This is a genomic window from Pseudoalteromonas sp. S1727, from assembly GCF_005886375.1.
Lineage (GTDB): Bacteria > Pseudomonadota > Gammaproteobacteria > Enterobacterales > Alteromonadaceae > Pseudoalteromonas > Pseudoalteromonas haloplanktis.
Genome location: NZ_PNDT01000005.1, coordinates 1 through 115,343 on the forward strand (window position 1 = coordinate 1; position 115,343 = coordinate 115,343).

100 protein-coding genes and 1 riboswitch (1 of these 101 running past the window's edge) are annotated in these 115,343 nt (G+C 41.0%); of the genes, 37 read left to right on the forward strand and 63 right to left on the reverse strand.

The window, feature by feature from the left end:
* Positions 1–588: 588 nt before the first annotated feature.
* Together ampE and ampD are read right to left on the reverse strand one after the other, a co-directional pair.
* Positions 589–1,440: a beta-lactamase regulator AmpE gene (ampE, locus tag CWB85_RS00720; RefSeq protein WP_016708269.1), complete on the reverse strand. Its 852-nt coding sequence runs from the start codon at positions 1,438–1,440 to the stop codon at positions 589–591.
* A 7-nt stretch (positions 1,441–1,447) separates the two neighbouring features.
* Complete coding sequence (ampD, locus tag CWB85_RS00725) at positions 1,448–2,014, reverse strand: 1,6-anhydro-N-acetylmuramyl-L-alanine amidase AmpD (protein WP_138553799.1); 567 nt, start codon at positions 2,012–2,014, stop codon at positions 1,448–1,450.
* A 690-nt stretch (positions 2,015–2,704) separates the two neighbouring features.
* On the opposite strand from ampD, the gene nadC reads away from it, so the two are divergent.
* The 3 genes from nadC to CWB85_RS00740 all read left to right on the forward strand — a co-directional run bounded on the left by nadC (position 2,705) and on the right by CWB85_RS00740 (position 5,015).
* Positions 2,705–3,550 (forward strand): carboxylating nicotinate-nucleotide diphosphorylase, encoded by an 846-nt coding sequence (nadC, locus tag CWB85_RS00730; protein WP_138553800.1) that lies wholly within the window; start codon positions 2,705–2,707, stop codon positions 3,548–3,550.
* 547 nt (positions 3,551–4,097) lie between these two features.
* Positions 4,098–4,568 (forward strand): pilin, encoded by a 471-nt coding sequence (locus CWB85_RS00735; RefSeq protein WP_138553801.1) that lies wholly within the window; start codon positions 4,098–4,100, stop codon positions 4,566–4,568.
* 15 nt (positions 4,569–4,583) lie between these two features.
* Positions 4,584–5,015 (forward strand): pilin, encoded by a 432-nt coding sequence (locus CWB85_RS00740; protein ID WP_138553802.1) that lies wholly within the window; start codon positions 4,584–4,586, stop codon positions 5,013–5,015.
* Here CWB85_RS00740 and CWB85_RS00745 read toward each other — a convergent pair.
* Positions 4,996–5,604 (reverse strand): fimbrial assembly protein, encoded by a 609-nt coding sequence (locus CWB85_RS00745; RefSeq protein ID WP_138553803.1) that lies wholly within the window; start codon positions 5,602–5,604, stop codon positions 4,996–4,998. The genes CWB85_RS00740 and CWB85_RS00745 overlap by 20 nt on opposite strands.
* Positions 5,605–5,757: 153 nt before the next feature.
* Here CWB85_RS00745 and CWB85_RS00750 point away from each other — a divergent pair, with 153 nt between their 5' ends.
* The 5 genes from CWB85_RS00750 to yacG all read left to right on the forward strand — a co-directional run bounded on the left by CWB85_RS00750 (position 5,758) and on the right by yacG (position 11,178).
* Positions 5,758–6,984, forward strand: coding sequence for a type II secretion system F family protein (locus CWB85_RS00750; protein WP_138553804.1), 1,227 nt, complete (start codon positions 5,758–5,760; stop codon positions 6,982–6,984).
* Between the two features lie 501 nt (positions 6,985–7,485).
* On the forward strand, positions 7,486–8,385 hold the full coding sequence (locus CWB85_RS00755) for a prepilin peptidase (protein WP_138553805.1): 900 nt from the start codon (positions 7,486–7,488) through the stop codon (positions 8,383–8,385).
* Position 8,386: 1 nt separating this feature from the next.
* Positions 8,387–9,016 (forward strand): dephospho-CoA kinase, encoded by a 630-nt coding sequence (gene coaE, locus CWB85_RS00760; RefSeq protein ID WP_138553806.1) that lies wholly within the window; start codon positions 8,387–8,389, stop codon positions 9,014–9,016.
* Positions 9,017–9,207: 191 nt separating this feature from the next.
* Positions 9,208–10,887: a type IV-A pilus assembly ATPase PilB gene (gene pilB / locus CWB85_RS00765; RefSeq protein ID WP_016708279.1), complete on the forward strand. Its 1,680-nt coding sequence runs from the start codon at positions 9,208–9,210 to the stop codon at positions 10,885–10,887.
* Between the two features lie 60 nt (positions 10,888–10,947).
* The gene (gene yacG / locus CWB85_RS00770) at positions 10,948–11,178 is read left to right on the forward strand and encodes a DNA gyrase inhibitor YacG (RefSeq protein WP_016708280.1); all 231 of its coding nucleotides are present in this window, start codon (positions 10,948–10,950) and stop codon (positions 11,176–11,178) included.
* 326 nt (positions 11,179–11,504) lie between these two features.
* Here yacG and CWB85_RS00775 read toward each other — a convergent pair whose 3' ends face one another.
* From CWB85_RS00775 to tkt, 7 genes are all read right to left on the reverse strand, one after another.
* Positions 11,505–11,693 carry a hypothetical protein gene (locus CWB85_RS00775; protein WP_138553807.1) on the reverse strand — a complete coding sequence of 63 codons (189 nt, stop codon included), beginning with the start codon at positions 11,691–11,693 and terminating at the stop codon, positions 11,505–11,507.
* On the reverse strand, positions 11,694–12,926 hold the full coding sequence (locus CWB85_RS00780; RefSeq protein WP_138553808.1) for an NRAMP family divalent metal transporter: 1,233 nt from the start codon (positions 12,924–12,926) through the stop codon (positions 11,694–11,696). It lies immediately after the preceding gene.
* 134 nt (positions 12,927–13,060) lie between these two features.
* The gene (gene hpf / locus CWB85_RS00785; RefSeq protein ID WP_016708282.1) at positions 13,061–13,417 is read right to left on the reverse strand and encodes a ribosome hibernation-promoting factor, HPF/YfiA family; all 357 of its coding nucleotides are present in this window, start codon (positions 13,415–13,417) and stop codon (positions 13,061–13,063) included.
* Between the two features lie 181 nt (positions 13,418–13,598).
* Positions 13,599–13,910: a pyrimidine/purine nucleoside phosphorylase gene (gene ppnP / locus CWB85_RS00790; RefSeq protein WP_016708283.1), complete on the reverse strand. Its 312-nt coding sequence runs from the start codon at positions 13,908–13,910 to the stop codon at positions 13,599–13,601.
* A gap of 99 nt (positions 13,911–14,009) precedes the next feature.
* On the reverse strand, positions 14,010–14,330 hold the full coding sequence (locus CWB85_RS00795) for a hypothetical protein (RefSeq protein ID WP_138553809.1): 321 nt from the start codon (positions 14,328–14,330) through the stop codon (positions 14,010–14,012).
* Between the two features lie 172 nt (positions 14,331–14,502).
* Complete coding sequence (locus tag CWB85_RS00800) at positions 14,503–15,228, reverse strand: winged helix-turn-helix domain-containing protein (RefSeq protein ID WP_171038966.1); 726 nt, start codon at positions 15,226–15,228, stop codon at positions 14,503–14,505.
* 298 nt (positions 15,229–15,526) lie between these two features.
* On the reverse strand, positions 15,527–17,518 hold the full coding sequence (gene tkt, locus CWB85_RS00805; RefSeq protein ID WP_138553811.1) for a transketolase: 1,992 nt from the start codon (positions 17,516–17,518) through the stop codon (positions 15,527–15,529).
* Positions 17,519–17,795: 277 nt separating this feature from the next.
* Between tkt and metK the strand changes: the two genes are divergently transcribed.
* A complete protein-coding gene (gene metK / locus CWB85_RS00810; RefSeq protein WP_138553812.1) occupies positions 17,796–18,947 on the forward strand; it encodes a methionine adenosyltransferase in 1,152 nt (383 codons plus the stop codon).
* 577 nt (positions 18,948–19,524) lie between these two features.
* Here metK and CWB85_RS00815 read toward each other — a convergent pair.
* From CWB85_RS00815 to CWB85_RS00830, 5 genes are all read right to left on the reverse strand, one after another.
* On the reverse strand, positions 19,525–19,932 hold the full coding sequence (locus tag CWB85_RS00815; RefSeq protein WP_016708288.1) for a diacylglycerol kinase: 408 nt from the start codon (positions 19,930–19,932) through the stop codon (positions 19,525–19,527).
* A gap of 21 nt (positions 19,933–19,953) precedes the next feature.
* On the reverse strand, positions 19,954–20,733 hold the full coding sequence (locus tag CWB85_RS22735) for an LTA synthase family protein (protein ID WP_283235122.1): 780 nt from the start codon (positions 20,731–20,733) through the stop codon (positions 19,954–19,956).
* Complete coding sequence (locus CWB85_RS22945) at positions 20,619–21,947, reverse strand: sulfatase-like hydrolase/transferase (protein WP_283235123.1); 1,329 nt, start codon at positions 21,945–21,947, stop codon at positions 20,619–20,621. Before CWB85_RS22945 ends, CWB85_RS22735 begins: the two co-directional genes overlap by 115 nt.
* Before the next feature lie 174 nt (positions 21,948–22,121).
* The gene (locus tag CWB85_RS00825) at positions 22,122–22,787 is read right to left on the reverse strand and encodes an START domain-containing protein (protein WP_138553813.1); all 666 of its coding nucleotides are present in this window, start codon (positions 22,785–22,787) and stop codon (positions 22,122–22,124) included.
* A gap of 28 nt (positions 22,788–22,815) precedes the next feature.
* Entirely contained in the window at positions 22,816–24,336 is a 1,521-nt protein-coding gene (locus CWB85_RS00830) for a CYTH and CHAD domain-containing protein (protein ID WP_138553814.1), read from the reverse strand.
* A 214-nt stretch (positions 24,337–24,550) separates the two neighbouring features.
* Here CWB85_RS00830 and CWB85_RS00835 point away from each other — a divergent pair, with 214 nt between their 5' ends.
* On the forward strand, positions 24,551–25,150 hold the full coding sequence (locus CWB85_RS00835) for a TIGR04211 family SH3 domain-containing protein (protein ID WP_016708292.1): 600 nt from the start codon (positions 24,551–24,553) through the stop codon (positions 25,148–25,150).
* A 246-nt stretch (positions 25,151–25,396) separates the two neighbouring features.
* On the opposite strand, the gene CWB85_RS00840 is transcribed toward CWB85_RS00835, so the two are convergent.
* Complete coding sequence (locus CWB85_RS00840) at positions 25,397–25,879, reverse strand: winged helix-turn-helix transcriptional regulator (protein WP_016708293.1); 483 nt, start codon at positions 25,877–25,879, stop codon at positions 25,397–25,399.
* A 170-nt stretch (positions 25,880–26,049) separates the two neighbouring features.
* Here CWB85_RS00840 and putA point away from each other — a divergent pair, with 170 nt between their 5' ends.
* From putA to CWB85_RS00875, 7 genes are all read left to right on the forward strand, one after another.
* Positions 26,050–29,853 (forward strand): bifunctional proline dehydrogenase/L-glutamate gamma-semialdehyde dehydrogenase PutA, encoded by a 3,804-nt coding sequence (gene putA, locus CWB85_RS00845; RefSeq protein WP_138553815.1) that lies wholly within the window; start codon positions 26,050–26,052, stop codon positions 29,851–29,853.
* Between the two features lie 107 nt (positions 29,854–29,960).
* Entirely contained in the window at positions 29,961–31,157 is a 1,197-nt protein-coding gene (locus CWB85_RS00850; protein ID WP_016708295.1) for a cyclic di-GMP phosphodiesterase, read from the forward strand.
* A 94-nt stretch (positions 31,158–31,251) separates the two neighbouring features.
* Positions 31,252–33,792, forward strand: coding sequence for a TonB-dependent receptor (locus CWB85_RS00855; RefSeq protein WP_138553816.1), 2,541 nt, complete (start codon positions 31,252–31,254; stop codon positions 33,790–33,792).
* 83 nt (positions 33,793–33,875) lie between these two features.
* On the forward strand, positions 33,876–36,161 hold the full coding sequence (locus tag CWB85_RS00860; protein WP_138553817.1) for a beta-N-acetylhexosaminidase: 2,286 nt from the start codon (positions 33,876–33,878) through the stop codon (positions 36,159–36,161).
* A 383-nt stretch (positions 36,162–36,544) separates the two neighbouring features.
* Complete coding sequence (locus CWB85_RS00865; RefSeq protein ID WP_244389738.1) at positions 36,545–37,105, forward strand: RNA polymerase sigma factor; 561 nt, start codon at positions 36,545–36,547, stop codon at positions 37,103–37,105.
* Between the two features lie 23 nt (positions 37,106–37,128).
* Positions 37,129–38,157: a FecR family protein gene (locus CWB85_RS00870; protein ID WP_138553818.1), complete on the forward strand. Its 1,029-nt coding sequence runs from the start codon at positions 37,129–37,131 to the stop codon at positions 38,155–38,157.
* Positions 38,158–38,443: 286 nt separating this feature from the next.
* A complete protein-coding gene (locus tag CWB85_RS00875; protein WP_138553819.1) occupies positions 38,444–41,128 on the forward strand; it encodes a TonB-dependent receptor in 2,685 nt (894 codons plus the stop codon).
* On the opposite strand, the gene CWB85_RS00880 is transcribed toward CWB85_RS00875, so the two are convergent.
* Together CWB85_RS00880 and CWB85_RS00885 are read right to left on the reverse strand one after the other, a co-directional pair.
* Positions 41,129–42,145, reverse strand: a complete 1,017-nt coding sequence (locus tag CWB85_RS00880; RefSeq protein ID WP_138553820.1) for a general secretion pathway protein GspB — start codon at positions 42,143–42,145, stop codon at positions 41,129–41,131.
* Between the two features lie 13 nt (positions 42,146–42,158).
* Positions 42,159–43,076 (reverse strand): ExeA family protein, encoded by a 918-nt coding sequence (locus tag CWB85_RS00885; protein WP_016708303.1) that lies wholly within the window; start codon positions 43,074–43,076, stop codon positions 42,159–42,161.
* Between the two features lie 128 nt (positions 43,077–43,204).
* On the opposite strand from CWB85_RS00885, the gene CWB85_RS00890 reads away from it, so the two are divergent.
* Positions 43,205–44,314 (forward strand): tRNA nucleotidyltransferase/poly(A) polymerase-related protein, encoded by a 1,110-nt coding sequence (locus CWB85_RS00890; RefSeq protein WP_138553821.1) that lies wholly within the window; start codon positions 43,205–43,207, stop codon positions 44,312–44,314.
* 6 nt (positions 44,315–44,320) lie between these two features.
* Here CWB85_RS00890 and CWB85_RS00895 read toward each other — a convergent pair whose 3' ends face one another.
* The 4 genes from CWB85_RS00895 to CWB85_RS00910 form a co-directional block, all read right to left on the reverse strand.
* On the reverse strand, positions 44,321–44,833 hold the full coding sequence (locus CWB85_RS00895) for an Lcl C-terminal domain-containing protein (protein WP_138553822.1): 513 nt from the start codon (positions 44,831–44,833) through the stop codon (positions 44,321–44,323).
* A complete protein-coding gene (locus tag CWB85_RS00900; protein ID WP_138553823.1) occupies positions 44,830–46,503 on the reverse strand; it encodes an Lcl C-terminal domain-containing protein in 1,674 nt (557 codons plus the stop codon). The genes CWB85_RS00895 and CWB85_RS00900 overlap by 4 nt, the downstream gene beginning before the upstream one ends.
* Before the next feature lie 95 nt (positions 46,504–46,598).
* Positions 46,599–46,931, reverse strand: a complete 333-nt coding sequence (locus CWB85_RS00905) for a hypothetical protein (RefSeq protein ID WP_138553824.1) — start codon at positions 46,929–46,931, stop codon at positions 46,599–46,601.
* A gap of 16 nt (positions 46,932–46,947) precedes the next feature.
* Positions 46,948–47,676 (reverse strand): DUF2982 domain-containing protein, encoded by a 729-nt coding sequence (locus CWB85_RS00910; protein ID WP_029216108.1) that lies wholly within the window; start codon positions 47,674–47,676, stop codon positions 46,948–46,950.
* A 245-nt stretch (positions 47,677–47,921) separates the two neighbouring features.
* On the opposite strand from CWB85_RS00910, the gene CWB85_RS00915 reads away from it, so the two are divergent.
* The 3 genes from CWB85_RS00915 to msrA all read left to right on the forward strand — a co-directional run bounded on the left by CWB85_RS00915 (position 47,922) and on the right by msrA (position 52,751).
* Positions 47,922–48,974, forward strand: a complete 1,053-nt coding sequence (locus CWB85_RS00915; RefSeq protein WP_138553825.1) for an efflux RND transporter periplasmic adaptor subunit — start codon at positions 47,922–47,924, stop codon at positions 48,972–48,974.
* A 3-nt stretch (positions 48,975–48,977) separates the two neighbouring features.
* Positions 48,978–52,076, forward strand: a complete 3,099-nt coding sequence (locus tag CWB85_RS00920) for an efflux RND transporter permease subunit (protein WP_138553826.1) — start codon at positions 48,978–48,980, stop codon at positions 52,074–52,076.
* 138 nt (positions 52,077–52,214) lie between these two features.
* Complete coding sequence (gene msrA, locus CWB85_RS00925) at positions 52,215–52,751, forward strand: peptide-methionine (S)-S-oxide reductase MsrA (RefSeq protein WP_016708311.1); 537 nt, start codon at positions 52,215–52,217, stop codon at positions 52,749–52,751.
* 92 nt (positions 52,752–52,843) lie between these two features.
* Here msrA and CWB85_RS00930 read toward each other — a convergent pair whose 3' ends face one another.
* Together CWB85_RS00930 and CWB85_RS00935 are read right to left on the reverse strand one after the other, a co-directional pair.
* The gene (locus tag CWB85_RS00930; protein ID WP_138553827.1) at positions 52,844–54,691 is read right to left on the reverse strand and encodes a TonB-dependent receptor domain-containing protein; all 1,848 of its coding nucleotides are present in this window, start codon (positions 54,689–54,691) and stop codon (positions 52,844–52,846) included.
* Positions 54,692–54,725: 34 nt separating this feature from the next.
* Positions 54,726–54,892: riboswitch (cobalamin riboswitch) on the reverse strand.
* Positions 54,893–55,103: 211 nt separating this feature from the next.
* Positions 55,104–55,586 (reverse strand): YajQ family cyclic di-GMP-binding protein, encoded by a 483-nt coding sequence (locus CWB85_RS00935; protein WP_016708313.1) that lies wholly within the window; start codon positions 55,584–55,586, stop codon positions 55,104–55,106.
* A 154-nt stretch (positions 55,587–55,740) separates the two neighbouring features.
* Here CWB85_RS00935 and CWB85_RS00940 point away from each other — a divergent pair, with 154 nt between their 5' ends.
* Both CWB85_RS00940 and CWB85_RS00945 read left to right on the forward strand, forming a co-directional pair.
* Entirely contained in the window at positions 55,741–56,091 is a 351-nt protein-coding gene (locus CWB85_RS00940) for a VanZ family protein (RefSeq protein ID WP_016708314.1), read from the forward strand.
* Positions 56,084–56,992, forward strand: a complete 909-nt coding sequence (locus CWB85_RS00945; protein ID WP_138553828.1) for a ketopantoate reductase family protein — start codon at positions 56,084–56,086, stop codon at positions 56,990–56,992. The genes CWB85_RS00940 and CWB85_RS00945 overlap by 8 nt, the downstream gene beginning before the upstream one ends.
* A gap of 31 nt (positions 56,993–57,023) precedes the next feature.
* On the opposite strand, the gene thiI is transcribed toward CWB85_RS00945, so the two are convergent.
* Together thiI and CWB85_RS00955 are read right to left on the reverse strand one after the other, a co-directional pair.
* Positions 57,024–58,481, reverse strand: a complete 1,458-nt coding sequence (gene thiI / locus CWB85_RS00950) for a tRNA uracil 4-sulfurtransferase ThiI (protein WP_016708316.1) — start codon at positions 58,479–58,481, stop codon at positions 57,024–57,026.
* A 102-nt stretch (positions 58,482–58,583) separates the two neighbouring features.
* Positions 58,584–59,237, reverse strand: a complete 654-nt coding sequence (locus tag CWB85_RS00955; RefSeq protein WP_016708317.1) for a TetR/AcrR family transcriptional regulator — start codon at positions 59,235–59,237, stop codon at positions 58,584–58,586.
* 249 nt (positions 59,238–59,486) lie between these two features.
* On the opposite strand from CWB85_RS00955, the gene coaD reads away from it, so the two are divergent.
* A complete protein-coding gene (gene coaD, locus CWB85_RS00960; protein ID WP_016708318.1) occupies positions 59,487–59,969 on the forward strand; it encodes a pantetheine-phosphate adenylyltransferase in 483 nt (160 codons plus the stop codon).
* Positions 59,966–61,360: a capsule assembly Wzi family protein gene (locus CWB85_RS00965; protein ID WP_138553829.1), complete on the forward strand. Its 1,395-nt coding sequence runs from the start codon at positions 59,966–59,968 to the stop codon at positions 61,358–61,360. Before coaD ends, CWB85_RS00965 begins: the two co-directional genes overlap by 4 nt.
* Positions 61,361–61,385: 25 nt before the next feature.
* On the opposite strand, the gene CWB85_RS00970 is transcribed toward CWB85_RS00965, so the two are convergent.
* From CWB85_RS00970 to argC, 8 genes are all read right to left on the reverse strand, one after another.
* Positions 61,386–61,751: a hypothetical protein gene (locus tag CWB85_RS00970; protein WP_171038967.1), complete on the reverse strand. Its 366-nt coding sequence runs from the start codon at positions 61,749–61,751 to the stop codon at positions 61,386–61,388.
* A gap of 131 nt (positions 61,752–61,882) precedes the next feature.
* Positions 61,883–62,416: a hypothetical protein gene (locus tag CWB85_RS00975; protein ID WP_016708321.1), complete on the reverse strand. Its 534-nt coding sequence runs from the start codon at positions 62,414–62,416 to the stop codon at positions 61,883–61,885.
* 16 nt (positions 62,417–62,432) lie between these two features.
* Positions 62,433–62,642, reverse strand: a complete 210-nt coding sequence (locus CWB85_RS00980; RefSeq protein ID WP_016708322.1) for a hypothetical protein — start codon at positions 62,640–62,642, stop codon at positions 62,433–62,435.
* Positions 62,643–62,912: 270 nt separating this feature from the next.
* Positions 62,913–64,778 carry an argininosuccinate lyase gene (gene argH / locus CWB85_RS00985; RefSeq protein ID WP_016708323.1) on the reverse strand — a complete coding sequence of 622 codons (1,866 nt, stop codon included), beginning with the start codon at positions 64,776–64,778 and terminating at the stop codon, positions 62,913–62,915.
* A 54-nt stretch (positions 64,779–64,832) separates the two neighbouring features.
* Positions 64,833–66,035 (reverse strand): argininosuccinate synthase, encoded by a 1,203-nt coding sequence (locus CWB85_RS00990; protein ID WP_016708324.1) that lies wholly within the window; start codon positions 66,033–66,035, stop codon positions 64,833–64,835.
* 10 nt (positions 66,036–66,045) lie between these two features.
* The gene (locus CWB85_RS00995) at positions 66,046–66,966 is read right to left on the reverse strand and encodes an ornithine carbamoyltransferase (protein WP_016708325.1); all 921 of its coding nucleotides are present in this window, start codon (positions 66,964–66,966) and stop codon (positions 66,046–66,048) included.
* Positions 66,967–66,973: 7 nt separating this feature from the next.
* A complete protein-coding gene (gene argB, locus CWB85_RS01000; RefSeq protein WP_016708326.1) occupies positions 66,974–67,735 on the reverse strand; it encodes an acetylglutamate kinase in 762 nt (253 codons plus the stop codon).
* Positions 67,736–67,741: 6 nt separating this feature from the next.
* Positions 67,742–68,746 carry an N-acetyl-gamma-glutamyl-phosphate reductase gene (gene argC / locus CWB85_RS01005; RefSeq protein ID WP_138553831.1) on the reverse strand — a complete coding sequence of 335 codons (1,005 nt, stop codon included), beginning with the start codon at positions 68,744–68,746 and terminating at the stop codon, positions 67,742–67,744.
* 214 nt (positions 68,747–68,960) lie between these two features.
* Here argC and argE point away from each other — a divergent pair, with 214 nt between their 5' ends.
* The gene (argE, locus tag CWB85_RS01010; RefSeq protein WP_138553832.1) at positions 68,961–70,109 is read left to right on the forward strand and encodes an acetylornithine deacetylase; all 1,149 of its coding nucleotides are present in this window, start codon (positions 68,961–68,963) and stop codon (positions 70,107–70,109) included.
* Positions 70,110–70,158: 49 nt separating this feature from the next.
* On the opposite strand, the gene panP is transcribed toward argE, so the two are convergent.
* Complete coding sequence (gene panP, locus CWB85_RS01015; RefSeq protein ID WP_016708329.1) at positions 70,159–71,787, reverse strand: pyridoxal-dependent aspartate 1-decarboxylase PanP; 1,629 nt, start codon at positions 71,785–71,787, stop codon at positions 70,159–70,161.
* Positions 71,788–72,044: 257 nt separating this feature from the next.
* Between panP and CWB85_RS01020 the strand changes: the two genes are divergently transcribed.
* Positions 72,045–73,982, forward strand: a complete 1,938-nt coding sequence (locus CWB85_RS01020; RefSeq protein WP_138553833.1) for an EAL domain-containing protein — start codon at positions 72,045–72,047, stop codon at positions 73,980–73,982.
* Here CWB85_RS01020 and trmB read toward each other — a convergent pair.
* Genes trmB through mpl form a run of 5 tightly spaced genes read right to left on the reverse strand, consistent with a single transcriptional unit; the run spans position 73,903 to position 78,262 of the window.
* Positions 73,903–74,580, reverse strand: a complete 678-nt coding sequence (gene trmB / locus CWB85_RS01025) for a tRNA (guanine(46)-N(7))-methyltransferase TrmB (RefSeq protein ID WP_138553834.1) — start codon at positions 74,578–74,580, stop codon at positions 73,903–73,905. The two genes, CWB85_RS01020 and trmB, sit on opposite strands and share 80 nt — an antisense overlap.
* Positions 74,580–75,347, reverse strand: coding sequence for an ABC transporter permease (locus CWB85_RS01030; RefSeq protein WP_016708332.1), 768 nt, complete (start codon positions 75,345–75,347; stop codon positions 74,580–74,582). The genes trmB and CWB85_RS01030 overlap by 1 nt, the downstream gene beginning before the upstream one ends.
* Positions 75,348–76,274: an ABC transporter ATP-binding protein gene (locus CWB85_RS01035; protein ID WP_138553835.1), complete on the reverse strand. Its 927-nt coding sequence runs from the start codon at positions 76,272–76,274 to the stop codon at positions 75,348–75,350. It lies immediately after the preceding gene.
* Entirely contained in the window at positions 76,271–76,894 is a 624-nt protein-coding gene (locus CWB85_RS01040; protein ID WP_016708334.1) for a flavin prenyltransferase UbiX, read from the reverse strand. Before CWB85_RS01040 ends, CWB85_RS01035 begins: the two co-directional genes overlap by 4 nt.
* Positions 76,895–76,909: 15 nt before the next feature.
* Positions 76,910–78,262, reverse strand: a complete 1,353-nt coding sequence (gene mpl, locus CWB85_RS01045) for a UDP-N-acetylmuramate:L-alanyl-gamma-D-glutamyl-meso-diaminopimelate ligase (protein ID WP_138553836.1) — start codon at positions 78,260–78,262, stop codon at positions 76,910–76,912.
* Positions 78,263–78,836: 574 nt separating this feature from the next.
* Here mpl and CWB85_RS01050 point away from each other — a divergent pair.
* Positions 78,837–81,746, forward strand: a complete 2,910-nt coding sequence (locus CWB85_RS01050) for a TonB-dependent receptor domain-containing protein (RefSeq protein ID WP_138553837.1) — start codon at positions 78,837–78,839, stop codon at positions 81,744–81,746.
* Positions 81,747–81,815: 69 nt separating this feature from the next.
* Here the strand turns inward: CWB85_RS01050 and CWB85_RS01055 are convergent, their stop codons facing one another.
* The 5 genes from CWB85_RS01055 to folB all read right to left on the reverse strand — a co-directional run bounded on the left by CWB85_RS01055 (position 81,816) and on the right by folB (position 88,372).
* Positions 81,816–82,901 carry a hypothetical protein gene (locus CWB85_RS01055; protein WP_138553838.1) on the reverse strand — a complete coding sequence of 362 codons (1,086 nt, stop codon included), beginning with the start codon at positions 82,899–82,901 and terminating at the stop codon, positions 81,816–81,818.
* 57 nt (positions 82,902–82,958) lie between these two features.
* Positions 82,959–86,606 (reverse strand): hypothetical protein, encoded by a 3,648-nt coding sequence (locus CWB85_RS01060; protein WP_138553839.1) that lies wholly within the window; start codon positions 86,604–86,606, stop codon positions 82,959–82,961.
* A 122-nt stretch (positions 86,607–86,728) separates the two neighbouring features.
* A complete protein-coding gene (locus CWB85_RS01065) occupies positions 86,729–87,529 on the reverse strand; it encodes an undecaprenyl-diphosphate phosphatase (protein ID WP_138553840.1) in 801 nt (266 codons plus the stop codon).
* On the reverse strand, positions 87,526–88,014 hold the full coding sequence (gene folK, locus CWB85_RS01070) for a 2-amino-4-hydroxy-6-hydroxymethyldihydropteridine diphosphokinase (protein WP_138553841.1): 489 nt from the start codon (positions 88,012–88,014) through the stop codon (positions 87,526–87,528). The genes CWB85_RS01065 and folK overlap by 4 nt, the downstream gene beginning before the upstream one ends.
* Position 88,015: 1 nt before the next feature.
* The gene (gene folB, locus CWB85_RS01075; protein WP_016708341.1) at positions 88,016–88,372 is read right to left on the reverse strand and encodes a dihydroneopterin aldolase; all 357 of its coding nucleotides are present in this window, start codon (positions 88,370–88,372) and stop codon (positions 88,016–88,018) included.
* 252 nt (positions 88,373–88,624) lie between these two features.
* Between folB and plsY the strand changes: the two genes are divergently transcribed.
* Positions 88,625–89,230, forward strand: a complete 606-nt coding sequence (gene plsY / locus CWB85_RS01080) for a glycerol-3-phosphate 1-O-acyltransferase PlsY (RefSeq protein ID WP_016708342.1) — start codon at positions 88,625–88,627, stop codon at positions 89,228–89,230.
* 2 nt (positions 89,231–89,232) lie between these two features.
* Here the strand turns inward: plsY and tsaD are convergent, their stop codons facing one another.
* From tsaD to CWB85_RS01095, 3 genes are read right to left on the reverse strand one after another with little or no spacing between them, the layout of a single operon-like run.
* A complete protein-coding gene (gene tsaD / locus CWB85_RS01085; RefSeq protein WP_016708343.1) occupies positions 89,233–90,246 on the reverse strand; it encodes a tRNA (adenosine(37)-N6)-threonylcarbamoyltransferase complex transferase subunit TsaD in 1,014 nt (337 codons plus the stop codon).
* Positions 90,247–90,296: 50 nt separating this feature from the next.
* Complete coding sequence (locus tag CWB85_RS01090) at positions 90,297–90,887, reverse strand: YjaG family protein (protein ID WP_138553842.1); 591 nt, start codon at positions 90,885–90,887, stop codon at positions 90,297–90,299.
* Complete coding sequence (locus tag CWB85_RS01095) at positions 90,880–91,233, reverse strand: putative signal transducing protein (protein ID WP_016708345.1); 354 nt, start codon at positions 91,231–91,233, stop codon at positions 90,880–90,882. Before CWB85_RS01095 ends, CWB85_RS01090 begins: the two co-directional genes overlap by 8 nt.
* Positions 91,234–91,309: 76 nt before the next feature.
* Here CWB85_RS01095 and CWB85_RS01100 point away from each other — a divergent pair, with 76 nt between their 5' ends.
* From CWB85_RS01100 to CWB85_RS01115, 4 genes are all read left to right on the forward strand, one after another.
* The gene (locus tag CWB85_RS01100; protein WP_016708346.1) at positions 91,310–91,717 is read left to right on the forward strand and encodes a DUF2721 domain-containing protein; all 408 of its coding nucleotides are present in this window, start codon (positions 91,310–91,312) and stop codon (positions 91,715–91,717) included.
* A 50-nt stretch (positions 91,718–91,767) separates the two neighbouring features.
* A complete protein-coding gene (locus CWB85_RS01105; protein ID WP_138553843.1) occupies positions 91,768–93,291 on the forward strand; it encodes a DUF3369 domain-containing protein in 1,524 nt (507 codons plus the stop codon).
* Positions 93,292–93,411: 120 nt separating this feature from the next.
* Positions 93,412–94,299: a LysR family transcriptional regulator gene (locus tag CWB85_RS01110; protein WP_138553844.1), complete on the forward strand. Its 888-nt coding sequence runs from the start codon at positions 93,412–93,414 to the stop codon at positions 94,297–94,299.
* Positions 94,300–94,417: 118 nt separating this feature from the next.
* Positions 94,418–95,038: a 2OG-Fe(II) oxygenase gene (locus CWB85_RS01115; protein WP_016708350.1), complete on the forward strand. Its 621-nt coding sequence runs from the start codon at positions 94,418–94,420 to the stop codon at positions 95,036–95,038.
* 2 nt (positions 95,039–95,040) lie between these two features.
* Here CWB85_RS01115 and ubiA read toward each other — a convergent pair whose 3' ends face one another.
* Both ubiA and CWB85_RS01125 read right to left on the reverse strand, forming a co-directional pair.
* Positions 95,041–95,919, reverse strand: a complete 879-nt coding sequence (gene ubiA, locus CWB85_RS01120; protein ID WP_138553845.1) for a 4-hydroxybenzoate octaprenyltransferase — start codon at positions 95,917–95,919, stop codon at positions 95,041–95,043.
* On the reverse strand, positions 95,916–96,461 hold the full coding sequence (locus tag CWB85_RS01125; RefSeq protein ID WP_016708352.1) for a chorismate--pyruvate lyase family protein: 546 nt from the start codon (positions 96,459–96,461) through the stop codon (positions 95,916–95,918). Before CWB85_RS01125 ends, ubiA begins: the two co-directional genes overlap by 4 nt.
* A gap of 154 nt (positions 96,462–96,615) precedes the next feature.
* Between CWB85_RS01125 and CWB85_RS01130 the strand changes: the two genes are divergently transcribed.
* The gene (locus tag CWB85_RS01130) at positions 96,616–97,023 is read left to right on the forward strand and encodes a flagellar basal body-associated protein FliL (RefSeq protein ID WP_016708354.1); all 408 of its coding nucleotides are present in this window, start codon (positions 96,616–96,618) and stop codon (positions 97,021–97,023) included.
* Here the strand turns inward: CWB85_RS01130 and glpG are convergent.
* The 6 genes from glpG to CWB85_RS01160 all read right to left on the reverse strand — a co-directional run bounded on the left by glpG (position 97,017) and on the right by CWB85_RS01160 (position 102,260).
* Positions 97,017–97,847: a rhomboid family intramembrane serine protease GlpG gene (glpG, locus tag CWB85_RS01135; protein ID WP_138553846.1), complete on the reverse strand. Its 831-nt coding sequence runs from the start codon at positions 97,845–97,847 to the stop codon at positions 97,017–97,019. The two genes, CWB85_RS01130 and glpG, sit on opposite strands and share 7 nt — an antisense overlap.
* On the reverse strand, positions 97,844–98,161 hold the full coding sequence (glpE, locus tag CWB85_RS01140; RefSeq protein WP_016708356.1) for a thiosulfate sulfurtransferase GlpE: 318 nt from the start codon (positions 98,159–98,161) through the stop codon (positions 97,844–97,846). The genes glpG and glpE overlap by 4 nt, the downstream gene beginning before the upstream one ends.
* Before the next feature lie 57 nt (positions 98,162–98,218).
* Positions 98,219–99,244 carry an L-threonine 3-dehydrogenase gene (gene tdh, locus CWB85_RS01145; RefSeq protein WP_016708357.1) on the reverse strand — a complete coding sequence of 342 codons (1,026 nt, stop codon included), beginning with the start codon at positions 99,242–99,244 and terminating at the stop codon, positions 98,219–98,221.
* A gap of 55 nt (positions 99,245–99,299) precedes the next feature.
* Entirely contained in the window at positions 99,300–100,496 is a 1,197-nt protein-coding gene (locus tag CWB85_RS01150) for a glycine C-acetyltransferase (RefSeq protein WP_016708358.1), read from the reverse strand.
* 154 nt (positions 100,497–100,650) lie between these two features.
* Positions 100,651–101,205 carry a D-glycero-beta-D-manno-heptose 1,7-bisphosphate 7-phosphatase gene (gene gmhB / locus CWB85_RS01155; RefSeq protein ID WP_138553847.1) on the reverse strand — a complete coding sequence of 185 codons (555 nt, stop codon included), beginning with the start codon at positions 101,203–101,205 and terminating at the stop codon, positions 100,651–100,653.
* On the reverse strand, positions 101,202–102,260 hold the full coding sequence (locus CWB85_RS01160) for a glycosyltransferase family 9 protein (protein WP_138553848.1): 1,059 nt from the start codon (positions 102,258–102,260) through the stop codon (positions 101,202–101,204). The genes gmhB and CWB85_RS01160 overlap by 4 nt, the downstream gene beginning before the upstream one ends.
* Before the next feature lie 127 nt (positions 102,261–102,387).
* Between CWB85_RS01160 and CWB85_RS01165 the strand changes: the two genes are divergently transcribed.
* Positions 102,388–103,116 (forward strand): 3-deoxy-D-manno-octulosonic acid kinase, encoded by a 729-nt coding sequence (locus CWB85_RS01165; RefSeq protein WP_016708361.1) that lies wholly within the window; start codon positions 102,388–102,390, stop codon positions 103,114–103,116.
* On the opposite strand, the gene hldE is transcribed toward CWB85_RS01165, so the two are convergent.
* Genes hldE through CWB85_RS01180 form a run of 3 tightly spaced genes read right to left on the reverse strand, consistent with a single transcriptional unit; the run spans position 103,113 to position 106,630 of the window.
* Positions 103,113–104,552 (reverse strand): bifunctional D-glycero-beta-D-manno-heptose-7-phosphate kinase/D-glycero-beta-D-manno-heptose 1-phosphate adenylyltransferase HldE, encoded by a 1,440-nt coding sequence (gene hldE / locus CWB85_RS01170; protein ID WP_138553849.1) that lies wholly within the window; start codon positions 104,550–104,552, stop codon positions 103,113–103,115. The genes CWB85_RS01165 and hldE overlap by 4 nt on opposite strands.
* Complete coding sequence (locus tag CWB85_RS01175; protein WP_138553850.1) at positions 104,552–105,142, reverse strand: D-sedoheptulose-7-phosphate isomerase; 591 nt, start codon at positions 105,140–105,142, stop codon at positions 104,552–104,554. Before CWB85_RS01175 ends, hldE begins: the two co-directional genes overlap by 1 nt.
* A gap of 33 nt (positions 105,143–105,175) precedes the next feature.
* Positions 105,176–106,630: a capsule assembly Wzi family protein gene (locus tag CWB85_RS01180; protein WP_138553851.1), complete on the reverse strand. Its 1,455-nt coding sequence runs from the start codon at positions 106,628–106,630 to the stop codon at positions 105,176–105,178.
* A 153-nt stretch (positions 106,631–106,783) separates the two neighbouring features.
* Here CWB85_RS01180 and waaA point away from each other — a divergent pair, with 153 nt between their 5' ends.
* Positions 106,784–108,055 (forward strand): lipid IV(A) 3-deoxy-D-manno-octulosonic acid transferase, encoded by a 1,272-nt coding sequence (waaA, locus tag CWB85_RS01185; protein WP_138553852.1) that lies wholly within the window; start codon positions 106,784–106,786, stop codon positions 108,053–108,055.
* Positions 108,048–108,611, forward strand: a complete 564-nt coding sequence (locus CWB85_RS01190; RefSeq protein WP_138553853.1) for a DUF1415 domain-containing protein — start codon at positions 108,048–108,050, stop codon at positions 108,609–108,611. Before waaA ends, CWB85_RS01190 begins: the two co-directional genes overlap by 8 nt.
* 25 nt (positions 108,612–108,636) lie before the next feature.
* Here the strand turns inward: CWB85_RS01190 and CWB85_RS01195 are convergent, their stop codons facing one another.
* The 4 genes from CWB85_RS01195 to purL all read right to left on the reverse strand — a co-directional run.
* Positions 108,637–108,972 carry a YdbL family probable chaperone protein gene (locus CWB85_RS01195; protein WP_138553854.1) on the reverse strand — a complete coding sequence of 112 codons (336 nt, stop codon included), beginning with the start codon at positions 108,970–108,972 and terminating at the stop codon, positions 108,637–108,639.
* Between the two features lie 9 nt (positions 108,973–108,981).
* On the reverse strand, positions 108,982–109,164 hold the full coding sequence (locus tag CWB85_RS01200) for a YnbE family lipoprotein (RefSeq protein ID WP_016708368.1): 183 nt from the start codon (positions 109,162–109,164) through the stop codon (positions 108,982–108,984).
* Entirely contained in the window at positions 109,157–111,598 is a 2,442-nt protein-coding gene (locus tag CWB85_RS01205) for an intermembrane phospholipid transport YdbH family protein (RefSeq protein WP_138553855.1), read from the reverse strand. The genes CWB85_RS01200 and CWB85_RS01205 overlap by 8 nt, the downstream gene beginning before the upstream one ends.
* 116 nt (positions 111,599–111,714) lie before the next feature.
* Positions 111,715–115,343, reverse strand: the 3' portion of a protein-coding gene (gene purL / locus CWB85_RS01210) for a phosphoribosylformylglycinamidine synthase (RefSeq protein WP_138553858.1). It continues 256 nt past the right edge of the window; the window shows 3,629 of its 3,885 coding nt (coding positions 257–3,885); its start codon lies off the right edge, out of view — the gene reads right to left on this strand; its stop codon occupies positions 111,715–111,717.

Genomic DNA, 115,343 nt, shown 5'->3' on the forward strand with positions numbered 1-115,343 from the left:
GAAAGATTAGATTTTAGATTTTAGATTTTAGATTTTAGATTTTAGATTTTAGATTTTAGATTTTAACCATAACTTCCCTAACGCCCAGTAACTTCCTCAAATCTATTCTTATAATTACGTCTCTAAAGCGCAGCGACTCTTAACCTCTTTGTGAATAAATTTTAATTGCGCGGGGTAAACCCGCGCCTACGTGGTAGCAGCGAGTTTACCTCGCGACAATGGAATGGCATTCGCGGTGGCAAGCCACTCGCCTACAAGTAATACCCACCGCGCTTCTGTAGGTCGTCATTTATGGCGACAAGAATATTTCACCACCGAGGACTGGAGGCGCTGCGCGCTACACCGAGAAGACAAAAGTAAAATTAATCACTTAAAACCATTATGCACAAAGGAAAAAACGCCACGGGCTTCGAGCTGCGAATAGACCCAAACACCTAGCCACTACTTTTATAGTTACCTCTCTAAAGCGCAGCGCCTCATAGCCTCTTTGTGAATAAATTTTAATTGCGCGGGGTAAACCCGCGCCTACGTGGTAGCAGCGAGTTTACCCCGCGACAATCACTTCCCTAAAACCTAGCACCTGTTTCTTTACGCTAACCCGCCAAATAGGGTGAGCAAAGCAATTAGCACCAGATAAAATAAAACATTGCGTTTTACTAGCTTCATCATACAGGTTGCCTCATACGTGCAGCCAAAATGTTGTTGCTCAATTTGCTCTGCTGCAAGTGCGGTATTGGTTACCACTTTACGATTACTCACCGTAAAATCGAGTACATATTGCAACCAACACCCCGTGCCTTTATTAAAGTTACCTATTATCAAGTAACCAAAACTCGCAATTCGCGCTGGTAACCAATCAAGCCAAAATAATAAAGTATGAATTAATTTAAAACGGTTAGCGTACGCAACTTTATGATCATCGCGGACTAAATCTGCGTAAGTACGCACTAGCGCGTACAGCACCGCACCAGGTGCACCTAAAATAACAAACCAAAATATAACAGCACAATAAAAACGAAAATTAACCCACGCTAACGTTTGGCCAAATGTTTCACCACCTTTTTCGTCTTCGGTTTTCTTTTGTCCCATTTGCAATGCGTACAAGCTTGCTGCCTGTTGATCATCACGGGTTAATGCATTCAAATACGACTTATATAAAGCACGCTGTTTTGCACAACCAAAACACACTAGCAGTACTACAATATTTATAGCCAACTGCCATAGTACAAAATCAGACAAAGTGAAAATAACGGCAATAATCAATACTGGCAAAAACAACCAAATCATAAACCCAACTGGCGAATTAAATAAACCTTGCTCGCTAAGCTGTTTATTTGAACGTGTTAAATAACCTTGAGCGTAATAGCTTATTTGCCAATAGTCTGAGCGGGCACCTAAACGCTCTAAAATAAGAGCAATAATGATAGAAATTAAGATCATACTTTTTTCATTCCAAATTGGCGCTGGTTAAAGGTAGAGCAGCAAAATAATAGTTCCAATCAAAACTGTCCCCTGGGTCAGTTTTTCGCCCTGGTGCAATATGACAATGCCCTACAATACGCGAGCGCGTGATCGCGGGGTATTTATTTATCAAAGCCTTAGTTAAGGATTGTAATGCATTATATTGATTTTGGGTATACGCCGTTGTGTCTGTGCCTTCAAGCTCAATACCAATACTAAAGTCATTACACTGGCTACGCCCTAAGAACTCAGAGCGTCCTGCATGCCAAGCTCGTTTACTAAATGGCACATATTGAACAATTTCACCCGTGCGCTTAATAAAGCAATGCGCGGATACTCGCAGCCCTTGCAAATCAGTAAAACTTGGGTGCGCTTGGCAATCTATGCAACCCATAAATAAATCATCAACAAACGGTGTGGCAAACTGCCCCGCAGGCAAAGAAATATTATGAATGACTAATAAAGAGATGTCTTCATCATTCGGGCGTTCATCAAAATGTGTACATGGCCGTTGAACCGCGGTATCAACGATTCCAAAAGAATTTATTTTCATAATGAGTCTGTAAACAAATGCATAATCAGATGCTAATAGATTTCCAAGCAGAATAACAGTAAAGCAATTAATGCACTTTTATTGTTCTGCACCGGTAGCAGCGAGTTTATCTCGCGACTGTTCCTACATTTACATAGACAAACCAATTTCACCACCGAGAAGAGAAAGCCACGGGCTACGGGTAACGAGCTGCGGGCTTTAAGTTCACCTAGCAGCTAGTCACTTCCCTAAAACCTAGTTCCTATTTTCCTCTAAAGCGCAGCGCCTCTTATCCTCTTTGTGAATAAATTTTAATTGCGCGGGGTAAACCCGCGCCTACGCATTGGTAGCAGCGAGTTTACCTCGCGACAATGAAGTTATTTTCGCGGTGGCAAGCCACTCACCTACAAGTAAAATCTGCTGTGTTTCTGTAGGTCGTCATTTATGGCGACTAACCAATTTCACCACCGAGTTCAGGGGCTTCGCGCTACACAGAGAAGACAAAAGGTGAATCAATCACAGTTGCACAATAAGAAGAACAAACACCACCGGCTTAGTGCTGGGGCTTCGAAAACACCCCAACACCTAATCACTGCCTAAAACCAAGAACCTCTCGCCCTAGAACCTAATCAAACTTATACCTCCAGCCTTCTCTTTCACTTTCAAACCATGTAAAATTTTGCCAATTTCCTAATTATAATGAGCTTTATAATGTCTATCCCACACAGCCTTTTAAGCCAACTGGTAAAACTTGCCCTTGATGAAGACCTTAATTACCAAAGCGCTGAACAAGGCGACATCACAGCACAATTAATTCCAGCATCGCAACAAGCCAATGCTAAAGTGATCACCCGTGAAGACTGCATATTTTGTGGTAAAGACATTATTTTAGAAGTGTTCAAACAAGTTGACCCGAGCGTTACTGTTAACGTACTGGTTAATGATGGTGATCGAGTAAAAGCTAACGATACCCTATTTACAGCAACAGGTTCAGCACGCGCGATTTTAACTGCCGAGCGCACCGCACTTAATTTTGTGCAAACCTTATCGGGCACAGCCACCACCACAGCACATTATGTAAAAGAGCTCAGTGGCACTACAACCCAATTACTCGACACTCGTAAAACGATTCCAGGTTTACGCGCATTGCAAAAATACGCAGTAAAATGTGGTGGCGGCGAAAATCACCGGATTGGTTTATTTGATGCCTTTTTAATAAAAGAAAACCACATCGCAGCATGTGGCGGTATTGATAAAGCGGTAGCACAAGCAAAGCTTAATCACCCAAATAAAGCGGTAGAAGTCGAAGTTGAATCACTTAATGAGCTAGATCAAGCCATTACCGCAGGTGCTGATATTATAATGCTTGATAACTTTAGCGTTGAACAAATTCAACAAGCGGTAGTACTTACTGATAAACGCGCTAAGCTTGAAGTGTCTGGCAATATGACGATAGAAACGCTTAAAGCGTATTCACAAGCTGGAGTTGACTTTATTTCCAGCGGGGCGCTTACAAAAAATTTACAATCAATCGATTTATCTATGCGTTTTGAGTAATTATTCTTGCACCTTAGAATTTTATATTTACCTAATCCGTTGACAATTTAAACAAAAAAGCATTAAATACGCCGAAAGGCTTATTGTGTAACAAATTGTTAAATTTAGTACCTAATGGACTAATAAACAGTGTTAACATAAGCCTCTAGGATGAATTAAACACCTCTTTAACCAATCCTAAAGAACTATTTTTTAGTGTTACTTTACTAAGTATCGCTTTTTTAGCTAGCGCCTTTAGTAAAATTAACAGCAACAAACATAACTATCGAGTGCAGAAAACGCTTTAATTTCGATAAAATGCAGCTAAAGCCCCTTTCAATAAGTAGTTTTAGTGCTAAAGTAGTTCTAACAGAGTAATTTTAATTGATACTAAAACCTAGCTGCTGTTTTAGTTAGGCGCTAATCTAAGTATTAGCTTAGGTATTAGTAATTTAATGATTTTAAAAAAACCGTAAGATAAAGTGATTACAGTAGCAATCGTGACAACCCACATTACTAACATAATTTCTTTAACTTACAAAAAAACACTATCCTTTAGGAGAGGAACATGGAAAAAATGACACAACAAAGTCAAAAGGGTTTTACCCTAATTGAATTAATGATTGTTATCGCAATCATCGGTATTTTGGCAGCGATTGCATTACCGCAATACCAAACTTACACTAAAAAAGCACGTTTTTCTGAAGTTGTACTAGCGGTATCTTCAGCTAAAGGCCTTGTAGATGTATGTTTCCAAACACGCGGAGCAGGTGTTTTAACTAATTGTGATTCTGCTGCTGAAATTGGTTTAAATGAAGCTGGCGCAGCTGCAGGTACTCACGTTTCAAGCGTAGCAGTTGCAACTACAACAGCAAAAATCACTGGTACTGGCGCTACATCAGTAGACGGTGCAACATACATTCTAACACCAACAGTTGCTAGTGTTGCTGGAACGGGTGGTGGCGCAGCTACAACGTTAGGTACTTTAACTTGGGCTGAAGACACTACTAGCACATGTATTGCTGCAGGTCTTTGCTAATAGATTGTTGAAGTAATGAGAAAAACACTCGGTTTCTCATTAATCGAGCTAATGATTACCATCGCCATTATGGGGATTTTGGTGTCATTAGCTCTTCCTGCCTATAACAACCACTATAAGCGTGCAAAATTCACCGAAGTAGTACTTGCAACTAATGCGTTGCAGCGCGCTGTTGAAGTGTGTTTTTATACTAAAGAAACACTTAATAATTGTGATTCATTCAGCAAGATCGGAGCTAGTAAATCGGATTACCTCGGCCCAAAGCTTATTGCTAATATTGATATCTCTAACACTGCGGGTAGTTATAAAATAACCTCAACTGCAAGCAGTGAAGCGTCATTATCAAATGCTGGTGATACTTACATTATGGTTGCGAGTATAAATGCAAATCAACTCCAATGGGATTTATCTTCCGCAAGTACTTGCATTAGCGAAGGGACTTGTTAAACGTAATTACACCATTTATTTTTGTTACATTAACAATGCCATTCTTTGTAATTACCCCGCAAATAGTTTTGCACTCAGTTTCAAAATCTGTTGGTTCAAAAAACTCATTCATTTCTATTGGTGGAATAGATTGATTAATCAACTTGTCATACAGCAGGCGGTCATTAGTGCCGACATCAGGTTCGTTAAACAAATAAAAACCCTCGGATATATACCCTTCTCTCGCATCGCTTTTTGATATTGCAAAATAAGATGTTTGCCATTTAATAATATAAGCCAAACGTTGACTATTAATTTGCACAACCCCATAACTTAAAGAACTTAATTGCAAAAAAACAATTAGTGATAAATTAATGATATTTTCTTTTCTTGTTTTTACTGGCGATAACAGCCAAAAACACAGCATTGGCCCGAGAATTAAATCAATTGATAAAATAATTCCTGCAAGTCCAATTAAGTCAGTTAAATAGTGCCTGCCTGCATAAAACCATTGAGTATAAATATAAAAGCCAACAGCCGATAAAAAAACTAGCCCGAGTAAAAAATGTAAACCAGACCATTTTAATTTTTTAAGATAAATAGCATTCATTTTCACTATCCCAACATCCCCAAAAAAGAAGCAAATTGAATTTTACTTATTTAATCAGCTTAAGTTCATCGAATCAATTGTTTAAGCAGTTAAAGCTGGCTACTATAGAGTATAATAATTTTTTATTTCCTAAACGTAATTCGGAATAAAGCAATGGCTAAAGACACAGATAAAAAAGGACAGGACACCTTTGAATGGGTAGGTGTAAGCGCCCGTGGCAAACGTCTAGAAGGTGAAATGACAGGTGCAAGTATTGCTTTAGTCAAAGCCCAGTTACGTAAGCAAGGGATCACGCCGTCTAAAGTAAAGCGCAAAGCCAAACCTTTGTTTGGCGCGCGTATGCAAAAAATTACTGCCAAAGACATAGCTTTAGTTACCCGGCAAATCGCTACTATGCTGATGGCGGGGGTACCGCTGATCCAATCAATAGAAATGATTGGTACGGGTTCAACTAATAAAAGCGTTAGTAAGTTAATGGAAACCATTGGCGATGAAGTGAAAGCCGGTGGTACATTGTCAGAAGCATTACGAAAACATCCTCGCTATTTTGATGACTTATACTGTGACTTAGTTGCCTCTGGTGAGCAATCTGGTGCACTGGATAAAATATTTGACCGCGTTGCTCTTTATAAAGAAAAGTCTGAAGCGCTGAAATCAAAAATTAAAAAAGCCATGTTTTACCCTATTGCTGTATTAGTAGTGGCCTTGATCGTTACTTCTATCCTACTTATATTCGTGGTGCCGCAATTCCAAGATATTTTTGCCGGTTTTGGTGCTGAGCTGCCTGCTTTTACCTTAATGGTGATTGGTATTTCTGAGTTTATGCAGGAATATTGGTGGATGATGCTCATCGCACTTGTCGGCTTTGGCTACGCGTATAAAGAAGCACTGCTAAAAAGCAAGAAGCTGCGTGATGCAAATGATAGAGCTATTTTAAGGCTCCCCGTTATTGGCATGATTTTAAATAAAGCGGCAGTGGCGCGTTATGCACGTACCCTTTCGACCACCTTTGCGGCCGGTGTACCCTTGGTTGATGCGCTTGACTCTGCAGCCGGTGCTTCTGGTAACGCGGTTTATCGCTATGCTATTTTAGATATTAAAGCTGAAGTAAGCTCAGGTAATCAAATGAACTGGGCAATGCGCAACTCAAAAATATTCCCCGATATGGTGATTCAAATGGTAGCCATTGGTGAAGAGTCAGGATCTTTAGATGGCATGCTGGCAAAAGTCGCTAATATTTATGAACAAGAAGTTGATGATGCGGTAGATGGCTTATCCAGCCTTTTAGAGCCGCTTATTATGGCGGTACTCGGCGTGTTAGTGGGTGGTTTGATCATAGCGATGTACTTACCAATATTCCAACTTGGGTCGGTTATATAAAAGCTGTAAGCTGTAAGCTGTAAGCTGTAAGCTGTAAGCTGTAAGCTGTAAGCTGTAAGCTGTAAGCTGTAAGCAAGAATGTTCCTAATTTATATTAAGTAATGCAAGCCTTTTTATTTGAGTGATTAATTCAGAAAGAGGTTATAGGTGCTAGATGTCTTGCTTTTTGTGGGAACAGGCTTTAGCCGTGATTTTTAAGTTTGAGGTATATGTTAAGCCTCATCGGCGCTAAAGCGCTCTCCTACGATTGTAAAAGAATATAAAGTCGCGAGGAGAACTCCTGCTACCAATGCGTAGGCGCGGGTTTACCCCGCGCAATTAAAATTTATTCACAAAGAGGTTAAGAGGCGCTGCGCTTTAGAGAAGTAATAAAGGTTCTAGGGAAGTGATTAAGTCCTAGGTGTATTTATTCCACGGCTCGCAGCCCGTGGTTTTTTCTCATTTACTCTCATTCACTTCTCTTTGTGAAAATGGTTTTTAACTTAATTTTTTAGGTATGTAATGCACGAATTCTTTCTCGATATAATTACAGTAATGCAAAGCCAGTTATGGTTTTATTTACTCACTGTTGGCTTAGTGAGCTTATGTGTTGGCAGTTTTTTAAACGTTGTTATTTATCGTTTGCCACTGATGATGCAACGCGAGTGGCAAACTGAGTGCCGTGTTTTACTCGCAGACGAACTAAAAAGTAATAAATCAGCAAGTACGCCAAAGCCGTTTAATTTAGTGACGCCTAACTCGACCTGTCCAAAATGCAAAACAGCCATTAAAGCATGGCAAAATATCCCAGTGTTCAGTTGGTTATTACTAAAAGGCCGCTGCGCCAGCTGTAGTAACCCAATATCAGTGCGCTACCCTATTATTGAAATGCTCACGGCAGTGTTAAGCCTAATAGTGGCTTATACCTTTGGCGCGACTGAACAAGCGCTGCTGTATATTTTGATTACTTGGGTATTAGTGGCACTGACATTTATAGATATTGATCACATGTTGCTGCCCGATCAACTCACATTACCATTAGTTTGGGTGGCACTGATTGCCGCAGTAATGGGTATTACTATTTCTCCAACTGATGCAATTATTGGTGCGGCATGTGGTTACCTCAGCTTGTGGAGTGTTTTTTGGCTATTTAAGCTAATAACCGGTAAAGAAGGCATGGGTTATGGCGATTTTAAATTGCTTGCTGTTTTCGGCGCACTACTTGGCTGGCAATCACTACTCACCATTATTTTACTATCGAGTGTGGTGGGCGCGATTATTGGTATCGCACTATTAAGTATTCAAGGCAAAGATAAAGCCACGCCTATTCCGTTTGGGCCTTATTTAGCCATAGCTGGTTGGGTAACCTTGTTATGGGGCTCACAAATCCAAGCGTTTTACTTTAATTGGTTAGGCTATTAATATGACTTCCCCATCACGTAAATCAATTGATAACTGGGTGCTCGGTTTAACAGGTGGTATTGGCTGCGGTAAAAGTGCGGTAAGTGCAATGTTTGAAGAGCTTGGTATTGCGGTCGTGGATGCTGATATTATTGCCCGCCAAGTTGTTGCTCCTGATAGTGCCGGATTAACTGCTATTCACGAACATTTTGGTGATGCAGTATTAAACGCCGACGGTAGTTTAAATCGGGCTCAATTGCGTAAAATAATTTTTGCTGATAACGCACAAAAAACTTGGCTTAATAGCCTACTGCACCCACTTATTCGTGAAAAAACGCTTAATGATTTAAGCACCGCTAACAGCCCTTATGTTGTACTTGTTGCCCCGCTATTGTTTGAAAATGGCCTTGAACAATTCTGTGATCGCACGTTGGTAATAGATGTACCTGTAGAAATACAAATTTCACGCACTATCGCCCGCGATAACATTGACCGACAACAAGCTCTGAGTATTATCGCCGCACAAATGTCTCGCGAAGATAAATTAACACGCGCAGATGATGTGGTTGATAATAATCAATCCTTGGCTCAAGTAGCCATTATGATACAACAATTGCATAAACAGTATTTAGCACTAGCCGAGAATAAGTAAACAGTCGCGAGCTAAACTCACTGGCCAGATATAGCCGCGGTTTTACCCCGCGCCATTAAACTAAATACCTAGATAAATAAAAACTTTTCAGCTTTTTGTTGTCAAATTACCTTAAATCGACAAGACTAATGTTATACCATTCTTTTTTCTGATAAATTGCTGGCTATGAAAGGATCTAACCAAGGTGCGCAATGAATATTAATTCACCATTACTTAGAAAGTTTATTACGCTTGGTCGTATTGACGCAGAAACAGTCAAACTAAAACAACGTGAGTATGCCTCAACAGCAGAGCTAATAGCAAAGTGCAGCGGTATTGATGGCCATGAACTTGCCGAGCAATGCATTGATTTATTCCGAGTACCTTATTTTGATTTACGTGATTTTGATGTAGAGCTGATCCCTAAAGAGTTAATTAAAGAAAAGCTGATCAAAGAACACCATATTCTGCCTTTGGTAAAAAAAGGCCGTAAGCTCTATATTGCAGCCTCTGATCCGACAGATTATGGTGCCTTTGAGAATTTTGAATTCAGTACTGGGCTCTCTTGTGAAGTTGTCGTGGTCGATTATCGTCAACTCGAAGCAAAAATAGAGCTGTTGCTTGATGCCTCAGGCAGCTTGCACTTAAGCGATGAAGAATTTAAAGAGTTTAGTGATCTCGATACTGAAAGCTCACACGAGCCGCAAAACAGCAATGACGATGAAAAAGACGATGCACCTATTATTGTCTACATTAATAAAATTTTAATGGATGCGATAAAAAAAGGCGCCTCCGATCTACACTTTGAACCCTATGAACACAAATACCGTGTACGTTTTCGTATCGATGGTATTTTACATGAGATGGCCAGCCCCCCTAACAGCCTTGCTACCCGCTTGTCAGCACGTATAAAAGTTATGGCGCGTTTAGACATTGCCGAAAAACGTAAGCCGCAAGATGGGCGTATTAAATTAAAAATTACCGAACGCAAAAGCATTGATTTTCGGGTAAGCACCCTGCCTACTTTATGGGGCGAGAAAATCGTAATGCGTATTCTTGACTCATCCAGTGCAATGCTAGGCATTGACGTACTTGGCTATGAACCTGAGCAGAAAAAGCTCTATATGGATGCGCTACAACAACCGCAAGGCATGATTTTAGTTACCGGGCCGACAGGCTCTGGTAAAACGGTATCACTTTATACGGGTTTAAATATTCTTAACCAACCAGAGCGTAATATTAGTACTGCGGAAGATCCGGTTGAAATAAACCTTGAAGGGATCAACCAAGTACAAATTAACCCACGCGCCGAGATGACCTTTGCAAACGCGCTAAAAGCCTTCTTACGTCAAGATCCTGATGTGGTAATGGTCGGTGAGATCCGTGATCTTGAAACCGCGGAAATCTCAATAAAAGCTGCGCAAACGGGTCACTTGGTAATGTCTACCTTGCATACCAACTCTGCACCAGAAACCCTAACGCGTTTACTTAACATGGGGGTGCCTGCGTATAACGTGGCCAGTTCGATTAGTTTGATCATCGCGCAGCGTTTAGCACGACGTTTATGCCCTAAATGTAAAACACCTGAAACACTGCCAAGTGAAGAGCTACTGCGCCAAGGCTTCACGCCTGAGCAAATAAGCGAACTGACTTTATTTGCTCCTAAGGGTTGCGATAGCTGTACTGAAGGCTATAAAGGCCGTGTTGGTATTTATGAGGTAATGCAAATTACTCCAGAAATAGCGCAGATCATTATGCGTGGTGGCAACTCGTTAGAAATTGCAGAGGTATCGTTAAAGTCAGGTTTTAATAATTTACGTTTATCGGGGCTTCGTAAAGCCGCAGATGGCTTAACTTCACTGGCCGAAATAAACCGCGTTACTAGTTTTTAAGAACGTAGATCCCTAAGATTTAGGCTATAGGGATCGCAAACAAATATATGAGAAAATGTTATGCCAACAGTTGTAAACTGCCCAACATGTAAAGCTCAGGTTGAGTGGTCAGAAAAAAGCCCACATCGCCCTTTTTGTTCAAAGCGCTGCCAATTAATTGATTTAGGCGAATGGTCGTTTGAAAACAACAAAATTTCCGCACCAATTACCTCCGCGGAAGATTTAAGCCAAGATATGATTGAAGATATTGAAGCCATGCTTGCCAAGAATGACGACGATTTTTTCAAGTAAGCAATTGAAAAATAGGAACTGGTTTTAGGTGTATTTATAGCCCGCAGCTCGTTACCCGTATCCTGCAGCTTTTTTCGTTTACCCTCATTTACTTCTCTTTGTGAAATAAGTTTTTGTAATTCGGGCTTTCGCCCGAAAAAAGAGTAAAACAGTCGCGAGGTAAACTCGCTGCTACATAACGTAGGCGCGGGTTTACCCCGCGCAATTAAACTAACGTTCTTTAAGTAATTTGTTCACAAAGAGGTTAACAGACGCTGCGCTTTAGAGGTAAATAGGAGCTAGGTTCTGGGGAAGTGACTAGCTGCTAAGGGTGTATTCGAAGCTCGTTACCCGTAGCCCGTGGCTTTCTCTTCTCTGTGTAGCGCATAGCGCCTCCTGCCCTCGGTGGTAAAATACTCTTGTCGCCATAAATGACGACCTACAGGGGTTATATTACTTGTAGGCGAGTGGCCTGCCACCGCGATAATCATTTCAGTGTCGTGCGGTAAACTCGCTGCTACCCGCGCAAATGGCATTTACCCAAGCTGCCAAACTAAAAACACCAACGCAAAGCCAACTAAATAAATTAATCCTAGCCAACTCAAGCTGCGTATAATTTTAGAATGTTGAATACTTGGCTCTGAACGCACTAAGCTAAAATTCAACCATGCAAAAATAGGTGTCGTTATAAACGCTAAAGTCATAGCAAAAGTGAGCATTGGGCCCAGTGCTGATTTAAAAAATAAGATCACCGCCATTCCAGCAAGTGCTTGTAAAATAAGCCACGTATTTAAACTGTGTTTACTTTGCTTAAACCCAAGCAATTTATGGGATTCATTCAATGTACGAGCATAACCATCAAGTACAGTAAGCGTGGTGCCAAACATACATAAAAATGCGATTACTGACACTAACGGCCGCGCCCACTCACCTATAGTCAAGGCATACATATCTATCAGTTGCTTAGCAAATGCAACGCCGCCAAGCTCTATTTGCGTACTTTGACCATATTGCACTAAAACACCGAGCGCAAAAAATACTAAGGCAAGCCCTGCCGTGAGCCAATAACCTAAATTAAAATCAAACAGCCCTTGGGCTTTAGTCACCGTTTGCTGACTTTGTTTTTCTTTTAGCCATAACGAACTAAGCGCTGATATTTCAATCGGTGCTGGCATCCAGCCCATTAACGCCACCATAAAGCCAAGCATGGCAAGTTCATAAGGTGATGGGCCAACGTAATCAACAGGCGCCATAGGGCCGTTACTAAATGCAATAGCAAGGGCAATCACCGTAGCGAGCGTTAATAGCCCCATAATCGCTTTGGCGACGTTATCCAGCGCTTTAAAATGCCCAAGTAATAAAATAACTAAGCAGAGCGCTAAAATTAGCCAACATAATAAAGTAACCGAAATACTAACTGGTAACGCGTAGTGCAGTAAGCTGGCTGTTAATAATAGAACACCTGCAGTATTAACCACCGCAGCGATAATATTCAAACCAATAAAGCTATAAAAAAACCACGGGCCTTTACTTTGATACCCCTCTACCAAACTTTTTTTAGTCGCTAATGTGTATTCAATACCAAAACGAAAAAAAGGGTATTTAAGTACATTAACCACCACGATGAGCCAAAATAGTTGCCAACCAAAAATGGCGCCAGCTTGGGTTGATACCACTAAATGTGAACCACCTATTGCCGCCGTGGCCATTAAAATACCGGGACCTAATGCGTTTAATCGGGTTTGCCAAGTTGATACTACTGATTGCATGTGTGTGCTTACTACATTGTTTTTATTAATAAGCAAGTTACAGCGTTTTAGTGTGGATTGAAAGTGAGAAAATTAGTGGAAGAAGAAGCGGTTTGCTAGATCCTAGTTACCTAGAACCTAGCGCCTTTTATTTTTTAACGTAAATCCATTTCTTGAATAATTTCATGAGCAATTTCAGGTGTCGTGCTCACTGGTTTTTGGTGTAAATTGGCTTTAATTTGGCCTTTACGATGCTTTAATGCCGCATCGAGTTTTTTAGCCGCGTTTGCAATCGCTGGGTAAAGAACTTCGTTCTCGCCTTTAACTGATAAACGCGCGCCTTCATAAATAGTACTAATTTCTGCTTGGAGCTTGTGATGCTCTTTTGAAAGAATAATATCGAGTGCGATCAGAGATGGAAAATGGCTCGCAATTTTTGAAAATTTTTCGTTGATGTGCTCTCTAATAGAGTCAGTAACGTCAACATGGTGACCAGAAAGATTAATTTTCATAGGGTATCCTTTTTTATGTTACCTCATAACTAGTATTGGGGGCTATTTAGATTAACACAAGGCAGAAAAGCATAAATATGACATTTATTTGTTATTTAAAGGTAATTAGATCATTCTTTATGTATTAAATATGCAAAAGCCCGCGCATGGCGGGCTTTCAGCGTGTTACTTAATTTGTATATTAAGTATACGAACAGCAATAATCGGCAAAGTCTGCAACTTTAACTTGGAAAGTTACGTTAGCATCAACGTTAAACGACTCACCTGCTGACATTGTTTGCCACTCGCTCTCGCCAGGTAACAATACTTGCCACTGGCCGCCGTTAAGCTCCATTAATTCTTTTTTACTGGTTGCGAATTCAAATTCACCCGGCTGCATAAAGCCTAATGTTTTCGTGCTGCCATCTGCAAAAATCACAGTACGGCTTGAAACTTTACCATCAAAATACACGTTCGCTGTTTTAACAACACTTACATTATCAAATTGAGACATCCTCACTCCTGTTATGTATTAATTATAAATGTCTCAGCTTGCCTGAACTTTGATTAAGCAGCAAATGAAGTTTATTCATTACTATAAGTAAGCATTAGGCTATTTTTTATCATGTTTAATAAACTGCGCAAGTAAATATACAAACACAGTTCCTGGTAAGCCGATAATAAACAAAATGATGGTCAATATTTTAGGGCTAGTATCACTTAAGTAAAACTTACCGAACAAGATATTGCTAAATACCCAAATTGCGAGAATCAAGTAAGAAGTAATTTCTGGCTGCTCACCTGCGATCTCGCAACTGCCAAATGAAACTCCTGTCAAAATCAAATCGAAAGATATACATTGCTCTGTACTAAATGCATAAAATACCAACGCTGCCATAGCGAATAAAGTGATTGCTGTAATAGTATATTTCATAATTATTTCCTTTTTGAGTTAAATGCTAGAAGCTCTAAATTGCTTCTGGCTTTAAAGTTAACTCAATCAGAACGTAACACCATAACCTTGCCCTTACTTAACCAACACTAAGTTATAACTTTAGTTATAACAACAAAAAAACACAGTCAAAACCAAGATAAAACATTAATAATCAGTCGGTTACATTTTCAACATTAGCTATTAACTGATACCCTCTTTTCATTTGAGATTTGATATATTGTGGCTTTTTTGTGTCTATATCTGAAAAGGCGTTGCGAAGCTTACTAATAATCCGACGAACAGCAGTGTCTGTCACTATTTGGTTTTGCCATACATTACTGTGTAGCTCTTCTAAACTTATAACTCTTGGCTGATGTTCAATAAGATAACTTAAAACTTCCATCATTTTAGGTTCAAGGTATGTCAGCTTCTCCCCTTTTGAAAGGCTATTGTCTAGGCAATTAAACCGATACTCACCAATGAGCAATTGATTATGCTTAGCCGGTATAACTTCAGATGAGGGGTTGGAAGTTTGCACAACATCAGGTAATACATGAGAAGGTCGCTCAACTTCATTTTGATTAAGCAACCTTTGATATTGCTTATTTAGTCGCTTTAAAAGGTAAGTAAATGTCAAAACAATAGGGCTTAATGGTAATGAAAGAATAAAAAAAATAGATATTAAATAAGCGTTTGCTCTATTTTTTATCAGTAATTGGCCAAAAAAAACATTTGCTAATACCCACAAAGTAAACACTATATCTATACGAATACTCTCGATATCGGCTCCACAGACACCTACTTGTGCCCCAGATTGGATAATTTCAAGGTCAAAACATATTCCATAGCTATTAAAACTCACTAATAATAAGAGTGATAGGATCAGCAACCTATTCATTTTCATTCCTTCGGTAGTATGTAAACCCGAAAATGATACATCAAAGTTATTCTCCTGTTAATAAATCAATACACCTTTGCATTTAGATTTGATCAAAACATCCAACACGAAGTGAAATGGGTTTTTATACTAAGAATCATACCTCGGTGGTAAAACATTAAACGTAGGACCGACTTTAGTCGGGAGTCTCATAATGAAACATTCATGGCTGAAGCCATTTTTTTACAAGGTTTGCCGGCAACAAAAAAGCCCGCGCTGTGTAACCACAGTGCGGGCTTTTAAATTTTAAGCGTTAAAGTTAAAACAATTCGTTTGCTTTGTTTACGATATTCTCTACCGTGAAGCCAAAGTGCTCAAACAGCTCATTAGCTGGCGCTGATTCACCAAAGGTGGTCATGCCCACAACTGCGCCGTTTAGGCCAACGTATTTGTACCAGTAATCAGCAATACCTGCCTCTACTGCTACGCGGCGTGAAACTGCAGCTGGTAGTACGCTTTCTTTGTAGGCAGCGTCTTGTGCATCAAATACATCAGTTGATGGCATAGATACAACACGTACTTTTTTACCTTGCTTACGAAGTTCAGCCGCTGAATCTTGGGCTAATTGCACCTCAGAACCTGTCGCGATAAAGATAAGCTCTGGCTCACCATCACAGCTAAGTACATAACCGCCTTTTTTCACATTGCTTAATTGCTGCGCTGAGCGAGTTTGTTGCTCAAGGCCTTGGCGAGTGAAGATAAGTGACGTTGGGCCATCTTTGCGTTCAATTGCTTGTTGCCATGCAATAGCAGATTCAACTTGGTCGCACGGGCGCCAGTTAACTAAGTTAGGCGTTAAACGCATGCTAGCAATTTGCTCTACTGGTTGGTGCGTTGGACCATCTTCACCTAAACCAATTGAATCGTGCGTATAAACAAAAATGCTTGGCACTTTCATCAACGCCGCCATACGTACTGCATTACGTGCGTATTCCATAAACATTAGGAACGTAGCACCGTAAGGTATAAAGCCTTTATGCAGTGCAATACCGTTCATGATGGCTGACATACCAAACTCACGTACACCGTAGTAGATGTAGTTACCGCTGGCATCGTTTGCTTCAAGACCTTTAGAGCCTTTCCAAATTGTTAAGTTAGAACCTGCTAAATCCGCAGAGCCGCCCATAAATTCAGGTAATAAAGGACCAAATGCATTTAATGCATCTTGTGATGCTTTACGTGAAGCTGGGTTTGCAGGGTTTGCATCAAGCTGTTCAATATACGCTTGTGATTTTTCTGCCCAATCAGCAGGTAATTCACCGCTGGTACGGCGTTTAAACTCGGCTGCTAATTCAGGATGTGCAGCTGCGTATGCGGCAAACTTTTCATCCCAGTTAGCTTCTAGTTGCTTACCTTTTTCTTTGCCATCCCACTGACTGTAGATATCAGCTGGGATGTCAAATGCTTCACCAGTCCAACCAAGGAACTCGCGCGCAGCTTTGATTTCGTCTTCACCTAGTGGTGCGCCGTGGCAATCATGGCTACCTGATTTGTTAGGAGAGCCATAACCAATCACTGTTTTACAACAAATTAGAGTTGGTTTATCAGTGATGCTACGTGCTTCTTCGATTGCTGCACGAATTGCATCTGAATCATGGCCATCAACGCCGCTTACCACATGCCAGCCGTAGGCTTTAAAGCGCGCTGGGGTATCGTCGCTAAACCAGCCTTCAACTTCACCATCAATTGAAATGCCGTTGTCATCCCAAAATGCCACTAATTTACCAAGGCCTAATGTGCCTGCAAGTGAACACGCTTCGTGAGAAATACCTTCCATAAGGCAACCATCACCTAAGAAAGCATACGTAAAGTGATCAACGATATCGTGACCTTCACGGTTAAACTGTGCTGCCAATGCTTTTTCAGCAATCGCCATACCTACCGCATTTGTGATCCCTTGACCAAGTGGACCCGTAGTGGTCTCAATACCTGGTGCATAACCATACTCTGGGTGACCTGGAGTTTTTGAATGCATTTGGCGGAAGTTTTTAATTTCCTCAATTGGCAAATCATAACCACTTAAGTGCAATAGAGAATAAATCAGCATTGAACCGTGGCCGTTTGAGAGTATAAATCGATCTCTGTCTACCCACTCTGGATTGGTTGGATTGTGGTTTAGATAGTCGCGCCATAATACTTCTGCGATATCCGCCATGCCCATAGGGGCTCCAGGGTGGCCTGATTTGGCCTGTTGTACTGCGTCCATTGATAAGACGCGAATAGCATTTGCAAGTTCTTTGCGAGACGGCATGAATTCTCCTACCTTTAACTGTATTTGCGCTGGTTGTTGTGTGTTTTTCAAGAACACCCATTCTTACTTATTGTAGGGGCTGTGTGCAATTAAAAACCCTGATTAAATTAGCTATTATGAAAATTTTTTAAGAACAAAAAGTTATTAGTAATTTTATTTAGACGTCTAGGCGTAAAAACACTATGCAACTATCGTTGTTTTCGATAAAATACGCCCCTTAATTTTTTAGCGCTCTTACCGACGTTTGTGAAGCGCAATATTTGTGAGCAGAAAGACAATGGCAAAACATTTATTTACTTCTGAATCAGTTTCTGAAGGTCATCCGGATAAAATCGCGGATCAAATCTCTGACGCGGTACTTGATGCCATCTTAGAGCAAGATTCTCATGCACGTGTTGCGTGTGAAACTTACGTGAAGACCGGTATGGTTATGGTTGGTGGTGAAATCACTACTAGCGCCTGGGTTGATATTGAAGAAATCACCCGTAAAACGGTACGTGAAATTGGTTACACACATTCAGACATGGGTTTTGATGCTGATTCGTGTGCAATCTTAAATACAATCGGTAAGCAGTCTCCAGACATCAACCAAGGTGTTGACCGTACTAGCCCTGAAGAACAAGGCGCTGGTGACCAAGGTTTAATGTTTGGTTATGCGTGTAACGAAACTGAAGTATTAATGCCTGCACCTATCACTTACTCTCACCGTTTAGTACAACGCCAAGCGCAAGTACGTAAAAGCGGCGAGCTTGAGTGGTTACGCCCAGATGCAAAATCACAGGTTACTTTTGCATATGAAAACGGCAAACCAGTCGGCATTGATGCAGTTGTTCTTTCTACTCAACACTGTGATTCAATCTCACAAAATGATCTAGTAGAAGCAGTGATGGAAACCATCATCAAGCCTGTATTACCTGCAGAGCTAATTTCTAAAGCAACTAAGTTCTTTATTAACCCAACGGGTCGTTTTGTTATCGGTGGCCCTATGGGTGACTGTGGTCTTACTGGTCGTAAAATCATCGTTGATACCTACGGCGGTATGGCTCGTCACGGTGGCGGTGCTTTCTCTGGTAAAGATCCATCAAAAGTTGACCGCTCAGCTGCATACGCTGCGCGTTACGTTGCGAAAAACGTGGTTGCTGCTGGTCTTGCTGATAAATGTGAGCTACAAGTATCTTACGCAATTGGTGTTGCGGAGCCTACGTCAATCAGTGTTGAAACGTTTGGTACAAGTAAATTAGAAGAAGGTCGTTTAATCGAACTTATTCGTGAACACTTTGACTTACGCCCTTACGGCCTAATTCAAATGCTTGATCTTGAGCGCCCAATTTATCAACCAACCGCTGCTTACGGGCACTTTGGTCGTGATGAATTCCCATGGGAACGCACAGACAAAGCAGACGCACTTCGCGCAGCAGCTGGTCTTTAATTCCAGCCTTTGTGTGAATGTAAAAAAAGCGCCAATCGGCGCTTTTTTTTATACCTGCTGATTATACTGTTATAAACTTTAGGTTATTTGTCGCGAGGTAAACTCGCTGCTAGATAACGTAGGCGCGGGTTTATCCCCACATACCGTAGGCGCGAGTTTATCCCCGCAATTAAATTAATGTGCTTTAAGTAATTTATTCACAAAGAGATTATGAGGCGCTGTGATTTAGAGTAAAATAGGGGCTAGGTTTTAGGGAAGTGACTAGCTGCTAAGGGTGTATTCGAAGCTCGTTACCCTTAGCCCGTGGCTTTCTCTTTTCAATGCTGCGCCTCGGTGGTGAAATAGACTTGTCGCCATAAATGGCGACCTACAGAAGCACAGCTGATATTACTTGTATGCGAGTTGCTTGCCACCGCGAAGGTAAAAGTTATTGTCGCGAGGTAAACTCGCTGCTACACGCGTAGCCGTGGGTTTATCCCCACATAACGTAGGCGCGAGTTTATCCCCGCAATTAAACCTAGATGCTAGCGTGTATTCTGAACCCGTCGCCCGAAGCCCGTAGCGCTTTACCTAACGCCTAACTTATCAATGTAAGTATTTTTTCATACCCAGCTACACCCCACACTATCATCAATATCAACAGCGCTAAACTAACCGCTGCTGAAGCAATATCTTTCGCACGTCCTGAAAGCACATGGTATTCAACGCCAACGCGATCTGTTAATGCTTCAATAGCTGAGTTGAGGAGTTCAACCACTAATAAAAATAAAAAGCTAACAACCAGCATTACCCAATGTTGCAGTGATTGCGCAAGCCAAAATGATAATGGGAGTAACACTAGCCCTAAAGCGAGCTCTGTGCGAAAAGCTGATTCTTCCTGAAAAGCCGCTTTAAACCCCTTAATTGAGCATTGAGTGGCTTTAAAAAGACGACCTAAGCCTATGCCATTTGGTTTATTAACTAGGTTAATGTTTGGTTTGTTCATGTTTAGTATCTTAACAGCTCATCAGAAATTATTTGTGCCTTGAGTTAGCAAATGCCACGCTTGCGCCATGTATTGATTATACGCATGCTCTGTTGCAGCATCGATCACTTTAAACGATTGTGTTTGCGTTGGCATTAGCTGTATTTTATCGAGCGAGTTTACAGCATAGTACTCATATAATGCATTTAAATCACCACGCCATAATTGCTTATTATTACGTACAGTTTGAAAACCAAAAACAGTCCGTTCAGCGGGCGCTGTTAATAGTGACTGTCCGACACTATAAAATTCCGTACTAGCTGGTGCTATTAAATTCAACAAGGTTGGCGCGATATCCATATGACTAGCTATTTGTTGAGAGTTCACCATATTTGAGTTCACTCCGTTGCCATAAATAATTAAAGGCACATGAGTCAATTCGTATAAATTAGGCCGAGGATGTAAATAGCGCCGGCTGTAATGGTCACCCGTAATAATAAATAACGCATCGGGGTAGCGTTGTTGCATATTACGTACAAATGCGCCTAACATTTTATCGCTATACCATAAGTGCCCAAGCACATAAGGATCAAGTACTTGTGTTTCTAATTCTTGAATTTCTGCAGGGTAATCAGCGGCAGTTTTAAACGGGTAATCATACTGATTTAGATCTAAGTTAAAAGGTCCATGATAACTGCCGCTCATGATCACATTAAAGCTTTTTGGCTGTGTTTTCGCAGCAACCAAATCAAATAACTGAGCATCATCAATCCCCCAAACCCCGGCACTCCCCTTACCGCCAGCATCTGTAGCAGAGTACACCTTATCGGCACCTTGAGAGAGGACATATTGGCCAACATTCTGCCATGACAATAAACCGCCATAAAAAATTGACTGGTATAACCTAACTGTTCCAACTGATTGAATAATGACAATTTACTAGCTGGTTGCTGTGGCCCTATAAGGCTCATATTGACCCCTGCATAAGGGATCCCAGATAAAATACTCGATAACGAGTTCATAGTGCTACTGGCTGCTGGTAACACGTTATCTAAATAAATCCCCTTGCTAGCGAGGCTTTTTAGCTCGTTGGTTAAGTTAAGTGAAGCATATTTTTGTTGTAACGGCCATGAATCGTAACTTTCCATCACAATAAAAAATATTTGTGACGGGGCTGCCAACAGCGGCTCACTGCTGTGTTGCTTTAACTCTACTAACCCGTCTGGAGCAATTGTGGTATTACTTTTTAAGTATGGATTTTCACCGTCTAAACCATGACTTTGTAGTTCATTATAATCCTTAATAGCATACACAAAACTGCGAAATGGATTTATAACTAAACTATTTACAAACGGATCAAGGGTAACGGCAGACCACTTTCGCGAAGCTGGGCGTGACTCGAACGAACCGCGAATAGCACAGACAAATAACACTATGATCAAAACAATTAAAAATGTTCGTTTCCACTTACAATCAGTAAAAATACGCTCTAAAAAACCATAAGGTTGCCGATCAATTAACTGGCATAACTTAAATGCAACCACTAACAATACTAATAAACTCAGGACACTGCCCCATGGCTGATATTGCTTTATTGCAGTTAAAGCAATTGCTTGCTGATCGTCATGTAGCCCTTCAAACATAAAGTAATTGAATTGACTGCCGTATTCAGCAATATATGTGATGCTGGTTATACAAAGTAAAATAGCAACCACAAAGAAAAGCTTGGCGGTCAATACACGCACCGCTCTGACCCAATGCCACAGTCGCAGTGGTTGTAAAATACAATTGAGTAGAAAAGGAATACTAAAGCAGACGCCACTGGCGGCGGAGTCAAATGCAAACCCCGTTTTTAAGGTATTTAAAATTGTATCAACATCTAATGGGGCAGTGATCCGGTTATGAAAATAAACCAAAAAGAACACCCGAAAGCTCATAAATAGCAAAACACCCATAAACCAAAGTGTCGCTATGCGCCAGCTTTCGTTAACAAATGCAAACCATCTGCTTGATTTAAATACCGATGATACCAACACCTTTGCTGTCCTTAAAATAGAATATTCCCAAAAAGGGAATGTTACCTATTTTAGTTACGCAAACAATGCTGACTTTGTAATATTTTGTAAAAAAGTTCAAATAAAACACTTAAATTACATGACGTTAACAAATCAACCCGATTCCTATTTTTACGTGTTGTTGGGTTATTTCTATTACTGCTGATGAGTACAGTCGCCAAGCTGTGTTATTTGCTCATTTGGTTGGAAAGTTTTATCAAGTAAACGTTGCTTTAACGCAAGTAAAGTGTGTAATGCACTTTTGAGCCCAATTTTATTACTGAGCCAATGAGGAAGCGCCCCGCCTGGGTCCGCGTATACAACATGACGAATAGTCAATTGCGTCAGCCCTTGATTACGAACTTCAGTTAATAACCAACTTGCCTTAAGGTCAGTGATGCGGATCACTTCCTCGCGCTTATCAAGGAAATCTGGAAAAGCAGCAATCGTTAACTCAGTTTGTGTGTCACTAACACGTCGGTAGCATGAGTAGCTCACCATATCGCGATCTGTAACCGGCCATGGTGAATCAAATTGGGTATAAACGATGTTTTCTGAGGGACTTAAACGCTTTAATACTTGTACATTAGCTACATTTTCAATCCATAAGGGAGCACTTTCGGTATCGCTTAGCAACACCATAAAATCACTCGCTGTGACCCCTTCGATAGTAATCTCAGCCTGCACTTCAAAAATACCATTTGCATGTTTTTTATAGTGCACGCTCGCCCCATCATACTGCTTCCAAAGCTGCCACTGGGCAGGCTGTGCCGCAAGCTGGACGCTAAAAAGCAGCGCTAATAATAGCATTTGCTGTCGCATACATACTCCCTTATGCGCTGAACAATCCTTATTGCCAATAAGGCGGTATTTTATATGACGCTAAACGACTTTGCTCCATTGCATTAACCAAGAACTCTGATTTTTTTTCTAGCCAGCTTTGGATTTTTGCAAGCTCTTCATCATCCTGCCCAGCGCATAGCTGTTTTAGGTACTCTAGTGTACTCAGCTCATACATACCGTGTGAAATATCTAACCACGGGATGCGAAACTCACTACGTTCATCTTTTTCAAATAACGCCCCTAAACAGTTACCACTGAGTAAGCTATTTTCAAGACGGGTACGTAAATCCAAATAATCTTTTGATGTTAATGTTTTTTGCTCTGGCAGCAATTGGTGAAGGTCTTGCCAGTCTTTTTCAAAGAGACGATTGGCGATCTCTGCAACCGGTTGCTCGGCAGCTTGAAATTGCACTTGCCCCCAACTTTTACGCCATTGCTTGTCCACCAGCCAAGTAGTTAAAGACAGTAGTAAACGGTTATAACGAGCACTATGGAACAAACTATTAATATCATCAATGCTCGGTTGTAGTTCTTTTAAGTCATTGATAACTTGAGTTAACTCTGGCGCACTATTTATTTTCTTATAGTAAGCATGGCGCTTAGAAGTGTAAGTTTTAAGTTGAATCGCATTTTCAACCCAGGCTAACTCACTGAGTAACCACTTAAGCTCTGTACGTAATGCCTCCGTGGTGCTTTTATCAACAATGTCATCAAACAACCAAAATGTATGGCGAATCAAACTAATGCCATCAGTTACACGTTTGAGGGTTTTTAAACTAGGTTTGTCAAAGTAGCATTGCTCGTGCTTTTGTACAAAACGAATACCAAAGTCAATGGCAGCTATGAGCGCTTGCTCCTGCGTCGCATTTTTAGGCAATGAAACAAAGCCTATTGATTTACTTGGCTTGAGCGGTTTATTGTCTGCTAAGCGATAGCCACGAGCCGCCTTAGAGTATAGACCTAATCGAATATTACTTTGGCTAACCAGTTTATCCGCTAAAGAAAACAATTCATCGCGGCTGCCTTCTATAAGTTCTATTTCTAGTTCACAGATAGGTTCCATCAAACCTGATGCTGAGACTTCACCTTTATCTTGTACAACTTCAATTTTGGCACCATTTTCTGTTTCAATCAGCCAAGTACGACGGATAAAGTTTGTACTAAAAATAGGATAAAGATTCGCAGCAATCGCGCTCACTTGCATACCATGAGGCCAGATACTAGCATCAAATGCGGTTATATTTGGTCGGCTACTCTCAAGCGGTAAATTATATTCAGGTCGTTGATGTAACCCCCCTACAACGTCTCCTGCAAGCTTAATTGTCTGCTCGCATTGGTTATCCGCACAACGGGTTCGAAAACCAATATCAAGCGCTCTTAATTCACGACTTGGCGTGTCAAAGTACGCATTTTGCAAACTACGAGAAGGCTTGTTGGTAACGGTTTTTGCAAATTGAGTTATTAATGCGGGGATCAGTGGAATTACGGCGTCTGACACCAAAAACTTCAGTTCTATCTCAGTATCCATTAGGCTTGAGGATTACCTTTAAAATAAATGAGAGCTCAAAATAAACAAAGCTGCCCGACATTGCAAATTTTTTAGCTGATTTGAATCTATAAACAGTAGCAGTGATTACAATATCAACCTTGCTATTGGCGCGTTAAATCCATACTATCTCAAGACTTAACTATGAATAATACGATTGCTGTCCCACAGACGGTTACATTAACAGGGTAGATTGATGTTAAAACATTCTTTATTAACTTTGCTATTTGCAGCGGCCACATTTTTAAGCCACGCTGAAGAAACTAATTCAGCTAGCGATGCAAACACCGCATATATAGTCGATAACCTATATACATTTATGCATTCAGGTGCGAGTAAAAATTACCGTATTATTGGCTCTGTTGATGCTGGCACTAAGTTGACGCAATTATCAGCTGAAGAAAATGGCTTTATCAAAGTGCTTGATGACAAAGAACGTGAAGGTTGGGTTGAGGCTAAATTTGTAACTAAATCTGCAGGTATTCATCAACAGTATCGTACTCTAAGTGCTGAGATGACATCTATGCAAGAGCAACTGCGCCAAGCACAAATTGAATTACCGCAACTACAAGAGCAAAACCAGACATTAACTGATCAAAATACCGCGTTGTCGGAACAAATTACTAAATTAAAAAATACCTTAGACGCAGAGCGTACACAAAAACAACAAGCAGGCGCTAAAGAAAAACGTCAACTATTAACTTATGGTGGCGCGATTGCATTTATTGGTTTGTTCTTAGGTATTATTTTGACCATCGTATTATCACGTCGTAAACGCTACGACGGCTGGGCGTAATAAATAATCACGATATGTGATACACAAAAAGCACCTTTTGGTGCTTTTTTTGTGCGCGGGGTAAATCACGCCCCTGTAGGTCGTCATTTATGGCGACAATAGCTATTTTACCACTGAAGGCGCGCTGCACAGAGGAACTCAACTAAAAGCATCACTATCTCTTATTTCTTCTCGGTCTTCTCGGTGGTGAATTAATCATGCGCGGGGTAAACCCGCGCCTACGCATTGGTAGCTGTGAGTTTAAATTTAAGTATCCAGCCTCAAGCCTGTATCTTGTTTTATCTTTTCTATCACCATATAAGTATGGTGTGTACCAACTCCTGGTATATCAACTAAGTCCCCTAACACTTGGCGATATTCGTCCATGTCGCAAACACGAATTTTTAATAAATAATCATAACCACCTGCGACCATGTCACATTCAACCACTTGTTTAATTCTTAAAATATGTTCACGGAATACTTTAAACACAGCAGTATTTGAAGTCACTAATGACACTTGTACGTGCGCGACTAAGCTCTGATTAAGCTTGGCTTCGCTAAGCTTAGCAAAGTAGCCTTCAATATAGCCTTCTTGCTCAAGTCGTTTTACTCGGTCAAGACAAGGGCTGGGGCTTAAATTAACCTGCTTTGCGAGGTTAACATTAGAAATTCTGCCGTTTTTTTGCAGAACGTCTAAAATTGCTAAATCAATGCGATCTAGCAGGCGTAATCTATTGGAACTTGTCATAACAGAATTTTATGCGGATAAGTTTAAGGTATGCCCTGTAAATTATCGTAAAACGCCAAATTTAACCAGCATATTCTGCTGGATTTTAATTAGAATGCACGCATTACAGACATGATAATCGAGTAGCTACTTTAGTTTAGCTACAAGACTCCACACATCAGAGGTTACTTATGTTATTCAACGGCGATTTGACAACAACGTGTCCAATTCGACAAAAAATCCGTGACTTTTACCGCATTGATGAGAATGCCGTAATTGATCATATTTTACCACTGGCCGAAGTAGGCGTTAAAGCCCGTAGCCGTGCATGGGAACGTGCGCGTCAAATAGTTCATAACATTCGTCGTGATCAAGATGGTCAAAGCGGTGTTGATGCACTACTCAATGAGTTTTCACTCTCTAGTGAAGAAGGTGTGGTACTAATGTGTTTGGCTGAAGCCCTACTACGTGTGCCAGATAAAGCCACTCAAGATACCCTCATTCGCGATAAGCTTGCTAAAGGCGATTGGAGCTCTCACTTAGGTAGCAGTGACTCTTTATTTGTAAATGCTTCATCTTGGGGCTTATTAGTAACCGGTAAAATGGTTAACTACACAGACAAAACCAAAGAGCAGCAATTTGGTGTCTTGAAAAAGACCATTGGTCGTTTAGGTGAGCCGGTAATTCGTAAGTCAGTAAACTTTGCTATGAAGATCATGGGTAAACAGTTTGTAATGGGTCGCACCATTGACGAAGCGATTGAACGCGCTGCTGAAAAAGAGCAAAAAGGTTATGTATATTCATACGATATGCTAGGCGAAGGCGCTCGCACCATGAAAGATGCCGAGCGTTACTTCAATAGCTACATGAATGCGATTCATGCAATTGGTAAAGCAGCTAATGGCCGTGGTCCAATTAAAAGCCCTGGTATTTCAGTTAAACTCTCTGCTATTCACCCGCGTTACGAATTCACTCATCGTGAACGCGTCATGGCTGAAATTGTGCCTAAGCTAAAAGAGCTGGCATTAGTTGCAAAAAGCTATGACATCGGCTTTACCGTTGATGCCGAAGAAGCTGACCGTTTAGATATCTCACTTGATGTAATTGAAGCGGTATTTAGCGATGATGACCTAGCAGGTTGGAATGGCTTTGGTTTAGCCGTTCAAGCCTATCAAAAACGTGCTATTTTCGTTATTGAGTGGTTAACTAACCTTGCTAGCCGTGTTGATCGCAAACTCATGGTGCGCCTAGTAAAAGGTGCGTACTGGGATACAGAAATCAAAACCACACAACAAGATGGCTTAGATCACTACCCAGTATTTACCCGTAAAGCCACAACGGATGTATCTTACAAAGCGTGTGCAATCAAATTACTTGAAGCGCGCGATGTACTATACCCACAATTTGCCACGCACAATGCTTACACTGCGGCCACTATTTTAGAAGTCGCAAAAGGTGACAATCAAGGGTTTGAATTCCAACGTCTACACGGTATGGGTGAATCATTATTCGACCAAATAGTCACTGAAGAAAAAATTCAGTGCCGTGTATATGCACCAGTAGGCCAACACGAAGACTTACTTGCATACTTAGTGCGTCGTTTACTTGAGAACGGTGCAAACTCATCGTTTGTAAATGCGATTGTTGATACCACTAAGCCGGTAGAATCATTATTACCTGATCCGGTAGAAACACTGCAAGGCTTACGTAATAAGTACAATACCCAAATCAAGATGCCTATTGATCTATACGGCGCAGAACGTGCTAATTCAAAAGGTATGGATTTAACTGATATCAATGCTATAACGCCGTTTAAGGAAAACCTTGATAACTGGTTTGCTGAGCATCGCATTAGCGAAAACGATGTTCCTGAAGGTTCAATTGCAGTAAAAAACCCTGCAAACCATAAAGAAATCATCGGCCATGTTAAATTACAAAACAGTGACGACATGCTAGCGCTATTAGCAAATGCTGAAGCAGCTTTTGAGTCTTGGTCACAAACGCCAGTGAAAGAACGTGCTAACTTACTTCGCCGCATTGCTGACATTTTAGAGCGTCATCACGATGAGCTTGTCGCAATCTGTATCAAAGAAGCTGGTAAAGTAGCCCAAGACGGTATTGACGAAGTACGTGAAGCCGTTGATTTTTGTCGTTACTACGCAGCTCGTGCCGAAGAACTAAGTGAAGATGAGCGCTTTGAAGCCCGTGGTGTGATCTTATGTATCAGCCCGTGGAACTTCCCACTAGCTATCTTCTTAGGTCAAGTGGCTGCTGCAATCGTCACCGGTAATACGGTTATCGCTAAACCTGCCGAGCAAACCAGCTATATTGCACTTCGCACTATTGAGCTAATGTTATCAGTAGGTTTGCCTGAACATGTGGTACAGCCTGTTATCGCTCGTGGTAGTGAAGTGGGTAAAACCATCGTTCCTGATGAGCGTATTCAAGCTGTGATGTTCACCGGTTCAACAGAAACGGGCACATTAATTTCACAAACTTTAGCTGCTCGTAACGATATCCAAGTACCATTGATCGCCGAAACCGGTGGTCAAAACTGTATGATCGTCGATTCAACTGCGCTCCCTGAGCAAGTTGTTGACGACGTAATTAGTTCAGGTTTCCAAAGTGCCGGTCAACGTTGTTCTGCGCTTCGCGTATTATTTTTACAAGAAGACATTGCTGATGGCGTGATTGATATGATCAAAGGCGCGCTAAAAGAGTTACACGTTGGCGATCCATCATTACTATCTACTGATATTGGTCCGGTGATCGATGAAAAAGCCCTGAAGAACTTAAACGAACACGTTGAGTACTTAAAAGGCAACGCAACGCTGCATTATGAGTGTGATATTCCTGATAACAGTGAAAATGGTGCGTACTTCTTTGCGCCACGCTTATATGAAATCAAAGACTTGTCAGTGCTTAAGCGCGAAGTATTTGGCCCATGCGTACACATTATTCGTTTTAAAGGCTCAGAACTTGATAGCGTAATTGACCAAGTTAACAATACTGGCTTTGGTTTAACTATGGGTATCCACTCTCGCATCGAAGAGCGTTGTGAATACCTAGCGAAAATGTCTCGTGCTGGTAACGTCTACGTTAACCGCAATATGATTGGTGCAATCGTTGGTGTGCAACCATTTGGTGGCCGTGGCCTATCAGGCACAGGTCCTAAAGCCGGTGGCCCTAATTATTTAACTCGTTTAGTTAAAGAAAAAGCATCGCCAGAAAACGTGCAAATGACTAACTTAACCCCAGACGAACTCGACACTCACCACTATTCAGGTGCTGCCGAGCAAGTTGAAAAGTTAATGACTAACTCAATGCGCGACGAAAAGATCTGGCGTGCAACACCACTGAATGACCGTGTGTCTGCAGTACGTCAGTTGCTTGCTAAAGTAGCTACGGTTGATATTATCGATGAGCTAGCTGACGATTTAGCGTTAACGCTTGCTGATGCACGCGCACAGCTTAACCGTCTTGAAAAACACATGCGTAAATTTACTACGCTGCCGGGGCCTACGGGTGAATCAAACACTCTACACCTTGAAGCGCGTGGTTGTGTGGTATGTTACGCCGATAAGAGCACCTCGTTTAACTTCTGGGCTATTTCGATCATCACCGCACTTGCTGCGGGTAATACCGTGATCACTGTAGCATCAGAGTTGTTCTATGACGAAGCTGTCGCGTTTAAAGATAAATTTATCTCAACGGGTATTGCTGAAGGTGTATTCCAAGTAGCTAAACCAAATCAGTTACAAGCTATTTTGGCGCACCCTCATTTAGCAGGAGCCGTGGTTGCCGCTCGTTCTTCTCGCTTAGGCTACTTCAGCCAACAGCTAGCACAACGTAAAGGCGCTATCTTGCCAGTGATCAGTTCTGAGTACTACGACACCTTAATTAAGCGTCTAGTAACAGAAAAGACGATTAGTATCGATACCACCGCATCTGGTGGTAACACATCACTAATGACACTCGTTGAAGACGACGAATAAAGAGTCTTAAACAACAAAAGGGCGCTATTTAGCGCCCTTTTTGCTACTTATCTATCAAAAAATTTGCTAGTTTTATAACTCTGTAATTTTTTATTGAAGTAGATACATTGAAAATAATCCCAATCAATCAACTTGTGCCTGGTATGTTTGTACACAGCGTAACGAAACAAACGGGTAAAATAAAAATTAAAAAGCAAGGTTGGGTCAAAACACCAATTGGCGTGCAGCAACTAATCAAAGCCGGTATTCTAGAAATAGAAATTGATCCTGATAAAACCATCATTTCACAAAGTGCACCGGTTACCACTGATGATGTAAAAGTTGAACCAATAAAACCACGTGATCCATGGCAAACAACACACAGTGTTGAGCAAGAAATGGATAAAGCTTTAAAACTCTACACCGAAGCTAAGCAATTACAGAGTAAGGCATTTACCGAGATAAAATCAGGTAACAGTATAGATATTGCACCATTTAAAGAGCTTGCCAGTGGCTTTATTGATTCTGTATTTCGCAATCAAGACGCCCTAGCCTGCATAACCCGAATGCGCGAAAAAGACACCTATTTGCTTGAGCACTCAATTAATGTATCTATTCTGATCAGTATTTTTGCCAAACACTTAGGCTTTGACAAAGCGTTGATCGAAGAACTTGCCACCGGCGCGCTATTACATGATATTGGTAAAATTCAAATCCCTGACAACATTCTTAATAAGCCAGGCAAGCTCACCGAAGATGAATATAAAATCATTCAAGATCATGCACTGTTTAGTAAACAAATTTTAGAACAATCAGGTCTCAAAGGTATTGCCGTCGATATCGCAGGCTATCATCATGAGCGATTAGACGGCACAGGTTATCCATTTGGCAAACAAGCAAGTGAGATTAGCCAATATGTTCGTATGGCTTCCATTGTTGATGTGTATGACGCACTTACTGCAGAACGTGTTTATAAAGCAGGTATGGAACCAATAAAAGCCTTTAAAATACTCAAAGACGGATGTCCCGATAGTTTTGATGGCGAGTTATTAACTAAGTTTATTCAATGCATTGGTATCCATCCGGTAGGAACGTTAGTTAAGCTCTCCAGTCAAAAGGTCGGCTTAGTGAGTAAAAGTAACCCTAGCAGCCCACTCAAACCCGTTGTAAAAACCTTTTATAACGCAAAACACGCCCGTTACACTGAGGTAGCTGATATTGATTTAGCGCATAATCGCACGCAAGATAGTTTAGAAGCGGCGGTAAAACCTGCAGATTTTAATATTGATTTAATTAAATTTTTTAAACATTCAATCTTACCGTAAAGAGTTTTTATAAAAAACTATTCCCAAATATCACCCTTCGTTCGTTTATAGATTTACAAAGCCAATAATCCATAACAACAACGAAGGGAATACGATGAACAACAACAGAACTTATAATAAACACCTCATTGCGTTGGCAGTAAGCAGTGCATTATTCAGTATTAATACCGTTGCAGTAGAACAAAGTGCTGAGCAAAACTCTCAACAGAGCGCTGAACAAAATGCTAAACAGAAAAAACTACTCGATCTTGAGCGCATAGTCGTTACAGGCAGTGGTGGCCGCGGACAAACAAAATTAGAATCATCAGTCTCAATCACCACCTTAGATGCAGAGCAACTAGCTCGAGAAGCCCCGCTTGGTACTGCTGATTTACTTGAAGCCGTGCCGGGTTTTTGGGTTGAAGACTCAGGTGGTGAAACCAATAACAATGTAGCGCCGCGCGGCCTTAGAGGCGGCGAAGGGTTTCGTTATATTGGCGTTGAAGAAGACGGCTTACCTGTGGTGTACGATGGCGTGTGGGTAGATTTTTATCAACGCCAAGATATTACTATCGAACATATGGAAGCCGTACGCGGTGGCACATCAGGTTTACTGACCACTAACGGCCCTGCGGCACTGGTTAACTTTATTACTCGCAAACCTGATGACGTTGAAGAAGCCACTATAAAGCTCACAACTGCCGATTATGGTATGTACCGCAGCGAATTTTTTTACGGCACACCAATTAGTGATAATTGGAAAATGTCGGTAGGTGGTTTTTACCGCCGTTCAGACGGAGTAAGAGACACCGAATTTACAGCCGATCACGGTGGTCAGCTTAGGCTCAATTTAGTACGCGAGTTTGATAAAGGGCAACTCACTTTATCTGCTAAGCACTTAAACGATCACACCACCTTCTTTGTGCCAATTCCATTGCAAGATCAAAACAATCCAAAAGGCATTCCGGGGGTTGATCCGCAACATGGTACGTTAATTGGTAATGGTCAGCGCTTACTTAACTATTTACAAGAAGATGGCAGTTACCAAACGCGCGACCTTAAAGACGGCCAACACACTAAATTTAGTACCTTAAGCTACAACCTTGATTGGGAACTAAATGATCGCTGGTTACTTAATACCGCGGGGCGTTACTCAAAGTTTGAAAACGACATGTATATTTTGCTTAACTTTGACAACTCAACTTTAGTTAATGCCAATGACCGGCTTGGCCAACAAGATGTACTGGCAATGCTTGACCAGTTTGCTGATGATGGCGCTGTAGCGGCGCAGTATCGTTATGTAAATAGCGGCGAAATGCTCAATGATGTAAGTAATTTAAATGATAATGGCTTAGTCACTACCAGCTATCCGCTGTATTCTCGCTACGATGCCGAGCAATTCGTTAATAAGCTTAATTTTACCTACGAAGGCGATAAACATACTTTCACTATGGGTTGGTTATTTGCTTATGTCGATGCTGATTCATTACCTGTTGATAAATGGGAATCGCAATTTTTAACCGAAGTTAAAGATAACGCGCGCTTACTCGATATTGTTGCCGTAGATGATAACCAACAAGTGGTTGGTCAGCTCACCGACAACGGTTCAACCGGCTATGCACCGGGCTGGGGGCAAGCGACAGCATTTGGTACTAGCACCTCAAATTCATTATTTATTAATGAGCAATATCAAGCAACTGACAACTTACGACTGGATGGCGGTATTCGCGTTGAATGGCTAGAGCTTGATAGCACAGCATCTGGCACTGAGTTTGCAAAACCTGTTGATGGCGCGTTTGATGCCAATGGCAATGATGTAGATAACAACCTAGCGAATAACTACGTTGATACCACCTCAACAAAATACTTATCAAAAAAACGTGATGAAACAGAAACCGCTTGGACAGTGGGCTTTAATTACACCTTCAGTGACGATGTTTCCATGTTTGGTCGCTACGCAGACGCATTCGAAATGCCGCGTTTAATGAGTTACGGGCAAAACATTCATGCCGGAATTGATGCCGATTTTAATGACAGTGTAAACCTAACTTTTAGCGAACTCGGCGCCCGTTATTCTGGCGATACCTTAGGCGCGTCGGTCACCTTGTTTCGAACTAAATTTAACGACTTAGTAGAGCGTAATTTTACTGGCAGTAATGGTGAAGTCGCCAACCAAACCATTGACACTATCACCGACGGGGTCGAATTTGAGACCGTTTGGCAAGCACTTGATTCATTACAACTTGAATTAACCGGTGTGGTACAAGACCCGAAAATGGAAGGTTTTACCGGTGTGTTCTCACACTGGAACGGCAAGCAAGTTAAACGCACGCCAAAAGTGCAATTACGCCTTACTCCCACTTACTATTTTGACGATGGCGATGTGTATTTAACTGTGCATCATTTAGGTGAGCGCTACTCTGATGGCGAAAATAAATTTGAACTACCCGCTTACACCACCGTTGATATGGGTATCAATTATCGCTTCAATGACAGCGTTGCCTTACATGTTAAAGCCACTAATCTCAGTGATGAGCTTGGTTTAACTGAGGGGAATCCGCGAGCAATTAACGATGTTCAAGCAGGCTACGATTATTACTACGCCAGACCCATTTTGGGGCGCACGATCAGCGCATCTTTAACCCTTAATTTTTAAAGTCCCCTTGCTAATTTGCGCTATGCCCAGTGCTGATTAGTTTAACCAAGCCCGCAATTGCGGGCTTTTCTCAGGAAGTTACAATGCCTCAACGCTATTTTGGTATATACCTACAAAGCAGCCTACTCTCACTGCTATTACTTATTACTCCCTACTTTGCTGTTGCAAAAATAACCCCAAAACCAACCAGCAGCCACTATAGCCAAGGCCATTTTGCTTTGTCTTACGATACTGAAATTCATTATAACCACAATGAAGCCAAAGCGGTCGCGCAGCAGTTTGCTGATTTTCTGCGCCCACCAACAGGCTACCAATTACCCGTAACGCAAGCGAATAACACCGTTAAAAATAGCGTGTTCTTTAAGCTTGTTGAGCAACCAGTTAGCGCTGAAGGCTACCAATTGATTGTCGAAAAAGAATTTATTGAAGTCAAAGCAAGTACTGCACAAGGGCTATTTTGGGCGATGCAGTCGCTACGCCAGCTATTGCCCGCAGCAATAGAATCACGAATGCCAATCAATCGCCAAAGCTGGCTTATTCCACAAGTTAAAATTGACGATGAACCACGCTTTAGCTATCGCGGCATGCATTTAGATGTGAGCCGACACTTCTTTGATGTGGCCTTTATTAAACGTTACATTGACTGGCTAGCTATGCATAAACTTAATGTTTTTCAGTGGCATTTAACCGACGATCAAGGCTGGCGTATTGCTATAGATGCCTATCCAAAACTTACCACTATCGGTGCCACTCGCCCGCATACTGTGGTAGGTCATACTTATGATTATAAACCACTGTTTGATAACCAAGCAGTAGCTGGTTTTTATACTAAAGCCCAAGTTAAAGAAGTGCTTGAATATGCCAAAGCGCGCCATATTGAAGTCATTCCAGAGATTGATATTCCAGGCCACAGCACCGCTATTCTTGCCGCTTACCCTGAACTTTCATGTCACCAACAACCCGTTAATGTACAAGCCCAATTTGGTATTTTTGAAGATGTGCTATGCCCGCGAGAAGATGTTTTTGAGTTTCTCGCGGTGGTTTATCAAGAGGTAGCTGAGCTATTCCCGAGCCAATATATTCATATCGGCGGCGATGAAGTGATTAAAAAGCAGTGGCTGGCAAGTGCTGAGGTGAAAAAGTTAATGCAGCAGCATAACCTTAAAACCCCCGAGCAAGTACAAAGCTACTTTATTAAACGGGTCGCGAAAATAGTGCAAGCGCTTGATAAAAAAGTAATCGGCTGGGATGAAATTCTTGAGGGCGGTGTTGCAGATGATGCCTTGATCATGTCATGGCGTGGCACTGAAGGGGGTATTCAAGCTGCAAAAATGGGCCATCAAGTGATCATGAGTCCGTATCAATATATTTATTTTGATGCCTATCAATCACGCAATCTCGACGAACCTAAAGCGATTCATGGCTTAACAGGGTTGCAAGATGTCTATCAGTATGACCCTCAACCGAATGATTTAAACGCTGAGCAACAAGCTTACATTATTGGCGCACAAGGCGCTTTATGGACTGAGTACATTAAAACCCCTCGTCACGCCGAGTATATGCTGTTTCCTCGTTTAAGTGCGCTGGCCGAAACCCTCTGGTCTAGTAAAGACAATAAGTCCTGGCCTGACTATAGCCAAAACCGCTTGCCAAAATTATTTAAGCGTTATCAGCAAATGCATATCAACACTGCGAATAGCGCCTATAAACCGACTATAAGCAGCACCATTGATGATACTGGTTTACATGCAGCAGTCACCACAGAGATTGCCGATATACCCATTTATTACACCTTAGATGGCACAGAGCCGACTCTCGCATCAATACGCTATAACAAGCCAATATTGATAACAAAAGAGACACAACTGCGCGCTAAAAGCTATGCAGCGGCAATTGGTCAATTAGTTGGCGATGCGCGCCTCACTCTTAGCCCGCACTTAGCGCTAACTAAAAAAATCACTCTCAGTCACCCGGCGGCTGAAAGCTCTTCCGCCAAATTACAAGATGGCCAGTTTGCCTATGACCAATTTTACAGCAGTGACGATTATGCGATTTTTTACGACACTGATTTAGAGGCGATAATCGACTTGGCAGAGCCCACGTTGGTGACCCAAGTTAAACTGGGTTACAACAGTGGACGCCATCGCCAGCTTCATCCACCCGTAAAAATTCAGGTTCTGGGCTCAAATGATCAACACACTTGGCAGAGCTTAGCCGAAGACACTAACCCGCAAGGGCCTGTCTCTGCCTTGTCATTTACTAAAGTGAAAGTGCGTTACTTAAAAGTCATTGCGATAAATAGTAAGCAATCTGATGACCCACAAATCCCTAAGCTGCCGCTTTACATTGATGAAATTGCCGTAAACTAAAACCGCCCAAAGTTCTAGGGCGTGTTTATCTTTCGAGGTTGAATTTGCAGCAGTATGTTTGGTTTTTAGGCAAGGCAGAGCCTATGTAGTGTGGTTGTTCCCCATAAATAGGCGATAACGCAGCATAAATGCCAAACATGCACTGCCCGAAGGGTTCTGCCTAGGGGCGATTAATTCTTTGTTACTCGGTTTTTACTTAGCCCACTAGGTTACAAACCTCGCGCCGCGATTAAATCGCACCTAGGTTGAACAAATTTTAATCCTGAAAGGTCAACACGCCCTAATACTAAATACGTATTTAGGGCTTTTTTTTAATAGCGTATTCTCAAACAAGCTCTTTAGTTCGTTTAGGTAAAAGGAATTAAATTCAGCAAGGATTTATAATGAGTGGTTTGTTACCTCTTTGGAAAAATAAAAAGAATGATGGAAAACAAGTTGAGCGCCGTAAGCAGGTTGAACAGTTGTTTTTACAACAACAGCAAAAGTTGGTGCGTCATATCATGGCCAAAGGGCTGGATCAGCGCGAAGCTGAAGACATAGCGCAAGAGGCATTCGTAAAGCTATTGGGTTTAGAAGATACTCAAGTGAGTAATTATATTGCGGCTTATTTATATAAAATAGCGACCAACTTAACTATTGATAAACTACGTAGAAAAGCCCGCAGTCCATTTGCAGATCACACTCACGATAACGAACAAATGCCACAGCCTGGCGACAGTGCCAATCCTGAGAAAAATCATCATAACCAAGAATTACTTAAAGAAATGGAAAAATCACTCGCAAGTTTACCAGACAAATGCAGACTGGCTTTTTTACTGTATAAAATTCGTGGTCAAAGTTATGAAGAAATCGCTTTGACCTTACAAATATCTCCCAGTATGGTACGAAAATATGTATTACGTGCAGTTCGTCATTGCTATCAACAGTTACAACATGAGCTTTGATCATGAGTTTTAAGGATATTAGCATGAACACATCCCCTGACGATTTAGCGATTATTGAAGAGCAAGCCGCTGACTGGTTGCTGTTATTAGAAGAACAAAAGTTATCCGTAAGCAACAGTCAACACTACCCCATTGAGTTGCAAGATTGGCTAACGCAAGGCGATTTGCATCGTGAGATTTTTCAAAAAATGCAGCAACTATGGCAAGTCTCCACACAATTAGATAGCGATTACGTAGCGCAGCAACTTGGCCAATTACCAGCAACAAACGATATCAATAAACGTGCTGAAAAACGCTCTCGACTCGGCTACTTTGCACTTGCTGCGGCGTTTTTCTTATTAAGTTTTACCGTGTTCATTAATGTTGAACAACCCAGTAATAAAGCGGTTACGGTCGCCAATAACAGCGCTGCAATGAGCAACGTTCAGAATCAGTTTTTTCGCACCACAATTAACGAACATCGTACTATCACCCTAGCCGATAACAGCCGAGTAGATTTAGGGGCAAATAGTCAATTAGCGGTGCGTTATAGCAATAGTTCGCGAGAATTAACCTTGTATCAAGGAGAGGCACTATTTTCAGTCGCCAAAGACAAGCAACGGCCCTTTATTGTGCGCCACCAGCAAAGCCAAGTAGAAGCATTAGGCACGGTGTTTAATGTGCGTGCAAACCCTGATTCTATTCGCGTTGATGTACTTGAGGGCATAGTATCGCTCGCGCAGCAACAGGTTATAAAGTTAAGCCAAGGACAAGCCGCGCAAGTAACTCAATCCGGCACTATTACCCGCAGCAAAGCACAAGGAGAAAACCTTATTATGGATTGGCAGCAAGGTCGGTTAGTGTATCAAAATGCCCGCTTAGGGGATGTACTCAATGATGTTGCTCGTTATAGTGAAATAAAAATAACTCTTCGTAGTCAGCAGCTTAGTCAATATACCTACAATGGTAGTTTGTACACTTCTGAAATAGACTCCTGGCTGCATAGCCTTGATAAAATTTACCCAATTACTGTGACTCAACAAGGTAAAGAATATACGTTAACAGTTAACTAAATAACCTGAACTCTGGTTAAGAGATGTACTAATGTATTGATATTAAATCACAAATATATTTATTAGTCTCCAACCGGAGACTTTTAGCGATAACAAGGCGAATTTACGCGTCAATAGCTAGCCTATTGCAAGTAAATTCAACGCAGTTAGCGTTGAAAGTAGCCGCAGGAGATAGATTTATTATCCAGAGTTCAGGTTAAATAGTAAGTTAGCTAAAAGTGGCATGGTATACGCGAGCTAAAAATGGTACAAAGTTTGGACAATAATAAAAATATTGAATCAAACCATGTTATTAAGCTTATTAACCAAGCAATTACCTTGGTTAATATTATTTAGTAGCTATGTACATGCTACCGACAACTATCACTTTAATTTACCTGAGGCTACCTTGCAGCAGCGTATTCTCGATGTTGCCGCGCAAAGTGGCTGGCAACTCAGCGCCGCTGAATTAGCAGAGCAAACACTTATTCCTCCATTACAAGGACGCTTTACGCTTGAGCAATTACTGGCTAAAACCTTTGCCAATAGCCAATATCAATTTAGCTTAGACCCCAGTCAACAGCGTATCTTTGTAACTCCAATAGCAGCTAACAAACAGCAAGATTTTGAGCGCATCATAGTCACTGGCGTTAGCGGTAAAACCCGAAATATTTTAAACTCCTCCATTTCAGTTACCCAATTGTCAACACAGCAACTGGAACAACATACTCCATACTCCACCGCTGAAATTCTTAAAAATGTCACGGGCTTTTGGGTAGAAGATTCCGGTGGTGAAACCAACAACAATGTATCGCCACGTGGTCTTAGAGGCGGTGAAGGGTTTCGTTTTATTAGTTTAATGGAAGATGGACTACCAATAACCTACGACGGTGTTTGGAGTGACTTTTTTTTACGCCCCGATTTAACCCACCAAACCATTGAAGCGGTAAGAGGCGGTAGTAGTGGTATATTCACCCTCAATGGCCCCGCAGCTATGGTGAACTATATTGGCCGTCGCGGCTCAGAGACACCATTTAACTTAGTAAAACTTAGCCAAGCGGTAAATTATAACTACACACGCCTTGATGGCGTCTTTAGTGGCCCCATTAATGATCAGCTATTTTATACCTTAGGGGGCTTTTATAGAAGCTCAAATGGCATTCGAGAACCTGGCTTTAACAGTGACTTAGGCGGCCAATTCAGCGCCCGACTAAGTTGGTTAACTGATGAGCTTGAACTGGATTTTAGCTATAAACATTTAAACGATAAAACCAGCTTTTATGCCCCAATAGTGATGCAAAATCAAGGTACTATCAAGCAGCTGAAGAGCCTACCCTATGACTTTGGCACGTTACTTAGCGATGATCTAAAGTTATTAAATTTTCACACCCCAGAAGGCACACGCCAGCACGATTTAGAAGATGCTCAGCAGAGCTTAATGAACAGCTACACAATACAATTTAAAGGGGGGTTGTCAGAACAATTACAACTTAATAATATTGCCCGCTACGCGAATTTGAGTAATCGCCTTTATACGTTAATGAACCTAGGCAACGAGAGCATCATTGATGCCAATAGCCGCTTACAATTTGATGATATAACAAAATTTAAAAATCATTTTTCAAATGTCGCATTGCCAGAAGAGTTACAAGCTAAGTACCAACGCAGTACAGATAAAACGTTAATTAACGACCCTAGCCTACTCAATGGCAATGGGCTGATCACTTCAAGCTACCCGTTGTACTCTCGCTATCAGCAACAACAGTTTATAAATCATCTCAGTGTTAACTACCTAAAAGAGCGGTGGTCAATCAGCTTAGGGCATATTTACGCACACAGTGATTTTAGCTCCCTGCCGTTAGATCAATGGCTTGGACAATTACTTACCGATGTTAAACACCAACCTGAACGGCTTGATATTGTGCTGGTGGATCAGCAAGATAACGTTGTCGCTAATTTCACTGAACAGGGCTTTTTATCATACGCAGGACCGGTGTATTTAACAGGCCAAGGACAATCGCGATCGCATTCAGTTTATGCCAGCTTAGACTGGCAAGTAACCGATAATTTAAGGTTTGATTTCGCCCTGCGTAATGAGCAGCTCACGTTAAGTAGTCGCAGCCAACAAGGGCTGCTATCAACTACAAACAATGCAAAAAACTATTACTCACATTACACGCCTGCAAGTTCAATAACTGATTCATTTAGTGAAAATGCACTCAGTATTGGCGCCAACTACCAACTTAGTGAGCAACTAGCGGTGTTTACCCGTTATGCAGATGCCTTTGAAATGCCGCGGCTGATTAATTATGGCAACGCTCGTGGCTGGGCTAAAAACGATGAGCAACGCGCGCAGCAAAACTTTGGCCAGCCAATAAGCTTAACCTTGAGTGAAATCGGTTTGCGTTATCAAGCACTAGATTGGCAGTTTAGTGGCACTGTATTTGATACCAACTTTGATCCCCTGCCCTTTACCGTATATCGCGGTGCAGCGAGCACCCAACAAGCGGTGTTAATTAATACCCAAACCCAAGGATTAGAGTTCGAATATAACTACTTTTTTGATCAAGCTTGGCAGTTTAGTGCGATAGGTGTCTGGCAAGATGCGGGGTTTTATGGCATTCCGGCACAATTACCACAAAGTGAGTTTAATGGTAATCAAATAACTCGTACCCCAGAGTTACAACTACGTGTAACTCCACAGTATCAAGCAGGCCCTATCACCGTTGCTATTACTTGGTCTTATGTAGGAGAACGCTATTCTGATATTGCCAATCAATTTGCATTGCCGGCTTATCAAACTTGGGACTTTTTTGCAGAATACGTGCTGACACAGCAACTCAGTGCACAACTTGAAGTGAAAAACCTAACCAATACACTAGGTTTAACTGAAGGGAATCCAAGGGATGACTTAAGCCACCAAGAACCATTATTTTATGGCCGACCTATTTTTGGTCGTACCATAAAAGTGGCTCTCAGCTATCAGTTTTAGCTACTGCGGCCAATCTTGCAGCGCTTTTAAACTAAATTCGTAATCATCAAAACTAAGTACAGTTTGCTCTGGGGTGATCTCCAACACTCTTAATTCACCAATACTATCACCTTCATATAGCTCGCGGTTATTGAGCTTCACCCAACGTTTATCTGGCGACGATGAATAAATATGAGCTTGGTATTTAATATCTGGGATTATGGCAAGTAACGCATCCGGCAACAACTCAATTGGCTCAGCGTAAGATGAGTTTTTAGTGCCTTGAGTGATTTGGTGCGGCCTAGTATCTTGAGTGTCTTCAATGGCACGAGCAAAGGCATCTTTTAATGCTGTTGGTACGGTTTCTAATTCTTCATCATTTGCCGCAGGTTTTGCTTGCTCGCGAGCAGGCTCCCCTATTGGTTTACCTAATACCTTGTATTTACTCATGTCGATATTGCTAGCACTATTATTAATAGTCGGCTGCATTTGCATGGTATTCGGATTGTATTGCGGCGGCGCTGCATATACTTGCTGATAGCCATTAGGCGTTTGCACTAACATAGGCTGACCTTGTGGATACGTAGGCATATTATTTACTGGCACTTGCACCCACTGATATTGCCCTGCTGCTTGTTGATATTGCTGCGGCTGAACAAACTGCTGCTGCGGTACAGGCTGTGTGCTGGCCACTGGCGCTGGATTAGTTTGTGTTGGATTAGCTGCGACTTGTGCTACTTGCTCAAGCTCCTCTTTAGCTGGTGTAGCGGCTTGTTCATCCGCAGGCAGCGCAGATTGCGGCTCAACAGAGCTGGTTACTTGCTCTGGCGTAGTTAAATGATTTGTTTGCAGCCATTTACCAATTGAAAACCCCGCCATCAAGGTCAGTAAAAAAGCAACCAACAAACCAAGTGAAATAGCAATAAAACGATAACGTTGTAACTCTTGTTGCTGTTTTAACTGCTCAGCATTTCTGTCATGTGCTGACGCTTCGTCATGCTGTTCTGATTGTTTTAAGGCATCTAATAAGTACGACATATACGACCATTAATTAAAGAATAAACGACAAACCAATACCCATCGAGAGCACGGCTAAAAAAGCCAACGGATAAAGCCAGTTAAACGACGACTGCGGCTTTATGCTAACCGCGCTTAACGCACTTGGCGGTAATGCTTCTTGTGCTGAGCGCATCACTATATCACTATCAATCATAGTTAGCTGCTGAGAAAAAGCGCCCATTAAACAGCGTTCACATAATAAATTAACTAAACGTGGTATACCTGCCGTAACTAAATGAATTGTTTTTAACGCATCATTAGAAAACAATCCGCGATCACACCCTGCAACATATAAACGGTGTTTAACGTAGGCAAAGGTTTGCCCTTCAGTCAACGGCAATAAATGATAACGCGCGGTGATCCGCTGCGCGAGCTGACGTAACTCATTGCGTTTCAGTAAGGCTTGCAATTCAGGCTGACCCACTAACACGATTTGTAGCAACTTTTTATGATTAGTTTCAATGTTAGTTAATAGCCGCAGCTGTTCTAGCACATCGGGAGCCAGTAACTGGGCTTCGTCAATAATTAAAATAGTATGGCCACCGGCTTGGTGATTCGCTTCTAGGTGCTTTTTTATAGCATCCGTTAACGTTTTTAAAGTGGCGTTTTGCTCATCATAAGCGATGTTAAATTCATCGCAAATACTCGCTAGCAACTCCAGCTGTGACAAAGCTGGATTATGGATCAAAGCCACTTGAGTATTTTCTGGCAATTGTTCTTGCAAGCTGCGAGTAAGCGTTGTTTTCCCTGTGCCTACTTCACCTGTAAGCAATACAAAGCCGCCCGCTTCACCCAATCCATAAGTTAGGTGTGCCAAAGCTTCTTTATGACGCTCACTTAAAAATAAATACTGTGGGTTTGGCGCGATTGAAAATGGTTTTTCCGACAAGCCGAAGTAGCTTAAATACACCCTAAATTTCCTTACTGATTAAATCACCGCCTATAATGGCAAAAAAACAGCGCAAGTGAAAACCTTGTTAGCGTTTTATTAGTTAAATAACGTAAAATAGTTTGCACAGTTAATATTCAGGGTGAGTTATGCAAGTTTATTTGGTTGGTGGCGCGGTTCGTGATGAATTGCTTGGACGAGTAATAAAAGAGCGTGACTACGTAGTGGTTGGTGCAACACCCGAACAAATGCTAAAGCAAGGCTATCAACAAGTTGGTAAAGACTTTCCGGTATTTCTGCACCCCAAAAGCAAAGAAGAGTACGCCCTCGCCCGCACTGAACGCAAACAAGGACAGGGTTATACAGGCTTTGTCTGTGAGTTCTCAGCAGATGTCACGCTCGAAGAAGACTTACGCCGCCGCGATTTAACGGTCAATGCCATCGCTAAAGCCGACGATGGTAGTTTGATCGATCCCTACGGGGGTAAGCAAGATTTAGACAAGCGTATTCTACGCCATGTATCAGACGCTTTTAGTGAAGATCCGCTGCGTATCTTACGTGTTGCGCGATTTGCCGCCCGCTATCATTATTTAGGCTTTATTATAGCCGATGAAACTCAACAATTATTAACGCAAATGATCAACCGTGGCGAGCTTAAGACACTCACCGCAGAACGTATTTGGTTAGAGTGTGAAAAGTCACTCGCTGATGGAGCATTTGCAGAGTTTTTAAATATTTTAGCGCAGCTGGGGGCTCTCAGTGCGATCAGCCCAGCTTTGGCTAATAACTGGAACGACGAGTTATATCAACAACTAACAATTCGTTACGCCTATGCCCAAAATCACCATATCACAGATCAGGCATTATTGTTCGCACAAGCCACCAGCTCGTTAACCGCCGATGACATCAAAGCCATGGGTCAAACTATTCGCCTTCCTAATGATGTACGCGACTTGGCATTACAACTCAATGCTCATCAAGCAACCTTAACAAGCTCTACAATGACTGCAGAGCAACTACTTGCTTGTTGTAATCAACTCGATTTGTGGCGTCGTCCAGAGCGGTTTGATGCCGTGCTCAGCGCCATTACAATTAACCAAGCTGCACCTCTTGCCAATCAACAACAGTTATTGACAGCAACCAAGGAAGCTAGGGCAATCAATCCACAACAATTTATTGCTCAAGGGATAAAAGGCGCGCAAATAAAAACCGCGCTAGAACAAGCGCGGTTAGAAGTGTTTCAGCAGTATTTAGCTTAAACAAAATTACTTTTCATAACGGACTAAACGCAAATAAATGAATGCTTCTTTATCGTGCAAGCTGTTTAGTCCTCTGTCAAAGGTATATACCCAAGCCGCTGTTTTATCTGCTATAGCCGAAGTACTGGTCCAATAGTTTTCACTTAAACTGCCCAAGAACACTTCTTCATTAATACTCGGTGTCACGCAGCTGTGCTCTAAAATACTGGCAAGCTCCTTATTATTAGGTACTTGCCAATCTTTATAAGCGCCAGTGCGATCATTTACCGCCGCTCTTAATGCTTCTTGCCAATTAACTTTCACAACACTGTTTAAACAACTATCAGTTGTAACATCATAGCTTTGTCCATAGCTACAAGTTTGCCACATAAGTCCGGTAACGCTATCGCTCACGGTGCCATCAGTGTGTTGTGTAAACCGCGTGGTAGGCGTCGTATCGGCTATGCTTTCGTAGCACGTTTGCCCCGTCACGGCCATAGGACTCAAAAATAATAACCCCGCTATTAATTGATGTTTCATTGCGATGCTCCTGCGGTTCTAACTAGACGGACAAAGGCTGTATTACTTTTAGGATAAGCTAGATCATTACCATCACTCATATCAAACACATACGCTTGCGATAAGCTTGTACCATCAACGGCAGTTTGCGATGTCCAATAAATGAGCCCATCCGCAAGTAAGTTGCTATTTGGAGTATTAGGGAAATAGTTCTCATCAAGCAATATTGATTGTCCATGCTTTCCATAGTTAAGTAACGTTAATAGCTCTGTGTAAGTAGGCACGCGCCAGTTAGTACCGCCACAGTAATCAAGAGCATTTACTTCATTAACGTACACTTGCAAATTACAGTTACTATTACTCGGACAGGTGCTGTTTGGCGTACCAAGACTACTGCCTGATTGCACCTCTCCTTCATTGGTTAAGTACCAAGTATAATGATTTTGCCCTTCGCGCAGTTGCGTGTTAGGTAACACATTTGTGTTAGGGCTTTTTACTTCCCAAATCAACCCTGTAACATTATCGCGAATACAGCTGAAATCAGACGCATTATCTAATAACTCATCGGCAAACTGGTTAAGTTTTGTAAAATCAAAAGCTTGTTCACCTTTACCGACTTTTTCAATGTGTGTACCAACCCCACTATCGCGGCCTACATAAGCATCTTGGCGCGGAAAGTCAGGACTTGTGCAGGCTATTTCTTGGGTATTGTTATAGCACTTGGTCATCCCAGTATCATTGATCAGCCCCAGAGGCTTAGAGTTAACCACAATATCAACACTATCTTTTTCAGTTCGCCCTTTGTAGTCAGTTACGGTTACTTCAAAAGTATGGGTGTTCACCGCTTCAGTTGCTGGTGCGATGAAAGAAGTGACACATTGCTGTTGGTTATCAAGCACCGCACTACCTGCTGTTTGCTGCCAATAACATTTATATGTGTCGGTCACAGTTTGCGAATCGGTGGCATCCAATGTCACCTTCTCCAGTTCAATCACACTCAGATCACTGCCCGCGTTAGCAATAATTACTTCTGTGGTTTTGTTTAAAGTATGAGAATATTCGGTGCTTGATTCTCCCCCTTCATCGTCCACCACAGTAATTAACCATGTGATTAAAGTATTCGTATCGAGTAAAGGATGCGAAAAACTAATTGTCGCATTGCTATTACTATCCACTGCAAGTGTTGGCCCTGCAATTTGTTGCCAGTTGTAACTATTAATTTGGCCATTCTCATCAGGGTCTATCGAACCTGCTGCACTCAGGGTGATCGTATCTTGATAATCAGAAGGGAGTGTTGCTGGCGCTGTTTGCGTAACAATAACTTGCGGTATTTGATTATTTGATTCTATTGCAATCAGTAAGTCATCACTGACTAACTGACCATCACTAGTCTGATAACTAACTCGCAATACAAGTTCGCTATCCGCTTTAATATCAGGAGCGGTAATCGTTTGCAGTGCACCATCAAGCGGGAAATCTTCTATAATAGGACCACTGATCCTTTGCCAAGTAAATGTACCGTCGGCTGGCGATCCTTTAGCTTCTATTGTAAATTCACTTTTTTCAATAATTTGCTGGTCATTTCCTGCAAATACTGATGCGGCGACAACGGGATTGTCGTTCCCCCCTCCACCGCCACCACATGCGGCTAATAAAGTGAAAAGTGGAGCAACTATTAAGGGAGATTTCATGCACTGCTTCCTCATTAAAATCGAAATTACATAGCGCTAAAGACTATGCCAATTTATTTATGAAGCAATTACAGTGCCAGTAGAGAGGAAGAAAACTATAAATAACTATCTTGATGAATACGAACAAATAACTTTGTCCCTACTTTACTGTAATCAATCTTATATTCACGGCCATCCAGCGCCTGAATAAACAGTAAACGCTTTTCTTCACCAAAAATATCAACACTCGTGATATACACCACCTCTAAATAACGTTCTTTAGCTTCACGACGGTTTTTTGGCAGCTCTTCTTTAAATGGCTCTAAACCATGTTGAGTGACTTTAATTTTGGGGTGAATTTCAGAATTCACGATCACTAAATCGAGTTTTTTATCTTTGTGGATAATGGTATTTCTGCCACTTTTAATAAAAGATCTATCTTGGCTCATCGCTTCATCCTACTTACTAACGTTTATTGTCAAACGTCTTTCTCTCTAATTGAGATTGTATAAATACTACTGGATTACTCCGCCATGCATTTAAACTACGGCTAAAGTCCCAAATACTGCTATCTAATGCACTTGCAGGTAACAACAAATCATATCCGGTTAATTGTTGCAAATGTCGCATTCGGTTAGCAAACATGGCAATCAAGCCATCAAAGCTACACCCATGCACTGAAGTGTAATGATTATCTTCAATTAGCCATTCTGATGGGCAATTGCCATTTTTGCAATGTTTTTGAACTACTTGCATAAATAAGTGCCTTTGCTCAATCAATAATTTACCCGCGATCCTTGGCGCTAATTGTGATAAAAACTCATCGGTATTGTAAAGTTTAATACCTACCGCATTTAACTCAAGTTGTTCAAACTCTTGTTCGACTTTAGGGATCCCACTGTGTTGGAAGTTTTTTTGCTTAACACTCCAATAACCATATTTATGCTGATATATAAGCTCTTGTTCTGTAATAACTAAACTATAAAATGGCTCTTGAGTTTTTAAAAAGCCAACAAAAATTGCCGCCAAGCATAAACTCACCAAAAAAATTTCCAAAAGACTAATTTCACCAGGGCGTAGTAAATTAACCAGCATTATAAATATAAGCCCGATAGCCCCAACGGTTAAAATTTCTATACCGTTACGTGCACCTTGCGCGCGCAACTTCAACACACTCTGTTTGCATTTAACCATAACGATAAAAAACAATATAAAAAACGTACATAATTATAGCCCAAATAATCAATTTACGTATTTTCAAACAACGTGAACATGTGTTCGTCAACTTCATAACTCTCTCATTTATAATTACAAAACAGGAACAAATTGATAAATAATTTAACTTTTACGCCTAACCGACAAATTTATGAGATACGCGACAGCTATTTCACGCTGTTATTTTGTACACTAGAGGCAATTAATTTTCCGGTACTCTTAAAATGTATTCAAAGCAATCTGGCAAAGCGCTATTTCCATTTATCATTACCCTGCTTTTAGGGCTATGTGTTTACCTTTACTTGCCAAGTAGTCAAGGTGAACAATCAGACTTTACTGCAAGTGCAACTCAAGTAACGGCTCATACGGTGGCAAGCGAAGAAAATGCTGTCCTCATTGAGGCTATCGGCAGCGCGCGTGCGAATCAAGCAATTTATATTAAAAGCGCACAAAATGACTATGTTACTGATATCTATTTTAAAGATGGCGACTTAGTCAGTAAAGGCCAAAAGCTAGTGCAGTTACAATCACTGCAAGAAGAATTAACCGTAAAAGAATTGGCTATCAACTTGCGTGAAGAAAAACGTCAACTGGAACGTTTAACAGAGCTTTCTCGCTCACAGGCAACCGCAAAGTCACTGTTAGAAGAACAACTTTCTCGTGTTGATGCAACCGAAGCACAACTTGAGAATGCCAAAACAAAACTAACTGAAATGACGATTACAGCCCCTTTTTCAGGTATTTTAGGTAAGCGTCAAATTTCAATTGGTGCTTATGTAAATAATAGCACCATAATTACTAGCCTAGATGATATCAGCATAATCAAAGTCGACTTTAAAGTACCGGAGAAATACTTAGCGCAATTAAACGTGGGCATGAAAGTTATGACCCAAAATGACGCTTATCCAGAAAAAACGTTTACCGGTAAAGTCACCCATGTAAGCGCACGTATTGATGCGATTACTCGCAGTGTTGAAGTAACCGCGAGTTTTGCTAATAAAAGCGGCTTATTACGCCCGGGTATGCTGCTGAACACCGCTTTACAACTAAGCTCAAACCAAGCCATGATTGTGCCAGAAAAAGCGGTTATACCACAGCAGGATAAACATTATGTGTTCCAAATTGAAGATGGTATAGCCACCAAAGTAGAAGTTCATGTTGCAGGTCGCCATAACGGTTGGGTAGCTATTGACTCAGGAATTAGTAATGGTCAGCTCGTTGTTACAGAAGGAATTATTAAAATTCGTTCTGGTAGCAAAGTTACTGTAAAGGGGTAGACCGTGAAAATTACTGATACAAGTGTTAAACGCCCGGTTTTTGCGATCGTAATAAACTTATTGCTGCTAACCTTTGGTTTAGTCGCATTTTCCATGTTACCGCTGCGTGAATATCCTGATATTGAATCACCCATTGTCAGTGTGAGCACTGAATACACAGGTGCGTCAGCCGAGATAATTGAAACTAAAATAACCCAAGTACTTGAAAACCGTATCTCTGGTATTGAGGGCATTAAGAGTATTAATTCATCGAGTCGTAATGGTCGCTCTAATATCACGATTGAGTTTAATATAAACCGTGATATTGATGCTGCATCAAACGATGTACGCGAACGTGTCGCCCGTGCTCTTGACAGCTTACCTGAACAAGTACGCCCACCCGAAGTGTCAAAATCAAACAGCGATGAAAGCCCTATAGCATGGTTTTTACTTAACAGTGACACCATGAACTCGCTACAGCTTTCTGATTATGCACAGCGCTTTATTGTAGACCGCTTAGCTGTTGTTGATGGTGTATCGAATGTTCGTGTTGGTGGTGAACGCAAGTACGCGATGAAAATCTGGCTCAACCGCCAAGCGATGGCGGCGCGTGGCATTACCAGTAGCGATATCGAAAACACCCTGCGTACAGAAAACGTAGAATTACCAGCGGGTGAAATTGAATCTATCGACCGTGATTTTACTGTGCGAACTGCCCGTAGCTATAAAGAGCAACGTGACTTTCAAAACCTTGTCATTAAACGTGGCGACGATGGTTATTTGGTACGCCTTGGTGAAGTAGCCGACGTACACCTTGAAGCCGCTGATGATGAAAGCTTATTCCGTGGTAACGGCCGTAACATGGTAGGCCTAGGTATTGTAAAACAAGCAAAAGCTAATACGTTAACCGTGGTTGATAACGCCCGCGCTGAACTTGAAAAAATCAAACGTAACTTGCCAGAAGGCACGACCATTCAAGACAGCTATGATTCATCAATCTTTATTAAAGAATCAATAAACGAAGTGTACAGTACACTGGCGATTTCTATGGCCTTAGTGGTGCTAATTATTTTCTTATTTTTAGGAAATATTCGCGCAACGTTGATCCCCGCAGTAACAGTACCTGTTGCGCTAGTGGGCAGCTTTATGTTCTTACTGGCAATGGGCTATTCAATTAACTTATTAACCTTACTTGCCTTAGTATTAGCGATTGGTTTAGTGGTTGATGATGCGATTGTAATGCTAGAGAACATCCACCGCCGCATTGAGTTAGGCGAGCCTGCATTATTGGCAGCGTATCGCGGTGCTCGAGAAGTTGGTTTTGCGATTGTTGCCACTACGCTTGTATTGATCTCAGTATTTGTACCCTTAGTATTTATGGATGGTCGTATTGGTGCTTTATTTACTGAGTTTGCTATGGCCGTAAGTGCGGCAGTATTTTTCTCAAGTATTACCGCATTAACACTGTCTCCTGCGCTGTGTTCATTAGTCCTTAAACCCTCTTCAAAAGAAGGCAAGTTCAGTCAATGGATGGACCGTACTTTTGACAAGATTGAACAAAGCTATAAGAACGCATTACGCTCAAATATGACTCGCTCAGGTGGCTTAGCAATTACCTTACTACTGGCGGGTTTTGTTAGTTATGCATTATTTCAGCAAACACCTTCAGAGCTGACCCCTAAAGAAGATCGCGGAACCTTCTTCCTAATGATGAGTGGCCCAGAAGGTGCTAGTTACGAAAATAACGCCGCAAATATGGCTAAAATAGAAGAACGCTTAATGCCCTACTCTGAGTCTGGCGAGCTAAGCCGCGTATTAGTGCGTGTGCCTGGCTGGGGCGGCACAGGCGGTGTTGCTATTGTAGGCATGGCCGACTGGGATGAACGTAAACGCTCAACCTGGCAAGTCATGGATGAGATCAGTGGCAAAATGGCCGAAGTTACCGATGTACGCACATTCGCTATTATGCGCAGCGGTATTGGCGGTGGTGGTTCTTCTCGCCCTATCGAGTTTGTTCTACAAGGTAACGATTATGACCAACTTGCCGATTGGCGCGACCGTATCATTAAACGCGCAGAGGAAAACCCAGGTCTGGTGCGAATCGATCATGATTACAAAGAAACTTTCCCACAATTTTTGATCAGTATAGATAAAAATAAAGCGGCTGATTTAGGTGTATCAGTCTCTGATGTAGGCCGCACCCTTGAAACAATGCTGGGTCAGCGCCGAGTAACCACGTTTATCGACCGCGGTGAAGAATACGATGTGATCTTAAAAGGCACTAAAGCTGACTTTGCAGATCCAACCGATATTTCAAATATCTACTTAAAATCACGCAGTGGTGAACTAGTGCCATTAGATAGTTTGATCAGCCTAAAAGAAGAAGCCACTGCATCACGTTTGAACCGTTATAACCGTATGCGCGCGATTACACTCAGTGCCAACCTTGCTGATGGTTATACACTCGAAGAAGCACTTAACTTTTTAAATGAGGTAGCCGCGCAAGAGAATGATATCGATGGTGCGGTTGATTACAAAGGTGAGTCACAATTATTCTACGAAGGTGCTTCAGCAATGACCTACGTATTTGTTTTAGCTCTTACTGTTACCTTCTTAGTATTAGCTGCGCAGTTTGAGAGCTTTGTACACCCATTTGTTATTATGTTAACAGTACCTCTGGGGTTAATGGGGGCGATGTTTGGATTGTGGTCTACAGGGCTTACTTTAAACATTTACAGCCAAATTGGTATTGTCATGTTAATTGGCCTCAGCGCTAAAAATGGTATTTTGATTGTTGAATTTACCAATCAGCTGCGAGACCAAGGTGTTGAGTTTAGTGAAGCAATACTACAAGCGGCAACAATGCGACTGCGCCCTATTATTATGACTTCATTAACCACGGTAATGAGCGCCGTGCCGCTAGTATTAGCATCAGGCCCTGGTGCTGAAAGCCGAATGGTAATCGGTGTAGTTGTATTTACCGGCGTGATTGTTGCGACCATACTCACACTATTTGTGGTGCCTGCCGCCTACTATGCGCTCGCTCGCAACACCCAATCACCTGAGTTTTTACAACAAAAACTTAATCAGCAAGAAGCTGAAAAACCACTTAAAGAGCTTTAAGCAACTTTTAGCGTTGCTGCACTATGCAGCAACGCTTTTCCCTTTCCTCATTCTGATCCGTGAAATAAAACACCGTCTTAGCCGTTCTTCTGCTAGGCTAGAACATCTGCGTAATTTAACGTTTTTAGGAGTACATATATGAGCAAAGCAATTGAAACTGCTACCTTTGGTGGCGGCTGTTTTTGGTGTATTGATGCCGCATTTAGACGGGTAAAAGGCGTTACCCATGTAAGCTCTGGTTACACCGGTGGCGAAACAACAGATCCAACCTATAAACAAATATGTACAGGGCTTACTGGCCATGCCGAAGTAGTTAATATCGAGTTTGATAGCAGCCAGATAAGCTTTGAGACCTTGCTCGCAATGTTTTTTACACTACACGATGCCACACAGCTTAATCGCCAAGGCAACGACGTGGGGACGCAATACCGCAGCGTAGTTTATTACCATAATACTGAGCAACAGACGCAAACAACTGACTACATTGCTAAATTACAAAGCCAAATACGCGAAAAAATCGTCACAGAAGTGAGCCCTGCAACCACCTATTACCCGGCAGAGCAATACCATCAAGACTATTACAACGAAAATCCAGAGCAGCGTTATTGCAGTTTATTGATTGCACCTAAGCTGCAGAAATTTGCTAAAGACTACAAAGCGTTTTTAATAAGTTAAGTAAAACTCAGCCCACATAATATTTTCATATCAGTACGAAAAAGCCCGACGCACAAAAGGTGTCGGGCTTTTTTATTTAGTTTGAAACGCGATTAAAACTGGTAACTGGCGCCAACAAAGAACTGTCTACCAGCTGCATTGTAACCAAGTAAGTCACCGTTAGCGGCAAAACCAGTACCTGCCGTAAAGTATTCTTTATCTGTAATATTCTCAATTCGAGCCTGAAATGATAACTCATCCAGTAATTGATAATTTGCGGCTATATTGAACACTGTATAAGCAGCCAACTCAGTATCATAATAAGCGATTGATGGACGTGAAGAGCGATATTGCATTGCGATATTAGCGTCAAAATCACCCCAGCTTTTGCCAAGGGTGTAATTAAATGTTTCAGATGGTCTGCGCGGTAAATCTGTATTGGTTGTTTCATCTTTAGCGTCTAAGAAGCTAAGGTTGATGTTATGTTGAAATCCCAAACCTTCAAAATCAGCAGATAACTCAACACCTTGCATAGAGACTTTATCAATATTCGTTGCTACATACTTACCAATTTCAGCATCATATTTATTATCAATTAAGTTATCAATGTTGTTGTCGAAAATAGCGATATCGTAACGCCCCCACTTTGTATCTAAAGTAACACCAAACTCATTATTAACTGACTCTTCAGGTTTAATATCACTATTAGGGGCATACCAAAGACTATCCGTGACAAAGGCATTGATCAGCGATGGTGCTCTAAATGCGGTTCCGTGACTAAGGCGTACACTAAGATATTGATTTGCCTTATAGCCTACACCTGTTGTGTAAGTATTTGCGCGGCCATGAAATTCGTAATCATCAGTTCTAACAACTGCGTTACCAAGCCAAGTTTCATCATCATAAAATACACCAACGAACACTGCATTATTATCGCGCTCTTCTTCAGATGAAGAAGCTGATGATGCAGATAAGTCTTCATTTAAGTAATTAAATCCACCAGTAAGATCTAACGATTTTGTTACTGTATAAAGTCCACTGTATTCAAACTCAACACGCTCTGTGCTATAAATTTGTTGATCATCAGTCCCTGTTTGAATATTTTCTTCTTGGGATACACTCACTGATGCGCTTTGCGTATATACGTCCGAGCTTTTTTTCCAGCCAAGTTTTGCAATATAGTTTTCAAAATCGTACGCGTCATTACCCCATGCATTATCATACTCACCTTGGCCTTCGCTATACTGGCTAAGTAAGCTAAATTCACCTGCATTCAATGTTCTATATGCCAAGTTAAAGCCAATGTTTTTATTAGTGTAACCGTCATCATCATGATCTTTTGTCACTGCTAATGATGGATCTTTACCTGTTACATCATAACCATCAGTATCTTCATAACCTAAGTTATAATTAAAAGTGATAGCATCTTTTACAAGCCCGCCAGCTATTTGGTAGTTAGAATAATTATCACTACCTAATGTGGCTGACACAGTATTTTTACTTGCTTGGCGGGTAATTATATTGATAACCCCTGCCACTGCATCTGAACCATAAATTGCCGCTCTTGCGCCTTTGACAATTTCAACGCGTTCAATACTATTAACTGGAATATTGGTTAATGATACACTACCGGAACTTGCATCACTTACACGCACGCCATCAACTAACACTAGTGTATGTTTTGCACTGGCCCCACGAACAAATACATCAGCTTTTTGACCAAAGCCACCATTGCGAACAACATCGACACCAGCAATAGTGTTTAGAAGCGATGGTAAATCTCGATAATTATTCTTTTCGATTTCTATACGATCAATAATATCAACAGTCGCTAGCGTATCAGTAATTGATTGCTCAAATTTGTTAGCTGTTATCGTAAGACGCTCAATTGATTGCTCTGCAGACACAGAAAAAGATAACGCAGCAGCGATTGCTACGCCTAAAGTAGATTTGTTTAACATGATATCCCCTGACCCGCGCCCACCGCACAAGTGATAGTAAATTGACTTCAAGGCCGGTCTCCGGACTTAACAAATATACGTGTATATATTATGTATCACCGTTGCGGGGGCAGTGTTGGATTGTATTTGTATCCTACAAATATCACCAACTTCCCGATTATCTTGCTGTACCTATCAACAACCTTGAAAAGTAACTACAAGCACCTTAAAAATAGGTGGTTATTGTGATTATTTTAGGGATAAAAGTCAATGGACGGCTATACATCTAAATATTCGAACTTCGAGCAAGCATAAGTGCCAAAATACAAAAGCCAAACAACAAAAAGTCATTTGGCTTCAATAATATCTTCAAAAATAAAGAGTGCAGCTGGATAAACTCGGGGCTCGCAGCTCGTTACTCGCAGCTAAGCTTTTAATCGCGGAAGTTTTTGAACTGAAATGGCTGGCCAAGGTCAGCATTACGCACAACTTGCATTGCTTCTTGTAAGTCATCACGCTTTTTACCTGTCACGCGTACTTCTTCACCTTGAATTGCTGCCTGTACTTTTACTTTAGAGTCTTTAATGGCTTTAACTACTTTTTTCGCTACGTCTTTTTCGATACCTTGCTTTAATGCAACATTACGAAATACATTTTTACCTGCACGAGAAATATCTTGTAGCTCTAAGCTAGCTACATCCATACCGCGTTTTGATATTTTACTTGCTAAAATATCAAACAACTGCATAACCTGTGAATCAGCTTCTGCCTTTAATTTAATCGTTTTGTCGTTAAGTTCAATCGATGCATCTACACCTCTAAAGTCAAAACGGGTTTCTAGTTCACGGTTAGCATTATCTACCGCATTCTTTGCTTCGTTCATTTCCACTTCTGAAACAATATCAAATGAAGGCATGGGTCTCTCCTAACAAGATTTTTTAAAATTAATATGAGGGAGATTATAACGCCTATTTTAAAAATCTTTACATTTTTATGCACTTTGTTCAGGTGCGATACGAAATTTGTTTGATATACTGCGGCTCTGTTTTTAAACGATTTTAGGATTTATCGTGACTCGGCGTGTTTACCAAGCACTATTTTTAGTGAGTATAGTGGCGTTTACTTTTTTGTTTGCCAAGGAAATTAAAGGTGCTGCAAACTTATTTCCGCATGTTGATAAAGTAGCACATTTTGGCATTTTCTTTATTCTTGCCGTGGTGATGGATAAAGCATTCAAAATCCCGCTACTTATGCAAATTTTGTTGCTAGCAAGCTATGGCGCTGCAATTGAAATAATGCAAGATATGCTACCGTATCGCCAAGCATCCGTTGCCGACTTTATTGCTGATTTTGCCGGTGCTGCGAGCTACTTTGCCATTAAGTTAATGTTCCATATTGGTACAAAACCAAATCATGGCTAATATTGTTATTGTTGGTGATGGGGCAATTGGCCTACTATATAGCCACTTTTTAAGTACAGGCAATCAACTTACTATTGTCACTAGACGTGGCTGCCGCCAAAACAAATATTATTACCAACAAAATCAGCAACAACACCGTATAACAGCAAAGGTATTAACCACTCAACAATTACCTGAATTAGCTCATCAACCGATTGATATGGTGATTTTTGCAGTTAAAGCCTACCAAGTAAGCGATGCTTTTAAGCAGCTGAAACCTTACTTTTCTGCGCAGTGTAGTATTGTATTATCTCATAATGGCTTGAGTAACCTTGCACCACTACAACGCCAATTACAAAGCCAGCAAGCCCTGTTTTTTTTAACAACTCGATTAGCTGGCTTTAAAATCACACCGACTACCGTCACTCATACCGGCAACGGCGAAAGTGTCTTGGGCAGTTGTAATGCAGTAGCTGCTGCTCGCTACCAAGATGTAATGCAACAACTACAAGGTTTACCCAATATCAGCTTTAGTGAGCACATTGCTCTATTACGCTGGCAGAAGCTGTTAGTGAACATTGCAATCAACCCACTTACAGCTTTACATAATGTAAAAAATGGCGCACTTACAGCACCACAATTTAGTGGAAAAATTGTAAATGTCTTGAATGAAGCCTGTCATGTAGCCAACTTATTAGGGGTCAATGTGCAGCTAGCCGATGCATTAGCAAACGCCTACCAAGTAATGAGTGACACCAAAGACAATTATTCATCTATGCACCAAGATATCGCTCATAGCCGTATGACTGAAATTGATGCTATGTGTGGTTATATTTGTCAACAAGGCCAGCAACTCGGTATCAGTACACCTCATAATCAATCGCTTGTTGATGCGATCAGGCATAAAAAAAGCGCGATTTAACTCGCGCTTTCCAACAATCCTATCAACCAATTTATGGGCGATATACTTTTACATTGGCAAAGCCATTTTCATGTAAAATAAGCGCCTGTAGCTGACTCATGACCCCTTTAGCACAATATAAGTAGTAATCCTTATCCTGCGGCAAATCACCAAACTTTGTGGCAAGGCGGAAAAACGGTAAATGTACAACTTCAATCCCGTCAATTTCAAGGGGGCTGGCGTCTTCTTCTTCTGGGGAGCGAATATCAACAACCACCGCATCAGCTGGTAAATCTGAAACCGATTCAGCTTCTTTAAGCTCTTGTTTTGCTTCAACATCAATGTCACGTACATCCATAATACGCGCATTTTCAACTACCGTATCCAGCACATCAAAATCAAATTTTTGTTCTTCAGCTTCTACTACCGCAACTTTCGCTTTAACAGTAGGCTTTTTAGAGATCACACCACAATACTCAGGCATGGTTTCAGCCATTTCTGCCGTGCCAATTCTGCGGGCAATATCGATAATCTCTTGCTTATCATGCTGAATGAGCGGGCGTAATATCAGTGTTTCAGTAACACGGTCAATCACGCTTAAGTTGGCTAATGTTTGGCTTGATACCTGACCAAGACTCTCACCGGTAACCAAGGCTTGGATCCCCATTTTTTCAGCAATTTTGCTACCAGCACGCATCATCATACGTTTTAAGATCACGCCCATTTGGCTGTTTTCAACATTCTCTAGGATTTCGGCAACAACGGGTTCAAAGTCAACACTGATAAATTTAACTTTGTGCGTTGAGCTAAACTGCTTCCAAATATAATAGCTGGCTTGTTTAACACCGATTTCGTGCGCCGCACCACCGAGGTTAAAAAACAAAAAGTGAGTACGTGCGCCTTTGCGGATCATTTGATAGCTGGCAACGCCTGAGTCAAAGCCACCTGACATTAACGAAAGTACATCTTCTTGAGTAGGTAATGGGAACCCCGCCATACCAAGATGAGTATGCGTGACGATATACGCTTTATCATCTTTTATTTCAAGACGAATAACGACTTCAGGATTTTTTAATCTGACGCTTGCACCTTCTACATGCTGATTCAAACCGCCGCCAACATAGCGCTCAACATCGGTAGAAGTAAAATCATGATTACCTTGGCGCTTACAACGCACACAAAATGTTTTCCCCACTACAGTGTGACCAATCATATCGAGCGCTTTTTCGTAAATATCATGCAGGTTTTCGTAACGAGTTTCGGTCACCTCAATAAATTGCACTATACCGGGGATGCGTTGCAGGCCATTAATAAAATCAAGGCGCGTTTGTGCGTCATCAGATTTAGTTACAACCGATATATTGTCCCAGTTGTTCTGTACTTGTACTTTTTCGTCAATCTTACGTAATACAATTTTAATGTTATTTTCTAACAACTTAGTAAAACGTTTACGCACAGAGCGGCTTTTAATGGCTATTTCAGGATGGAGTTTGACGATAAATTTAAGCATAGTTTACTCGTTAGACAATATTTAAGGATTCACGCACCCACGTGTTGGGCGCGCGATTATAGCAAAAAATCTAACGTCTAGGAAATAAACAAAAGCCAATGCTTAGCTGGCAGGCTCTGTCTGCGCAGCGAGCGCGCTATATTTCTCACGTAATAGGTTAATTTGTGGGATGCTTTGCTCTGTGCCAAACGCTTTAAAAAGTGCTAATACTTTCAAAATACCGTTATAAATATCTTGCTGCATGAGCTCACCGCTTAAGCGTCTCGCTTTAATATAAGGTGTCCAAAAGCTTACCGTGATTTTTAACATGTGAGCAAGTTCAATGGCATCCTCATCATCAATCGTGATCATGCCACCTTCACGTAAACCAATCACAATTTCACGAACTTGGCTTAGCAAAGCCGCTTGAAATTCAATGTAGTCTTTTTTCAGTACTTCATCACGAGATAAAATATCTCCCAAGTTGTCATAGAAAAAATGAAAACGCCACATCAATTCAAATAAGGCATCAAGGTACCCAGTTAAGTGTGTCAGTGCTTCATCATGCTTGGCCATAGGCACAAATTGAGTGTGTAAATGCTGGCTGTATAAAGCAAAAATATGACGAATAATGTCTTCTTTATTTTTAAAGTGGTAATAAAGATTACCGGGACTGATCCCCATATGAGAAGCGATATGGTTGGTCGTAATTGCACGCTCACCGTGTTGATTAAATAGCATGATGCTAGTTTTAATAATTTTATCCTTGGTACTCATATCCTGCTGCTCTGGTTGTTTTAATTAAGTAAATGCTCAGAATTCACTCAGTATTATTAGCCGCGCAGTATATACAAATATAATCCAATAAAATACCACCTTGAAAATTTCTAACCCATAATTCGTAGTTGTTGCTTATAAATGAAATTAACTCATTTACAATCGAAGCTGTGCAGTCGCAATTTGCAGGCTGATCTAGACAACAAAGACTGGTAATATGACAGCCCAAATAACACTAAGCCGATATTTATGAAAGTCACCGCAATTTACCCAGGCACCTTTGATCCATTAACGAATGGACACACAGATTTGATCCAGCGGGCAGCAAAAATGTTCGACACAGTAATTGTTGCAATCGCTCATAACCCTAGTAAACAACCTTGTTTTAGCTTAGATGAACGTGTCGCACTTGCTAATAGTTTACTGACCCACATAGATAACGTTAGTGTTATTGGCTTTTCCGGATTACTGGCTGATTTAGCACGCGATCATAATGCCAATGTACTGATAAGAGGTATTCGTGCGGTGTCTGATTTTGATTATGAATTTCAGCTTGCCAATATGAACCGCCGCCTTAACCCTGATTTAGAAAGTGTATTTTTAACCCCAGCTGAGAAAAATTCATTCATTTCTTCAACATTAGTGAAAGAAGTTGCTCGTCATAAAGGCGATGTCAGTGAGTTTGTACACCCCATTGTTGTAAAAGCATTACAGGAAAAGTTACACGGATGAAGTTAAATGCCTATCTAAGTCTGCTAGCTATCAGCGCTGCACCTGCATTTGCAACCCCTTGGATTGAAAGTGATGATCCATTACTACGCGCATCAATTGAAATGTTGTTTAATCAAGGCATCATTAAGCAACCAATTAATAGCTATCCATTGATGTGGCAAGGTATTGCTAGAGATTTAAATACAATTGAAGCCGGTTCGCTAGCAGCGCAAAGCCAATTTGCTTATCAGCATGTAAAGCACGCATTAGAGAATGCCAAACAAAGCACCAGTTCCGGTGTTAGGGTTAATTACAATAGCGATCCTGAGCTACAGCAGAGCTTTGGTAAACGCGATCAACAACAAAGTGGGATCAATAGCTATGGTGCCATAACTGGCAACCGCGTTAGCGCCAAAGTAAGTGTAAATTACGCTGATGACGCACTGGAGGATGAGTACACAAATTATCACGGCAGTTATTTGGCTGTATTAATGGGTAATTGGTCTGTCAGTGCCGAGCAAGTCAGCCATTGGTGGGGGCCTAGCAACGATAATGCCTTGCTGCTTTCAAATAACGCATCACCAATGAAAGGTCTACGAATAAACCGCGCCAACACACACTATGTGGGGCCAAGCTGGCTATCCTTTATTGGCAACTGGCAATTAACTGGAATATACGCCAAACAAAAGCCATATTTAGATAGCAGTGAAAAAGGTGACTATTGGGCTTTACGCTTTGCCAGCACTCCACTTGCAGGGCTTGAGATTGCATTTAGCTCAGCGGGCTCTGACTATTTAACCAGCACAGTAAAAGACCCCAACTCGCTTGAACTAATAACAACTAAACAACGATTAACCAGTTTAGATGCTAAGTACTCGATCAGCATCGGCAATCAACCCGTTGCTTTTTATACTGAGCTAATGGGTAAAAATGACAGTGGTGTAGCACCCAGTGATCCTTTTTATACCCTAGGTGTAGAAAGTTTTTTTGGTGATCAAAAACAGTTATTAAAAACTTATTTTGAATATTCAAATACCCAACAAGATTGTACAGCCCAACTTAGCTGTAATGAGGCTAATGAGAGCTTTACCAACTATGCCCAAGCCTATAATCATAAAGATCGCTTAATTGGCTCTGCAACGCCGCTGCAAAGTAAATCAGCCGTATTAGGTGCCTATTACCATACTATGAATGGTTATGCCGGTTATGCGAAGTTACGTTGGTCACAAAGTGACATGCTCGGCCTAATAGACACACCGCAAACATTTGATCGTCTGCAATTAGAACTTGGCTATCAACAGGCTATTTTTAATGGTTTGTGGAAAATCAGTGGCTCTGTGTATAAAGACGAATTGAGTGACGAATCTGAGACTAACAGCGCATTAAAAACCAGTTGGGAATATCGATTTTAAGCTCCACTAAAGGCTTAATATTTATTTAGGCCTTTAGTAAACCTGCTTTTCGTAACAACCTCATTAGCCCTAAGTAGTCTTTATTTAAGACTAAGGCCGTGATCATCATAATATCCACCAGATTGACACCAAAAGAATAAACAGGCCAAAGCCACCAATACTCTACATTTAAACGAATACACAAATCGTAATAAATAGCAGCCATTATCAAGGCATTTAAGCTTAGCCCACAAACAACATAGCAAATAGCTGGAAACGAGCTGATTCTTTTATGTTTGATCCATAAGCCTATAGCCACAATGGTGAGAAGATCATATACCAGCCAGTTTAAATAATTTGGCGACACAACAGGAAAGAGATCGCTAATTACATAAGAAATAGCCATCATCATAGAAAGTATTACGATACTTTTATTTGGATTATTTATATACAACACTAGGTTGTACAAAAAAACCATTAGAAAGCCCCACTCGATAAAAACACCGATATAAGGGCCTATAATGTCGTTTATATACATAAACGCTAAAGAGAATGTCTTATTTGTTGTCCTTTAAATAATGCTTTAATTCCATTTTTAAGCCTAATCAAACCTAAAATATCCCGATCGACAATTAGAGCTACAATCATCGTAAAGTCGAGGAAATAAACACCAAAAGAATATATATCCCACAGCACCCATGGAGTAGTATTTCCTGCAATTCGCAAATCATAATACATCAAAGACGACAAGATTGTATTAACACTTAAAACAAAAATAACATAGAAAAATGCTGGGGGCTTGCAATTGTTTTTTACGAAATGAGCACTAATAGTTATTAGTGTTATTGTTATGATATCGTAAATAGCCCAATTAAGATAAACATTCGAATTAGCAAACCACGTGAATAAATGATCACTTATAAAGTAAGACAAGAATACAATAAAAGAAGAGAGCAACAGAACATTATTTCTTTTTAAATCTGCAATCCATAGAAAGAGATTAAAAAAGAAGGCCATCATCAACCCCCAAACAACCAACGCTGATAACGAAAGTCCGAAATGTTCTGTTAAATACATCTATAACTCATTGCTATTATTTTGGGCGCTTATCTGGATCTAAGACAATAATCCCGCCACGTTGAATTTCAGCTTCGCCTTTTGATGCTAGCAAAGCCTCATTAGATATAGACACTGTATCAGATTGTAGGGTTTTATTACTAGCGCTTTGTTCAAGTGCTGGCTTTGATTGTTGCATAGAGTTGTATGCTTGCATTTGTAGCTGGCTGTTTGCAGTAATTTGCATGAGATTGATCCTTTCAATAAATGTTGAATTAGTAACTAGTTAGTAAGTTACAGTTGCTTTAGCGCTCTGATTATTTTTTGGCGCTTTTAAAGATGAACTCACGCTGAGCCACCTTACACTTTATATAAAGCAATTACCGATCCAACATTTTTATAAACGATCTATTTTGATCCTTATTCGTACAAAAAACAAACCAACAGGTCATACCAGATGAATTTGGACATAAAAAAACGCACAGGGGTAACCGTACGTTTTTTACATCCAGGGATTTTAAGCTACGTTTTTACACGGGATCTCCGTATTCCGACTTGGCTTCAAAATAAATTCCATTGCGACTTCATCACAATTGTCTCTGCGTAAACATAGTTCACAATCTTTCATTACCTTTTCAGGTAAGCTGTCTTTAGTACAGAATGTGAAACCTTGTTTTTCAAAGAAATCAGGTACTCGCGTCAAAACGATGATGCGATTAAGTGCCAATTTTTTGGCTTTAACTAATAAGTGTTCAACCAATTGGCGGCCTTGCCCAGTAATTCCTGTATCAGGATCTATACCAAGCGAACGAATTTCAGCAAGGCCAGTATCATAAATATAAAGCGACGCACAGCCTGAAACCTTTCCAGCAACTTCTGTCACAGCGAACTCATTAATTGAGTGCACCATATCACTTTTAGCTCGCGGTAAGTTTTCACCTACAGTAGCCCAGTGCTGGATTAGCTTAGCTATCGACTCAACATCATCAAGATTGGCGTCACGAACCGTTATTTGCTGTTTTTTTTTGGCATCTTTGACAGCAATAGTTACTTGCTCTAAAGATGTACCACCAAGTGCTTGACGTGCTTTTAGACACGCGTCTATTTCTAATACAGGATATACATCTTGTTCAAAAATACTATGCACAGACTTAAATTGTTCTAAACTTAAATCTTCTAAGTTATTCCCTTGCGCAATAGCCATTTGTACCAGTACGCCAACGATATGATGACCTTCTCTAAAAGGAATACCTTTAGCAACTAGATAGTCAGCCAATTCGGTCGCATTTGAATGACCACCTTTAGCTGCTGCAAGCGTACGTTCGCCATTAACTTTCACGCCTTTAATACATGCTTGCGCCATATGAATACAAGCAAGCCAAGTTGGCATAGCGTCAAACAAGCCTTCTTTATCTTCTTGCATATCTTTGTTATAGGCCAATGGCAAGGCTTTCAACGTCATCATCATAGCGCTAAATGAGCCAAATACTCGGCCCGTTTTGCCACGAATAAGCTCTAGTGCATCTGGGTTTTTCTTTTGCGGCATCAATGATGAGCCCGAAGTGACATTATCTGCCAATTCAATAAAACCAGCTTCACCCGAGTTATAAAAAATTAAATCTTCTGCCATGCGAGATAAATGAATCATGGAGATAGACGCACAACTTAATAGCTCAACAACAAAGTCACGATCTGATACGGCATCTAAACTATTTTTAGTAGCAGCGGTAAAACCTAGCCCAACGGCAAGTGCTTGCCGATCAATTGGGTACGCAGTGCCAGCAAGTGCACCACTGCCAAGCGGACAAAAATTCATCCGTGCCTTCGCATCCGCTAAGCGACTTTCATCACGCTCAAGCATTTCAACGTATGCCATACACCAGTGGCTAAATAATAATGGCTGTGCACGTTGCAAATGAGTATAACCTGGTAAAATTGTACCCAGCTCACGCTCTGCCAACGCAATAAACTCACCTTTTAATTGCCCTAACGCTTCTAAAAGATGATCCGCAGTATCACGACACCATAATCTAAAATCGGTTGCAACTTGGTCGTTACGGCTACGCCCGGTGTGTAATTTTTTAGCAAGATCGCCTACTTTTTCAATTAAAGCAGCTTCAACATGTGAATGAATATCTTCAGCGCCTGACGTTGCCACAGCTTGTGGATCCGCTTTTACTTCATCGAGTAATTCATATAATGCAGCCACGAGCGATTGATGCTCATCACTTGTTAGTACATCAACTTGCTTAAGAGCACCTGCCCACGCAACAGAGCCAACAATGTCTTGCTCTGCGAGTTGATAATCGAAGGGAAGTGAGTCGTTAAATTGTTTAAACGCCTCATCTGGACCCGTAGAAAAACGTCCGCCCCATAATGCCATGAAATATCTCCAAACCCTGAAATTGCCCCGCTTGTTGACGGGGCTGTAGTAAAATTACTTCTTCGCTAGTGCTGAAATTCTGCTTGAAAGCGAGAATAAACGAATAAAGCCTTCAGCATGCGATTGGTCATACACATCATCTGCACCAAACGTTGCAAAATCTTCGCTGTATAAACTATTTGGTGATTTCTTCTGTACTGCTGTTACTTGACCTTTGTACAGCTTCAGCACAACTTCACCGGTCGCCACTGTTGATAGCGCTTCAGCACCTGCTAAAATTGAATCTTTAAGCGGTGTAAACCAGCGACCGTCATACACTAAGTGTGAGAACTCGCCGCCCAGTACTTCTTTCCATTTACGGCTGGCTTTATCAAGCACAAGCTCGTCAATTGCTTGTAATGCCGCCATGATCACTGTTCCACCTGGTGTTTCATAACAACCACGAGACTTCATACCCACTAAACGGTTTTCAACGATATCAACACGACCAACGCCATGCGGGGATGCAATATCATTAAGCTTAACTAAACAATCATACGGTTTAAGTTGCTCGCCATTAACAGCAACAACTTCACCTTCAACAACATTTAGGGTGACAAATTCTGGCTCATTAGGCGCTTGCTCTGGTGAGTTAGTCCATGTCCATACTTGATCACTTGGTTGACACCACGGATCTTCAAGCTCACCACCTTCGTGAGAAATATGCCATGCATTTGCATCACGGCTGTAGATTTTAGTTGCCGATGCTGAACATGGAATATTACGCTCAGCTAAGTAATCAAGTAACGATTCACGGCTTGATAAATCCCACTCACGCCACGGTGCAATCACTTGCAGATCAGGGGCAAGCGCGGCAAAACAAGACTCAAAACGTACTTGGTCATTACCTTTACCAGTACAACCATGAGACAGAGCATCGGCACCTACTTTACGGGCAATTTCAACTTGCGCCTTTGCGATAATAGGACGCGCCATTGATGTACCCAGTAAATAAGTACCTTCGTAGATTGAACCGGTTTTTAAGGTTGGGTAGATGTAATCACTGACCATTTCATCTTTTAGGTCAACAACATAACATTCTGATGCACCTGATGCGATAGCTTTTGCTTCAACGCCTTCAAGCTCTTCAGCGCCTTGACCTACATCGGCCACGAACGCAATAACTTCACAGCCGTAATTTTCTTTTAACCATGGCACGATGGCCGACGTATCTAAACCACCAGAATAGGCTAATACAACTTTTTTAATAGAACTCATTGGTGATACCTTACACAAAATTTGGATTTAATAATGAAACAAGCAACGCGTTTTGCGCATGCATACGGTTTTCTGCTTGTTGAATAATTTTTGACGCCGGGCCATCCATTACTTCTGAAGTAATTTCAAACTCACGGTGTGCAGGCTGACAATGCAAAACAGTATCTGCCCCTGTTTGTTTAAGTAATGCGGCATTTAATTGATACGGCATATACTTGTCTTTTACTTGTTCAAGCGGCGTGTCATCACCCATTGATACCCATGTATCTGCATACACGGCATTTGCACCAACAGCGGCTTCAACACGGTCGCTGACCATTACTGATGCGCCATTCATTGCTGCAATTTGCTCTGCTTGCTTCAGAATTTGCGAATCTGGTGAGCTGCCTTTTGGGCATACGGCAACAAAATCAGTTCCTAAGGTTGCAGCGAGTAACATCAGTGAATGTGTTACATTATTACCCTCACCTAAATAAGCTAACTTTAATTGGCTTACATCACCGTATACTTCTTGCAATGTTAAAAAGTCAGCCAAAGCTTGGCACGGGTGGTATAAATCACACAAACTGTTGACCACAGGAACGCTCGAAAATTCAGCAAGTGTGGTTAACGTTTTATGCTGATATACACGTGCAACAATACCATCTGCCCAACTTGCAATGTTTAAAGCAAAATCTTTTACAGATTCACGCGCGCCCATAGCGCCATTTTGTGAATCAAGATATACAGCATGGCCACCTAACTTATTGATACCTATATCAAACGATAAACGCGTACGTAAGCTTGGTTTTTCAAATAAAGTAACCACTGACTTACCAGCCAATGCTTGGCTAAAATCAATAGGGTTTGCTTTAATTTTTTGCGCTAAATTAAGTAATTTCAGTGCGCCTTGTTGGTCTAATTCTAGACCCGATAAAAAATGATTAAACATATAAAACCTATGGTGTAATTTTTGTTCCGACGTGCTCACCCGCAAGTAAAGCGACTAAATTCTCTGGCTTTTGCCAGCTCGAGATGTAAACGCCACGTCGTAAGTGCTGGGCAGCAAGAAGACTGGTCTTAACTTTGACCTCCATCCCACCCAAAATTACTCCTTCTGCGATCAACGTATTGATCTGATTTGTATCAAGCTGATGTAACGGCTGCTTATTTGCATCAAGTACAGCTTCTACATCAGTCATAAAAATAATTTCAGCATTTAGCTCTTTAGCAATGGCTGCTGCTGCTTCATCTGCATTTACGTTATACCAAAGCCCATCTTCACCAAAACCAATAGAACTAACTAAAGGAAGACGACCTAATTTTAACAATTGCGGTATTACACTTTGTACACCACCGTCACATTGTCCAACTTGACCAAGTGCTTTTAGCTTTTGTGATGAAATAATGCCCGCTTCATATAAACTAAGACCTACAGGTTTATGCCCTGCGACAATTGCCTGACTCATCAATTGTTTATTTGCACAGCCTGCTAATGCGCCGACTATATATGGCATTTGCTCTTTAGGGCTAATACGTAAGCCCTGATGTTTTGCACTGGCAAAGCCCGCTTCTTTTAGCCAGCTATCAACCAATGCGCCACCACCATGCACAATCACAAACTGTGCTTGAGTTTGTGATGCCAGCGCCTCAAATAACGCTTTTGCCGCGTCTTCCGTATTGAGTACTGCACCACCGAGTTTAATGACCCATGTTTGCATTACTAGTTACCCTTTTAAACCTGTGCTATGAGGTAAACCCATCGCTAGATTAATACATTGCAGCGCTTGCCCAGCGGCACCTTTTAACAAGTTATCAATAGCTGCCATTACAATTAGCTGAGAGCCTTGTTGTTGCCAAGCAATGTCCACATATGGCTGCTTTGCAACCCCTTTAATTGACGGGATTTTACTACCAAGCAATCTGATCAATGGCTCATCAGCAAGCACTTGATAGGCTTGAGTAACTTGCTCAGACGTAACATCAGCTTTTAATTGCACATAAATAGTTTCTAAAATACCGCGTGGGAAATTACCTAGGTGCGGTGTAAATAACACTTTGTGGCCTAAATGCTGCTCTATCTCAGGGCTATGTCTGTGATTGAACAATCCGTATGGTGCAAGCGACACTTCACAAAAATGCGTGCCTACGCTTGCTTTACGTCCAGCACCTGTGACACCCGATACCGCATTAATAATCACTGGCTGCTCCGCAAGCAAGCCTGCTTGCTGAAGTGGCTTTAACGCATTTAATGCAGCTGTTGGGTAGCAACCTGCCACAGCAATAAGTTGTGCTTTGGCAATAGCTTCGCTGTTCCATTCTGCCAAGCCATACGCAGCTTCATTTAGTAACTCAGTATGTTGGTGCTCAAAGCCATAATAAGTTTGATAATCTTCATTACTACTTAAGCGGTAGCCACCTGATAAATCAAAAACTTTTTTGCCCATGCTTAAAAAACGTGGCGCTAAATCAACACTCACTTTATGATCAGTGCACAAACAAACAAAATCAGCTGAATTTTCGATATCGCTATACGCACGTTCGCTTAGCGGTAATAAAGGAGTGTCAAGTAAACCAAGGTGCTCAGGATACAAGTCGCTTAATAGTTTGCCTTTATCTAAGCTTTGCTCAGATACATAGCATGCTGCTAAAGTTAACTGTGGATGTTTTACTACTAAACTTGCTAATTCTGCGCCGCTATAACCACTTGCGCCAATAATTACTACTTTCATTCGTTACTCTTTTTGGGTTTTATTACTACATTTACATTCAAATCGGGTTAAACAGCGTGAAACACACTGTTTGGGGAATGAAACTGAATTATCGTCGTTTTATATTCATTGCGTCGCTTTAATATATTTATGCTTAAAAAGTGAATTGATATTCATAATAAATACTTTTATATTGTTATGCAATTAGATTGAATAATTATTTTGGATTTTTTTTATGCCTTTACCCTCTTTTTTGTCCATGTATCAGCAGTTAATTGCCGCCCCTTCCATTAGTGCTATGGATGAATCTTTAGCCATGAGTAATAAAGGCGTGATTGATCTACTTGCAAACTGGTGCACCAGCTTAGGTTTTGAATGTGAGATCACCGAATTATCAGGGCCTAAAGGTCGTTTTAATTTACTCGCCAAACGCGGCCACGGTGATGGCGGGTTAATGCTTGCTGGCCACACTGACACCGTTCCTTTTGATGATAGCCGTTGGAATTATGATCCATTTAAATTAAGTGAATATGACAACAAATTATATGGTTTAGGCAGTATCGATATGAAAGTTTTTTTTGCTTTTGTACTGCAAGCAATTAGTGAACTTGATAAAAACGAACAAACTCAACCTATTTTGATTTTAGCCACCGCCGATGAAGAAACAACTATGGCCGGTGCGCAACAAATTTGTAAACATCCAAATTTAAAACCGGCGCGTTGTATTATAGGTGAACCCACTGATATGACACCAGTATTTACTCACAAAGGTCACATGAGTACAGCGATTCGAGTGGTTGGCCGTTCAGGTCACAGCTCCGATCCTGAGCGCGGTTTAAATGCCATTGAAGTCATGCATAAAGTCATTGCGAAGTTATTACTGTTAAAAGAAGAGTTAAAGAATAAATATTCAGTAGAGCATTTTGTCATTCCCTACCCAACATTAAACCTCGGGCATATTCACGGTGGCGATAACGCTAACCGTATTTGCGGCTGTTGTGAAATGCACATTGATATGCGCCCATTACCGGGTTTGAGCGTACAAGAACTACAAATGATGCTGTTAAAAATAGCCGCTGAAATCAACAACCAATACCCAGATGCAGTGAGTGTAATGGATATGCACGAGCCTATTCCTGCGTTTACAGGGAGTACTGACACAGCATTAGTACAATTGGCAGAAAAGATATCAGGGGAGCAAGCCGTTGCGGTAAATTACTGCACCGAAGCACCGTTTATTCAGCAGCTTGGTTGTGAAACGATTGTTATGGGACCGGGCTCTATCAATCAAGCTCACCAACCAGATGAATTTTTAGCGATGGAAAAAATCAAACCATCACAACATATAATTAGTGAAATGATTAAAGCTAGTTGCTTTGGGTGATCACTAAAAGCGATGGCGCTTCTTTACGATAAGAAGCGCCACTGCGTTGCTAATCCATATATTTAGATAAGAATTTTTTAAATACAGGATCGGTTTTCGCGAGTGCCTTTTGCTCTGCCAAGATTTCTTGAAGAATACTCTCTGATGTCAAAGGGTTGGCAAGTACAACGCGAAAAACCACTGTTGGCTGATGAGCATATTGAGCTGGCGTCAATCGCGTACGTGATACAAATGAACGCCCAGCTTCACGTTGACGCTTTTGCATACTGGCGGTGAAACGATTTAGTGAAGCAAATATATCCAAACGCGTTTGTTCATCCGCTTGCGCTATTTTTTGCTTAATTTGCTTTGGTACATAACGATAAGTTAAAAGGCACAGCTCAGGCTCTGAGATCAGTTCAAAGTCATCATCTGCTTTTATTAAGTCAGCAAAGTAACGGGCTTTTTCAATGCCTTTGTCGATTAAAATTTCATAGCCTTTACGGCCAATAACACGTAAGCAAGCATGCACTAACATTGCCATACCTGGGCGGCTACCTTCGAGAGTATGACTACCTAAATCTTTTGAGCCTTTACGCAAAATATATTCAGCATGATGCTCAATGGCATCTGTCGCTGCAGGATCTTTAAACAGTACAAGACCTGCCCCCATTGGCACGTACATTTGCTTATGTGCGTCAATGGTAATTGAATCAGCGCGCTCAATCCCTTTTAATAAAGGGCGGTAAGTATCAGAAAGTAGCGTTGCTCCTCCCCATGCAGCATCGACATGGAAATGACAATTAAGTTCCTGACTTAAATCAGCCATCTCATCAAGCGGGTCAATATTACCTGTTTCGGTCGTGCCAGCCACAGCAACAATTGCCATCACTTTGATCCCTTTAGCCGCTAATTGCTGCGCAGTTTCACGCATGGCTGCAATATCAACTTTATTATCATCGGTGGTTTTCACCGCAACAAAGTTATCACGGCCGATACCTAATAGGTCGGCTGTTTTACCTAAAGAATAATGACCGCGTTCTGATACTAAAACAGCTAAACCTTTATAGCCATAATGTAACATTGCACTGACAATGCCTTCAGCTGCAATGCCTTTAAAATTACCATCAGCTTTCAATAATCGGTTTCTGGCAATCCACAAAGCAGTAATATTCGCCACAGTGCCACCGGAGCAAAAAGCACCAAGTGAAGTTTTGGCACTGTGCATCCACTTACTATAAAAAGCGTCATCTTGGCCATAAGCTAAATGATGCATCATGCCCAAGACTTGGCGTTCAAGTGGCGTAAATGCTTTAGAGGTTTCAATCTTGACTAAGTTTTGGTTAAGACCCACCATCAACTTCGACAGTGGTAATACAAAATGCGGGAGCGCTGATGTCATATGGCCAATAAAACTTGGCGCGGCAGTGTGCACTGAATGAGCAACTAATTGCTCCATAATATCCTGCGCATAAGCTGAAACAAAAGTCGGATCTTCTGGGATCACTGCCGATTGAAAATCTTTCTCAATCTCATGCAATGGCTTTTCAATTGCCGCGATATTCTCATTCAGAAAACCAGCTAAATTGCTCGAGATCTCAAGTTCGATTTTACTCAAAGTTGAGTCAGGTGCTTCAGGCACAGTAAATATACGCATCAGAGTTTCTTTAGAGGCGACGGCACAACGCTTTTGATCCATCTTAATACCCAATAAATGTAGTTTTTTTGGCTAAAGCCCCTAAGCTGGGCTTCATTAACAATAACATCAACTACAATGATTCTACGAAATGCGTTAACTTTACTGCAATAGAGTAGAAATGTCTCGTATTAAGCCATAAAAGCACTCAATTGCATGACAGATTGATGATAGTTTGATTAAAAAATGCTTAACTATATTTTTATAGGTGATGTAGTCTTTTTTTGTATAATGGGGAGGATAATAAATAAAGGATGAGCATGATAAACACAAATTTACGGACGAATTGGATAATCGCAGGCTTCATACTATTTTTTATCAGTTTATTAGGCTATATCTATTACACTTATCACAGCACCCGCAATGATATAATGCAAAGCGTTGATACTCGCTTACTTAATGCTGCATTAAGTGTTAAGCATATATTGGGAGATGACTACCATAAAAAAATTAATGCAGGCCTTCGCATATCACCATCTGCATATCAACAAACTAGTCGGCAACTTTCAGAGTTTGCTAATGCGTTAAATATCGCTTACGTTTATGCCATGGTACTAAAAGACGACAACGTATATTTTAGTGCTTCGAGCTATACACAAAACGATCAAAATAGTGGCAAAGTAACCCAGTTTCTCGATTTATATCCGGAAGCCACCGCTGCGAATATAGGTGCGTTTTACTCAACTGAACCGGTATTTGAAATATCAAGAGATCAATGGGGCCATTTTAAAACTATTTTTGTGCCCTTTGTTGATGCCAACGGCGTAACCTACTTAACCGGTGCCGATATTACAATCTACGATCTCAATCAGCGATTAGCTGAGAGTGTTTCGAAAGCAGCCGCCATGGCGGCATTCTTCTTTTTTATTGCTCTATTAGTTGCTGGTATTTATGTGTATTTGTTAAAACGCGCAATTTCTACCGACACCAGCAGCGGTTTTGCCAACCACATTGCGCTGGAATACTATATTAAAAAATCGTCGAATCATCATATGCAGTTAGCGGTTATTTGGGTCAATGAAATTGAAGATATTAGTAGTTTTTATGGTACTGAAATAAGTGATCGGGTGATGAACACCTTATTGCATTACTTTAGAAAAAATCGCCCAGCTGCAAGCCGAATATTTCGCTTAGCAACTAATAAAATTGTGCTTATAGCTCCTTTTAATGACGATGATATGAGCTTTAACGATGTGATCCAAGCTTATAATTACAGTACACCACTTCTTACTGATCCGTTTATTTACATCACTTTATGTGCGGGCATCGCCAGCGGCAATAAATCTATGTTACTTGAAAATGCCCATATTGCAGCACTGCAAGCGAAACAAGGACGCCACACTGTAGTTAATTATTCGAGCGCGCTTCATGATGTAAAAAATCAATACCAATACAATGTAGCGATGGCCAAGGAAGTACGAGAAGCATTTGAAAACAATAGAATTGTCCCATACTTCCAAGCTATTTATAATAGTGACAACAAGACGATTATTCAATATGAGTGCTTGGCTCGAATGATCACTTGTCATGGCGAAATTCTTAAGCCTGACTCTTTCTTGGACGTTGTAAACCGCTCTAGAATGGATGGCATGTTAACCCGAACTATGCTCACGCAATGTTTTGCGCGCTTTAGAAAAACCAGCATTTGCTGGAGTATTAATATTACCGTTCAAGATATGCTCGATCCTAGCTTAACTGAGTTTTTGGAAGATGAACTCAAGCGCTACCCCCTACCCGGTAATATCACCTTAGAGCTTTTAGAAACCGAGGCAATTGCTAATTTTTCTGAAGTTAAAGCATTTATCACCCTAGTAAAAAACCGAGGAGTACGAGTAGTTATTGATGATTTTGGTACGGGTTATTCAAATATATCTAATGTACTGAAATTAGAGGTAGATGGAATTAAACTTGATGGCTCCTTAATTCGTCAAATAGTTAATGACCAAGATATTTATTTATATATTGAGCACATCGCCAGTTTCGCAAAACAACTCAGTTTACAACTAATTGCAAAAAATGTGGAAAGCCGACCCGTCGTAAATGCGCTCCGTAAAGCGAATGTGGCGCTGATGCAAGGGAATCATTTTAGCGAAGCAGCGCCACACGTTAACCTCGACGTTAGGACTGCCCTGTCAAAGGGACCACTAACCGATGACTCTGTTGCCCACTCGCCCAATATTTTCGTTCAAAAGGAGTGATAGCAATATCACTTTCATAGTGCGCTACTTCGCAACTATATCCGGCTAAATTAAGTGCTTGCGCAAACTCTTTTACGTAGATATCCCAGTTACTGCGTACTTCTAGCAAGCCTCCCAGTTTAACGATGAATGGGAAAATAGCTGCACCATGCCAACGCCGTTGAATATGCTTAGCTTTAGGCCATGGATTTGGGTATAACAAATAATGATGTGTTGGCTGCCAGTTAGCGGCCACCGCTAAACGCCAAAAATCATTCAAGTCGGCTTGCACTAAAATATACTGGCCTGAGTCAGTTTGTTTGTACTCGATATCATGTTTATCTAAACGGTGCGACGATTTATCAATGCCAATGACAAGTGCATCAGGATGACGCTTGGCTAAATTCGCCGTGCTTTCACCTACACCACAGCATGAATCTAAAATAATTGGCCCCGCAAAAGCCTGCACCTTTTCATTTACTTGATCAAAAGCCGTTTGCGTGTGCGCTGCAATCGGCTTTTTAAATTCAGCAGTTAAATGCTTATTAACTATCTCATCCAGCTTTTCGTGTAAGCCTTGTTGATTCGATACAATACTACGTGAATTTGCATCACTCATCAGTGTCTTAACCCCACACCTTTTTTAATTAGCGTTAATGCTAACGTAAATAAGGCTGTAATAAATATTAACAACACGCCAAATGCGACTGACAAATCAACATCAGACACACCTAAGAAACCATACCTAAAGGCATTAACCATATAAATAATAGGATTAACCTGCGACACACCCTGCCAAAATTCAGGTAATAAGGTGATGGAATAAAACACCCCACCTAAATAAGTAAGTGGTGTTAATACAAAGGTCGGGATAATACTAATATCATCGAAGCTATTGGCGTAAATTGCATTGATCAACCCACCTAATGCAAATACCGCAGAGGTGAGTATTACCGTCGCAATGATCACAAAAATGTTATGAATTTGAATATCAACAAACAGTAACGATACGCAGGTTACAATTAAACCCACCAGCATACCGCGGGTCATCCCGCCGCCCATATAGCCAAGCACAATGATGTAGTTTGGTACTGGTGCAACTAATAATTCTTCAATGCTTTTTTGAAACTTGGTTGAATAAAAACTGGATGCAACATTGGAATAGGAGTTAGTGATCACCGACATCATAATAAGGCCAGGCACAATAAACTCCATGTAACTAAAGCCGCCCATATCGCCAATGCGCGAACCAATTAAGTTACCAAAAATCACAAAATACAAGCTCATGGTAATGGCAGGCGGTACTAACGTTTGCACCCAAATACGCAAAAAGCGAATACACTCTTTGATCCATAAACTTTTTAAGGCTACGCCATATTTAAACATCTACTTGCCCCGCCCTTGCTCTAATAAACCAACAAATAACTCTTCTAATCGGTTTGCTTTATTACGCATACTGAGTACTGTATTTCCCTGCTCAGTCAATGCTGTAAATACGGCATTTAAGCCTTGCGACTTTGCCACTTCCACTTCAATTGTGTGATCATCAGCCATAGTAAACTTATAACCATCAAGCGTTACTGGCTGCACTGGCTGTTTTAAATCGAGAATAAAGGTTTCTCTATCTAATTTAGCCAATAAAGCCTTAATAGTGGTATTTTCAACGATAATACCAGAATCAATAATGGCGATATTTTTACACAGTAATTCAGCTTCTTCTAAATAATGGGTGGTGAGAATAATCGTTACACCCTGTTCGTTTATTTGTCGTAAGAAATCCCACATTGAACGACGTAGTTCAATATCAACACCTGCAGTAGGCTCATCTAAAATAAGCAGCTTTGGTTCATGCATTAACGCACGGGCAATCATTAAGCGGCGTTTCATGCCTCCGGATAACGTACGCGCTTGTTTATCTTTCTTTTCCAGCAAGCCTAACTGCGTTAAATATTTATCCGCACGCTGATGAGCCACTTTTCGTGGTACACCATAGTAACCCGCTTGGTTTACCAGTATTTGTGTCAGCGTTTCAAACTGGCTAAAGTTAAACTCTTGCGGTACCAGACCAAGCTGCGATTTAGCCGCTTCTAAGTCACTATCGATGTCGTGACCAAACACTTCGACTTTCCCTTGGCTTTTATTAACCAGTGACGAAATTACGCCGATAGTCGTTGATTTACCCGCACCATTAGGGCCAAGTAGGGCAAAAAAATCGCCTTCATAGACTTGAAGGTCAATGCCTTTAACGGCTTCAACGCCATTTTTATAAACCTTGGTAAGGCCTTCAATATTCAAAGCTACTGCTTTACTCATGATTTACCTTCTCCATAACCCCAACGTTTCGTTAGTGTATGTTCAATATTTAAGTGATCTAAAATGCGTGCAACCATAAAATCGACTAAATCATTGATGGTTTGCGGTTGATGATAAAACCCTGGTGCTGCAGGCATAATAGTCACCCCAAGCTTGGCCAGTTTAAGCATGTTCTCTAGATGTATTTCACTAAACGGGGTTTCTCGTGGTACTAAAATAAGCTGACCGCGCTCTTTAATCACCACATCTGCAGCCCGCTCAAGTAGATTATCTGATGCCCCCACCGCAATGGCTGAGACTGATCCTGCACTGCACGGGCAAACGACCATTTTTTTCGGCGCTGCTGAGCCTGACGCAACTGGGCTAAACCAGTTATCTTTACCAAACACTTGTAGCTGACCTGCCGATGCATTAAACAAAGCACTCAACTGCTCGGTCGCCTTATCTTCATTGCCCGATAATTTTATATTTGACTCAGTATCAAGCACCACGCGAGCTGCACTTGAAATCAACACATAGACACGAAATTGCTGCGCCAGTAATACTTCAAGCAGTCGTAAGCCATAAGGCGCACCTGACGCGCCACTAAAGGCAAGCGTAATGGTTTCTTTATATTGCACTGTCGCTCCGGTTTATTACGAGGTAAATTTATGCTGTAAAGCTGTGATTAACTTGTCATGAAGGCCATCAAAGCCCCCATTACTCATAATTAATATATGCTGCTGCGGTTTTGCATTTGCAACTACGCTTGCAATGATCTCATCGGTATTCGTTAGGCACTGCATACCCGCTTGTTTGGCTTGTTCACGTAATGACCAGCTTAAATTTTCTGGTTCAAATAGATAAACCTCATTAGCATCAACTAACGATGCTAATAACGTATGTTGATGTACGCCCATTTTCATCGTGTTTGAACGAGGCTCTAAAATCGCAATAATTTGTTCATCCCCCACTTTTGCACGCAGGCCAGCAAGGGTCGTTTTTATTGCTGTTGGGTGATGGGCAAAATCGTCATAGACATTGATGTTAGCGATATTTGCTTTAAGTTCCATGCGTCTTTTGGGGCTAATAAACTCAGCTAATGCCGCAATACTGTGCTCTATAGCAATACCTACATGGCGCGCCGCTGCAATCGCCATAATCGCGTTTTTAACATTATGCTCGCCAATAGCTTGCCACTTCACAGTACCTACAGCTACATCACTGAGCAATACCGTAAACTCACTGCCATCACTTTTATGTAAATCATAACGCCAATCACCACCGAGTGTTTCTTTATCGCTCCAACAACCTTGCTCAATCACCTCATTTAAGGCTGACTCGTTAGTTGGCCAAATAACCTTGCCGCTACTTGGTAGTGTACGCATCAAGTGATGAAATTGTTTTTTAATTGCGTTTAAATCGTCAAAAATATCCGCGTGATCAAATTCAAGGTTATTTAAAATAAGCGTGCGTGGTAAGTAGTGAACAAACTTACTACGCTTATCAAAAAATGCAGTGTCGTATTCATCGGCTTCAATAACAAAAAACGGCGTTTCACCAACCCGTGCAGACAAGCCAAAATTTTGTACTATGCCACCGATTAAAAAGCCCGGCTTTAAACCTGCGTACTCTAAAATCCACGCCAGCATACTTGCAGTAGTTGTTTTACCATGAGTCCCAGCCACTGCAAGTACCCAAGAGTTTTGCAGCAAATTATGCTTTAACCATTCAGGACCTGAGGTGTAAGGTAGCCCTTTATCTAACACATATTCAACACACGGATTGCCGCGGCTCATTGCATTACCAATGACAACCATATCAGGTGCAGGCTCTAGCTGTGTAACATCATAGCCTTGAGTTAGCTTAATACCCAACTCTTCGAGTTGTGTGCTCATTGGCGGGTAAACGTTTAGATCTGATCCCGTTACAGTATGACCTAACGATTTAGCTATCGCTGCAATACCGCCCATAAAAGTGCCACAAATACCTAAAATATGAATATGCATATTATTCCTTTGCCGCTAAATAGCCTTTGCAGCGCTAAAAATCGATAATAAATAAAGTGACTATAATGCCAAAAATAGCCATCAGTTACCATCGCCATCTACTGATGAACACTAGCGAAAACATCGTGCATTACAACTTTTTCAGAAAAGTTCCTTAAACAGGGTTAACCGAGCAAAAAACGAACATCAAAAAACATACAAAATTAACATTTTAGACTCATAAATAAACGATTTTATGTATTTATAATCACAATTTGGTTAATGACAACAGACCCACACTCACCAAAAAGCACCTCAAAAATGACAATGTAAACCTTTGAATACAATAAATTTTCACTTAAAACAACAAAGTACCCGAAAACACACCAAAATAAAACATAAAACACTTTTTAGCAACAAGCGTTACATTTAACAGGTACAAGACTCAATATATCTGCTGTGATAAAACATGCCGCTAAATTACATTTGGTTACATTACTGGTGATTTTTTTAACGCTAGAACTGTGACTAGATATTCGTGCAATCGACTTAAAATATTTTTTTTGCATTTTAAGTTGTCGAAATTAAAGGTGTTATGTTGAAAAAATTAAATCTCATTACTGCTGGCATTCAAATCGCCATCATTACCGCTGCAGGCACTTCAGTAGCCTTTGCTAATACAACTGAAGATGTAAAACCAGTAGAGCGCATTCAAGTCACAGGTTCAAAAATAAAACGATTTAACCTTACTTCACCAACCCCCGTAACGGTGATCAGTGGTGTTGAGATGGAAAATGCTGGTGTCACTAACGTGAATGATCTACTTGCTGAACTGCCGCAAGCAACGGTTGGTTTATCACCTGAAACAACAACCAATTTCATTTATGCATCAGGACTAAACACCACTGATTTACGTGGTTTAGGATCTGAACGTACGCTGGTATTAGTCAATGGCCGCCGTTTTGTTGCAGGCTCTGTTGGCAGTACAGCTGTAGATTTAAACAATATTCCAACCACATTAATTGAGCGTGTCGAAATTGCCACAGGAGGTGCAGCTGCAGTCTATGGTGCTGACGCAGTGGCTGGTGTTGTCAATATCATTACAAAAAAATCATTCGATGGTATTGAAATTGATGCATCAACTATTCGTCCAGAGCAAAGTGGCGGCGAGCAAAGCTTCTTCTCTATTACCGGCGGTATGGAAGGTGACAAACTATCTTTTGTTACATCGTTGAACTACTCAAAAACAGATAGCTATAGTAAGTTAAGTCGTGACTTTTACCGCAACCCGGTAACCTCTTATGCAAATCCAGCAAATACCTCAGGTGCTGATGGTATTCCTGAGCGCATTATATTAGGTAAACCAAGTACGCTAAGTTATTACTCTGAGGGCGGTGATTTTTTTAGTAAAACAGGCTCACTTAGCGACGATCATTATAACAATCATCATTGGGCATTTGATGATAATGGTAATATTAAAGCATTTGACTATGGCTTAGGTCGTGTAGAAAACTCTGGTGTAGCGAATGCTTCTGCAAACAATCGTTATTATGCCGATGCCAATAACCCTGGCGATGGTATTTTTAGTCATGGTTACAAGAGCTATTTCCAAACGCCATTAGAGCGCGCTATTTTATCAACCTATGGCACATACGAAATCAACGATGATCACGCTGCAACATTTGATTTTACTTGGTCAGACTCAAAAGCAACAACAGAAAGCTCACCGGTATTCTTTGCTCATACAATCCGTCGTGACAATGCTTTCATCCGTGATGATATGGCTAAAATTATGGATGATAATAAACTAGACAAGGTAACTTTACGCCAAGCTAATGAAAATCTATGGGGCGATCGCGCCTATCAACAAGATCGCTCAGTGATCCGAACTTCACTTGGCCTTGAAGGTATCTTGAGTGATGACTGGGGCTATAGCACCTACGTACAATATGGCCGTATCGAGCAAGATACTTTATGGCGCGGTGAAGTTTTAGAGCAGAACTTAGCCAATGCTATCGATGCTGTTAAACTAAATGGCCAGATTGTATGTGCACTTCGTGATGCTGATGGCAATGTAACCGGTGCACGCGAAGATTGTGTTGCTTTTAACCCTATGGGCGCACATAGCGCTTCACCAGCACAAATGAATTATATTGCTACTAATGCAACACGAACTGCAAAACAAGATCAACTGGTTGTTGCGGCTACATTTGATGGCTTATTGTTTGAATTACCTGCCGGTGCAGTAGCGGCTGCATTTACCGTAGAACACCGCCGTGAAAGCGCAGAAACCAACCCTGATCAAGCAATGCAAAATGGCCTTATTTTTGGTAATTCAAGCTTACCGATGAAAGGTGATATAGATGTAAATGAATTTTCAACAGAAATTTCTGTACCTTTACTTTCAGACCATTTCTTGGCAACTGACTTAACTTTTGAAACGGCCTATCGTTATATGGACTACTCAGTTACCGGTGGCGATGATGCATGGAAACTATCATTAAATTGGGGCGTAACAGATGAAGTACGTATTCGTTTAAACCGCTCTAAATCAGTACGTGCACCGAGTTTAAGTGACTTATTTACTCCAAGTTCGCAAACCTTTAGTTCAGGTCGTAAAGATCCTTGTCGCGCCGATGAAATTGCCAGCTCGGGTAGTGAATACAAAGCCAATGTCATTGCTAACTGCCAAGCTGATGGCTTACCTGAAGGTTGGATGCCGACCGCAGAATGGCAAGCCGCAGGTAGCTTACCAGGCTATGTACAAGGTAACCAAGACTTACAAAATGAAACTTCAAACGACTACACCATTGGTTTTATTTATACCCCAGAGTTTATTGAGGGGTTAGATTTAACCCTTGATTATTGGTCATTCGAAATTGAAGGAGCGATTGAATATTTTGGTCGTGATAGTGTTGAGCTATGTTATGAATCATCATCACTAAACAGCCCATTCTGCTCAAATTTCGTGCGTGATCAGCAAACCGGCGATATCATTAATTATTATCAACGCCCAATTAATGCTGCTGTAATCAATAAAAAAGGCTTAGATATTGAATCAGCCTATCGTACAGAGCTCGGTAATGGTGATTTAGCACTTAAATTAACAGCGACTTACCTTGAAGCGGATAGCGAAAACTCAACTGGCCGCGCGGAAGATTTTCGTTCTAACGTGGGAGAAATTGAAGATCCTCGCTGGAAAGGCCGCTTTAATGCTGTCTACTCTCACGATGATTCAAGCTATATTTTAACCGCGAACTATCGCCATAGTAGTGTCGAAAGTAATGAATGGAACATTGAAGATAACAACTACAATGATATCCCGTCTTACACAACTTTTGATTTCATGTACAAAACTTACCTGCTGGATGAATTACAGTTACGTGTAGGTGTTAACAACATTTTAGACCGTGAGCCACCACGTAATCCATTCACTTACGATGATGGTGAGTTTTATGATGTGAAAGGCCGTCGCTTATCGTTAGGTGCTAAGTACACTTTCTAATTAAAACTGTGTTTAACTGATAAAAAACCCCTCAGTTCATTGAACTGAGGCGTTTATTTTTTCCAACAACTAAAAAAGCCAATTCACCTGCATATTTAACGATAATTGCATCGCTTTATTTGGATTTAACTTATCCATCGCGATCTCCAGTTTAAAATAATCAATTTTATACCCTAGCTGAGGTGTCAAATTAATTGGGTCGAACATTAATTCAAACATACTTTTTTTGTAAGCAAATTGAGCGCCTATTTGCATAAAGTTAATATCACCTTGACGCAATAAGTGTAAAGCATAATCTACTTGTTCATGAGCGTAAGTAAACGCTAAAGCTATTTGCTCAGGTATTTGATATTTATGCTCGCTTTGCCCTTCAAACCCTTTAAGTAAAGGCCTGAAACTACTAAATCCTTGGTTATCAACAAAACTGCCTTTAGTATTTATATTGGCGGAAGTATAGCCCAAGCTCTCGAGGCTAAAACGATTATAAACATCAATAAAATCGGCGCGTATAGTAAGGTTGTCAAATAAAGAAAACTCAGTAAAAACGTCCATAGAGTAACCATTACCATTGGTATCCCAATCACCTTCATTTGGACGCTTTAAAAAGTTATTGTGCGTGTAATATTCCTCATAATTAAGTTCCCCCAGCAAACTATTATCCTGACGTCCTTGCACATTTCCAGTCACAATTGAATGACGAAAATAATCAACATTCCAATAACTTCCTTTTATTTCGACAAGGAACTTATCTTTGAAGGTGTGGCTATAAGTCACGCCAAAACCCTTACTTTTATTGGCAAAGTAATCAAGCCTTACTCGGTAATTTTCTTTATCTAAGAGTGGGATCTCTTGTTGCTCTTGATAGTAACCTAAGGCGGTATCCGCATTACTCCTTACAAAATAATCAAGTCGTTGTTCTATATGAAATTCAAATTCTTCAAAACTTAAATGCTGATAACTTACGCCAAGCCTTGTTTGCGAAAAGCCTTTATCAGCATCAGATTTAGGAGGACTTTGCCAATCATCATCGACTAATTCCAGTACCGGTGAAATATTACTAAAACTATTTGAATCAATATAAAAAGACACTTGTTGCTGCGCATTACTATGCAGTGCCATTAAACCCAAACAGCCTAAAAGGATGTTTTTTATCATTTATTAATCTTTTTATAAAAAAGGCCTGCAAAGGCAGGCCTTAAATTTGATGCAAACTTATAATGTCTCAACAATGCCATTTTCATACACTATTAAAACAAGTGAATCGCGCTTAACAATTTCAGCGGCTTTTTCATCACCTACCATAATTGTCCCCAGCACTTGCTGTTCTGCGTCTTCATCTGCAGGTTCTGCTAATACCAGTTTAACATTTTCAGCATTTGTAGCTGATAATGTCTCAAGCTTAGTGTCATAACTCACAATAAAGCTGCGTTGTTTATCACTTTCAGGCAATAGATACTTCACATCGAGTGCTAGTTTACCTTGCTCTAGCTCAGTACGCTCACCGGTCAGGTTTAACTCTAGGTTATATTCACCCACCTTAACCTGCACATTTAGCGCGGCATTCACATCTAAGAAAGTTTCCTCATTTTCAACATTAGTCCCTAACTCAGGTTGTGTTAAATACATATCAATTTTATATGTACCATCTGCAGACCATTGCATGTGTTCAGGTTGCGTAAAATCAGCTCTTACTTCACCTAAACCACTCACAAAACTACGATAATAAACAGGTTCAAATGTTGGCTCTTCGCCAGGAATTGATGGAGGATTAATACTATATAAACGGCTCTTAAATGTATCTACGGCGGTAAAACTAGCAAGGTTTTCCCCATTTATACCAAAACGAGAAAACTGCCAGCTATAAGCAAATTCTGTAAAGTTAGCAAAATTACCACAGTTACCGCTTTGCTCATTAATATCAATTAAGTTCCCATCATAATCGTAATACAAACCATCTACTGTTTTACTATAAAAATCAAAGTTAACACAATTGAAAGAGTCCGTGATTTGATCATCATTACTATCAATTGCGGTCAACTTTTCATAGCGACCCCAACTATCATCAAGGTATCGATCAAAAAATTCAACGGTTATTGTTTGTGCTAAACCTTCGCCTTGAGTTTTTACCGTCAGCGTTTCACTTTGTACAAAGTCACCATTCTTAGAGACTGTAACATTATCTACTGAGAAATTAGTTTCTGAGGATCTTGCAACATTAATCGTCTGCACTTCTCCATCTTGAACGGATGCTTGTAAAGTTGCGGCTTCATCACTAACAGTAATAGTAAGCATATCTTCTAAATTTGGTGAAACTAAGTAACCATTCAGCTCTGTATTAAGGCCAGCTACAAGCGATGTATCATTATCGTCAAAGATTAAACGATACGAACCTTTATCCCCAACAACAACACTAAAGTCATTCGCGAATGCATCGTCAAAATAATCAGTAATTGTGGAGATTTGCTCAACTGGCGTTCGAATCCCAATATTCAACCCATTTAGCGCATCATCATAATCATGGTACTCACCATAATTATTAAACATGATATCAAGTACAGCTATACTGCTTCCGTCCTCAGTAATAAGCACACCATCATTATATTCTTTAAAATACTGATAATGCCTTTTAACTACAAATGGTTGATAATATTCATCAAACTCTACTTGTTCAATGAATTCAACATAACCATAATAATCATCATTTACCTCGTTATAGTAGTTGTATAAATAAAATTGCACACCTTGATAAGTAAACGCTTCTCTTGTAAAACTCCCTTGAAAGTACCCTTCAATATCAGTAGTTCGATTAGCAAACACTTTCCAGTTTCCAGCATCTGGCGCAGTCTTTACAAATGTATAAGCAGTCACTGTTTCATCGTCATTCACTGATAGATTTAACGCTGTATTGGCTTCATTTATAGTGATTTCAGCAATACCTTCATACATTTCACCAAAACCTTTAAGTTCTGGCGGTATATATGATTCAAGATCTTTAATGTTGACGGTTGCAGTAGCTTTTACTAATTCGCCTTCAAGAGATGAAAACTCACCGCTTAAGCTGGCCATTTTAGGGAGCACTAGCATATCTTGTTCAAGCGTATAGTCCCAAGCAGATTGATTCCAGCTGCCATGCGAATACTCTGCACTGTATACTTGAAGCGGGAGTAATTCTGCCGTTAAAGCACCGGTAAAACTTACAGGGTTTGTTACTGTCGTGGTCACCTTTTGTGCAAGTGCCACATTTAGTTTTAGCTCCCCTTTGGTAGGTTCGGCATTAACTTCACCACTTTCAATTTGGGCTCGGGTAACTGCACTATCTAAAGTAAGTGTTGCGTGACTTCCTTCAGCAATTGTAAATTCAACAGCTGCATTTTCAGCCATACCCGACAATAACAACTGATACTGTGTATTTTCTGTTAATGCGTTAATAGCAACATCAAGGCTTAATTTCTCTTCCCCGGACTGTGCAGTAACACTAAATATCAGGTTTTCTTCATCTATGGTTACTCTACCTGTACCCGCTGTAGTTAAGTAATCCGCTAAATCAAAGACAGTGCCTGTTACTTCACCGTTTTCAAGCTGTTGATGAATCTCTGTAACAGCTTCAATAACATCACTTAAAAGTGCAAAACTATCCGCTTGCTCTGCAACCATGTCTCCAGCCGCTTCTACGAGGCTGACAAACTGCTCGCCCTGGGATTCAAAATCTGCCCCAGACGAATTCGTAACATCAAATAAATTTGCAAACAAGCGTATATCATTCACCATTGCGCTGGCTTTTGCTATCGCATCACCTTGTGTTTCATCACTTACTTTGCCTTTAATCCGCCCATCATCACCCGCCTGTGTGATTTTTACCTGAATTTCATTCGCAAGATTCGTCGCCGCCTGCTCTAAGTCATCTAAGTGCTCAATCAGTGCAGGATCATTAGCAATCACTTCAATGAGCTGCGCCAACGCTTGCTCTGAGCCTGTTAAAACGTCTTCCAGTGAAAATTCAAAATCATCGTCATCATCGCTTTTACTCGATGCTAAAAAGGCACCATTCGCTGCTACCATGTCCGCAACTGCTGACGATAACTTGGTACTAAGCGCGAGCTCTGGTTCTTCTAAGTACAAGCTATTGGCAATACCAGCGTTGATAAGCGCATAGCGCATCGCATTACTATTATTACTATCAAATAAAGATGACGGTGCTTCTAGCGCGCCGGGAGTCAATAAGTTCAACGCCCCTACTAAACCAAATGTATTGGCTATTTCTGACTGTGCATCTGCAATCGCTTGCTCCGATACACTCCCGCGACTTTCCGCTAGTGCTGTCGCCATATGTGTTAACGGAGTTATATTAGCGGTATCTTGTGTGTTAGTGTTTTCACTGCTAATAGATAAAATACTCGTTAGAGAAAACTCAGAATCTTGCAGGGTTAAATTTACGTCATCACCAAATTTTACCACTGTATCAGTATCGTCAACTCCACAACCTTTAGGGGCATCACAAACCATTAATGTAGGAGATTCAGCATCACTACTTGCTGACACTTGAACTTTAACGATCCCTTTCACATCATTTAATGTAACTTGATATTGACCATTTTCATCCGTTACAAGGGATGATTCACCAAGTTCATTAGCCGTAAGCTCAACCGCCTCACCTTCTACATATTTAAAAAATGTCAGTTGGGCATTTTTTAGCGTCCCTTTTGAAGCAACCCCCTGTACTAACGCTTCACTTACAACGGGTGTAACAGGATCCGTTACTATAGGGTCTTTGCCATCAACGGGTTTATCATCTGACGACCCCCCACACCCAGATAACACTGCAACAATACTCAATGCCAATAATGATTTTTTAAATTCCATCTCTATTCCTTAATCAATTTATTTACAAACGTTACCAAGTGTAGTCAAAAAGGCAAAAAAAAAACACCTACGAAATCTAAGTGTTTTTTTCTCATAATATTGCAAATTTAATTAAATTATTTTTAAAGGCTTAAGAAAATAATTAATCCTGCTCCCAAGAGTAAACGGTAAATGACAAATGGCATCATTCCCATCCGCTCAATTACTTTTAAGAAGAAGAAGATACATGCATAAGCAGAGATAAAAGATAAACCAGCACCTAGAATTAACGTGGTCCAATCAACGATATGATCACCTAATGCTAGTTCAATGGTGTAATAAAGACCCATCATAGAAATTACAGGAATGGCCAGTAAAAATGAAAAGCGTGCGGCGCTTTGCTTGTTCATGCCAAGCATTAAACCTGCCGTCATGGTGATCCCTGAACGAGATGTACCAGGGATCATAGCCATCGCTTGTGCCATGCCAATCATTAATGCTGATTTCCAGTTTAATTGATAAATGGTTTTAGTTTGTTTCCCTTTAACGTCTGCATACCAAAGCAAAAGACCAAAAAGAATTGTTGTTACAGCGATGACCCATGCACTGCGTAAATAAAGCTCAATTAAATCTTTAAAAACCAATCCTAATACCGCAGCTGGAACAGTACCTAAAATAATCCACCAGCCTAACTTACTATCATCTGTAGCGCCTTGTGCACCAAATGACTTAAACCAGGCTCCTAATATTTCAACGACCTCTTTGCGAAAGTAAATGACTACGGCAATCAAAGTACCAACATGCACAGCAACGTCAAAGGCAAGACCTTGGTCTTGCCAACCGAGAATTTGTGAAGGGAGAATAAGATGCGCTGAGCTAGATATGGGTAAAAACTCAGTCAATCCTTGGATCAGGGCTAAAACGATAATTTCGATAATACTCATGGGTTAGTAAACTCCACCTTCCATAGTTTTTGCTTGGGGTTGTTGTAAGCATCCCACAGCTGGGCGATTGTTTGCTTAGCTGTAGGGTGGTAAAAATCCGGGGCTATTTCAGCTAATGGTTGTAGTACAAAAGCATTTTTGGTTATTTCATCGCGGGGCAACTGCGCAGGTGTGTCACAGATCACATCGTCATAAAATAATAAATCGAGATCAAGGGTCCGTGGGCTAAACTTTTTATCGTTATCAGTGCGGCCATTATCTCTTTCAATCTGTTTCAATAATTTGCAAAGCTCAGTCAGCGGTATCTGTGTTTGCGCACCCACTACCGAGTTATAAAAGTTATTACCTGCAAAACCAACAGCTTCACTTTCAAATACACTAGAGTGCTCAAACTCAGTTAAGTGAACTTTTAGGGCAATTAGCGCTTGGCGAAGATAGTGCTCTTTATTAACATTGGAGCCAAGGCTAATATAAATTTGCGCCATCTTAACAGGCCTTACTTCGTGTAATTTCAACACCAACCGTGTTTGCTTGCGCCACAGCTGCGGGCTTACTAATGCGTATGGTCACTTGGGTGGTGGTAAACTCGGTTAAAATAATCGCTGCGAGTTGTTCAGCTAAAGTTTCTAATAACTCTACCGGTTTTGCTGTCGTGTGAGCAATTACTCGCTCGCTTACTTTTGCATAATCAAGCGCTAAAGCAATATCATCAGTTGCTGCAGCAGGTTTAATATCGCACAGCATTTCGATATCAAAATACAAACTTTGCTTAGTTTCTTTTTCAAAATCGTATACGCCTATGATAGTGTCAACATGTAGTTGTGATATAAAAACCTTATCCATAACTGCTCCAACTGGCAAAAGCTTAATCTCATTAATTTGAGTTTAGTTAAGCTATAATTTGTATTTATAGCCCTTATACACTGTAAGTGTGTTTTATTATGTAAAAATTACCCATACAATAGCGTATAGGTACACCATGTAAAATTAGTGTGTGGGTACATCACGTACTTGCATTTCAGTCATAAAAAGTATGAATGCAATTTTTGCGGCCAATGATAGCCGAAAAAGTGCGATATAAAAATAAGGAAGCGCGTGATAGCCGTTTTAATGTTAGTTTTAGCCTACTTACTAGGGTCGATTTCATCGGCTATTCTAGTGTCGCGGCTATTTAGACTACCCGATCCACGCAACCACGGCTCAAATAATCCTGGAGCGACCAACGTTTATCGCCTAGGAGGCGCTTTCCCAGCTTGCTTAGTATTGGTGTTTGATATTCTTAAAGGAACAATACCAGTGTGGGGCGCATACTTCTTGCAGCTTGATCCGCTGATGCTAGGGCTAATTGGTGTCGCCGCATGTTTAGGCCATATGTTCCCAGTATTTTTTCACTTTAAAGGCGGTAAAGCCGTTGCTACGGCTTTTGGGACATTACTACCCATTGGTTTATCACTTGGTGGGTTATTGATTTCGACTTGGGTTGTGGTGGTTGCGGTAACGCGCTATTCATCACTTGGCGCATTGATCGCTGTTTCATTAGCACCACTGTATACATGGTGGATCAAACCACTTTATACATTGCCAGTTACTTTTTTAACTATTTTGATAATCTTTCGTCACAATGCCAATATCAAACGTTTATTTAGTGGTAAAGAACCTAAAATTGGCGACAAAAAAACGCCGCCAACTGAAGATGAATAAAATTAAATTGCGTCTAAACTATCTATTGGCCAACGCGGCTTAGTTTTCATATCTAGGCTGGCAAACTGCCCTGCTTTTAAACGTTGCATACCAGCATAGGCAATCATCGCACCATTATCAGTACAAAACTCTGTACGTGGATAATAAACTTGGCCTTTCATCCCTTGCATTACACGTTCTAGCTGAGCACGCAACTGCACATTTGCACTCACCCCACCAGCAATCACTAAACGGTTAATACCCGTTTGTTTTAAAGCTCGCTTACATTTAATTACTAAAGTATCAATCACGGCAGTTTGAAATGCATGAGCGATATCAGCTTTAGTTTGCTCATCGTTTTCATTATCACGAATTGTAATTGCCGCTGCCGTTTTTAAACCACTAAAACTAAAATCTAGCCCCGGTTTATCCGTCATTGGCCGAGGGAAAATAAAGCGCTTAGGCACTCCTTGCTCTGCAAGTTTAGCCAGACGAGGGCCTCCTGGGTAATCCAAACCAAGTAGTTTAGCTGTTTTATCAAACGCTTCACCTGCGGCGTCATCAACAGACTCGCCTAATACTTCGTATTGACCAATACCAGCAACTTTAACCATCATCGTATGGCCACCTGATACTAATAAGGCTATAAATGGGAACTCTGGGGTATTTTCTTCAAGCATTGGTGCCAGTAAATGCCCCTCCATATGATGCACCGCAACAGCAGGGATATTCCAACCATAGGCGAGAGAACGACCAATTGATGTCCCCACCAATAACGCCCCAACTAATCCAGGGCCTGCGGTATAAGCTATCCCATCAATATCTTCTGGGCCACAACCTGCCTGTGCAAAGGCAGCATCAATCAATGGTAAGGTCTTACGTACATGATCTCGTGATGCGAGCTCAGGTACCACACCTCCATAATCCGCATGTACTTTTACTTGACTGTATAATTGATGCGCCAGTAAACCTTGCTCATCATCATAAATTGCAATTCCAGTTTCATCACACGACGATTCGATGCCTAAAATTCGCACTGCAGTTTTCTCCCATGCCTACTATGGCACTTTATAAAATAATCAAATAATTAAAGCGAAATACCGATATTTGTTTGCCCATCAGCGATAGCATGCAGCTTTAGTGCTTTAACATTTTCAGCCGTTACTCTGCCCATCTGCTCAACAAAATCAATGAGCTCACCTAACACTTCAATTTCATATTGCATTAATGGATGCTCACGTACCGCAGTATTATCAGCCAGCTCCCCTGTCACTGTTAATTGATACTCAATGAAACGTGCAACGGTTGCCTGCGATATTTTACTAATACTGATAAACTCTTGCTCATCTTTAGCAATTAGACCATGCATTAAACCTAACAGAGCAGTCGCAGCATCGATAGCAGGGTACGTTCCGAACATATCAAAATCAGCAAGTTCAGGGACATTCGGCTCAATTTTTTCAATTTGCTTTTCAAGGCTTATTTTACTTTTCGGCAGTAATATTTTTTCCCAGCAGAGGTTAAGTGCACTGCGCAAAACAGCTTCATCACCAAACCCTGTCGCTTCACTGAATAAACCATAATTAGGTAACATGCGTTCAATTAATGCTGCCGCAAGTACCGCTTGTTGCAAATAGTTAAGCTCTCGAATGCGCTGAAAATTATTCGCTTTAGTCATTATTAGGTGTCCTACAAGACCAACAAAAATCAAATGTTGGCCCATTATGCTCATTACAATTGGGGCATACCCAATCAGGAGCTGATTGTTGTACTTGAGTGTAGTTTACCAATATTTGTCGCGCCTGGCGCTCTTTAATCGCAAAAACCTGCACCCTAACCTGAGTTTGCTCTAAAGGTATTTCACCTACTGCTCCTTGTAATGACTCACCAAGTAATTGGCAGTCAATATTATTGTTAAGAAATAGTCCTTTCACAATATTTGCTTCTATCGCATTCGCAGCGCAATAGATTGTTAACCATTCAAATGGCGCTTGCTGTGTATCGTTATTTATTTTATTTTGCAATGACAACCTCTTTTACTTTGCGAACTAATTACCCTAAGCTACTCTAAGCAAAGTAATTGTTATATAGGAAATAATCATGACCCTCACAACGCCTGGACTGCTTTTCCCTGCAATCTCTTTGTTGTTATTAGCGTATACCAACCGCTTTTTAGTACTCGCACAATTAATTCGTGAACTCAATGCCCGTGAAGGCGATACTATACGACCACTCGTCGTTGCACAAATCACTAATTTAAGAAAGCGCATTAAACTAATAAGAACCATGCAAGTGTATGGCGTTGCTTCTTTTTTGATGTGTACACTGTCCATGTTTGCACTCTTTATCGAGTTTAAAACTACGGGAGTGATTTTATTTGGTGTGAGTTTAGCGTGCCTTGCATTGTCATTATTAACATCTTTGTATGAGATTCATATTTCATGTGATGCAATTGAAATTGAACTTAAAAACATTGAAAAAAAACCACTGAGCAGTAAGGCAGACTAAAAAACAGACACTATACTCTTTAGTACGATGATAAAACTAAAGGTGTAAACGTGAACGACTTTTTATTTTCAGAAAATTCCCCTGAAGAGTCAGAAGCTCTTACACCACAAGCTTTCTGGGATATTCTCGTCGTTGATGATGAAGATGATATTCATCAAGTTACCAAGCTTGTGTTATCAGGTTTTACCTTTGAAGATAAAGCGTTACGTTTTCATCATGCTTATTCAGCTCAAGCCGCAAAAGAATTATTACGCCAAAATCTGGACTTTTCAGTTGGCTTAATCGATGTTGTCATGGAAACCAGTCATGCTGGATTAGATCTAATAAAATTTATCCGCGATGATCTAAACAACCACGATATTCGGCTTATCTTACGCACCGGCCAACCAGGTGAAGCCCCTGAAGAATCTGTGATCCGTGAATATGATATTAACGATTACAAAAATAAAACTGAATTGACTGCAATAAAAATGAAAACTTTATTGTATTCTGCTTTGCGTGCACACCGCGACATTCAAATTATAGAGCGACACAAAAAAGGCCTAGAAAAAATCATCAATGCCTCTAGCTCATTTTTAAAGTGTGATAGCGTGCATGAATTTGCATCAACTATTTTATCTCATGTAACCAATGTGATGGGCTTAGATGATACTGAAATTTATTGCGCGGCGGCGGTTAATCAACAAACCTCTCCAGCTACCGATTTTAAGCTACTGGCCGCATCCGGTGTAGAGCCTGAGGCTAATACCAACACACTACCTGATGATGTAAAACAGCTGTTTGTTGAAGCCCATAACCGAAAATCATCTCAAAAAACCACGCGTGACTATATTGGTTATTTTCCCACCCAAGCTGGTCTTGAAACCATGCTCTACGTACGTAAAGGTTCATTATTAGAAGCTACGGACTACCAACTTCTCGAATTTTTTGCCAATAACATTGCACTCGCTTACGATAACCTTAAACTGCGCGAAATGATGAAGGAGTCGCAAAAAGAGTTGTCCTATATCCTCGGCGAAGCCGTTGAGAAACGCTCAAAAGAAACCGGGTCGCATGTTAAAAGAGTCGCGCATTATAGTGAATTATTAGCTAAGCTATACGGATTAAATGGCTTTGAATGTGAAGTTATAAAACTCGCCTCTCCTTTGCATGACATTGGTAAAATCAGTATTCCTGATCATATTCTCAATAAACCCGGCAAACTTGATGCTCAAGAATGGGCTATTATGCAAACTCATGCCGAAATAGGCTACGACATTCTAAAAAATTCAAGTAACGAAATTTTAAAGTGTGGTTCAATGATAGCTTACCTACACCATGAAAAATGGGATGGTACTGGCTATCCTAACCAACTGGCAGGTGAAGACATTCATATTGTTGGCCGCATTACCGCACTTGCAGATGTATTTGATGCATTGGGGAGCGATCGTTGTTATAAAAAAGCATGGCCTCTTGAAGATGTGCTTGATTTAATAAAAAGCGAAAGTGGTAAACAGTTTGAACCTAAACTTGTCGATTTATTTATCAATAATTTAGTACTTTTTTTGGAGATAAAAGAGCGTTATCCTAACTGATAGTTGTAACATTTGTGTAAAATGCACTTTTCAAATTAGGTACAATGAATTACTATCTATTAAGATAAAATCAATTATGTTCGCCACTAGTGCGGCTTACTTATACAAAGGACTATAAAAGTGAGATTTGAACAATTAGAGCAATTTGTAGCATTAGGTCAGCTACGCCATTTCCGCCAAGCGGCCGAAACAACCAAAATCAGCACCTCAGCATTAACACGCAGTATTCAAACCTTAGAAGATGAAGTTGGCTATGAACTGGTCAAACGCTCAACTCGTTCTGTGAAATTAACGCCAGAGGGCGAGCTTTTTTTAGAGTATGCACAAGACACACTCACCAAGCTTGAAGACACTAAAAAACGTTTATTCCAATCGCTTAATGGCTGCTCAAATGAAAAGCTAGTTATTGGTTATACCAACAACGCCAGTGCTATCGTACCTATTTCATGCGGGCAATTTTTAGCACAATATCCACATGTTAAAATCGAAATGCAATTACAAGAGCAAAGTGAACTTGTACGTAAACTACAATTAGGTGAAATTGATATTAGCGTGTGTTCACAAGCGGTAAATAGCATAGGTAATGATATACACTTACCTGATCAATTGATTTTGTTCGTTGCAAAAACCCACCCTCTTGCCAATAAGACTGATCTCTGCAAACAAGATTTAGCTGACTACCCTATGTATAGTTGCTTTTCACAATCAAAACAAGTCCAAACAATGCTAAATGAAGCTGTTGATAGCTTGAACAAAACGAGTAGCATTAAAGTAGGCAGCATTGAGCAAGTAATGGATGGGTTATGCAAATCAAATCATGTTGCTATTAGTAGTATTGAGCATGCCAGCTCGGTCTCTGAAAATAGTAACTTAGTCCAGCTAAAGACCAATAAAAATTTAGCCCACGAGCAGTTGATCGTACAAACTAGTCAACAAGTTGCCGTTGGTGATCCAATAAATCAATTACTGTCACTAATAGAAAAGACAGCGCTATCAATAAACTCTTAAATGTATCAATTTAAAACCAAGTCAAAAGCATTAGTTTGGCTTGGTTTTAAATCTGCAGTAGTATCTTCTATTATTTTTAAGCTAAACTACGCACCTTCACTGCTATATAGTACAATTAATGAGCCTTAATTTTATCCCTGAACGTTATTTAACTGACATCGAAACTAATGGCTATGCTGTAGTTGAAAATATGTTTGACGCTGCACTGACAAACGCGTTGATGCATGACTGTTATCGCATTAACCCTAGTTTTAAATTAGCGGGAATTGGACGCCAACAAGATTTGCAGATAGACAAAAGCATACGTTCTGATAAAACATTTTGGTTTGACGGCAGCAGCCAAGCTCAGCTTGATTATCAAGCCGCGTTAGAAGATATTAGAATTAATTTAAACCGTTATTTCTTTTTAGGTTTATTTGATTATGAATGTCATTACGCTAAATATCAGCTTGGTGATTTCTATAAAAAACATTATGACGCATTTAAAGGTCGTTCTAACCGTGTATTTACCACGGTATTTTACTTAAATACAGTGCAATCAGGTGGTGAGTTAGTCATTTATAAACCTAAAAGTAAAGAAATAGAGGTAACGATCCAACCAAAAGCCGGTACTTTGGTGATGTTTGAAAGCGAACGTTTTATGCATGAAGTATTACCTACCGTAGATGTTCGTTATTCTATTGCAGGCTGGTTTCGTAAAAACACCTCTATCAGTGGTATTATTGATCCACCGCGCTAACTCTATAAACTGAATGGTAAAGATGTCATTAAACCAACAAATATTACCATACCAACATAATGATTGTTTAAGAAGGCTTTAAAGCATTGCTCTCTATCACGGCTATGTATTAGCCATTGTTGATAAATTAAAAAACCACTCGCGACACATAAGCTGAGCCAATAAGGCATGGTTAATTGGCTCATATATCCAATCAAAGCCAATAAACCAACAAAGATACCATTTAGCGCAAAAATAATGATTCTATCTGCGCTACCAAACAATATTGCTGTCGACTTTACACCAACCTTTAAATCATCATCTCTATCAACCATTGCGTACATAGTATCGTAAGCAACTGTCCAGGCGATATTAGCCGTAAACAGTAGCCAAGCCAGTAGAGGCACACTGCCAGTCACAGCCATAAAGGCCATCGGAATAGCCCAGCCAAATGCAGCCCCCAATACAACCTGCGGTAACTGAGTGTAACGTTTCATAAATGGGTAGCTAAATGCCAATAGTAATGCCCCAAATGAAAGCAAAATAGTTTGCCAACCTAAAAATAGCACCAGTATAAATGCGATGAGGATCAGTAAGAAAAATAAGCTCAGGGCTTCACCACTACTCACCATACCTGCTACGAGAGGCCTTTGAGCTGTGCGCTTTACAGCACCATCAATGTTACGATCAGCAAAATCATTGATGACACACCCAGCACTGCGCATTACAAATACACCTAAACTAAATACGATTAGGTAAAGTAAGCTTGGTATACCAGCACTTGCCAACCAAAGAGCCCAATAAGTAGGCCACAATAACAGTAAGGTGCCAATGGGCTTATCAATGCGCATTAGTTGCTTATAATAAGGTAGATGAGCGGTGTGTAATGCAACTAGTTTCATAAATATAAATAAGCCTCCGGCAAAAAAATCTCTGCAACTAAAAAACGGCTTTGAGCTAACGAAAAAACACTACGACGCCCCCATAGCGGCTTTGTCACTTCTGAATATTGACTTACAAGTTGCTGCACAGGATGCAGGCAATCAAACTGCGCGACTTCTATTTCAGTGCGTTTTAGGTCTGGATGCTGAAAAATCACATCGCCCAATGGCCTATCTCCCAGTGCCAATAACTGCTGTCGTTGCATAGCATCACTAACAGGCAGCCAACTTTGCGCATAAACCATAGGTTTAGCATCACAAAGTAATAAAACTTCACGGTTAATAGCTAACGACTGAGAACACGCTAATAATTGTTGTTGTTTGTGGGTGAGTGAAAAGGTTTGTTCATTTAATACCTGAACCGTAAATTCAGTACAATGTTGTTTTAATTTGGCAGTCAATGAATTGGGTTCAAGTAACCAGTCTTGCTCAATGCCTGACAAAGAATTGATTGATGTGCCTAACTGCCAATTTGCAGCTACAGAAACAGGAAAAGTGATCACGCTAACTCTATTTAATAACAACCTTATAAATGATACCACTGCCTGCGCTTAGGAAAAAGTGATGATTAATGAATATAATAGCTTCATCAACCTGTATCTTAGCTATTATTACGTATAGACTAATAAGTATTAATCGCATGGCCTATTACTGAATATGAAAAAAACCCTTTACGTTGGTATTTTAATTAGCACTTTGCTTGTTAGCTTATTTAGCAGTTTTATGAGCCGTGCAGAATCTACCGTCGGCTACTTTGGCTTTGAGCCCGATATTATTACTAATTACATCGGCCAAGGTAATAAAAAACTGGGGTATGTACGTATTACAGTTGATTTAATGCTCAGCGATATGTCAACTATTGCTATTGTTGAGCACCACACGCCATTACTACGTGATGCGTTAGTGGAAATTCTATCTAAAGAGCCTGAAGAAAAAATTAAATCACTGACTGGCCGAGAAGAGATCAGAAAACGCTGTGCGGATAAACTCAAAACCCTGCTAAAACAAGAAACAGGGCAAGAGATCATCCGCGAAGTATTATTTACTAAATACCTCTATCATTGAGGTTTAACTGTATTTTTAGTGAATAACTGAGCGGTAAACGCATAAGCCATACCGCTTACTAAGCCACCTAAGTGTGCCCAATTAGCCATACTTACAAACAACATATCGCCAAAGCCAAGTACCAACCAAATCAACATAAAGCCGATAATACCATTGGTTACTAAAGCTGGCTGTTGCGGATTTAGAACTCGATGGATCCAACAAAAACCAAGCAAGCCATAAACTACACCACTCAAGCCACCAAAGTTTGGACCTACCATAATAAACTCGGCCCAATTACTAAATAGCGCGGTCACTAAAAAAAGCCCCATTAAAGTACTTTTACCACTGAGCTTTTCAATGCCATCACCTAAAGTGATCCACCACATAATATTAAACACTAAGTGCACCGCAGTAAAATGCACAATTGCCGGTGTCAGCCAAGTTAACGGCTGGTCGGGTTTAAACTGTAATGCACTATAAATTGACTCGAAGCCACCCATTAAAAACGCCAAATAAATGCCTACACAAAGAAGGGTGACGGTTTGATTTAACCAGCTGAGTGCTTTAAAGCGTGTTTTTAAATTTAATCCTTGGCCTTGGTATGTGAGCGGCGACTCAGTACTGCCTACTTGCCATGATGCTTCTTGGTAACGTACATGGTTTGGATTTTCAACGAATGCTAACCATAATGGTTGTGCTTGGTGAAAGTGCTCTGGGGCAACACAAATAATAACCGTGGTGCCATCCTCTGAGCGTAACTCGCCATGTATCCCTTGGCTTTTTATATAATCAATGAAACCTTGCGCAGCACGTGGGTTATTTATACTGCCAAGCTCTATCATTGTTCTACCTGCTCTGGTAGCTGAACTTCCCACTGGGTAAAGCCGCCATCCATACTATATACATCTTCAAAGCCCTGTTCAGATAAGTAATTAGCAGCACCTTGTGAACTCATACCGTGATAACACACAATAATAATTGGCTGGTCAAACTCTTTGTTCATCATAAATTCGCCAATATTAGCATTTGATAAATGTTCAGAGCCTGGAATATGTCCTGCTTGATACGAATTAGGATCGCGGATATCTGCAATAACGACATCTTCGCGGCCTAACATAGCTTGTGTTTGTGCAATTGAAATATGTTTAAATGCCATAATACTCTCTAAATATAAAAGGCGACCTAAGCCGCCCTTCTTAACGCCTAAATTGAATTAATCCCAATTTAGAATAACTTTACCCGATTGACCTGAAATCATCATATCAAAGCCAGCCTGGAAGTCATCTATTGAATATTGATGCGTAATGATTGGGTTTAGATCAAGCCCTGATTGAATAAGGCTGGCCATTTTGTACCAAGTTTCAAACATTTCGCGGCCGTAAATCCCTTTGATCACTAAGCCTTTAAAAATAACTTGGTTCCAATCAACTGCCATGTCTGATGGCGGAATACCTAGCATGGCAATTTTACCGCCATGGTTCATGTTATTTAACATACCATTAAATGCAACCGGCACACCTGACATTTCAAGTCCAATATCAAAGCCCTCTGTCATACCAAGCTCTTTCATTACATCTTCAAGCTTTTCATTTGCAACATTGACGGCACGAGTCGCCCCCATTTTACGGGCTAAATCTAGGCGATATTCATTAACGTCAGTAATAACAACGTGACGAGCCCCCACATGCTTAGCCACTGCCGCTGCCATAATACCAATTGGCCCTGCACCTGTGATCAATACATCTTCACCCACTAAATCAAACGACAATGCCGTGTGTACAGCATTACCAAACGGGTCAAAAATAGAGGCTAGCTCATCGCTAATATTGTCTGGAATTTTAAATGCATTAAATGCTGGGATCACTAAATATTCTGCAAATGCACCTTCACGATTTACACCTACACCCGTTGTATTTCGGCATAGATGAACTCGTCCTGCACGACAGTTACGACAGTGGCCACAAGTGATATGACCTTCGCCTGAGACCCGGTCACCTACACTAAAGCCACGTACTTCTTGGCCCATATCAACTACTTCACCTACATATTCATGGCCTACCACCATAGGGGTAGGAATGGTGTTCTGCGCCCATTCATCCCACTTATAAATATGTACGTCAGTACCACAAATCGCAGTTTTGCGAATTTTAATTAATAAGTCGTTATGGCCAACTTCAGGTTTTGGCGCATCAGTCATCCAAATGCCTGGCTCTGCTTTTAATTTAGATAATGCTTTCATGAATCACACTCAATAAAAAAAACCGCTGCAAAGGCAACGGCTTAAAATAAATTAATTAAATAACACCCATTTCTTTACCAATACGGGTAAAGGCGTCAATTGCGATATCTAATTGTTCAATACTATGCGCTGCTGAAATTTGTGTACGAATACGTGCTTGGCCTTTTGGTACAACAGGGAAAGAAAAACCAGTCACGTAGATACCTTCTGCTAACAATTTATCTGCCATCGCTGATGCGATTTTAGCATCTCCTAGCATTACTGGAATTATCGCGTGATCTTTACCGGCACAGGTAAAGCCAGCCGCTTCCATTTGCTCGCGGAAGTATTTTGCGTTTGACCATAACTTAGCACGTAACTCACCACCGTTTTCTAGCATTTCAAGCACTTTGATTGATGCAGTAACAATTGAAGGAGCCAATGAGTTAGAGAATAAATAAGGACGAGAACGTTGACGCAACCATTCAACAATTTCTTTTTTACCTGATGTATAGCCGCCCGATGCACCACCAAGCGCTTTACCTAAGGTGCCAGTAATAATATCGACACGGTCTAACACATTACAGTACTCAGGTGTGCCTTTACCATTTTCACCAACAAAACCAACGGCATGTGAGTCATCAACCATAACAAGCGCATCATATTTATCAGCAAGATCACAAACTGCTTCTAAATTACAGATCACGCCATCCATAGAGAACACGCCATCGGTTGCAATAAGTTTTGTTTTTGCACCCGCTTCATCAGCGGCAATCAATTGCTTTTCTAGGTCAGCCATATCGTTATTTGCATAACGGAAACGTTTAGCTTTACATAAGCGCACACCATCAATGATCGATGCGTGATTTAACGAGTCGGAAATAATCGCATCGTCTGCGCCTAAAATTGTTTCAAATAACCCCGTATTCGCATCAAAACACGATGAATATAAGATAGTGTCTTCAGTTTCTAAAAATGCACTGATTTTTTGCTCTAACGTTTTGTGAATGTCTTGCGTTCCACAAATAAAACGCACCGATGCAACACCAAAGCCATGCGCGTCTAAGCCTTGCTGTGCGGCTTGAATAAGCTCGGAGCTATTTGCCAAACCTAAGTAATTATTAGCACAAAAATTAATAACTTGGTCGCCAGAAGCTACTTGAATTTGAGCTTGCTGCTGTGATGTGATCACTCGCTCATTTTTATACAAACCTTCGGCTTTTACTTCATCAATTTGCTGCTGAAGCTGGCTAAAAAACGCAGATGCTCTCATCTGAAATCTCCAATTTATTGAACGGGGCGAGCGAACATGAATTAACACGGCTCATCTATGCGGCTATTGTAAAAGTTTAGTCAAACAAATGCACTGTTTGTAGTTCATCGCATAAATAAGGAACTGACAACTTATGCTGCCAGTTTACATTCGGTTATAGCAGTAATGCGGGTAAATCAGCTAACGAATCACAAACATAATCCGCCGAGTCGATAGCTAGGGCATCAAACTTTTGCCCTGACCGTACCAGCACCCGGGTGCCTATAGCAGCTTTACTTGCCGCTTGCATATCGCTGAGTTTATCACCCACCATAATACTTTGAGTGACATCAACATGATGTTCAGCAATACCTTGTAATAGCATGCCTGCTGCTGGCTTGCGACAATCACACAGTTTTAGATAAGCTGGTAAGGCTTTTTTTGGGTGGTGGGGGCAAAAATAAACATCCGCGACAGTGACTTGATGCTCAGCAAATTGACTTATCATCCAGTGTGTCAATATATGAAAATCAGCCTCAGAATAATAACCGCGGCCAATCCCTGATTGGTTAGTCACGATGATCAGTTTATAACCCGCATCGACAAACGCTTTACATGCGGCAAACACGCCAGGCACAAATTCAAACTTATCAGGCTCATAAACATAACCATGATCAATATTAACCACACCATCACGATCTAAAAATAAGGCTTTATTAAAACGACTCATAACTGCTCTTTTTTTACCACAAGGTCAAACATCAAGGTTACTTCATCAACTGTTATTTGACTCATTAAGTCACTGCCTTTAATTCGCGTGCCCCAAGGTAGTTGTTCAGCCGTTTTACCTGTTTGCTTGAGTAAGTTTTGATGGTAAACCTCAACAACATAGTTTTGATATAAATAAGGCCCTGTTCGCTTTGGGTTTGAATGAGCATATAAACCAATTACCGGTGTGCCCACGGTTACCGCCATATGCGCAGGACCAGTATCAGGAGCTAGAACTAATGCCGCTCGCTTTAATACACATAACAGTTGCTTAAGCTTTGTTTTACCCACAAGGTTAACAATAGGTGTGCTAGTGGCAGCGATAATCTCATTACTGAGTGTCACTTCAAGCTCAGTTGGACCGCCAGTGATCACCACATGAAAACCTTGGCTGTGCGCATGCTCGGCAAGTTTGGCGTAACGCTCTGCAAGCCAGTTACGTTCTTTTTTACTCGCGGCAGGTGAAATCACAAAAATGCGCCCGGCTAATCGCTCTGCGCCAAGTAATTCATCCGCTGTTATTTGGTCCTGCTCAGTGACGGGCATAGCCCAATTAGGCTGATAATCTGCAACACCTATCGCTTGTGCAAAACCTTTAAAGCCTTCTAACACATGAGCCTGCTGCTGCGCTGCTATACGTTTATTAATAAATAAACTATGTAATTCTTTAGAGCGAACCCAATCAAAGCCAATTTTAACTTTCGCAGGGATACAACGCGCGACTAAATTAGCCCTTAATGCTACTTGCATATGCAGTAACACATCAAATTTACGGCCTTTAAACTGCTGTTTTAGCTGTTGATAAGCCGCCTTCCCTTGCTTTTTATCAAACACCACCAGCTCAACACCGGGTAAATCTGCCAGCAACATGGCTTCAACTTTACCAATCACCCAGGTGATTTTTGCATTTGGGTGCGCTTTTTGAATCGCTTGCACCGCCGATACAGCATGACAAACATCACCAATTGCGGAGAGTCTTAAAATACAAATATCTGAATAGGTGATTGAGTCAGTCACAGAAATCCTTAGCTTATGCTTGGTAATAGTAATGATCTTAAATTAACTACTCGCTATTGCAAGTACTTATACTCAGCTTTAAAACAGGTTAAGATACCGTTATCGCCTGTAATCAAGTAAATACATTATGTTTAACCAACAAACCATTAATGAGCACATCATTTTAAGCCACCCTGAATACAGTGCTTTAATAAGCTTAAATTGGTTTGATGCTGAGTACTGGCAGCAGCAGGATAAGATCGTTGGTACCAAAAAAGGCCGCGCGACAGCATGGTTTTTTTGCCATAACGACCTAACAGCCGTGCTTAGACATTACTGGCGTGGCGGCTTAGTAGGTAAAGTATTAAGCGATCAATACCTTTACAGGGACGTTGCAAAAACCCGAGTATACCAAGAATTTGCGCTGATGATGCGATTGATCAAGCTTGGTTTAAACGTACCAATGCCAATTGCAGCAAAGATCAGTGTAAATGGTTTAATATACCGCGGTGATATTATTACTCAAGCCATTGCTGGCGCACAAAGCCTGTTAGATGTGCTAAAAATACGTAATTTAACTGAGCTGGAATTGCTAAAAATTGCCGAGACAATTGCTAAATTCCATAACAATGGGGTGTATCATGCTGATTTAAATATAAATAATATTTTATTTAATGAAGCGGGTGACGTATTTATTATCGACTTTGACCGAGGTGAATTAAGAACTCCACACCTTAATTGGCAACAAGCAAATATGGCTCGCCTTGCTCGCTCGTTTAATAAGGAGCAAGGACGAAATCATGTTATGCATTGGCAGCAAAGCGACTGGCAGCAGTTACACGCAGCATACCAGAGCGCCCTTAAACATAACCGTTAAGCCTTTATTTTACTGATTACTTTTGATGTAGAGCAGCCATTTAAAAACTCCAACACCTCGACTTTGCCACCATGGCGAAGTACATGTTCAGCACCCGCTATTTGCTCTACAGTGTAATCGCCTCCCTTCACTAAAATATCAGGGCTTATAAGCTCGATTAATTTAGCTGGTGTATCGTTTTCTTCTACGGCACCAAATGGGATAACCCAATCGACTGATGCCAAAGCGCTCAGCACCATAGCTCGCTCATCCAACGGATTAATAGGACGCTCAGGGCCTTTCAAACGGGTGATTGATTCATCGTTATTTAAGCCGACGACTAAACGATCTCCTCGTGCTTTAGCTTGCGCTAAATAGCGTACATGCCCAGCATGAAGAATATCAAAGCAACCATTTGTGAACACAATTGTTTCACCATTTTGCTTTGCAAACTCAATATGCTTTAGCACATCATCAAATGGCGTTTGATAATGCTCACCGGTCTTTTGTAAATATTGACCTAGTTTGCGGCTGAGCTCTTCTGGCGATACCGTTGCAGCACCTAATTTACTCACTGCAATACCGGCAGCTAGGTTGGCAATCTCAACGGCATCTTTAGGCTGCATGCCAGCACCTAACATTACCGCAAGAGTTGCAATAACAGTGTCGCCTGCTCCCGTTACATCACTTACTTCAAGCTGCTGTGCAGCAAAATCATGCTTTTCATCAGCACTGATAAGCGACATCCCTTGCTCTGAACGAGTTAAAAGCATTGCTGCAACACCGGCATCTTTAATGAGTACCCGTGCGCTATCAGTCAAGCTTTGTTCTGAATCAGTTTTACCACCAGCAAGTTTAAACTCATTCAAGTTGGGAGTAATATAGTCAGCACCATGATATAAATTTAAATCTGGTGATTTAGGATCAATTAATACAATTTTACCTGCTGCTTTTGCAACTTGGATCATCTGTTGAATTAAACTCAATGAGCCTTTCGCATAATCAGAAAACACCACGAAATCATATTGATCTAATACCAACTCTAACCGATTAAGTAGCAATTGACTGTGCTGGTCGGTAAATGTTTCTTCTAAATCTAACCGCACCACTTGTTGATGACGACTGATCACACGCATTTTTGAAATCGTTGGTAAATCACACACACTTACTAGTTGTGAGTCAATGCGCTCATCGGCCAAAATATTTTCTAAAATTTGCCCACTTTCATCTTCACCAATAAGACCAAGTAAGCCAACCTTACCATCTAACCGAGCAATATTTTTTGCTACGTTTGCAGCACCACCCGCTTTGTCTTCAAACTTACTGACTTTGACAATCGGCACTGGCGCTTCAGGAGATATACGCCCAGAGTCGCCATGCCAATAACGGTCCAGCATTACATCACCAACCACTAAAATTCTTGCGTTAGAAAGGTTCTTAAATAACCCTAAATCCATTAATTTTGCCCCGCTACGACCATATCGATGGCTTCACACAACCAATGACCAATAAACATATGCGCTTCTTGAATCCGCGCTGTTTCATCATTTTTAATAATAATAGGTAATTTTGCGATGTCTTTAACTTTGCCGCCATCGCGACCAGTAAAAGCAACGGTAAAGGCACCAATTTCATTTGCTGCCGCAAGTGCTAAATTTATATTAACGCTGGTGCCAGAGGTCGTTAAACCAATCACTAAATCTTCAGGTTTACACAATGCCTGTACTTGACGCTCAAATACCGTATCAAAGTGATAGTCGTTACTGTGCGCAGTTAAGATAGAAGTATCTGTTGTTAGCGCCATAGATGCTAATGGACCACGTTCTAATTTATAACGTACCACAAACTCCGCCGCTAAGTGCTGCGCATCTGCTGCGCTGCCACCATTACCAAACCAAATCACTTTACCACCCGCTTGTAAAGTACTGTGGCAAACCTCAAGTAATTGCATAACTTGAGGATGGTATGTTTCCATCGTTTCAAATAATACTTGGTGACGAGTTAAACTTTCAAGGTAGCTGGTCGCTACAGAATCAATTTTAGACATTTAAAGTCCCCTCAAAATAAGTCTGACTAATTACTACCAAAAAAGTGCCACGGATAACCACGTATAGTTATCACCGAACACATCTTCACCATAGGTCAACGTAGTTTCAATATTGTACTCTTGCCATTTGCGGTTATTACTAATTTGCAGCTCAATGGCTTGTTCATAATCATTGCTTACTATTCCAAACTCATCAACATAACCACTTTCATTATCAATTAAGGTAAATTTTACACGCCAGAACGAATCCGCTAGCGCAGCATAAGTTGCTTCTAAACTATGTGAAATTGATGGTACAGCATCATATAAATAGCGCTGATCTGCTAAATAATGTCCTATGACATAGCCATCCTTTGTATTACCATAAGTGGGGTATATATAGTTTCTATACCACTGAGCATGCATATTGGTATACTCATAGCGTAGTGATAGATCATTTGTAATTTGAGGTAAAAACACCCCATAGCTATAAACAATATTACCAAATTGATAGTTTTTATGCTCCTTTGTATCTTCACCGCCATATTCAAAATACAGTTCTATTGGCATTCCCCAATTAAAGTTTATAACATTGGTTATTGACGCAAACTGATCACCAAGCTCATTATCTGGACCACCAGCAAGTTCACCATTATCATTTCCTGCAGGATCAAAAAACGCTTTTACTACATCGCTGAAGCCAACTTCACGGGGACCACCACCAAATTGCATCATGCGGTTTAAGCCAATTTTCCAGCCCGAAACTGGCTCAATACTAATATGTGTTCCTGCTAAACGAGGGGTGCCATCATGCAGCTCACCTTGATATAAAATCCCTTTTTCAACATGCTCAAGCTCGGAGTAATAGAGTTCAAAATCAAAGTTCCACCAATTATGCGCCGGTGCCACCATACCTAATGAAATTGACGGTGAAGTACGGGCATTGGTAGAAATAATTTGCGCTGATTGTTTAAATGGCGAAAACCAATGTTCCTTATAGCCGATATTTAGTTGTAGATCATCACCAGCAAAACTTACAAAGCTATTATAGTTCACAAATTTATTTTGCTTAGCGCGGTAATCCACCCCAACTTGCATCAAGGTATAGTCATTCGGACGCCAAATACCTTCAAAAAATACCTGCCCCCATTCGTCAGAACTCACACCTCGTTGATTAGCAAGTTTAGTTGATTTGTCTCCATCAACTCTAAGTTTCACACCAACGCGAGTAATATTGTCACTACCTTGGTAAGGTTTGATTTTCGCACGTATAGCTGCAACTAAACTCGGTTGTGAATCTTGCAATTGAGTCAGTGCGGCTTCAACTTCAGTTAAACGATACGGTTTAGCCATCGGTGTGCCAGTGCTAATCGCAAATAAAGTATCGAGCTGATGATCAAGCTGTGCATCCATACCAATCGGTAGATACGCAGTAGGTGTTGCAAATAAAGGAAATGCGCAACTTATAAAACTGCTTAGAACCGCGGCTTTTATCAATTTTAATTTCATAACAACTATATTTTTCACAAAGGTGCTGAAATATTACCAAATTAGCCACAACTAAACACTCAAAACTCGCAACTGGAACGATTTTTAACAATTTCGCATTTTGCTCAGCAGATATCCGCGTTATCATTAACATTTATAATTTGAGGCTAGAAAATGGCTCGTTTTTTTTATTCGCTGATTCTTTATCTGCTAAGCCCACTTATTGTCTTTTATTTGTATCTGTTAAGAGGTAAAAAAAATCCTGGCTACCGAGAATATTTTGCAGAGCGGTTTGGCCTTATTAGCGAACAAAAAAATTCAACTATCGTCTTCCACTGCGCCTCTGTGGGTGAAGTGTTAGCTGCATCGCCATTAATTAAACAATTACAAAGTCAGCTGCCAACTTACTCCTTAATGATCACGTGTAATACACCGACAGGACGGGAGCAAATATATAACAACTTTAAAGACTCGGTACAATGCGTCTACTTACCACTTGACTTCCCATGTGCAACTGCGCGATTTTTAAAGCAAGTAAAACCCGCTATGCTGTGTATTTTAGAAACCGAGCTGTGGCCAAACTTACTTGCACAAAGTAAACAACGTAATATTCCGGTACTGGTACTTAATGCCCGCTTGTCAGAGAAATCTCAACGTGGTTACCAAAAAGTAGCGCCGCTGACGCGAGCACTGATGGCTTCTATCTCAGCACTGGCAAGTCACAACCAAGACGATGCCACTCGCTTTATCGAGCTAGGCCTTGATGCAGAAAAAGTACAAGTAACAGGGTCGATTAAGTTTGATATTAAACCTACCGCTGAACAGTTATTAAAAGTTGAAACTTTAAAAGCACAATACAATAGTCAGCGTTTTATTTGGGTTGCTGGTTCCACCCACCCTATTGAGCATCATTTAATCTTAAACGCGCATCAACGCCTTTTAGAAGTAGCTCCAGATGCATTACTGGTTATTGCCCCGCGCCACCCAGAACAATTTGATAAAGTTGCGGAATTACTCCACGAGTCAACTCTGAGCTTTAGCCGTCGTAGTCAAAATGACTATCACAACGAGCATGTACTCCTTGGCGATACCTTGGGGGAACTGCAATGTTTATATGGTATGGCTAACATAAGCTATGTCGGCGGTAGTTTAATTGAGCGCGGTGGGCATAATCCGCTCGAATCAGCGGCTTTCTCTGTGGGAGTATTAACGGGCCCACATACTTATAACTTTAACCATGTTTACCCAGAGCTAATTGCCCTTGGTGGAGCTAAACAAGTAGCCAGCACGGATGAATTAAGCTTGCAACTAATAGAGCTTTATCAACAACCCGTTCGTTGTAAAAAACTAGGCGAGCAAGCCGCAGTGTGTGTGGCTAATAACCAAGGTGCAATTGCGAAAACAATTGCTATTATTAACCACTATTTAGAGCCTAATCGTGACTGATCAAACATCATTAAGTTTACCAGAACAACAAACCCGCGAATGGGTTTCAAGTGTCATTGTTAAATACAATTTCTGTCCATTTGCCCGTAAAGAAGTGGAAAACAATTGTATTCACTATCAAACAAGCCAAGCCACCAGCATTGATGACGCCGTGATGGAGATGATTGAGCAGTGTATTGAACTTGACAGGCAGCCAACACGAGAAACGACATTATTAATGTTTGAACAAGGCTTCGCTGATTTTGAAGCGTTTTTAGATTTAGTGGATTTAGCAAATGCATTACTTGTTGCACAGGGCTTTGAGGGCAAGTACCAAATAGCTAACTTTCATCCTGATTATGTATTTGCCGATAGCGATGAAAGTGATGCCGCCAACTATACGAACCGAGCACCTTTTCCAACCTTGCATTTAATTCGTGAAGCCAGTATGAGTGCCGCATTAGATGAGTACAACGAGCCGGAATCTATCCCTGAACACAATATCAATTTAGCACGCCGTAAAGGCATCGACTTTTGGCAACAATTACTTGCTGGATGCAAAAAACCGAGCGCTTAACAGCTCGGTTCTCTCATAATATAGCTTACTTTTTAACCCACTCGCCGTTCACTTCAATAAAGTGACCAGATTGAGTTTTTTCAATCGTTTTCGCTGCCGCTAACGCTTCAACTTGAGCAAGCGACAGATTATTTTTTTTCGCCAGCTTTAAATATTGTGCTTTTCGTTTTTCATTGATTTCATCAACAACCGCTTTTGCTTCTGCATTTTGTACCACAAGGCCCAAATAACCCGAGCTATCCTCCCCCACTAAACCTTGGTTCTTAGCATCATCTAAGCTAATTGCCCACGCCGAGAACGACAAGCAAACGGCACTCAACAATGTGATTATATTTAATTTTTTATTACTTACTCTGCTCATAATGGTTCCTTAGAATAATTCGCTGTCATCACTAAATAAATTATCGAGCTCTTTATCAACTTTTACGCGGATCTCATGATCAACTTTTACATTTAAGTTGATTGTTATTGGCTCTTTTGCTGCCACCTCAACACGATGCGTGCATGCACTGAGTAAACCCAGTGCTGTTATTATCACTAACCATTTAGTCATTATTACTTCCTTTTGTTGAATACTCTTGTTCAACCTTTTGTGTAATTTCATCACTTAAGCGTAATGCTCGTAATAGCGTAAACACATTTTCTTCATGATTGTAGTTAAAGTTAACTTGCTGCGCTTGTGGTTTATTATAACCTTGTAAATTAACGCCTAAGGTCATCCAACCATCTGGTTTTAAATTAACACTACTTTTAATACTTTGAATATCTAAATCTTCAAGCAAACCAAGTATAGGGCTAAGCTCTTGCTGCTGTGCTTTGACCGCATTAAAAGCGGCATTATTAGTAATAAGTAGCTTCGCTGCACCTTGGTTTGTGAGCTGCCCCTCTTTCACTTCTATACCTAACTCAGAAAAATATACCGGTAATGTGCCAGTAACTCGCCCCGTTAAACTGATCCCTGACTTTTCATCAAGCGTGATCACTTTACTTGCATCAATATTTTTAAATGTGACTAACGCTTGCTGAGGCTGCTCAGTCACTCGGTACTTATCAAGTGTAAAGCTGCCTCCCATCACGTTACCAGTAATAGCTGTGATGGCAGGTTCACTATTATTGATCTGCAATTGCCCAGTTATCTTTTCAACAATCGCACCAGCACGAAGTTCATTAATATCAAATTTAGTCGGCTTAACATTAAGCAGGCCTGAATCATACTTCCCTACCAATTGACTACTAAAGCCATTGATCAGGTAATCTGTATATAGGCCATTAATACCACTTAACTGTACAGTGATATCAGCGGCCAATAAGTTAACATCTCCTTTGACATGGGCTGAAACAGAGCCCCCCGTTAATGTCGCAAGCGGAGCAAACTGATGTAAAATGGGGTTAAATCGTGAAACCGACTGTTCAGGAATAATCACTTCCACAGGGTGTGCCGTACTACTCATATGATGTGTAACAATCACTTTAATATCATCAATCATTACTTGATGCGAAGCCTGCAATGCACGGCTTTGCATTGCACGAGAGCTTACCTTGATATTGTTAAGGTCAACTGCCTCACTTTGTAATACTGCTAAAGTAGTTTCACTGCTAATATCAATAAACAGCTCTCCAACTCCAAGGTCACCAGAGGCATTCAAGTTATTTGTTAGTTGCGTTAATTTATAATCGCTGAAACTCACTGTATCGACTTGGCTGGCGAGTGCAGCTGTTGTATAACGCTGTTCATTAATTGTTGCTGCCAGTGTTCCTTGATACTTGCTTACAGTGAGTTCATCAACAGCCAACTTCCCAATCGCTAACTTCGCAGACAGTTTTCCCTGTGCTGTAGTCAAAAACTCTTTTACAGTAAACTCGCCGTTACTGGTTATGTTTTGTGCATCTACGGCAATAAAATCAGGTAACTGCACTAGATCTAATTGATACCTGCCTACAACGCCATGATTAGCCATGTTAGTAGTTATGCTAAACTTTTTAATGTCATCATTTTGCAGCGAAAAAGCCAGCTCGGCTTTTAGGCTGTTGGGCAGATCATTACTATTTACATCGAGATTATTTATTCTTAACTCACTTGTAGCAGCAACAAAGTTAATCGCATCTAGATTCAGGCTGCCATCCTGCCAGCCAATTTGGTCAGGTAATTGCAACTGCCAATGAAGTGGAATTTGCTTGGCAATAAATTGCTGTTGCTTAGTATCTGCTGTTAACCTTGCAATTTGCTGCAAGCAATTTTCTTGCGCATCTAGCGAGCTTGTTAATTGCTGCGCATCCAAAATTAATCGCTGAGAGTTTAAATCATACTGGCTGCTTACATGGCCATTGGCCTTAAATATAATTGCACAATTTTCAAGTTCAGCGACGTATTGGCCATCTATCTGTGAATCAAGCGTTAAACTTAAACCATCAAAACTAAAGCGATTTTGACTATTAAGATTCAAGTTAACAATGTGTCTTACCTTGCTCACTAACTCATTATCAAGCTTCACTTGCCCTGTTATACGATCTGTAAATAACGACGCACTAGCGGTGATATCTCCACTAACCACAAATTGATTCAAAAGGGGTTCATTTATACTGATAGTCAAGGGGTTGGCTAGCTGCGGATATGAGATCACTAACCGATTAACCGTCAGTAAAGGTCTACTTTCAATAAGTGTTAACGCCAATTTTTTTGCTGTGGATGACTCAGCAGTAGACGTTGGAGTTGTTACGCTAAGATTGGCACGGTTAATAGTAACCCGCTTGGTATTAACCGTTATATCAGCTAATTCAAGTTGCTGCCCTTGGTAGCCAATACACGCTTTTTCTATATGGAGATCTAAATTGCTTGTTAACGACCAGTCCAAACAATGCAATTCAACACCGGATTGCTGTAATGAAGGGGCCGCAAAATGCAAAGTGAGCGGCATGCGAAAAACATAACCAAGTGTCAACACACTTAGCAGTAGAATGAATAACCCCCAACCTACACGCTTAAACATATTATCCTTAAATAAATTTTGACCTTTGACCTTTGACCAGCATAAACAAAAAAGGCTGCACAATGCAGCCTTTTATTCTATCGCTAAAGTATGAACCTAGCTTGTATAAATGTAAATTAACCTACATTTTTACGTGCGTTACGGAACATACGCATCCATGGGCTATCCTCGCTCCACTCATCTGGGTGCCAAGAGTTAGCAACCGCTCGGAATACGCGTTCAGGGTGTGGCATCATCACAGTCGCACGACCATCAGTAGATGTAATACCTGTAATACCTTCTGGCGAACCATTTGGGTTAGCCGGATACTGAGTTGTTGGGTTACCGTAGTTATCAACAAATTTAACCGCAACAGTACCTGACTCAAGCGCCGCTTTAACCGCAGCACCGTCTGCAAATTCAGCATGACCTTCACCATGAGACACCGCGATAGGCATACGAGAGCCTGCCATACCGTTAAAGAATACAGAAGGATTCTCCTGCACTTCAACCAAGCTAAAGCGTGCTTCAAAACGCTCAGACTTATTAGTTACAAAGCGTGGCCAATGCTCAGTGCCAGGGATCAACTCTTTTAACGTTGATAGCATCTGACAACCATTACACACACCTAAGCTAAATGAGTCTTGACGCTCAAAGAAGCTTTGGAACTGATCGCGTGCCATATCATTAAACAAGATTGATTTAGCCCAGCCTTCACCTGCACCTAGTACGTCACCGTAAGAGAAACCACCACATGCCACTAAGCCTTTAAATTCTTCAAGGCTTAAGCGCCCTTCAAGAATATCGCTCATGTGCACATCAACCGCTGCAAAACCTGCACGGTTAAACGCAGCAGCCATTTCTAGGTGCGAGTTAACACCTTGCTCACGTAAGATAGCCATTTTTGGCTTAGCGCCTGTAGCAATATACGGCGCTGCCACATCTTCGTTTAAGTCAAAATTTAATTTAACGTTAAGACCAGGATCTTTAGCGTCAAACTTGGCATCGAACTCTTGTTTAGCACAATCTGGATTATCACGACGCGCTTGCATTTGGTACGTTGTTTCGGCCCAAATTGTACGAAGCTCTGTACGTGTATTACTAAGTACTGTGTTGCCTGCACGATTAAAGACTACAGTGTCATCACCGTTTAAAGAACCAATTGCGTGGCTGATTGCTGCAATACCGTGCTCAGCAAATACCGCATTTACTGCGTCTAAATCACTATTAGCAACTTGAATAACAGCACCGAGCTCTTCGTTATAAAGAACTCCAATATCTGAGCCTGTTAGCTCATCAAGGTTGACTGTTACACCCGTGTGACCAGCAAATGCCATTTCAGCTACTGTGGTAAATAAACCACCGTCTGAACGGTCATGATAAGCAAGTAACTTGTTATCTGCGACTAGTGCTTGCATTGCATTGTAGAAGCCTTTTAATAATTCAGGGCTATCAACATCTGGGGTTACATCGCCTAATTGCTTATAAACTTGCGCTAAGCTTGATGCACCCATGCGGTTTTTGCCTGCCCCTAAATCAACTAAGATCAGTGACGTTTCACCTTTATCTGTACGTAACTGTGGGGTCACCGTTTTACGTACATCTTCAACACGGCCAAATGCAGTGATGATTAACGAAAGCGGTGCAGTAACCGATTTTTGCTCGCCATTCTCATCCCATTGAGTTTTCATCGACATAGAGTCTTTACCCACAGGAATAGTGAGGCCGAGTGCAGGACAAAGCTCTTCGCCCACGGCTTTAACTGCTTCGTATAAACCGGCATCTTCACCTGGGTGACCTGCAGCAGCCATCCAGTTTGCAGAAAGCTTAATATTCTCAAGACCACCAATATTGGCACATGCAATATTAGTTAATGACTCAGCTACAGCTAAGCGTGCTGATGCGCCATAGTTCAGTAATGCCGCAGGTGTACGCTCACCCAGTGACATAGCTTCACCATGGTAAGTATCATACGTTGCAGCTGTCACTGCACAGTTAGCCACTGGTACCTGCCACGGGCCAACCATCTGGTCGCGCGCAACTAAACCTGTTACAGAACGATCACCAATCGTGATCAAGAAGGTTTTTTCTGCAATGGTTGGTAAGCGTAATAAACGCTGTGCAGCATCTGCGATATCAATTTTTGCTGTATCTAACGCTTCACTAGTCGCTTTTAAAGAGTGCGCTTCACGGTGCATTTTCGGTGCTTTACCTAATAATACATCTAGCGGTAAATCAACAGGGTTGTTATCAAAGTGGCTATCAGCAACTGTTAAATGACGCTCTTCAGTAGCTTCACCAATGACCGCATATTGTGCACGTTCACGCTTACAAATAGCTTCAAAACGGTCAAAATCTTCAACGGCTACGGCAAGTACATAACGCTCTTGTGATTCGTTACACCAAATTTCATGCGGCGCCATACCTGGTTCATCATTAGGAATGTCGCGTAGCTGGAATTTACCACCACGACCACCGTCATTCACAAGCTCAGGGAATGCATTTGATAAACCACCTGCGCCCACATCGTGGATAAACGCGATTGGGTTAGCATCACCAAGTTGCCAACACTTATCGATCACTTCCTGACAACGACGTTCCATTTCAGGGTTTTCGCGCTGTACAGAAGCAAAGTCTAAATCTTCATTTGATTGGCCAGATGCCATTGATGAAGCGGCACCGCCACCTAAACCAATGTTCATGGCAGGACCACCTAATGCAATCAGTTTTGCACCAACTGGAATTTCACCTTTTTGTACATGCTCAGAACGAATATTACCTAAACCACCGGCAAGCATGATTGGCTTGTGGTAACCACGAACTTCGACACCATTGTGGCTATTGACTTGTTCTTCATAAGTACGGAAATAACCTAATAAGTTTGGACGACCAAACTCGTTGTTAAATGCCGCGCCACCTAGTGGGCCATCAATCATAATATCAAGCGCGTTAACAATACGACCCGGTTTACCAAAATCAGTTTCCCACGGTTGCTCATAACCAGGAATACGTAGGTTTGATACAGTAAAGCCAACTAAACCCGCTTTTGGCTTAGAGCCACGACCGGTGGCGCCTTCATCACGAATCTCACCACCAGACCCCGTTGCCGCACCTGAGAATGGGGCAATGGCTGTTGGGTGGTTATGCGTTTCAACTTTCATCAAGATTTCAATGTTCTCTTGATGATACGCGTATTCACCTTCAGCATTCGGGAAGAAACGACCCGCTTTAGAGCCCGTCATTACTGCAGCGTTATCTTTATAGGCAGATAATACATTTTCAGGATTATGCTCGTAGGTGTTTTTAATCATTTTAAACAGCGACTTTGGCTGTTCGATACCATCAATTGTCCAATCTGCATTAAAAATCTTGTGACGGCAATGCTCTGAGTTTGCTTGTGCAAACATAAATAATTCGATGTCGTTCGGGTTGCGCCCTAACTTTTGGAAGTTCTCTACCAAGTAATCGATTTCGTCATCTGCCAGTGCAAAGCCTTGCTCAACGTTTGCCGTAGCAAGCGCTTCACGACCACCGCCTAAAATGTCTACTGATGACATTGGACTTGGTGCGTCAGTGCGGAACAATTTAGCAGCATCGTCCATTGCGCCATGTGTTGCTTCAGTCATGCGATCATGTAACAAGGCTGCGACTTGAGAAAGCTGTTCAGCGTTTAAATCACCTTCAACATAGTAAGCAATACCACGCTCTACACGGTGAACTTGCGCTAAACCACAATTATGTGCAATATCCGTCGCTTTTGAAGCCC

Excerpts from the sequence above, each read along its gene's own strand:
- ampE (WP_016708269.1), bottom strand. The coding sequence starts at position 1,440 with ATGATCTTAATTTCTATCATTATTGCTCTTATTTTAGAGCGTTTAGGT.
- ampD (WP_138553799.1), bottom strand. The coding sequence starts at position 2,014 with ATGAAAATAAATTCTTTTGGAATCGTTGATACCGCGGTTCAACGGCCA.
- nadC (WP_138553800.1), top strand. The coding sequence starts at position 2,705 with ATGTCTATCCCACACAGCCTTTTAAGCCAACTGGTAAAACTTGCCCTT.
- CWB85_RS00735 (WP_138553801.1), top strand. The coding sequence starts at position 4,098 with ATGGAAAAAATGACACAACAAAGTCAAAAGGGTTTTACCCTAATTGAA.
- CWB85_RS00740 (WP_138553802.1), top strand. The coding sequence starts at position 4,584 with ATGAGAAAAACACTCGGTTTCTCATTAATCGAGCTAATGATTACCATC.
- CWB85_RS00745 (WP_138553803.1), bottom strand. The coding sequence starts at position 5,604 with ATGAATGCTATTTATCTTAAAAAATTAAAATGGTCTGGTTTACATTTT.
- CWB85_RS00750 (WP_138553804.1), top strand. The coding sequence starts at position 5,758 with ATGGCTAAAGACACAGATAAAAAAGGACAGGACACCTTTGAATGGGTA.
- CWB85_RS00755 (WP_138553805.1), top strand. The coding sequence starts at position 7,486 with ATGCACGAATTCTTTCTCGATATAATTACAGTAATGCAAAGCCAGTTA.
- coaE (WP_138553806.1), top strand. The coding sequence starts at position 8,387 with ATGACTTCCCCATCACGTAAATCAATTGATAACTGGGTGCTCGGTTTA.
- pilB (WP_016708279.1), top strand. The coding sequence starts at position 9,208 with ATGAATATTAATTCACCATTACTTAGAAAGTTTATTACGCTTGGTCGT.
- yacG (WP_016708280.1), top strand. The coding sequence starts at position 10,948 with ATGCCAACAGTTGTAAACTGCCCAACATGTAAAGCTCAGGTTGAGTGG.
- CWB85_RS00775 (WP_138553807.1), bottom strand. The coding sequence starts at position 11,693 with ATGCCATTTGCGCGGGTAGCAGCGAGTTTACCGCACGACACTGAAATG.
- CWB85_RS00780 (WP_138553808.1), bottom strand. The coding sequence starts at position 12,926 with ATGCAATCAGTAGTATCAACTTGGCAAACCCGATTAAACGCATTAGGT.
- hpf (WP_016708282.1), bottom strand. The coding sequence starts at position 13,417 with ATGAAAATTAATCTTTCTGGTCACCATGTTGACGTTACTGACTCTATT.
- ppnP (WP_016708283.1), bottom strand. The coding sequence starts at position 13,910 with ATGTCTCAATTTGATAATGTAAGTGTTGTTAAAACAGCGAACGTGTAT.
- CWB85_RS00795 (WP_138553809.1), bottom strand. The coding sequence starts at position 14,330 with ATGAAATATACTATTACAGCAATCACTTTATTCGCTATGGCAGCGTTG.
- CWB85_RS00800 (WP_171038966.1), bottom strand. The coding sequence starts at position 15,228 with ATGAATAGGTTGCTGATCCTATCACTCTTATTATTAGTGAGTTTTAAT.
- tkt (WP_138553811.1), bottom strand. The coding sequence starts at position 17,518 with ATGCCGTCTCGCAAAGAACTTGCAAATGCTATTCGCGTCTTATCAATG.
- metK (WP_138553812.1), top strand. The coding sequence starts at position 17,796 with ATGGCAAAACATTTATTTACTTCTGAATCAGTTTCTGAAGGTCATCCG.
- CWB85_RS00815 (WP_016708288.1), bottom strand. The coding sequence starts at position 19,932 with ATGAACAAACCAAACATTAACCTAGTTAATAAACCAAATGGCATAGGC.
- CWB85_RS00825 (WP_138553813.1), bottom strand. The coding sequence starts at position 22,787 with ATGCGACAGCAAATGCTATTATTAGCGCTGCTTTTTAGCGTCCAGCTT.
- CWB85_RS00830 (WP_138553814.1), bottom strand. The coding sequence starts at position 24,336 with ATGGATACTGAGATAGAACTGAAGTTTTTGGTGTCAGACGCCGTAATT.
- CWB85_RS00835 (WP_016708292.1), top strand. The coding sequence starts at position 24,551 with ATGTTAAAACATTCTTTATTAACTTTGCTATTTGCAGCGGCCACATTT.
- CWB85_RS00840 (WP_016708293.1), bottom strand. The coding sequence starts at position 25,879 with ATGACAAGTTCCAATAGATTACGCCTGCTAGATCGCATTGATTTAGCA.
- putA (WP_138553815.1), top strand. The coding sequence starts at position 26,050 with ATGTTATTCAACGGCGATTTGACAACAACGTGTCCAATTCGACAAAAA.
- CWB85_RS00855 (WP_138553816.1), top strand. The coding sequence starts at position 31,252 with ATGAACAACAACAGAACTTATAATAAACACCTCATTGCGTTGGCAGTA.
- CWB85_RS00860 (WP_138553817.1), top strand. The coding sequence starts at position 33,876 with ATGCCTCAACGCTATTTTGGTATATACCTACAAAGCAGCCTACTCTCA.
- CWB85_RS00865 (WP_244389738.1), top strand. The coding sequence starts at position 36,545 with ATGAGTGGTTTGTTACCTCTTTGGAAAAATAAAAAGAATGATGGAAAA.
- CWB85_RS00870 (WP_138553818.1), top strand. The coding sequence starts at position 37,129 with ATGAACACATCCCCTGACGATTTAGCGATTATTGAAGAGCAAGCCGCT.
- CWB85_RS00875 (WP_138553819.1), top strand. The coding sequence starts at position 38,444 with ATGTTATTAAGCTTATTAACCAAGCAATTACCTTGGTTAATATTATTT.
- CWB85_RS00880 (WP_138553820.1), bottom strand. The coding sequence starts at position 42,145 with ATGTCGTACTTATTAGATGCCTTAAAACAATCAGAACAGCATGACGAA.
- CWB85_RS00890 (WP_138553821.1), top strand. The coding sequence starts at position 43,205 with ATGCAAGTTTATTTGGTTGGTGGCGCGGTTCGTGATGAATTGCTTGGA.
- CWB85_RS00895 (WP_138553822.1), bottom strand. The coding sequence starts at position 44,833 with ATGAAACATCAATTAATAGCGGGGTTATTATTTTTGAGTCCTATGGCC.
- CWB85_RS00900 (WP_138553823.1), bottom strand. The coding sequence starts at position 46,503 with ATGAAATCTCCCTTAATAGTTGCTCCACTTTTCACTTTATTAGCCGCA.
- CWB85_RS00905 (WP_138553824.1), bottom strand. The coding sequence starts at position 46,931 with ATGAGCCAAGATAGATCTTTTATTAAAAGTGGCAGAAATACCATTATC.
- CWB85_RS00910 (WP_029216108.1), bottom strand. The coding sequence starts at position 47,676 with ATGGTTAAATGCAAACAGAGTGTGTTGAAGTTGCGCGCGCAAGGTGCA.
- CWB85_RS00915 (WP_138553825.1), top strand. The coding sequence starts at position 47,922 with ATGTATTCAAAGCAATCTGGCAAAGCGCTATTTCCATTTATCATTACC.
- msrA (WP_016708311.1), top strand. The coding sequence starts at position 52,215 with ATGAGCAAAGCAATTGAAACTGCTACCTTTGGTGGCGGCTGTTTTTGG.
- CWB85_RS00930 (WP_138553827.1), bottom strand. The coding sequence starts at position 54,691 with ATGTTAAACAAATCTACTTTAGGCGTAGCAATCGCTGCTGCGTTATCT.
- CWB85_RS00935 (WP_016708313.1), bottom strand. The coding sequence starts at position 55,586 with ATGCCTTCATTTGATATTGTTTCAGAAGTGGAAATGAACGAAGCAAAG.
- CWB85_RS00945 (WP_138553828.1), top strand. The coding sequence starts at position 56,084 with ATGGCTAATATTGTTATTGTTGGTGATGGGGCAATTGGCCTACTATAT.
- thiI (WP_016708316.1), bottom strand. The coding sequence starts at position 58,481 with ATGCTTAAATTTATCGTCAAACTCCATCCTGAAATAGCCATTAAAAGC.
- CWB85_RS00955 (WP_016708317.1), bottom strand. The coding sequence starts at position 59,237 with ATGAGTACCAAGGATAAAATTATTAAAACTAGCATCATGCTATTTAAT.
- coaD (WP_016708318.1), top strand. The coding sequence starts at position 59,487 with ATGAAAGTCACCGCAATTTACCCAGGCACCTTTGATCCATTAACGAAT.
- CWB85_RS00965 (WP_138553829.1), top strand. The coding sequence starts at position 59,966 with ATGAAGTTAAATGCCTATCTAAGTCTGCTAGCTATCAGCGCTGCACCT.
- CWB85_RS00970 (WP_171038967.1), bottom strand. The coding sequence starts at position 61,751 with ATGATGATGGCTATTTCTTATGTAATTAGCGATCTCTTTCCTGTTGTG.
- CWB85_RS00975 (WP_016708321.1), bottom strand. The coding sequence starts at position 62,416 with ATGTATTTAACAGAACATTTCGGACTTTCGTTATCAGCGTTGGTTGTT.
- CWB85_RS00980 (WP_016708322.1), bottom strand. The coding sequence starts at position 62,642 with ATGCAAATTACTGCAAACAGCCAGCTACAAATGCAAGCATACAACTCT.
- argH (WP_016708323.1), bottom strand. The coding sequence starts at position 64,778 with ATGGCATTATGGGGCGGACGTTTTTCTACGGGTCCAGATGAGGCGTTT.
- CWB85_RS00990 (WP_016708324.1), bottom strand. The coding sequence starts at position 66,035 with ATGAGTTCTATTAAAAAAGTTGTATTAGCCTATTCTGGTGGTTTAGAT.
- CWB85_RS00995 (WP_016708325.1), bottom strand. The coding sequence starts at position 66,966 with ATGTTTAATCATTTTTTATCGGGTCTAGAATTAGACCAACAAGGCGCA.
- argB (WP_016708326.1), bottom strand. The coding sequence starts at position 67,735 with ATGCAAACATGGGTCATTAAACTCGGTGGTGCAGTACTCAATACGGAA.
- argC (WP_138553831.1), bottom strand. The coding sequence starts at position 68,746 with ATGAAAGTAGTAATTATTGGCGCAAGTGGTTATAGCGGCGCAGAATTA.
- argE (WP_138553832.1), top strand. The coding sequence starts at position 68,961 with ATGCCTTTACCCTCTTTTTTGTCCATGTATCAGCAGTTAATTGCCGCC.
- panP (WP_016708329.1), bottom strand. The coding sequence starts at position 71,787 with ATGGATCAAAAGCGTTGTGCCGTCGCCTCTAAAGAAACTCTGATGCGT.
- CWB85_RS01020 (WP_138553833.1), top strand. The coding sequence starts at position 72,045 with ATGATAAACACAAATTTACGGACGAATTGGATAATCGCAGGCTTCATA.
- trmB (WP_138553834.1), bottom strand. The coding sequence starts at position 74,580 with ATGAGTGATGCAAATTCACGTAGTATTGTATCGAATCAACAAGGCTTA.
- CWB85_RS01030 (WP_016708332.1), bottom strand. The coding sequence starts at position 75,347 with ATGTTTAAATATGGCGTAGCCTTAAAAAGTTTATGGATCAAAGAGTGT.
- CWB85_RS01035 (WP_138553835.1), bottom strand. The coding sequence starts at position 76,274 with ATGAGTAAAGCAGTAGCTTTGAATATTGAAGGCCTTACCAAGGTTTAT.
- mpl (WP_138553836.1), bottom strand. The coding sequence starts at position 78,262 with ATGCATATTCATATTTTAGGTATTTGTGGCACTTTTATGGGCGGTATT.
- CWB85_RS01050 (WP_138553837.1), top strand. The coding sequence starts at position 78,837 with ATGTTGAAAAAATTAAATCTCATTACTGCTGGCATTCAAATCGCCATC.
- CWB85_RS01055 (WP_138553838.1), bottom strand. The coding sequence starts at position 82,901 with ATGATAAAAAACATCCTTTTAGGCTGTTTGGGTTTAATGGCACTGCAT.
- CWB85_RS01060 (WP_138553839.1), bottom strand. The coding sequence starts at position 86,606 with ATGGAATTTAAAAAATCATTATTGGCATTGAGTATTGTTGCAGTGTTA.
- CWB85_RS01065 (WP_138553840.1), bottom strand. The coding sequence starts at position 87,529 with ATGAGTATTATCGAAATTATCGTTTTAGCCCTGATCCAAGGATTGACT.
- folK (WP_138553841.1), bottom strand. The coding sequence starts at position 88,014 with ATGGCGCAAATTTATATTAGCCTTGGCTCCAATGTTAATAAAGAGCAC.
- folB (WP_016708341.1), bottom strand. The coding sequence starts at position 88,372 with ATGGATAAGGTTTTTATATCACAACTACATGTTGACACTATCATAGGC.
- CWB85_RS01090 (WP_138553842.1), bottom strand. The coding sequence starts at position 90,887 with ATGACTAAAGCGAATAATTTTCAGCGCATTCGAGAGCTTAACTATTTG.
- CWB85_RS01100 (WP_016708346.1), top strand. The coding sequence starts at position 91,310 with ATGACCCTCACAACGCCTGGACTGCTTTTCCCTGCAATCTCTTTGTTG.
- CWB85_RS01115 (WP_016708350.1), top strand. The coding sequence starts at position 94,418 with ATGAGCCTTAATTTTATCCCTGAACGTTATTTAACTGACATCGAAACT.
- ubiA (WP_138553845.1), bottom strand. The coding sequence starts at position 95,919 with ATGAAACTAGTTGCATTACACACCGCTCATCTACCTTATTATAAGCAA.
- CWB85_RS01130 (WP_016708354.1), top strand. The coding sequence starts at position 96,616 with ATGAAAAAAACCCTTTACGTTGGTATTTTAATTAGCACTTTGCTTGTT.
- glpG (WP_138553846.1), bottom strand. The coding sequence starts at position 97,847 with ATGATAGAGCTTGGCAGTATAAATAACCCACGTGCTGCGCAAGGTTTC.
- glpE (WP_016708356.1), bottom strand. The coding sequence starts at position 98,161 with ATGGCATTTAAACATATTTCAATTGCACAAACACAAGCTATGTTAGGC.
- tdh (WP_016708357.1), bottom strand. The coding sequence starts at position 99,244 with ATGAAAGCATTATCTAAATTAAAAGCAGAGCCAGGCATTTGGATGACT.
- CWB85_RS01150 (WP_016708358.1), bottom strand. The coding sequence starts at position 100,496 with ATGAGAGCATCTGCGTTTTTTAGCCAGCTTCAGCAGCAAATTGATGAA.
- gmhB (WP_138553847.1), bottom strand. The coding sequence starts at position 101,205 with ATGAGTCGTTTTAATAAAGCCTTATTTTTAGATCGTGATGGTGTGGTT.
- CWB85_RS01165 (WP_016708361.1), top strand. The coding sequence starts at position 102,388 with ATGTTTAACCAACAAACCATTAATGAGCACATCATTTTAAGCCACCCT.
- hldE (WP_138553849.1), bottom strand. The coding sequence starts at position 104,552 with ATGGATTTAGGGTTATTTAAGAACCTTTCTAACGCAAGAATTTTAGTG.
- CWB85_RS01175 (WP_138553850.1), bottom strand. The coding sequence starts at position 105,142 with ATGTCTAAAATTGATTCTGTAGCGACCAGCTACCTTGAAAGTTTAACT.
- CWB85_RS01180 (WP_138553851.1), bottom strand. The coding sequence starts at position 106,630 with ATGAAATTAAAATTGATAAAAGCCGCGGTTCTAAGCAGTTTTATAAGT.
- waaA (WP_138553852.1), top strand. The coding sequence starts at position 106,784 with ATGGCTCGTTTTTTTTATTCGCTGATTCTTTATCTGCTAAGCCCACTT.
- CWB85_RS01195 (WP_138553854.1), bottom strand. The coding sequence starts at position 108,972 with ATGAGCAGAGTAAGTAATAAAAAATTAAATATAATCACATTGTTGAGT.
- CWB85_RS01200 (WP_016708368.1), bottom strand. The coding sequence starts at position 109,164 with ATGACTAAATGGTTAGTGATAATAACAGCACTGGGTTTACTCAGTGCA.
- CWB85_RS01205 (WP_138553855.1), bottom strand. The coding sequence starts at position 111,598 with ATGTTTAAGCGTGTAGGTTGGGGGTTATTCATTCTACTGCTAAGTGTG.